Origin of the sequence: Teredinibacter waterburyi (assembly GCF_001922985.1) — a bacterium.
GTDB lineage: Bacteria > Pseudomonadota > Gammaproteobacteria > Pseudomonadales > Cellvibrionaceae > Teredinibacter > Teredinibacter waterburyi.
Window position 1 is genome coordinate 1 of record NZ_MRUH01000124.1, and the last position, 115,343, is coordinate 115,343.

Consider the following 115,343-nt stretch of genomic DNA (forward strand, 5'->3'; position numbering starts at 1 on the left):
CGAGGTCGTCACTGTTTTCCATAATCTCGCGAAGCTCGTCTTTTTCTTCGGTTTTCTGCTCTAAAACCTCTTTTACAAACTTCATGTAAACCGTATAGATCTGGGTTTCTTTGCCTTCTTCTTCGATTAGGAAAAACGGCGCACGGTTCACATCGTGCTGTTGGGCTAGCACCATGCCCTCGCTGCTGGGATCACGCTCATCGGCAATTACGATACGATCAATGGCGGACATTTGACCGCTACTTTCGAGCTTGGCAAGTACGTCACCGCACTTCTTACAGGGCGTGCCGTCCGCTAGAATTTTTTTTACAAGGGTGATTGTCATAATAAGGTTCCCATCTCGGTCATTGAGGTCGTCTTTTGCCGAGCGTTTATGTTCGGTTCAACAGCTAAACATTCAGTTCAACAATTTCCGCTATGATGGGGGCAAAACTGTGCTTTTACAATCTCCCAGAACTACTGCGCGTGTTGGACGCGTGCAGCCCGCATTCTTTCTTGGTGGCTTCTTCCCACCACCAGCGACCTTCGCGCTCGTGCTGACCTGGACCAACTGGTCGGGTACAAGGTTCGCAACCAATCGAGACAAAGCCACGATCGTGCAGCGGGTTGTACGGCACACCTTCAGCGCGGATGTAGTCCCAAACCTGCTGTGAGGTCCAATTTACCAGCGGGTTGAACTTGGTCAGGGTTTCGTTAGGGCGGGCGAACATCTTGTCATTTTGAATCACCGGTATATTCGTGCGCGTACCGGGGCTTTGATCCTTGCGTTGTCCAGTAACCCAAGCGTCCAGCGTCAATAAATGCTTGCGAAGGGGGCCAACTTTACGAATTCCGCAGCACTCTTTGTGGTTGTCTTCGTAAAAGCTAAATAAGCCTTTTTCAGAGACCAGCTTCTGCACCATGTCGGCGTCGGGCACGAGAATGTCGAGCTTAATGTCGTAGTGTTTCCGTACTCGCTCGATGAATTGGTAGGTTTCACTGTGCAAGCGGCCGGTATCTAGGCAGAATACTTGCACCCCCGGACGAATTCGACAGGCCATGTCTACGAGGACTGCATCTTCTGCACCACTAAAGGAAATTCCAATATTGTCGTGTTGCTCGAGTGCGTACTTCACGATGTCTTGCGGTGTTGCCAACTGAAGTTCGGCGTCGATATCCACGAGGTTTAGGGGGTTCGTCATGCTAGGGCTCGTATCTCTGGTGGTCTATTTAAGGGCTGCTCATAGCTGAAGTGCCAATAAACTGGGTTGAACTAGCCTAGTTTTTGAGCAATTGCTATAGGTGTCCGATTTTGGCGGCAAGAATACCAGAGCTGTCACCTCATGAGAAATAATGAACAGCGCTAGGCTTATAACTATTCTTTGTAAACTTCTCGGTTAGAGGTGTCTCTATTTACCGCGGAAGATTTGCCAAGTGCTGGCGAAAACTGTAGATTTGCCGCCTTATAGCCACTGATAATATTGCCTAAGGAGCAGAGTGTGGAAATTGCTTGTCTTGATCTTGAAGGTGTTTTGATTCCTGAAATATGGATCGCTTTTTCTGAAAAAACCGGTATCGAAGCGCTGCGAGCGACTACCCGCGATATCCCAGACTACGATGAATTGATGACCATGCGGTTGGCTGAGTTGGACAAGGCTGGTCTGGGTTTAACGGAAATCCAAGAGGTGATTAGCACCTTGAGCCCGCTTCCTGGTGCTGCAGAGTTTCTGGATTGGCTGCGCGAGCGTTTTCAGGTGGTCATTCTCTCCGATACCTTTTACGAGTTTGCCGGGCCATTGATGGCGCAGTTGGGCTATCCGACTCTGTTGTGTCACAAGCTAACCGTTGATGAGAGTGGTAAGGTAGTGGATTACAATCTGCGCCAAGCGAACCCAAAACGACAAGCGATTTGTGCCTTTAAAAGCCTTTATTATCGTACTATCGCAACCGGCGACTCCTATAACGATACCACTATGTTGACTGAGGCTGATGCGGGAATCTTATTCAGCGCGCCACAGAATGTGATTGAAGAGTTTCCTCAGTTCCCTGCGGTACATAGCTACGAAGATCTGAAAAAAGAATTTATTAAAGCAAGTAATCGCGACCTCAGTTTGTAATTGCGCCTGAAAGCCTATTTTGATGGTTGGGTTTTATCGCTGCGCTTTCGTTAAACCTTCGTCGATGCTTGTTTGATTTTGGTTTAACGGAAGCGATTTGAAAACCCGAGTGCTGGGATTGGTCGTTTTTTGGCTTGATTCGGTTGGGGTCGAGGTTGTCCTGTTGTGGGCAATTGATATTGCCGTTGGCCTCCAGGCAATGGGTGGAATTCCACGGATGGCAGTGTAATTGAGGTGGAATACTATGGTTTTTTTCCCTTTAGAAAAAATACATTTACTCTACGACGGCTATCAAAAAGCCTTTCAGGTGGGGCGATTAAATCTTTTGTTGATACAAAGTGATGGGACGCCTTACCTTATTGAAAACAGATGCCCGCATATGGATGTTGCGCTTACCACGGCAACGCAATTACCGGGCAACAAGTTACGCTGTCGTGCTCACGGCATTGAGTTCGAGTTAGAATCCGGTAGGCCGCAAGGGCCTCTAGCTAATACATTAGACTGTTTGAAAAAGTATCCCATTAGTTTTGATGGCAACGTGCTTGGTATCGAGTTGGACGCCAATTAAATAAATATCTGAGCTAAATTCGGGTCGCTAGCGCTGCCGTACTGCCAAAGTCTTTCAAACTCATCAAGTTGACGTCGAGATTCCGCAGCCGCGTTGTACTTGGCAAAGCCAACAAAGTTCGCTTCATCGTTAAGAAATACCAGTCGCTTTTGGTCGATTATTCCATAACTGATATTGGCGGTAGCCTCGTCTGTTGTCAGCACTCGAATTGCCATTCGGCTAGGTAGTCGCTGGCTGAGCTGCACTAGGGCATTTCGGTTGCCCTTTAGCGTTGAGCTATCTCGCAGCAGGATGCGTATCGACGAATTGCGGCTTAAGCGCGCCAGCGCCGATATTGCCGCGACTATTTGAGGTTTGTTCCAAATAGCTGGATGTAATTCACCGCAATATAAATCAAAGCTTCGACGCGCAATGTTAAGTTGTTGGCCAATGTGTTGGTTTAACATTGCCGCACTTTCAAGCCGAATCACCTCGTCACCATAAATAAATGTGTAGGTGTCTGCATTGCTGCGATCTAACTTCATATTGCGGTGGGGGATGCCGGCATCCATAAATACGTCGCCGGTTTCGATAAACCCGGCTTTGCGGTAGAAGCCAATGGCGTGAAGTTGTGCGTGTAAAAAGGGGGGATTGAGGTTGTCGCCAACATCGGCGAGCCGGCGCTGTAATAAACTACGCAGCATTATACGACCAATACCACAGCCTCTATGTTCTACGAGTACAGCCATGCGACCAATTTGACCACTTGAGAGCAGACGTGCGCAAGCGACAGGTTTGTGGTCTAGGTAGACGAGTAAGTGCTGAGTAGCGACCGCCCGATCAAAATCATCAACTTCTTCATCTATCGGTACATTCTGCTCAGTGACAAAAACCTGATGGCGTATAGCCGTAAGGGCGTCCGCATACTCGTTCCAGCTAACCATACGAAGGTCAAAATTATTGTTTACAGTCATCATAGTAAAATGGTCGTTGGTTGGTAATCTTGTTGCGGTCGTGTGCTGGATGTTAGGATTCAATCTAAGTCACCGCAAGAGTCACCGCAAGTTTTAATATTGTTACTTTTAAACCGTAGAGAATAATAAGAGTTTTAAACAAAAATCGATTAAAGCCAAGCCAAAAAATATAAGAAATATAGAAAAGAAAAGTACAAACAATGTCCGACCAAAAAGGCGCGCGCATGAAGTTTTGGATAAACCCGAACCTGAATAACGATAATGTCATAATACTCGCTAAAACAGCGGTCTTAATCGGCTCCTGCGAAAAGCTAAACTTGGCTCAGTTGGAGCAAAAGTTAAGGGATAATATCCATCCATTTAAAGCACTAGAGAAAAGTGCGTATAAAACGCTGATATTCGATAGGGTTACAACACTTAGCAGCCATCAAGATCGTAAAGCAATCAATAGTAAAGCCGCCAATAATCAGCGCGAGAAAAAATCCAACCGTATAGATGTAAGCGTTGCCAATGGTGACGCTGAAAAAATACATTCGATTGAGTTCGCTGACGCCGCCAGCAAAGCTGATTTTTTGCAGTGCATAGAGGGTTTGCTCCTTAAGCAATGGTTTAAGGCTCGCGTTGCACCATCAGCTCTGCAGACTTGGTTTGCCCCCGTAGCCGCTACTGTTATTGCCGTTGTGTTACTCGCCTCATTACTTTTCACGTTTAGTGGTTTGCTGTTGGTCTGTTCGGTGTTGTGGACTTTAGCTGCTACAGCACTGATTGTATACCGGCTTAAAACCACGGTGTCGATGGGCGTTTGGAGTCGGTCACCCATACCTCAACCGCAATTGTCGTGGCGGAATCTCGTTACCGAGGCTGCAGCGGTGTTCATGGCTGCAGCAATATCCGTAATTGGGATTGTTGTTGTTTCAACCCTCGAACGCAATAGTGCGCAACAACAGCAAATTGATTCAAAGCTTCTTTCGTTGGTGTCACAGGAGGTTGCGCTTTTGTTTCCCGCCGACGGCTCTTCAGCTTGGGCGAGTGATGGCTTAAAAGCCGACGCAAACTCAGAGTCTGGGAGTGCTGCCTACAGTTTGCCACCCGGTACGAGTTTGGCCACCTTTGCACCGTTGATCTTCGAGCGGGCTATCGGTGAGTACGAGTTTTTACGCAAGGCACTTAGCTACAGTCAGCGTTGTCACTCAGTGGGTTTTCAGCGCACGGAAGCGTTAAACCAATTTACCGCCGAGCGCATGAACGCCAGCGGGCGATTTTACGCCATAGCTGAGATTTTGATTGAAAAGAATATGGCGGTTACGCTAATGGGGAAGACTCAGGCCGCTGGTGATGTCAGTCGAGCGCTATTAAGGGACTTAGAAGGTATTGATCAGCGATTTCAGTCGCAAGACAATAATCCGAACCCGAGTTTAATCGCCGAGTGCGAGACCATGACGCAGCGCTTAGAGACAAGTTCGGAGTAGATTAAGGATTTAAAGAGCGTGGCCTAGCCGTTATGTTTCATCGGCGTCTACCAACCAGCCAAGCTGGGCAAGTTGGCGCAGCAGTTCACGTTCTTCAGCCGTTACGTCTTGGTATTGGATCGCTTGATAAGCGCTTAGTTTCTGCGCGAGTGCGCGTGAACATTCCCAGGCCTCACCATTGATAAACAACTGACATTGGTCAGTGGTTTGTTTGTTAGCGGCATCGTCAGTTGCTGTGCTAATCGGGTAAAAAGCGCAGCGAGCAAAGCGCGATAGCGCGATGGATTCAGCGTTGAGTTCATCTTCGCTAAGCGCATTTTCGTCGGCGAATTGGCCGCCGGGATTCGGGCGAGTCATATAGCTGCCAAACCAATTCGCCAGCTGTTGTTCGTCACCTAATTGGCTCGCAATAATCGCTTTTAATTGCTCAATACTGTTCGACGAGAGCTCTCCCGTATGCGCTTGCAGTGGCAGGTTTGGGTCGGTATAACGCTGGTCCGGATTGCAGTGAGAGGCGGCTTCTTCGGTTAAATCGAGCAGGATGTCACTGTAGCTGGGTGCGCGAAAGCCAATGCTGTAGGTAATGCAGTTTCCTTCCGCGGTTCCCCAATGTGCAACATTTGGCGGAATATACAGTAGATCCCCTGGTTCGACGATCCAGTCGTGCAGGGTGTCGAAATCCTTTAGCACTTTCATGTCTTGGTCTTCGAGCATTTCACTATGGCTATCGCAGGTTTGACCGATACGCCATCGGCGTCGACCTTCGCCTTGCAGTAAAAATACATCGTAGTAGTCAAAATGCGGGCCGACACCACCTTGGTCTGCTGCGTAGCTAATCATGATGTCGTCTAGCCGCCAGTTCGGAATAAAGCGAAACAAATCGAGCAGTGCGTTGACCTCTGGGTCCAGTAGATCGGCGTGCTGTATTAGTAGTGTCCAGTGGGAGCTGGGCAGGGTGGCAAAGGCGTCGTCAGCAAGCGGTCCGTGAGTAAGTGACCACTGGTTTTGTTCTGGCTTTTCTATCACTAAGCGCGAGACCACATCCTCTTCTAGTGCAAGGCCTGCAAGTTCGTCACCACACAGCGGCGATTCAAATTGCGGTATGGCCTGACGGATAAGCAGTGGCTTTTGTTGCCAATAGTCCCTTAAAAAGGTTTCGATCGGCATATCGCCAAGATGTGTTAAGCGCGCTTGAGTCATAGTTGTTGTGGATCTTAAGTCTTAGGTAGCCGTAGCCTATTTTAGGTAGTCTTTGATTGCATTTGCCTGAGCGACTGCGTTACCAATGTAGCTGCTCGGTGACATGGCCTTTAACTCGGCTTTGGCATCGGCGGGAATATCCAAGGTATCCAGGAATTCAGCCATAACTTGCTCGGTAATCGCTTGCCCACGGGTAAGTTCTTTCAATTTTTCGTAAGCGCCTTCAATGGCGTAGCGACGCATAACAGTTTGAATCGGCTCGGCCATCACTTCCCAAGCGTTGTTCAAGTCTTTGGCGAGGGCAACTTCGTTAATCTGTAGTTTGCTAATGCCTTTCATCGACGACGCGTAGGCAATCAGCGAGTAGCCGAAGCCGACACCCATGTTGCGCAATACCGTGGAGTCGGTGAGATCTCGCTGCCAGCGGGAAACCGGCAGTTTAGCCGCGAGATGATTAAATACCGCGTTGGCAATTCCCAAGTTACCTTCTGAGTTTTCGAAATCGATTGGGTTGACCTTGTGCGGCATGGTCGACGAACCAATTTCACCGGCGATCGTTTTTTGCTTGAAATAACCCAGCGAAATGTAGCCCCACACGTCGCGATTAAAATCTAACAAAATGGTATTGAAGCGACAGATGGCGTCGAATAGTTCGGCAATGTAGTCGTGCGGCTCAATTTGTGTGGTGTAGGCGTTCCAAGTTAATCCCAAGCTGCTAACAAATGTTTCTGCGTTGGCTTGCCAGTCGAGTTTTGGGTAGGCGGATAGATGGGCGTTATAGTTGCCGACGGCGCCGTTTATCTTACCCAGTAGTTGTACCGCAGATACTTGCTGCACTTGGCGTGCAAGTCGAGCTGCAACGTTGGCGAATTCTTTGCCGACAGTTGTTGGCGATGCCGTTTGGCCGTGGGTACGCGATAGCATTGGCACTTCGGCGTAGGCGATGGCCATATCGGCGATGGCGTTGGTGATGTCACGCATTTGTGGCAACAGCACTTGGTCACGACCATCTTTTAGCATTAGCGCATGGGACAGGTTGTTGATGTCTTCCGAGGTGCAGGCAAAGTGAACAAATTCGGAAATAGCTTCGAGCTCCGCGTTGCCTTTGAATTTGTTTTTAATAAAGTATTCCACGGCTTTAACATCGTGGTTGGTGGTGCGCTCGATGGTCTTAATGTCGTTGGCATCCGCTTCGCTAAAATCGCTTACGATACGGTTGAGAAGTGTTTGTGCAGACTCGCTAAAGGCCGGAACTTCTGGAACTTGGTTGTGCTCCGCCAAACGCTGCAGCCAGCGAACTTCAACCTCGACTCGGCAACGAATCAGGCCGAATTCACTAAAGATTGGACGTAGTTCGGCGGTTTTACTACCGTAGCGACCGTCGATAGGCGAAATTGCGGTGAGGGCTGATAATTCCATAGTGTTTACGATCTCAAGGCTGGGGCCAGAGGCTGAACTGACGCGATAATCGCAGCGATTCAACACGGTGTTTGGCGTTGTGGATATGGTGAGGGGAGGTCAAGCAAGCTTCTTCTCGAGACGGTACGTCTTTGGAGATCTGCAGCTGAAATTCCCCTAACGGAAAAGCCGCGCAGTTTACCCGATTCGCGGGGATATTTCAGCGGCTTTAACGCGGTGACAGTTTTTGTGGGACTATTTTGTAGGGCTGTTTTTGGAAGCGGTCTAATTTAGCGCTTTGCTTTCGCCGAGTAGGTCTGACACCGCCTGCTCGATACGGCTGCGGTAAAAGATTAAGTGCCAGCGAGAGCCGCCAGCTTGACGCCACAGGGTTGCTGCGCGAATACCGGCAAGTAGTAGGGAGCGAATTTGCGCGGCGACTCTAGCCTGCTGGAGGTAGTTGTACTCGCCGTTAACCTGAATGCGGTATTGAAATTTGCTAATAGTGTCTGTGTAAATATCCGCCACATTACTCACCACGTTGTCGTGGCTGAGGCCAAACATCTCCACCTGCTTTTCCACCTTTTCTAAGCGCGCGCCAATGATGTAGAGCACATCGCTGCGCCGCGCTAAACGTTTCTGGAGGTGCAGTATCCCTAAGATATAGCGCAGCAGGTCGGCGTTTTTGGGGTCGCGATGCTGCTTCAGCAGCAGCTCGAGTGTGTTCAGTCCGTCGCTTAGCGTCGAGACGCTGCCGAAGACCTGCTCGGCATCGGTCGCCGATTGGACAAGCAAGCTTTTCATTGCCGTCTCAAACTGTTCGCTTTTTAGGTAACCGGTTTTTGCTAGCTGTTCGACCAAACTGGCGGCTTGCGCCATACCTGCGAGACCAAGTGCAATATTGCGCCAAGACTTATCCAAGAGTGTTTCCTGTCGAATTATTGGGGGAAGTTGATGACCGCGCCACCAAGGCAGATGTCACCATCGTACAGTACTATCGACTGGCCTGGGGTAACCGCGCGCTGAGGTTCATCGAACACAACCGATATGGTGTCGCTATCAGAGGATTCCAAGGTGCACCACTGATCCGGCTGCCGATAGCGTGTTTTGGCTAGACAGCGATAACCGGCCGGCTTTGGCTCCCCGTTTATCCAGTGCACTTGGCTGGCACTAAGCGCTGGGGCAAATAAAAGCGGATGATTCTTACCTTGTACAACCACTAAATTGTTGTTTTCCAGATCTTTTTGCGCCACATACCAGGGTTCGTCCTTGGCGCCAGGCACACCGCCGATACCCAGCCCTTGGCGCTGGCCAATGGTGTGGTACATCAAGCCTTGATGCTCACCAATCACGGTTCCGTCGGGGCTAATAATCTTGCCTGGCTGCGCGGGTAGGTAGGTTTCGAGAAAATCCTTAAAGCGGCGCTCACCGATAAAGCAGATGCCGGTGGAATCTTTCTTGTCGTGGGTGACTAAATCGTGTTGCTCCGCCAACTGGCGAACTGCGGGCTTTTCCAGCTCGCCAACAGGGAAGAGGGTTTTGCTGAATTCGGCTTCACCAACGGCGTGGAGAAAGTAGCTTTGATCTTTGTTGCCATCGAGGCCTTTGCGCAAATAGGTTCGGCCGTTCTCGCGGTGACTGCGGGCATAGTGGCCGGTAGCGATAAATTCGGCGCCGAGCGCTTCGGCATGCTGCAGAAACACTTTAAATTTAATCTCGCGGTTGCAGAGAATGTCAGGGTTAGGCGTGCGCCCGGCTTTGTATTCGGCTAAAAAATGCTCGAATACATTGTCCCAGTAGTCCTGTGCGAAGTTTACCGTGTGCAGGTGAATGCCGAGCTTTTGGCACACCGCCGCGGCGTCCAGCAGGTCGGTCATGGCGGTACAGTATTCGGTGCCGTCGTCTTCGTTCCAGTTCTTCATGAACAGGCCTTCCACTTGGTAACCTTGCTGCAATAGCAGTAGGGCGGCAACGGAGGAGTCGACACCACCGGACATACCGACAATGACTTTTGGCTTGCTAGCCGAAGGTGTTGCTGAGCTGGAGTTTGTATTGGCTAAAGTGGACATGAATAACAGCTATTGGCGACTTAGATTTGACTGGGGAGCGAATTGTAAACTATTGCGGGTACGCGCGGCGAGAATCCCTCGTTGAACATGCCGCTACAAAAAGCGTTTGTTTGCAACCCGTCAAGCCCATCTGGCGCAATGCCGACGGGGCTTAACGAGCGGACTGAGGAAACGGGGGCTTGGTGATTACTTTTGTAACTGACTTTTGTGTTTATTCACAGCGTGAATAACATAGTTAGATTCGAAATAAACGGTAAAGTCGGTGTATTCCCAATAGAAAATGGGTGGTTCACCGGTTGGCCCTTCTTTAGTTTGTGGGGCGCCAAAGCGTTGTTCGACTTGCGCTTTGGTCATGCCACGGTTGGGTAGCGTTGCACTCGAAGCGACTCGCGCTGCGGTTTCGGGGCGAGGCATTTGAACGGTTTCGGCACTAACCGATATTGCTGCCAGACTTAAGCCGGAGGCCATAGCGACAACAAGCGCGCATCGACGAGTTTTTCCTTTAGTAACCCGTGCAGAGATTCCTGCCGTGGTTGTTGATGCGTGTGCGGGTAGCATAGTTGTCATCCTGTTCTGTCCTCTAGAGTCTTAAATAACGTAAATAAATAATTCTGCGCTAGGGTGTTTGTGCCAAGGGCTTTGTATTTGTGAGGCTGCTTACTTAGTCTTTTGTACGCCTTTTTGAGCGACTTGCGCTCTTATAATTTGCCGCGATAGTTCTTGCCGATCGCGATCACTCAAGCGGTGGAAGCGCACAGCAATTTGATACTGTTTTTCTTTTGGCTCACAGCGAATCACCTTGGCGAAGGTCACAACTTGCGCATAACTGGGCAAGAAAACCATTCTAAGTGCTAAACATGCGCCTTTGTATAGGGTTCGGTCGGAAATAAAGGCTACGCCATCTTCACTAAGATTAATACGGGTTTTGGGCCTATTTTGTAGGCCCTCTTTGTCGTCGTTACTGCTTGTCTGGGCAAATAAGGTATGGCGTGCAATTAAGTCTATTTTGTTGCTTAAGCTTTGCAGATAGTCGCCTAACAGCCGGTTTTTTTCAGTGATAAGGCGCAAAGTCTGAATATTATCGCGGTCGAGAGTGCGCAATTCGTTCAGCATCGACATCGCCACAGAGTCTTCAAATTCGAGTTCTGGGCTGCTTTCTTCGGCGGTAAAGGCATCGACGATTTTAGAATCGAAGATAACATCGTGGCTTACGCGAAAAAAATCTCGGCGTTCACGTCCGCCTGCCGTTGTTTGGGAAGCCGTGGTTGGCTTTAAGGAATCAGTCATAGACGTTTGATTATCACCTGTTTGTAGTCGCTTTAATAATAGTTCATCCTGCTGCCGCTTGTCCCCGAGAAACTTCTCCTGTTTAATCACCGCCATGCAGCTAAATACCCCATTCTTTGTCCCCAACCTCATCGGCCTGCGCTACGCTAGCGCGGGTCGCCGCAACGGCTATATATCGTTTGTTAGCCTATTTGCCTTCGCCGGTATGGCGCTGGGTGTGTTCGCCCTGATCGTTGTCTTGTCGGTAATGAACGGTTTCGACAGAGAGTTGAAAGAGCGAATCTTGCGCGTTGTCGCACACGGTAGTATAGAAGATAGTCGCGGCCTTGAAGACTGGCGCGACTTGCAAAGCCGAATCGTATCGACGTCGGGGTTAGAAGGCTCTGCGCCCTTTGTGGATGGCAAGGCACTCATTCACTACGGCAAGAACGTAAAAGCGGTGGAAATCCAAGCGGTATTGCCGGAGCAGGAGCGACAGGTGTCGATTGTCGAGGAATACGTATTGCTGGGTAGCCTCGATGCGTTGCAACCCGGAGAGTACGGCATTGTTCTCGGTTCATTGGTGGCGCGGTCTTTGGGAATTGCCCTCGGCGACAAGATTACCGTTACCTTGCCGCAGGTGTCGGTAACGCCTGCGGGAATCTTTCCGCGAACCAAGCGCTTTACCGTGGTTGGTGTGTTTGAGGTGGGCGCGCAAGTTGATCAGTACCTCGGGCTTATTCACTTGGCGGACGGCCAAAAGTTGTTTCGTACCGGCGGTACGGTCGATGGTTTGAGATTAAAGTTTAACGATATCTATACCGCGCCTCAGCAGTTACAGGCGTTGGAACAGCAACTGGGTGAAGATTATAAAACCCGCGACTGGAGTGAAACCCAAGGCAGTTTGTTTCAGGCGGTAAAAATGGAAAAAACTGTCGTTGGCTTGATGTTAAGTATCGTTATCGCGGTGGCGGCTTTTAATATTGTCACTAGCTTGATCATGATGGTGGCAGAAAAGCGCAGCGATATTGCGGTGCTTCGAACTCTGGGGATGACCCGCGGCGACATCGTCCATATCTTTATTGTGCAGGGGCTGGTTATTGGTGTGTTAGGGGTATTAATTGGTGCTGCCTTGGGTGTTGTTACGGCGGTGTGGTTACCGGAAATTGTCGGTGGCCTAGAGCGCCTTAGCGGCGTACAAATATTCGACCCCGATATTTATTTTGTACCCTATCTGCCCTCGTTGTGGCGTTTAGATGACACCTTGGTGGTTACGCTTGGGGCTGTTGTGGTTGCCTTACTGGCAACCCTATACCCAGCGTATCGGGCCTCGACCATCGAGCCGGCCGAAGCCTTGCGTTACGACACTTAAGTTTGTGTAACGAACCTAGCCTGCGTAACGAACCTAGCCTGCGGAATGAATTTAGCTTGTTAACAATCTACGACATTGAAGAATGGAATTTACATGGTAAAACCCGTATTGGAATGTTTTGGGGTGGTAAAACATTACCGTCAAGGTCCTCAAACAATCGAAGTGCTAACTGGTGTAGACCTACAGCTGTTTGCCGGTGAACATATTGCTATTGTCGGTTCGTCGGGCAGTGGTAAAAGCACCTTGTTGAATGTGCTGGGTGGTTTAGATAAACCCGACAAGGGTCGAGTAGATTTACTTGCGCAGCCATTTTCTAGTTGTTCAGACAATCAGCGTGGTCGCATTCGCAATCAGTCGCTGGGTTTTGTCTACCAGTTTCATCACCTTCTGCCGGAATTTAGCGCGGTCGAAAACGTTGCCATGCCCTTGTTGATCGCTGGCGTTAAACGCTCGCAAGCTTTGTTAAGTGCAGAGCAGATGTTAACCAAGGTTGGTTTGCTGCAGCGTGTCAGTCACAAGCCGTCAGAATTGTCCGGCGGTGAGCGGCAGCGAGTTGCTATTGCCCGCGCAATCGTTAATCAGCCGGCGTGTGTGTTAATGGATGAGCCAACCGGTAACCTTGACGAGAAAAATGCCGAGTCTATTCAAGCGCTTATGAAATCCCTAAGCCGTGAAGTTTCAACCAGTTTTGTTGTGGTTACTCACGACAATAAGCTGGCCGCAACCATGGATAAAACCTACCATCTAAGCGAGGGTGGTTTGCATCTTAAGGGAGGCGAGCCGGATGGACTTTAGCGCTAAAGTATCGACTTCGCTGGCTGTCTTCGCTCGCATCCCCGTCTGGCTAACGCCTCGCGGCCGTGTGTCTTACCTATGAATCAGTCCCTCGCATTTTTTATTGGCCTGCGCTACACCAGTGCGCGGCGGCGCAGCCAGCTAGTTTCTTTTTTATCGGCAATATCCATTACTGGCTTGGCAGTTGGTGTGGCGCTATTGGTAGCGGTTTTATCGGTGATGAATGGCTTTGATCGTGAATTGCGTGAGCGAATATTGGGGCTAGTACCGCAAGCGGCTATTTATCAACGTGGCGGCGTAGAAGATTGGCCAGACCTGGTTGCGCGTATTAGCGAAGATCAACAAGTGCTGGGTGTGGCTCCGTTTGTCAATTTAGATGCACTTGCCAGTTTGGATAACATTACCGTTCCTGTCGCACTATACGGCGTCGATGTAGAGGCGGAACGTGCTGTGTCGCGCTTGTCTGAATATGTTTCTGCGGATGTTTATAACAGTCTCGCAAGCGATGCTGAAGCGCTGTTACTCGGCCGCGATATTGCGATACAGATGGCGGCAGAGGTGGGCGATAAAGTGATGTTGGTGGTGCCGGATTTTAGCCATCAACAGGCCGCCCCGAGAATTGCGTATTTTCGCTTAGCCGGCATAATTCATTCTGGTACCGAGCTGGACAACCTTCTCGCCGTTACCGGTTTGGTAGCAGCGGCCAATTTAACCGGGTCGCCTGATCGCGTTACAGGCGTTCGTTTAAAACTGGCGAACCTGTTTGATGCCCCGCGTGTGGTTTACGAAAACTTAGTCAAGTTGGGGGCGGGTTACTACGGTAATAATTGGACGCGTACCCACGGCAATCTTTACCACGCTATACATATGTCGAAGAGTCTGGTGGGGTTGTTGATGTCGCTAATTGTCGCGATTGCCGCTTTTAACGTGGTTTCAACCTTGGTAATGGTGGTGGTGGATAAGCAGGGCGATATTGCAATTTTACGCACGCTGGGTGCTTCTACTCGGTCGATTATGGCGATTTTTATGGTGCAGGGCACCTTTATCGGTTTGGTTGGAACGGCTATAGGCTTAGTCGCTGGGTGTATTCTGGCTACGGGTATTGCGGATGTTGTCGGCTGGCTAGAGCGGTTTTTAGGTGTGCAGTTTTTAAAATCTGATGTTTATCCGCTAACGTATCTACCGAGCGAGATTCAGTTGGGCGACATTCTGCAGGTGGGGCTAACAGCCCTCGGTCTAAGTTTTCTTGCGACCTTATATCCCGCGTGGCGAGCGAGCCGCGTACAGCCAGCTGAAGCCTTGCGCTATGAGTAATCTGTGAAGGGAATTTGTTGGTCGTTTATTTTTGTGTTCGGGCTTTATAGCGTTTGCTTCGTTGCTTCCATTTCTGTATGACATGCCAGCGCCAAGTCCACTGAATGGTGATAAAGCCTAAGCAGCCAAAAAATAACCCCGCCATAAAACAGCCAAGGACTAATGGCTCCCAAATCATTAGAAACTCAGTGGCAAACCAATCCCAAGACATTTGAAACTCAAATGGCCGCGGATGAATTTGCAGCAGTCGTGCGCCGAGTTTGTATGTGGCAAAAAAGATAAAGGGGAAGGTGAGGGGGTTGCTAACCCAAATTAGCCCAACAGTAATGGGAAGGTTGCAACGAAACAGTAATGCACCTAGCGCGGCTAAAGGAATTTGCCCAAGAACCGGCATAAAGGCGATAAACAACCCCACAAAAAATGCCACCGAAACGGAGTGACGGTTCATATGGAACAGATTCGGGTCGTGCATCATGGTGCCGAGTAGGCTCACGCCGGGTAAGCTACGTACCTTGCTGGGATCAGGCATCCAACGTTTAATAATGTTTCGAGGCATAGGTACTACAACTGCTCACAGAAATGGCTTACATGATCAGGCGTTAAACAGCAGGTATATCAACATACATGTCTGATATACGATAGCCGATCTGAAACGGTTCGGCTTCAATTCGCTAGCCCCGCCATTATCGGTCAACTCGGCAGGGGGCTGAGGGCGAGTATTATGCCTAGAGGCCTAGCACTTTGCTACCGCGATTGTGTGCTTAAACGGCTCGACAGAATAAAATAAAATTTCCAAGGATTGGAAGATGAATACCCCTATCTCGCCCATTCGGGCGCTAAGTTTGTTGCTCGCCGCCGCTCTGGGGGCTGGCTTGCCGGTGTTGTTGCCGCTTGCCGCGAGCGAGATCCCACCTTATATACCGCACATACTTATTATTGTGTCTGCCTGCTTAGGTTTTCTGCAGTGGCTTAGCTATCGCGGTGTTAGCTGTAATCGCGGGGCTGTTAATCATAGGGTTACTAACCGTGCCTTTGTTGATAACAAGAATGTGTCTGGTTGGTCTTGTGTTGCTGCGCCTGTCGCGCTGTTTCTACTCGCTTACGCTTGCAACCTCGCGAGGCTAGAGGCGTTGATTGAGAGTCAGCTACCGGAGGCGTGGCAGCAAAAAGATATAGAGCTGCAATTCCGTTTGGCGAGCCTGCCGGAATACCAAGAGGGTTTTAAAAAAGGCTCTGAAAAAGCCAGCTTTTACGCGAAAGTTATCGCTTTAGTGGCGGCGCCAGAAGGTGGCGATGCGGCGAACTATAGCGAGCAGCTCATTGGCAAGTTGATACGTTTAAGCTGGTACGACCTTCCGTCGGAGACGATGCTTGTTCCTGGCCAGCTCTGGCAGGCTAAGGTTCGTTTGCGGCGCCCGAGAGGAACCGTTAACCCCAACGGTTTTGATTATCAGGCCTGGTTGCTTACCCGCAAGGTGGTCGCTAGCGGTTATCTTAAAATGCGCGCGGAGGTATTGCTCGTTGATTCGCAGCCGCGATTATCGATAAACCTTGCGCGCTATCAGATCAAACAGCGTTTATTTGGCGGTTTGCCCTCCGGCGCCGATGGTGATGATGCTGAGGTGTCGCTTCAGAATCGCGGCCTTTTGCTGGCGCTGTTGCTCGGCGATAGGTCGGATATTTCGGCGGACAGTTGGCGGGGCTTGCAAAATACCGGCACGATTCATCTTATGGCCATTTCGGGTTTGCATATTGGCTTGGTCGCGGGGTTTTGCTTTGCGGTTTTTCATTGGTTGGCGCGATTGTTGGCGATCTGGCAACCGCTTGGGGTGCGTTGGTTAGCGCCCGCAATGTCGTCGCTTTTCGCACTTATCTATGCGCTCTTATCTGGTTTCGGTGTGCCGTCCCAGCGCGCTTTAATTTTAGTGGTTATGCTCAACCTTGGTTATTGGCTTGGGCGCAGGCTTAGTTATGCGCGCTGTCTTGTGATCGCGGTAATGGCGATTACATTGCTCGATCCCTTTGCGTTTATCCAGCCGGGTTTTTGGCTGAGCTTTTCCGCTGTTTCGGTTTTGATCTACAGCTTTTCGTGCCGTGTTATCGAGCCGGCTAAATGGCTTAGTCTATTGCGTGCGCAGTTGGTTTTATTTGTCGGAATGCTAGTGCCCTTAGCGCTGTTGGGTTTACCCGTTAGCCTTATCAGCCCTGTGGCAAACCTGATTTTCGTTCCGCTGGTGTCATTTGCGGTGATACCGCCGTTGCTGCTGGCTGGTATCACTGGATTGGTGAGTTTGCGCGTAGGCCATTTATTTTTGCAGCTGGCGGATTGGGTTTTAACTCTAGCGGTTCGCGGGTTAGAACTTATGAGTGATTACGCAATGGAAAACCCCTTGCTTTGGCATCCGACTATTTCGCCGCAGGGCGGCGTTTTGATGCTTGCGGGTTTACTGGGGGTGGTACTACTGTTGGCGCCAAAAGCTGTCGGTTATCGCGTGTTGGGTTTGTTGTTGCTTGTGGTGACCTTAATTCCAAAATCTACAGAGCAATCGGCACTTGGTATTACCATGTTAGATGTGGGGCAGGGGCTTTCGGTGGTAATCGCAACCCCAAAACACACCCTTGTTTACGATACCGGTGCCCGTTTTGGTGAAAGCTTTGATATTGGCAGCCGTGTTATTGCCCCCCACTTATACCAGCAGGGGCGAACCCATATTGACACGCTTGTGGTTAGCCATGGCGATAGCGATCATAACGGCGGAACCACCGGTCTGTTGTCGATGATAGCTAGTGAGCGGATTATTAGCGGAGAACCTAAGCGGGTAGAGCGTAGCTTGGCCGTGCCAGAATCATCTGCAGGTGGAATTAGGGCTGCACTGAATGCCCGTGCCGTTGAAGTCGAAGCGTGCGGTGATCAAACCGCGTGGCAGTGGGACGGTGTAACATTTGAAGTGCTCTGGCCAGAAGCCGGCACAATGGTCAATGCCGAAGCTGACGCCACGCTTAAATCCAACAATCGTTCCTGTGTGTTGTTAGTTAGTTTTGAAGGCAGGCGAATCTTAATTGCCGGCGATATCGAAGCCCCAGTCGAACGAATCTTGCTGCGCGATCCACGTTTGGCTGCCGGGGTAGACTTGTTGGTCGCGCCTCATCACGGCAGTAAAACCTCGTCCACCAACGCGTTTATTGCCGCGCTTCAACCGCAATACGTTTTGTTCAGCGTAGGTTATCAAAATCGTTACCATCATCCGCATCCCAGTATCGAGAAGCGCTATCAAGATTTAGGGAGCCATCTGTTGCGCACAGATTTAGACGGCGCTCTGGTGTTCAATTTTGACTTAAGCGGGGGTGTTAGCCTAAGTAGAGAGAGGCAGCAGCGGCGCCGCTTGTGGCTGGAGTGAGACTCAAATCCCGTTGCTGAAACAGGCGCGGCAAAACTGCCGACAATCGGGTATCATACCGCGCTGTATGGGTTCCTAGGCTTTAACTTGCCACGTTATGGGTAAAACCTGCGCAACAGACAATAACAATATTAATAAGAATTCCAACGACAGTAATATTAGGAGTGATGAGTGTTCGAAATAATCGCCTCCGGCGGATGGTTAATGCTGCCGATCATAATCTGTTCTATCGCCGTTATCGCGATTAGCGTAGAGCGTTACTGGTCGTTAAATCCCGCCAAAATCGCGCCAAAGCATCAGCTTGGTCAGGTTTGGAGTTGGATTCAGAAAAATCAGCTCGACAGTGAAAAACTAAAAGAGCTGCGCCGCTCGTCTCAGCTGGGCCGAATTCTTGCCGCTGGACTCAGCAATTCAAAACACGGCCGCGATGTAATGAAGGACAGTATTCAAGAAGCCGCCAGCCAAGTTGTTCACGATATGGAACGCTATCTTGGCGCGCTCGGAACAATCGCCGCAATTGCGCCACTGTTTGGCTTGCTGGGTACGGTTATCGGCATGATTAAAGTTTTTACCGCGCTAAACCTAGAGGGCGCCGGTAATGCTGGTGTTCTCGCCGGTGGTATTTCAGAAGCGCTAATCACCACGGCGGCGGGCTTGACCGTTGCGATTCCAGCCATGATGGCACATCGATTTTACGTGCGCCGGGTCGACACTTTAGTCGTAACCATGGAGCAAGAAGCGATCAAACTTGTAGACGCTTTGCACAGCGATCGTCGCGTCGATCTTAAAGTGGCCTAGGGCGTTAGCAATGCAGTTTAAACGACAAGTAAAAGCAGAAGAAAGCGTCAACCTAACGCCGTTAATCGACGTGGTGTTTCTTTTGCTCATCTTTTTTATGGTCTCTACGACCTTCACCAAAGAAACCCATTTAGAGCTCGATTTACCCGAGGCTAACGGTGAACTTCAGCCGACTGCGGCCGCGCAAATAGAAGTTTTGGTGTCTAGCCAGGGCGGTTACTCGGTAAATGGCAAGGCCTTGGTTAACAAGCAACTCGCCACCTTGCGTACCGCTATCGATGAGGTTGCCGGTGGCAATACAAAGCTGCCCTTTATCATTACCGGTGACGCTAACGCAGCCTATCAAGCGATTATCGCGGTTATGGATCTAGCCGGACAAATGGGGTACAGCAACCTCAGCCTTACCACCCAAGCGCCTGCAGAAGAGTCGGCAGCGAATAGCACGCGTTAGTGCTGGCAATACTCGCGCTGTTATCTTTTGTCGTTATCGACATTTATATAAATGCCTAACTCAGCCCGTCACACCTCAGCCTCCTTGGCAACGCGACTTGCAAGTTGGCTGAGCCAAGCCATTCAGCGTCGCTGGTATAGTCGACCGGGGTGGTTGTGGCTGTTGTTCCCCTTAGAACTTTTGTTTCGAGGCTTAAGTGATGCTCGGCGCAAGCGATTGCAGGCAGACGCGAAATACTTTCCGGTACCAATTGTTATTGTTGGCAATATTTCCGTTGGTGGCACAGGCAAAACGCCGTTATTGGTCGCGCTAGTAAAACGCTTGCAACAGCGCGGGTTCAATCCGGGAGTGGTGTCTCGTGGCTATGGACGAAAAAGTAGCCCTGGCAGCGCCGACGTAATTGTTTTAGATAAAGCGTCAACAGCGCATGCGGTGGGCGATGAGCCGCTCGAAATATTTACCCTAACCGGTGCGCCCGTCGTAGTGGCGGAAGATCGCGTTGCGGCCGTGGAATTACTGTTGAAGCAGTTCGACTGTGATCTGGTGTTAGCGGATGACGGTCTCCAGCATTATCGTTTGGGGCGAGAAATAGAAATTGCCGTAGTCGATGCGAAACAACTGCTGGGGAATGGCCACTGTTTACCTTTAGGGCCATTGCGAGAACCCCTGAATAGACTTACTCGTGTTGATCATATTTTATTGGCTGGCGCTGTTGATGCTGAATATACAATTCAACAAATGTTGGTTGAGCAGGGCTTGCCGTTACACCAATCGGTTTGCTGTTTCTCCCCGCGTTTATGCACCTTAGTGCACTTGCAAACCGCACAGGAATTTAGTTTAGAAAAATTAACGTCATTTGACCGCTTTGAAGCGATTGCGGCGATTGGCAACCCGCAGAAATATTTTAATGCCCTCGAAGAACTGTTGGGGGTGGATAATTTTAATCGTCATAGTTTCCCCGATCACTATGCTTTTTCTGCAAAAGACTTAACCGACTTCGCTGATAAACCGGTGGTTATGACGGCGAAAGATGCCATGAAGTGTAAAGCTTTTGCGCAACCCAATTGGTGGTACGTACGTTTAGATACGGATGTGCCAGACATTGTTGTCGATTCAATAGCGCTAGCGGTAGCAGCGAAATCGATCGAGAGACCCAACGTGGAAAGTTTGTAAAACCATGAAATATTCAGTCATTATTCCTGCGCGTTATGCTTCTACACGCCTACCGGCAAAGCCTTTAGCGATTATTGATGGCAAGTCAATGATCCAGCATGTTTATCAACGCGCACAGCAAAGCGGCGCCGAAAAAGTGATTGTAGCTACCGACGATCAACGTGTATTTGATGCCGTTACGGCGTTTTCGGGTGAAGTGTGTATGACGTCCGCAGATCACCAGTCTGGTACCGATCGACTACAAGAAGTGGTGAAACTGTATGGGTTCGCGGACGACGAAATTATTGTAAACGTACAGGGCGATGAGCCATTAATTCCTCCCTCTGTTATCCAGCAGGTAGCAAAAAACCTAGCGCAAAACAGCCGAGCAAGTGCTGCCACATTGGGAGAGCCCATTCACGACCTGGCAACGTTGTTTAATCCCAATGCCGTTAAGGTCGTTGCCGACAATATGGGGAGGGCGCTTTATTTTTCACGCGCGCCCATTCCTTGGCAGCGAGATGAATTTAGTCCCGCTCAGATACAAGAAATGTTTGACCGCGATTTTGATGAAACGAAGTCTGCGGTTGCGGGGGCGCCGGTCGAAATAAGTTCGCTCGCACGCCGTCATATCGGCATCTATGCTTACCGCGTTGCCGTGCTGCATGAATTTGTAACTTGGCCGCTGGCACCGTTGGAGTCAATAGAGAAGCTGGAACAATTGCGCCTGTTAGCTAACGGTCGAGAAATTCATATTGCCGACGCCTGTGAACACGTGCCGGGCGGAGTTGATACCGAAGCAGACCTTGAGCGGGTTAGGGCGATAATTGAGGGTACTAAGTGAAAAAGGTTGCAGTATTATTTGTTTGTCTTGGCAACATCTGTCGTTCGCCAACAGCCCATGGCTTGTTTCGTCAATTAGTTGCCGAGCACAACCTTAGCCACTGTATCGAGATAGAGTCAGCTGGGACGTCTGGCTGGCATATAGATGAACCGCCAGATCCGCGCAGTGTCAGCGCCGCGAAATCTCGCGGTTGCGATATTAGCGACTTACGTGGCCGCAAGTTTGAGGCAGTAGATTTTAACCACTACGACTATATTCTTGCGATGGACACGGCAAATCTAGATCATTTGATTGAGCTATGTCCCGCAGGCTATTCTGGAGAAGTGAAATTGTTTTTAGACTATTCCTCGCAAGCCAAGTATCGCGAAGTGCCCGACCCTTATCATGGCGGCACGAAAGGCTTTGAACTAGTGTTAGATTTAATTGAAGATGGTTGTAACGGCCTGTTAAATACGATTAAAAAAGAGAAGTAATGACGCCTCTAGTAAATGTAAACCTACAGCGTTTAAACACCTTAGCCGTACCTTCGGTGGCGGCTAACTTCGTTCGCGCTACATCCATTACGGATCTTCGTGACGCATTGGCCTGGGCACAGCAAAGGCAGATGTCTGTTCACCTTTTAGGTGGTGGCAGTAATGTATTACTACCAGAACGAATTGACGGTTTAGTATTACAGCCAGCGCTGCGCGGTGTGGAAGTGTTAGAAGAACAGGGTGACACATTATTAGTACGCTCTGCCGCAGGCGAAAATTGGCACAGATTCGTACAGTTTTGTACCGCTAAAAAATATTACGGGTTAGAAAATTTATCGTTAATTCCCGGTTTGGTTGGCGCCGCGCCAATTCAAAATATCGGCGCCTATGGTGTTGAATTGTGCGATGTGTTCGATCACTTGCAAGCGTTAAATCGCAGTACCGGCGAAGTGGAAGTGTTTGATAAAAACAAATGTGAGTTCGACTATCGAGAAAGCGTATTTAAACAGCGTTTACGCAATCAATATATCGTTGTCTCCGTTACGTTCCGCCTTTCGCGCACCCCGCAAATACACGACCATTATCCCGCGATTAAGCAAGAGCTTCTCGGGCTTAAGCGCAGTGCCATCACGCCAGAAGTTATAGCGCACACAGTGATGGAGCTGCGCCGCCGCAAATTGCCAAGCCCAGATCAAATTCCGAATGTAGGTAGTTTTTTTAAAAACCCGATAATTTCTGTCGAGTCATTCGAGAAGATTCGTGAAATGTATCCCGACGTCGCGGCCTATGATGTCGCGTCAAATCAGAAAAAAATTGCCGCTGGCTGGTTAATTGAAAAAGCAGGTTGGAAAGGGCGTACTGAATTTGGTGTTAAAGTTCACGAACAGCAGGCGCTGGTATTAACCAACCCTAATCGCGGCCCCGCAAAGCAGGTGCTAATGCTTGCCAAAGCGATCCAATCCAACATTAAAGCGCGCTTCGATATCGAGTTAGAACAAGAGCCGCAATTTATCGAATAGGTGATTCACGAGAGACTGTGATACCTGTCACCTAAGTCTTTGTTGAATAACCTTACAGTGTCGGGTCGATAAGAAGCCAGCCACAACTGCGGGGTTCTTTTTTATTGCCAGTGTAACCGATTACTTTTTGATGCTGACGCCCATTAGTCTAATTAAGACTAGGCACCAGAATAGCCAAAATGGTAAATTGCACCACCAATGTAGGTATACATCATTACAGCAGTAGCCGAAGGAGAGTGCGCTGACAGGTGATAGTTCACCCCCTGTAATGAGCGCCGCAAGATTTGGCCCAAAAAACAAAAATATGGAGTAGGTAGAGTGACAACAATTTTAGTAGCAGACGACCACGATCTAGTGCGAATGGGTCTGGTGCGAATGCTTCAGGACGTTACAGGGTTTGAAGTGGTAGGAGAGGCCAAGACAGGTGAACAGGCGGTACAGCTTTGTCGTGAATTAGGCCCGGACATTGTATTAATGGACGTTAAAATGCCAGGCATTGGTGGCTTGGAAGCAACTCGTAAAATCTTGCTGGCGTGTGGTGCCACTAAAATTATTGCGGTTACTGCTCTGGCGGACGATATGTTCCCTGAGCGATTAATGAAAGCGGGCGCCTCTGGTTATGTAACCAAGGGGGCGGGCTTTGACGAAATTATTAATGCTGTAAATACGGTTATGAAAGGTAATCTATTTATGAGCAGCAGTATTGCACAGCAATTAGCGCTGCGTAACTTTAATGGCGGCAAGGGCGATAGCTCTCCCTTTGAGCTGTTGTCTGAACGGGAGTTGCAAACGGCCATTATGATTGCAAACGGCTCGAAGGTTCAGGAGATCGCCGAAGCGTTTTGCGTAAGTCCCAAAACGGTAAACAGCTACCGCTATCGTATTTTCGATAAGCTCAATATCAACAGCGATGTTGAGCTAGCGTTGTTGGCGGTTAAACATAAAATGTTAGATGTAGATAGCTTGTCCTAGTATTTTAGGCATTCGATAGGCTGTTCCAGCATTCAACACTTAATTAGTAGCCGTCAATACCAGCAGCAAACAATACCAAGCAACTCACTTGCCGTGTAATTATAACGCGTAATCGTAACGTTAAATGGAGCCTTCAGCTTTGAAATCTAGCGATGTATCCGCTTCCGAAGCCGGCTCCGAGTTTGACCCTAAGCAGTTTATAAAAACCCTAACTTCCAAGCCGGGCGTTTACCAAATGTACGACGCCAAGGGTAAAATTCTTTACGTTGGCAAAGCCAAAAATCTAAAAAACCGTGTATCGAGCTATTTTCGCGCAGCCGGTCTCACCACCAAAACACTTGCCCTAGTAAGGCGTATTGCCGCAATTAACATTACCGTAGCGCCAAGCGAAGCAGAAGCGCTAGTGTTAGAGCACAACCTTATTAAGTCACAAAAGCCGCCGTTTAATATTTTATTGCGCGACGATAAATCCTTCCCCTATATATTTCTGTCCTCAGATGAGCGACACGTGCGTTTGTCGCTGCATCGCGGTGCAAAAAAGAAAAAAGGCCAGTATTTCGGCCCCTACCCAAATGTGGGTGCGGTGCGAGAAAGCCTGAATTTTTTACAAAAAACCTTCGGCGTGCGCCAATGTGAAGATAGCGTTTACCGCAACCGCACTCGGCCCTGTTTGCTCTATCAAATTGGCCGCTGTTCTGGGCCCTGTGTCGAGGCCATTTCTGAACAGGCCTATGCGCGTGATGTGGTACAAACGGCACAGTTTCTCGATGGTAAAAGTGATAGCCTGCTGCAGGAATTGGTGAAGTCGATGGAGACCGCCTCCAGCGAGCTGGATTTTGAACAAGCCGCCATATTTCGCGACCGTATCACCGCATTACGCCAGGTTCAGGCGCAGCAGGTGATGGAGTCTGGGTTCCAGAATATGGATGTTGTCGCCTGTGCGGTAGAGGCAGGTAAGGCCTGCATCCATATGCTTTATATCCGTCAGGGCAGTGTAATGGGCAGTAAAACGCACTACCCAAAAGATCGCCTAGATTCGACTACGGGCGATGTTCTTAACGCATTTCTCTGTCATTTGTACTTAGGGGGCGGCGATATGGATATTCCGCCAGTTGTGATCGTTAATCAGCCAAGCGCCGATCTCAAAGTGCTGCAAGACGCTGTAGCCTTAAAATCGGGTCGACAAGTTAAAATTACCGCCAACGTACGAACCTATCGTGCGAAATGGCTAGCGATGGCAGAGCAGGCGGCGCGGCTCAACTTACAATCCCTATTAAACAGTGCCCAAACCCAGCGCCAAAGACTAGAATCGCTACAAGATACCCTTGGCCTAGACGAACTGCCTAATCGCATCGAATGTTTCGATATAAGCCACAGTAGCGGTGAAAACACCGTTGCATCCTGTGTGGTATTTAATCAACAGGGCGCCGCTAAATCCGATTATCGACGTTTTAATATTAGTGACATAACCGCAGGGGATGATTACGCGGCTATGGGGCAAGCCTTAACTCGTCGTTATTCACGCTTGCAGAAAGAGGGCGTTAGTCTGCCAGACCTACTACTTATCGACGGTGGTAAAGGACAGATCAGCACCGCGCGAGCGGTGTTAGAGGAGTTGGGTATCTCCTACCTGAAGATTGTCGGCGTCGCCAAAGGCACGACTCGTAAAGCGGGATTTGAAACCCTAGTTCACCCCGATGGCCGTGAACAGGTGCTGGCCAGCGATCACCCAGCATTGCACCTTATACAGCAGATTCGCGACGAGGCCCACAGGTTTGCCATTACCGGCCACAAACAGCGCCGCGACAGCCAACGCAGAACCTCAACCCTAGAGGCTATTCCCGGTGTTGGCCCTAAACGACGCAAAGAATTGCTAAACCACTTTGGTGGTTTACAGGAAGTGATGCGTGCCAGCGTTGATGATCTGGCAAAAGTGCCATCAATCAGCAAAAAAATGGCAGAAGAGGTTTACAGCGCGTTGCACAGTGAGTAAGTTTGCCACCTCATTGAGCTAGGCGCCGTCTGCTCGGTTCAACTTAGACTCGCCAATGCCGTAATTACTTGGCTAACTGGAATATGCATGTTTAACATCGCCAATCAGCTCACCCTAATTCGTATAGCCTTTATCCCGCTATTAGTCGTCATTTACTACACGCCGTTCGAATGGCGCTTTTTGGTATCAGCGGCACTGTTTGGTTTGGCCGGTATTACCGATGCGCTAGATGGCTACATTGCCCGCAAGTACCATTTGGTTACCCCGTTTGGTGCATTCTTAGACCCGGTTGCCGACAAACTTATGGTTGCCGTGGCGCTAACGGTACTTATCGATAGCCATCACAACATTTGGTTTACCCTGCCAGCCACGGTCATCATTTGCCGCGAGATTGTGATTTCTGCATTGCGTGAATGGATGGCGGAACTAGGTAAGCGAGCCAATGTGGCGGTTTCTTCCATTGGCAAAATTAAAACCACCTTGCAGATCATTGCCATAGTGGTGCTGTTGTTAGTTGAGCCGTTTAAATACCGCTACATCGATATGATTGGTTACTTTACGCTCTACTCTGCTGCAATTTTAACCCTTTGGTCTATGTTCCTTTACCTGCGTGCCGCTTGGCCGAGCTTAAGTGGTAAAGAATAGCTACAAAGGGTTTGCATTCGTTTTGGAATCCATTACAATTCGCATCCCTTAAAGGCGCGGTGGCAGAGTGGTCATGCAGCGGACTGCAACTCCGTTAACGCCGGTTCGATTCCGACCCGCGCCTCCATTTTTTTGTTAGTAATGAACAGCATTCACGTTCTAGTGATCGTTCATTTAGTAGTACGCCCGGGTGGTGAAATTGGTAGACACAGGGGACTTAAAATCCCCCGACCTTAACAGTCGTGCCGGTTCAAGTCCGGCCCCGGGCACCACCTTCCATTTAACGTTACGAATCTTAGCTTCGCTCCTTAGCTCCCACGTCTTCGCCTCGAATCACAGCTCGTTTATTTCCCGTTGTTCTACTCACTAGTCTTGCGTTGCTATTTCTGTTTAAACTAATTTTATTTGCCTACCAACATAGGCTGTTTTTTGGCCGTTTTTACTGTGGTTGTTGTTAAGGCAAGCAAAAAGCGAGCGAGAAATAGCGGAAAGATAAATACAGCTAGGTATAGAGTCGCAAGTTAAAAATGGAAACGGAGCCAACATGGGAACTGACAACAAAAACACACTTGATATAACCCCAAGATTTAGAAGTCGAAAAGCCTACAGTAAATGGTGCTAGAAAAGCTTTATCGAAAACCTTGTTCGCATAAATGAAAATTATGCTCTGGGTGTAGAGCGCTTTAAACTCACAAAAGATTTTCATGGCTATATAAGCGTAATGTGCAATTTCGCTTTGCTTCCAAATCGATAGATATGCTTGGAACGCTGTTACTACTCCTGACGGCGCTGGGGAAATGTTGATGTAGAACGCCTATGTTGGCGACAGATCGTTCCTGCTAAATACGTTAAATTTTTGATTAGATTTATTCGACTTAAAGCTTGTTGGCGGCGGTGAAACGCCATTAACACAGCTTTTCTTATTACACCTCGCGAAAAGGTGTTTTTAGCGGCAAGCCGAGAAGCGTTTCCTGATTACGATGAGCTAATTGATAAGGAGAAAATACGTGACTGGCGTATGGTGGAGTGCGCTGTAGTTATAGAGCCGTGAGCAAAATGCGAAAGGAATCGCTAGCAGGAAGTGGTAAAGTTCCTACCCAAGCAAACTAAGACTTATTAGAGCAACGAGACATGTTAGGTCTGGGAGACAACCTAGATCGCTCAGATCAACTATGCAACTTGAATCTACGAAATAGCTTAGATTTACGAAATAACCTAGATTTACGAAACAACCTAGACTAACGAGATAACACCGTGATAAATGAAATTGCCGAGATTTTACACGAACGCGCAGAAAAGCCGTTAATAGAGCCAGATATGCCCACGCTAGACGATGTGGTGGAAGCCCAAGAAGCGATGCTTATCTCGGTGCCCGCAGAGCTGCGTGATTTTCTACTCAATTCCAGTTTTGAAATATATGGGCGCTTGGAGCCGGTTACCGTCGCAGACCGCAACTGCCATACCTACCTGCCCGAAGTCGCCGCCGAAGCCTGGGCTCGTGGCATGCCGCGCGAATACATTCCCCTTTGCCAAGATCGTTCCAATATTTATTGTGTTTCCGAAGAGGGAACCGTCTACGTTTGGAATGAATCGCTAGACGAACAACCAGAAGAAGTGGCCAGTAATGTTTGGGAGTGGGTAAGGGATGTTTGGCTGGAATCATAACTCAGAACAAGCAAAGCCCAACCATTGAAGTTTGTTGTCCCGGTGTTTTAGCTTTATTGCATTTAGACTCGTAGTGGGAGTTTCATCCAACAAGCTATATTCAAAAAACGTGTTCGGCGTAAAGGTGTATCTTGTAAGCGAAGCGTCAGGCCTGCAAATGTTGGCGCCAAAAGAATTGTTTTTGCGCTAGAAATTTTTAGCACGATAAAGTATCCTTCCAGTGTTAATTATTTTAAATTGGAATAGAAGTTGTACAAGGAAGTCCCTCAGGTGCCCGTTCAATTCTTGAGAAAGTGCGTTTTGCTAAACTTTGTCTTTGGCGCGATTTTTTTTGCGTTAAATTCATGGTCAATTACGTTTTCTGTAAGTGATGAAGATGCTTTTTCTGGTAAGCGAATCTCAAGTAATTCGTACAAAATACTGAATATCTATAGTACTTTTTACACCTTATCCAATAAAAAAATCGGTATTCACTCCTTGATCCGGCGTATAACGATAATGGTAATCAGGGTGTAGGTATTGGTACGGCCAAAAGTACACTTACCGCTTTAGGCGCGTCGTCCCCAGATTATCAAACCTTAACTTCCCCAAGCGTTCCAAGCTACGATTCTAATTTTAATTGACTACGGGATGACGACTCGACCAATCAATGTGCTGTTGTTGGGGCTTTTCACTTTCTTAATAAATTCTGTTCAATAAGTAAGTTCGCTATGAGTGCTAGCGTTGTTTTCATTGGTTGTCGCAGCGTTTATGGCTGGTAAGCCTGTTAAGCTCGCGTTTAGCTGTATATATAGGCGGCCACTAATTACGCATTTGAGGGTGATGTATCTCTGATTGGCTAGCTGAAGGTCTGAACTTTATATGATGCATGGTTAGCCTGCTCAAGTAACGTATGTTTAAAGTAAAGCGTATGAGATTTTCTCTTTTTGCTAGTGTGTACGAAGTTGGCAGTTTTATTAGGTTAAACGTGGCAATCTAAAATTATTTTTAGCTCTGTATTGTTATGAATAAATTACTTTAATTTTATCAGGTAAGACAGTTAGATAGGTGATACTACTGAGCGTAAGCTGGTTTATTTTGGTCATACTTATTACCTAGAAATAAACTTAATAAACGGTAGTAAATTCGTATATATAGCAGGGTGTTAAGGCGTGCATATTGGCCGTATTAATATGAAGCACCACATGGTGGTGGTTACTCATCACCGCATAGGCGCACACATCAATACAAAAAATGGCGCCTAATTCGAGAATGCGTTCTTCCACCCACTGTCGGCGGTGTTCGTAGTTATTGTCTTGCTCATCGATACCGCAGAGGAAGGCCTTGCGTACGCAGCGTGAGGTACAGTGATAGTAAGGTGTGGCTTCTAGAGATATTAGGTGCTTTCTGGCTTTGGGCATATCGGCATCCTTGCGTTATGTTGTACTGGGTAAATATACAGTTATTGAGGTTGCCGTGCAAGTGATGGGGTGGGTGTCTAGTTTTTATTGTTGTGACTGAGTTCGACCCCGCAAATAGGTAGAGAATATGTCTATTGAATTTGAATTTGAAGTGAATTGGGGGCGTAATTTTTCCTCCTCAATGATTTGGCAAAAAGTATGTCAGGTTTTAGATATCATAGGGCACGGATTTGTTGAAGAGTTCGAAGGGGTGAGGCGCAGCTATGATGAAATTTTCGAGCTGTTGGAAGCTCATGATGCGGATTTCTTTTATCGCACAGATGATTTGTCAATTTCCTTAATAAGTTTTTCAGATGAGAAAGTTGATAGATTACTAATAGCTCCCCCGCAGAAAAGTCGCGATACACTAATGGAGCAGTTTGCTTTGATAGGGAGTGGTGGTTTTTGCCGTTGGGGGAGGGTGTATGATAGTGAATACAACAAAATACAAAATAAAAAGGACTTGCGGGAGTTGCAAGTCCTAGGGGTAGACGTAACTTCTTGGGCGATAAAAAGCAATGGGTTGCCACCGCCATTACGTAAGGATGTAATTGATGTTGCAAGTAATCCTGGTAGGAATATTATCGTTAAGGGTGACATAGAGGCTGTTGGAAGTACCATGTGGTTGTCAAACGAGTGGTGTGCCGATCATGACGTGCTCCCTAACAATCTTAATTGCATTTCTTTGTCGGTTTTTGATGGAGGCATCTTGGTGACATTTTATGACAGTTGTTTCGATTCATGGACTGGTGATCAGAGATCGGTGCAAGAGCGTGTTTGGAAAGAGCTTTACGGTCAATAAATACAACGAATAATCGAGACACCCACATTAACGCACACTAACGAAAACGCCGGATAATTTTAATATTAGGGACTATGGCTGATAGATCTGGACTTAGTTCCTTGAAGTTTATTGATACAAATGAAAACCTTACATATTTCTGGACTCGGTCTCCAGATCCAAGTAAGCAACCTCATATTTTGCGAACGGTTAAGGGGGTCTCTAATCGATGATTAATAATGAGGGTAAATTAAAGCTTTCTCTCTTTGCCTCTCCTCTGCACAACGGTCGGGGGGCAGAATGGTTTTTTGAGTGGTCGGCGGTCGAGTCTGCATTAGAAGAAACTTTTTTATCGGGTGGTACGGTTTCGTTGCGTACGAATTATGAGTACTTCGAGCCCAGCTACTATTTTGTACAACGGGATAGTATTTCAATGATGGTTTTGCCGGGGCGTTTTCGCTTGGCAATATTTCCATTTGAATGCGCTGGAGAGAAATCAAAGGTTCGTGACTGGTGGCAGCCCGATAGCGTTGCATATGAGGGAACGGTGCGATTTGGAGAAGATGAGTGTGATAATAGGCTTATATGCGAAGATTTAGACGTGGCTAAGCGGCTCTTCAAAGAGTTTTTCACAGAGAAAGCAATAACAGATGTTTTAATTAACTCGACGCGTTCCGCGTGGAACCCAAAGCCTAAAAGTTAAAAGCAAAGATGGTCAGGCAGGAATAATTAAGACACCCATACTAACGAAAGCGCGGGATAGAATAAGCACACTAACGAAAACGCCGGATCATTTTAATATTGAGCTTGTTTGAAAGTTGTCTGTTTTTGATTGGCGCTGTAAAGCGCTGATAAAGCGTATTTTAACGTCAAAAAACCATTTCTAAGGCGAGCGAACATCCTCCAATGAGGAGTAATTTCTACGTAGGAGGGAATGTTAGAGTGATGGGGTGGGTGTCTAGTTTTTATTCACTGTTAATGCCTTCATCGAAAGCTGCTAAACCGGTTGTGAGTGCTCGGTCTGAACTTTGTATGCGGTCGCTGATAACATCGACAATTTCGCCAGATGACGTTAACGCGGTATTGTTGAGGTTAATAATATAGGCGGTATCACTAGTGAAAGTTAGGTGTATACCGGTATCAACATCGACGACGATGGGCTCGATACTGCCGCTGCCTATATTTGTCGAATTAATATTGAGCGTGTCGCTGTGAATATTGACTTGGTTTACGGCATCCACCAAATTAATTAATGGCGGGTAGCTGGATAAAACGGAGTTGCTGGCAACTAGGTTAATAGCTCCATCATCAACGGCGGTATCGGTAACCGTTGTCAATACTTCTCAATGCTTCGTGCAAGCGGCGCAATGGTGAGTTCTATGGTGTTGACCGGTATCACTAACACCTTTTCGAGGCAGGTACTGGTCCGGCGAGGTACTAAATTTTAGGCGTTCGTGCGAGTCGAATGTAGATGATCGCGCTGCTTGCGGTGGTCATTGGATTTTTGCTACGAATTATTGCTGATCTTCGCTGTTTTCGGTGTTTTAGCGCTCCATTCAGGAAACATTGACTACACTTACCTCATATTTAATGTATTAGTTAAATCGGTGTTGTTTTAGGCGTCATTTTTAGCGGGCTTAATGGGTGGCGGTTCGAGTTTCGCGTTAATTCGTAGTAGCGGTGTTGGTGCCTTGAGGTATTCTATGTCACGTGGGCCTATTCGGGAGCTGTCTTTAAAGCGCTTTTCGGCAATACTTGTCGGTATCGCGCTTATCTTGTGCATCGCATTTGTCGTAATATTCGAGAGCTTGGTGCGAAATAGTGTGGTTGAAAGCTATCGCGTGCGGGTCGAAGAGCAGTTGAGCATGCGCCAGGCGCAGCTTCAAGATGAGATTAATATTCTACGCAATAAACTGACCTTTATTGCCTCTACGCCACCGATTGCGGGCATTCTCCGTTCGAAACAGAGTGGTCGAGATCAGCAGGATGGTTCGTCCTACACCGAATGGACAAAGCGATTACAAACAATCTTTATTGCCTACCTAGAAAATAACCCCGAAATTCTTCAGATTCGCTACATCGGTGTCGCTGATGGAGGCCGTGAGTTGGTTCGTGTCGAGCGTAAAAAACTCAATATCTTAGTCGCCGCTGAAGATCAGCTCCAATCTAAGGCCGATTCCGAGTATTTCCGAGCGGCAATGAAGCTCGTTCCCGACGAAGTTTATTACTCCGATATAAACTTAAACCGAGAGTTTGGCAAGATAGAGTTTCCTTATCGCCCAACGTTTCGAATACTGATTAATGCGCTGGACGATAGCGGCAATATATTTGGGTTTGTGATACTGAATATCGATGCTCAGGTATTAATCAATAGTTTAACTGAAAAGGTTCCGCACAATCTGGCCCAATTTATTCTCAACTCGACCGGTGGGTTTATCTATAACCCACTAGATAATCGTAAAAACTTTAGTTTTGAATTCGATCCAAGTGCTGGATGGGGTAAGGAGTTTACGGTGTCTAACGAGATAGAGCAGGTGGGCGATTTTATTGAAGCCGTGGGTGACCGAAATTCGGATCGATACCTTTTTATGTCGGCAATAGTTCCGTTAGAGGCAGAGTTAGATCGTCGTAATATTTCTTTGGTCGTTGGCGTTCTGTCGTCGCAAATCGATAAGGAGGTAAGTGTTAGGGTTTTTGAAACAATGTTGTTGGTGACTCTGGTACTAGCCATTATGGTGTTAGGGTTTATTAGTTATCAAAGTAATATTCTCAAACGATTTAAATTATTGAAAGATCATGCCGAGTTTGAGGCGATTGTTAGTAGTTCTAGTGACGCCGTTATTGCGATGGATGAGCGGGGCGTGGTTCATAGCTGGAACCCTGCTGCCGAACAGATATTTGGATTTAGCGCACAAAGTGCGATGGGCAAGTCAATTTTTAACATGCTGTTTAAGGCGGGTGAAGCCTCGGCATTTACAACCGAGAAAATTAGTTATGTTTTCGCCGGTGAATATTTGGCGAATGTTGAAAGCGTCGCTACTACGCGTTACGGAAGTGATATTGATATATCTGCAAATTTATCCCCTATTATTCTTGCAGATGGTGAGGTTGTTGGAGTTGCCGCGATTATTCGTGATGTTAGCGAAAGCAAAGCTATTCAGGCAGAAATTTATAAGATGAATTTGGAGCTTGAGCGAAAAGTTGCAGAGCGAACCCGCGAACTTGAGACAGCGCGAAACGAAGCTATCGATGCTAGTGAGATGAAAAGTGGTTTTATTGCCAATGTTAGCCACGAAATACGTACACCAATGAACGGTGTTATCGGTATGTTGCATATGCTTGCGCGTGAGGGCTTAACGGAAAAACAGCACCGTTTGGTGCGCATGGCGGAAAGTTCAGCGCAAGCGCTCACCAGTTTGATAAATGATATTCTTGATATGTCGAAAATCGAAGCAGGTAAGCTCGATTTGGAGAACCGGGAATTTAGTTTAATTAATATAGTAAGTGATATTTCTACTTCGCTGGCGATAGGCGCGGCAGCGAAGGACCTGGAATTTGTGTTGTCGACAGTGGGGGTTAAACACGATCGAGTTGTGGGTGATGCCAATCGGTTGCGCCAGATTTTGACCAATCTTATTAGTAATGCGATTAAATTCACATCTGAAGGTGAAGTCTATCTTCATTGCGAAACTGAGTTGATCGATGATGAAATAGATTCGTCAGTTGTTGAAGTTACTACTCCGGCGAAACGTATTTTACTGCGTTGCTACGTACGTGATACCGGTGTGGGTATTGCGGAAGAAAATGTCGGCAAGTTATTCGATGCTTTTACCCAAGAGGATTCGGGTGTTACCCGTAAATTTGGTGGTACGGGTTTGGGGCTAACCATTTGTCGGCAGCTGTGTAAGTTAATGGGTGGAAATATCGGGGTTACAAGCCAAAAGGATAGAGGGAGTAAGTTCAGATTCGAAATTATTCTAGAGTGCGAAAGTGAGCAGCTTCCTTTTCATATTGTTCCAGAGGTACAGCAGTTGAGTGTTTTGGTTGTGAGCCCGAATACTTCTATTCGTCAAACACTCGAAGCTCAGTTGCATAGTTGGGGTGTAAGCGTTGTTGCAACCCTGTCTGAGCTGGATGAATTGGGTAGCGAGGCGTTGCGCAATTACAGTCGCATTTATCGTTTGGTCTTGGTTGACGAAGCGGCGTGCCCTCACGGCGAATGTCGCAGCGCAGAATTTAAACAGTACTTTGCGTCGGGCAATACGACCATGGTGCTACGGGCGAATACTTTCGAAGGTGTTTCCTCCGTCGGCTTGAAAGATTTGTTAAAGCCTGTAACACCGCACATGCTTTGGTTTACTGTTTTGGATGTTGCAGGTATTTCATCGGAAGAGGCGCGGCGAGAATACTTGCGTGGTAGCTCCTATCGGGGTCCTTCAGTAAACCGTATAGGACGCAGGAAGAGTGCTTTAGCTGAAAAGCTGAAAGGTAGCTGCGTTATGTTGGTTGACGATAATCTTATCAACCGAGAGGTGGGTAGTGGCCTTTTAGAAGACTTGGGTATAGACGTAGTTCTTGCATCTAGTGGACGTGAAGCGATTGAGTTACTGGCGAGTGGAAGTAGTAAAATTGATCTGGTGTTAATGGATTGCCAAATGCCAGATCTTGATGGCTATGCAACCACCAAAGAAATTCGTAAAGGTGGAGCTGGAGAAACAGCACAAAATATACCAATAGTCGCAATGACTGCAAATGCTATGTCTGGTGCCCGCGAACGCTGTTTACAGAGCGGTATGAATGATTACATGACAAAGCCAATCGACCCGGATGAGCTGGAGGTAAAGCTACAGCCCTGGTTGGCCTCTGGTCTAGCACACCTTAAAAAGCCTAATTATAGCTTAACAAATGATGATGGCTTGGCTGGTGATCACGTGATTGCTGAGCACTTAGAGCGTGATAAGGATGTTGAAGCCGTGCCAGCGCTTATTGATGCTGTAGAAGATGATTGCATAGCTGAAGATTCGTCCTCATCCATTTGGGATGAGAGCGCTGCTCTTACGCGCTTGCGTGGCAATCGTTCGCGGCTATTGAAATTAATAGCAATGTTTTTGCAGCGAATGCCTGAGCGTATGGAGGCACTTGAGCAGGCGCGTCAAGCCCGCGATAAAGCGGCACTACAAAAACTCGCCCATGAGATACGCGGTGTGGCTTCGAATATCGATGGAGTAAAATTAATAGCATCCTGTGAGCAGCTGGAATACACCGTTGAATCAGCGGACGATACGACTTTAGATTCTATGGTAGAAGCAGTAAACACTAGCTATATAGAATTCGAGCAGGTTCTGACTGCGGCTAGCACTTAATATTGATAGTGCTTAATATTGATAGTACTTAACATTGATAGTACCTGCATGGTACGTAATCAGGGTCGCTAGCAGGAGGCGCGGCACAAAATTCATAGTTTATTGTATATACGACTAATATTTTTTTCTTAATGCCCTTAAGATAGCCCGCATACAAACATAATAATAAGGGGCTCCAATGGAGAACTCGCGCAGCGATATCAGTTTTAACGGTGAAGTATTTAATGCAGAGCTTGATGAAATCAAACTACGCAGAAAGCAAGCCTTTCCTTTATTAGCTCCTAATTCAATCGATGCAAAAATAGAATCTGTGCCGACTATTCGCAACGAATTGGTTGGTTTAGCCTGTTCCGGCGGAGGTATTCGTTCGGCATCCTTTAGTCTCGGTATTATCCAGCACCTGATTCAGAAAAACCTGCTTGGCAAGGTCGATTATCTGTCTACGGTATCGGGTGGTGGTTATATTGGCTCTTGTTTAAGCGGTCTAGTAAAGGATTACGATTCTAACGCCAAGCTATTAGTAACGCGCGCCGATGACGCAGAACCTCAAGGTTTAAATCATATTCGGAACTACAGCGAATATCTCGGTTGTGGTGGCTTACTCAATTCCATGCGTATACCGGTACTTTTTTTGGAGGGTATATTGCGCAGTTTTTTTATGTTTTTACCCTTAATTATTCTTGCCGTGTTGGCGACAGAGGTTTTTTTTGAGGCTACGGGTAGGCTCAGCGATGTGTTTCAGCGTTGGATTCCGCTGTTAGGTTTATTACCGTTGGCGTTATCTCTCGCTGTACGGCCGATATTTAAACGTCATTTAAATTGGCGAGGGCGGGATGCCGCCGATACGCGGGTAATTCTATATACGGTGCTGGCGATTACCGCACTGGTTTCTATTCCGCTGTTCGAATTTTTGCGCAGTATTGTATCGCTTAGTGCCGTGGGGTTGATGCAAGAGGTTGCGGTATGGGCCGGTAAGCATATGCTGGCAATAACTACCGGCTTTATCGTTACTCTAATAACTTTGGGAGTGGGGCTGTTCAAAGCTAAAGATAAGGTGTTGGTTTTAATCTTGGGGGTTTCTGCCCCTGCGGTGCTCTTTATGTTTTATACGCTTTTGTGTGTGGAAGCAATAAATTCGCCGTTTAGTTTTCATACCGCTAGTCGCGGTGCAACCGTATCAACGCCGGTTAGCTATATTGTTGATACGATACTGGAAACAACAGCGCCGCGAGATCTAAATTTGGATTGCAGTGACGTAACGGCTATTGCCGGAGCCGAAATGGATGCATTTACGCCAAGCGAAAATTTCGAAAGTAATATTTGTAGCGCGCTTCGCATTTTTCTTATGCAGAAAAATATCGGCCTAGAGACTTATCGTATTGCCACGTTGGATAAATCTGGATTGGTGCTAACGCATAAACAACCTCAACCCAGCAGTATAGTTACTTGGTTAACCACCCAAGAGCGCAATCGCTATGATATTACTGTGGTTAGCGAGTTTGGTGGTGATAGCGCTTTGTTGCAAATTCGACAGTTAATGCTGAGCCACGGAAACGCCGAGTGGTGGCTGTATTTACTTGGTCTAGCCGTACTTATCTACAATTTTTTGTTTGTTAATATCAATCGATTTTCGTTGCATCCTTTTTATCGAGATAGATTGAGCCGTACTTTTTTATTCAAGCCTATGGCCGGCGATAAAACAGATGGAAATTGCGAGGGCGCGGTAGCCCCAGCCGACGAGATTAAGATGTCAGAGCTTAATCAAGCAACTAGTTCTGCGCCATACCATATTATTAATACTGCATTGAATCTACAGGGTAGTCACAACCCTCAGCTACGCTCGCGCAAAAGTGTGCCTTTTATTTTAGCCAAGCGTTATTGTGGCAGCGACTATACCGGCTATTGCGCAACGGCCGATATGGAAGCACAAGACCCGCATTTTAACTTAGGTACGGCCATGGCAATTTCAGCTGCGGCGGCGTCGCCCAATATGGGGGCGGTTACCGTTAAGCCCTTGTCATTCTTTCTTACCTTGATGAACATCCGTTTAAACTACTGGTTGCCACACCCGAAAATTGTCGCGCAGGGTAAAGCGCTAAGGGTTCGCTATAACAGCTTAGGCTTGCGCTATCTGTTGCGTGAAGCACTGGGTTTAGTGAGTGAGCGAACCGCCTTTGTCAATTGCTCAGACGGCGGCCATATCGAGAACCTCGGTGTTTACGAATTGCTCAAGCGCCAGTGCAAGACCATTGTTTGTATCGACGCGGAGGCTGACCCCAGCTTCACTTTTAACGGTTTAATAACCTTGCAGCGTTATGCCGAGATTGATTTAGGCGCGAAGATTGAAATTGATCTTAGTGAAATAAAGCCAGTAGAAGGGCTATCCAAAAGCCATTACAGTTTGGGCAGTATTCACTACAATAATGGCGAGACGGGGCGGCTTCTCTACTTGAAGCTTTCGGTTACCGGAACCGAGCCGGAGTACCTACATTATTATAGGGCCCAAAATCCAACCTTTCCCCACCAGAGCACAGCCGACCAATACTTTGATGAAACCCAGTTTGAGGTGTATCGCGCATTGGGCAGTCATGTGGCTGAGGCGGCAGCCGATGACATGCAGCATCTGCTGACAAGTTGACATTTATGGGAATATCACCCTAGCCCTACGCCTACCAATTTGGGTATGCTTGGGCTTGATGAAGTGTCGGTGTGGCAAACCAACACATCTGGCATTGCTTGTGCTTCATGACGACTAGTATTACTTCTATTTAGCTTACGCTGTAAAGAGCGCAATCGGGATTTTAAAGATATATGACCGCAACGATTAAGAAACTCATAGGCTGTGAAGAGTGGTGTTCGTTCCCCAGTTTGGGTATAGCGGCCATTAAGGCAAGGGTAGATTCGGGCGCAAAGACATCGTGTATTCACGCGATGAATATCCGTGTCGTAAAGCGCGAAGGCGTGCGCTGGGTAAAGTTTGATATTCACCCATTACAGAAGAATCGACGCACTCACCTTAGTTGCGAAGCGAAGTTGGTTGATCGTCGTGTGATTAAAAGTTCATCTGGTGATACCCAAAAAAGGGTTGTTATTGCCGTGCCCATGACACTCGGCGATGACACTTGGGAGGTTCAGCTAACTCTCACCAATCGCGATTCAATGGGCTATCGAATGCTGTTGGGGCGCGAGGCGATGGTAGGGCGTGTGATTATCGATCCAGAATTACAATTTTGTATGGGCAACCTGAGCGATTCAGAGGCCCTTAGTCAATATTAAGCGTGTCAATCTACGAGGTGTATTGTGAGACAACGGCGGAAAGTATTTCTATTTTTAATGTTTACCTGTTTATTAGTTGGCTGTGACAAAAAGGCCGAACAAGCTGACCTAAAGGCTACCGAGGCATCTACCGCTGTATACGATCAAGCGAGTGCCGATGCGTTTTTAGCTGAAGCGGAAGCGGATTTGGCGCAGCTGGGGCAGTTCTCGGCTCATGCGGCTTGGCTTGCAGCAACCTACATTAATATGGATAGCCAGTTTGTTGAGTCGCGAGCTAATAAAGAGTTTACCCTCAAGGCGGTGCAGTACGCCATGCAGGTTAAGAATTGGGATGGTGTTGAACTCTCTGAGGATGCGCGACGAAAAATGGATGCCTTGCGCGCAGGCATAACTTTTCCATCGCCAAATGATGAGGCACTTGCGGCGGAACTTTCCGATATCGGTTCAAAAATGCAGGCAATGTATGGCGAAGGTAAATACTGCCGCAACGATGACGAATGTTTTACCTTGATGGAAATGAGCGATACCTTGGCGACTAGCAGTGATCCCGAATTGATGAAAGAATTCTGGGAAGGGTGGCGAAAAATCTCGCCGCCTATGCGAGAACTTTATGAGCGACAAGCGGCCATTGCGAATGCCGGCGCGCAAGATTTGGGGTTTGAAAACCTCTCTGTAATGTGGCGCTCGAACTACGATATGTCGCCCGATGAATTTGTTGTCGATATGGAAAAACAGTGGCAAAAAATTAAGCCCTTGTATGAAGCTTTACACTGCCATGTTCGCGCTAAATTAAATGAAGTTTATGGTGATGAGGTAGTACCGCCTGCGGGCAAAATTCCCGCCCACCTGCTAGGCAATATGTGGGCACAAACATGGGAAAATATTTACCCCAAAGTTAAGCCCGATAACAGCGAAAAGAGCTACAACATTACCGATTTAATCGCACAAAAAGGGCTCACCGAAATGGATATGGTGCGCACCGGTGAGGCATTTTTCTCATCGCTCGGCTTTGACCCTCTGCCCGAAACCTTTTACGAGCGTTCGCAGTTTACAAAGCCGCGCGATCGCGAAGTCGTTTGCCATGCTAGCGCATGGGATTTGGATGATAAAGATGATCTGCGTATTAAAATGTGTATTCAGCGCAACGAAGAAGATTTTTACACCATTCATCACGAGTTAGGCCACAACTACTATCAGCGCGCCTATAAACATCAACCGATGTTATTTCGCGGCAGTGCCAATGATGGTTTTCACGAGGCTTCTGGCGATACCATTTCACTTTCAATTACGCCGCGTTATTTAAAAGAAATTGGTTTGCTTGAAGAAGAACCGCCCGCGAGTGAAGACTTAGGTTACTTGATGAAGCAGGCGTTAGAGAAAATCGCGTTTATTCCTTGGGGAATGTTAGTGGATAAGTGGCGCTGGCAGGTTTTTAACGGCGAAATAAAACCCGAAGATTACAACAAGGGCTGGTGGGCGTTACGCGAACAGTATCAAGGCGTTGCGGCCCCTGTGGCGCGTAGTGAGGATGATTTCGACCCAGGTGCCAAGTACCATATTCCCGGTAATACACCTTACGCACGCTATTTCTTAGCCTTTATTCAGCAGTTTCAGTTTCATCGTGCACTATGCGAAACCGTTGGTTTCGAAGGCCCACTACATCGCTGCACCATCTATGGCAACAAAGATGCTGGCGCTAAGTTAAAAGCGATGATGGAGATGGGCGCGAGTCGCCCGTGGCAAGAAGCGATGCAGGCGCTTACTGGTCAGCCAGATCTCGATGCCTCGGCTATGGTCGATTATTTTGCCCCCGTTAAAGAGTGGTTAGATGAGCAAAACGCAGAACGAAGTTGCGGCTGGTAATGCCGCAGTTTCTTGTTAGCCTATTGGTCTGGGGGAATAGACATGTTGCAGATCGAGCTTAGCAATTAAACGAACGAACAAAAAAACGAATGAACAAAAAAATAAGCCAAACTAAACTTGGTTGAAATAAAAAGGTTTACCCATACTGTTGGATAAACCTTTTTTGATTAGTGAATACCGCGCATACCGCGTTTTAATAGCGGTGATAGCGCTAACACAAATACGCCAACGCCGAGCCCCAGCCACATTAAAAATGTGTAAAGCTCGGTGTAGGTTGTTAGCATGGTAAGGGCATCGCTTGCGGCATGGCTGGTGTCGATGGAGGCGAGTTTGCCGATGCGTGTCGCCAAGGTTTCTGACAGCGCGGTAGCTAGAAACCAAGTGCCCATACTTACGCCAACCACATTACCGATCGAAAGTTTACTTACCGCCGACAAACCCACGGGGGAAATACAAATCTCCCCGGTGGTGTGCAGTAAATAGGCGAGCACTAACCAAATCATTGCCACCTTACCGGCGTCGTCTGCGAATTGCGCGCCCAATACCAAAGCGCCAAACCCCAAGCCTACTTGAATAATCGCCAGCCCAAACTTTACCGGTGTGGAAGGCTCCATATTTTTTCGGCCAAGCCACGTCCAGAGTATGGCGAAGGGAATAGCCAGCAGCATAATAAAGCCAGCGTTTAATGAGCCGAACATCGAAGCTTTAACGCTGGTGCCAGCTATGTCGCGGTCTAATACGCGGTCGGCGTAGAGCGTCATGCTGCCAGCCGATTGTTCGAACAAAGACCAGAATACAACGGTTGAAACAATAAGAAACATTAGCACCACGGTACGGCTGTATTCAGGTGATTTATTTATTTTGAAACCGTAGCCAATAAAGCACACTAATCCCAATAACATTAAGCCCAAGCCAAGATCATTGCCGGTAATCGCCCAAGCTAATCCACTAACAACAGCAAAGCCAGAAAAAATCCAAGCGAGAAGGTTAGGGCGCTGCTTAGTCGTACCCTGCGATAGCGCATATAGAATCAAGCCGACAATAGCGACAATTAACATACTGTTTTGGGCGATGTGTACCACCGGTTCGCGTTGTACAACCCACCACACCAGCGCGAGGCTGGCGAGCGTCGCGGCGTAAATAGTCCACTCTTGGTTGAGCGGGCCAAAGCCGCGGGTTTTCAGTTTTTCTGGCGCTGGCGGTTCGGCATGACCTTGTAAATATTTTTGACCGTACAGGAACGTAACTAGACCAAACGCCATGCCGATTCCGGCTGCGCCAAAGCCATAACTCCAACCGTAGGTTTCACCCAGCCAGCCACAGAGTAGGGTGGCGATAAAGGAGCCGATATTAATTCCCATATAAAAAATGGTGTAGCCGGAGTCTTGTCGTGGGTCGTCTTGTGGGTAAAGCCGACCAACAATTACGGAAATATTAGGCTTCAAAAAACCAACGCCGAGGGTAATTAAGGCCAAAGCAAAAAAGAAAACCTTTAATGCAATAACATCTTGCACGACTATGCGCTCAGTTAGCACTGTGCCAGCGGCAATTATACTGCCGTCGTTAAGGGTTATGGCTGTTTCTAAAACGCTCCCTGCGGCGTAGGAAACAGCAGCAGCGCCTTCGTAAGTCATAGTGGCGTGGCCAAGGGTTAAGAGTATGGCTCCAAACACCACGGCTTTACGCATGCCTAGGTAACGATCGGCAATTAAGCCACCGATCAGCGGCAGCGCATAAACTAAACCTGCGTAAGCACCAAGAATGTCATAGCCGGCATTGTCCGAAAATAAATGGTACTTGGTGACATAGAGCAGTAATAAATACTTCATGCCATAAAATGAGAAACGCTCCCACAACTCGGTGGTAAAGCAGACGTATAGCCCCTTGGGATGGCCTAAAAATTCGCCTGAGTTTGCAACAGATGTTGTCATGATTACTCCGCTGTAGATCGTTTATATCGTTGATGTTTAGTGAGCCTAGTTAATTGTATGTTCTGTAGATTAAAAGGCATGGAAATCGCTAAGCACTGACTTTTAGTGTTGGAATCGCACTTAGCAATTGCTGGGTATAACTGTTTTTTGGTGACGAGAATAGGGCTTCGGTTTCTCCCTGTTCAACTATTTGGCCCTTGTTCATCACCATAACGCGGTCGCATAAATAGCGCACTACCGAGAGGTCGTGGGAGATAAACAACATGGTTAGGCCGTGCTTTTGGGTAAGTTCTAATAGCAATTCTAATATCTGCGCTTGAATGGTTACATCTAGGGCTGATACGGGTTCGTCGGCAATAATAAGTTTTGGTTGTGGCGCCAGTGCGCGTGCTATGGCAATACGTTGACGCTGACCACCGGAAAATTCGTGTGGATATTTTCGAATGTGTTTGCGCTCAAGGCCAACGTCGTCGAGAAGCTCGTTAATTTTTTGCAGTAAGTTATTTTTATTGGCAATGCCGTGAACGAGCAGGGGTTCTGCGAGTGTATCAAAAACGGTAAAGCGCGGGTTTAAAGAGGCAAATGGGTCTTGGAAAATCATTTGTAGGTTTTTGCGAGCACGACGTAAGTCGTCAGCCCCCAAACTTTGTAAGTCGGTATTGTCGATCCGCAACACATTGGCATCAGCATCGAGCAATCGGATAACACTGCGCCCCAATGTAGATTTTCCCGAACCAGATTCACCTACCAAGCCGAGAATTTCACCTTTAAAAATGTCGAAGCTTACATTGTCTACCGCTTTAAACTCGCGTTTCTTCGAGAAGAACCAAGTGTTCTGGGTTAGCGAATAGCTTTTAGATAAACCTTTTACCTCGACCAGAGGCGTCGCTGCGGCGTTAGCCTTAATCTCATCGCCGGCGTTTACTTCGATAGCGTGGCGATTTTTGGGTTTTGCCGAGTCGGGTATTGCCGCGATAAGGCTTTGGGTGTAAGGATGTTGCGGCGATCTGAACAGAGCGTTGGCTGTAGCGGCTTCGACAACCTCACCGTTTTTCATTACCACTATGTCATCAGCTAGCTGCGAAATTACCGCAAGATCGTGAGTGATAAAAATCACCCCCAAGTTATGGCTAATCTGTAAGTTTTTTATAAGCTGCAGTATTTGCGCTTGTACGGTTACGTCTAAGGCGGTGGTGGGTTCGTCGGCAATTAATAATTTTGGTTCGGTAATCAGTGCCATTGCAATCATCACCCGTTGCCGCATTCCCCCCGAAAATTCGTGTGGGTAGGCATTCATGCGCTGTTCGATATTGGTAATACCCACTTCTTGCAGCACTTTTATTGCGCGAAGTTTGGCTTGCTGCGAGGTAGATTTATTGTGTACGCGATAGGCTTCGATTAGCTGTTCGCCTATAGTCATGTGCGGTGTTAGCGATGTCATCGGGTCTTGGAAAATCATCGCGACGCTATTGCCGCGTATCTTGCGTAGTTCGCGCTCCGAAAGCTTTAGCAGATCCTGCCCCTGAAATAGGGCGCTACCGGATTCTATTTTACCCGGCGGGCTGGGTATTAACCCCATAAGGCTGTAACAGCAAACGGATTTTCCGGAGCCCGACTCGCCGACAATGCCGAGTATTTCGCCTTGCTTAACTGTGAAGCTAACCTTATCTACGGCTGTAGTTATCCCTTCGCGGGTGTAAAAGCGGGTAGTTAAATTACTAACGGTAAGAAGCGACATAGGCTTTATTAATCCTTCGAAGAGCGTGGGTCGAAGGCATCGCGCAAGCCATCACCAAGAAAATTTAAAGCGAACAGTGTCACCGACAAAAATAAGCTCGGGAAAATTAGTAGCCAGGGGTATTCCTCAATCGTCTCAACACCGTAAGAAATCAACGAGCCCCAAGAGCTGGCGGGTGGCTGAATGCCTAGCCCTAGAAAGCTTAAAAACGATTCCAACAAAATCACGCTTGGGATGGTGAGTGTTGTGTAAACAATAATAGGGCCGAGAATATTAGGTATAAGGTGACGCGACATAATTTGCCAGCGGCTAAGCCCCATTGATACGGCGGCTTCAATAAATTCCTGCTGGCGCAAAGCCATAACTTGGCCGCGAACAATACGTGCCATGGTTAGCCATTCAACCGCGCCAATGGCTAAAAATAGTAGGAAAATACTGCGACCAAATACCACGGTTAATAAAATAATAAAAATGGTGAAGGGCAGTGCATAGAGCACATCGACTATACGCATCATTATCGCATCGGTTTTACCACCGCTATAGCCTGCAATTGTTCCCCAGAGTACACCGATAAGTAGCGCTACGGCGGTGGCGACAAAGCCAACCATTAGTGAAACGCGACTGCCATGCAAAATACGGGTTAACTGATCGCGGCCGAAGATGTCTGTTCCCATCCAATGTGCGAGCGATGGGGGCGTGGCGCCTAGGCTTAGGTCTTGTGCATCGTAGGCGTAGGGTGCCAGTAAGGGGGCAAAAACGGCGAGTACAATCATCACGCTCAGGTAGATGAGGCCGAACAATGCGAACTTGTTCTTTTTCAAACGATTAAATGCATCTTCCGATAGGGAGCGTCCCTGTTCGTATTGATTTAACTCTTGCAAACTAATGGCGGATTTAAAAAACATAGACAAGATCTACTTGCTTAAGGATTGACGAAGCTTGGGGTTTATCCAAGCTTGTATTACATCGGAAATAAAATTAAATAGGATAATGAGCGTGGCAAAGAAGATAGTTGTACCCAAAATCATGGTGTAGTCGCGGTTAAACGCGGCCTGTAAATAGAAGCGACCTAAACCCGGAATTTGGTAAATGGTTTCTACCACAAACGAACCGGACAGCAATCCAGCTGCAGCCGGCCCAGCAAAAGCGACCACCGGTGCCAGAGCGCCACGCAATGCGTGCAGGCCAACAATGCGAGCCGGACTTAAACCCTTGGCGCGAGCGGTACGAATATAATCTTGCGACATCACGTCTAACATACCGCCACGGGTAAGGCGGGCGATATAGGCGGCATAGGCTGCGCCGAGGGTAATTGCAGGCAGTACCTTGTCGCCAGGGGAGTCGCCCCACCCTGACACTGGAAACCATTCCAAACCAATTCCAAATCCTAAAATTAGCAGTGGCCCAAGTACAAACGAGGGTAGACAAATACCAATCATGGCGATGGTCATAGGAATATAATCTTGCGCGCTATTGGGTTTTAACCCCGCCATTACCCCAGTACTAATACCAACGAACATGGCAAACAGTAGCGCGTATAAACCCAGCTCTAAGGTTGGCGGTAAACCGGTCAGAATAATTTCGGTTACGGTACGGGTTGGGTATTTAAACGAGGGGCCAAAATCACCGCGCAAAAGATTGACGAGATAATCTTTAAACTGCACAACTACAGGGTCGTCGAGGTGATATTGTTTATTAAGATTGGCGAGCACAGCCGGAGGCGCGGCGCGCTCTTGGTCAAATGGCCCACCGGGGGCCAAGCGTACTAGAATAAAGGTGATCAATATAACCAGAAACAACACCGGTATGGCGCTGAGCAAGCGAATAAAAAAATACTTTAGCACTGCTTAGTTCGCCTCTGTTTCTAGATATACATCGTTAAAGTGATGGCGATGCATAACATTGTCGTACCAGTTTTTTACGTTACTACGTACAAGGTTCAGGTCAGTCATAAAGTAGATTGGGATAACCGGCATCTCGTCGGCGATAATTTTATTGGCCTGCTCAAATAATGCCATACGTTTTAGGTGATCACTTTCTAAGCGCGCATCTTCTACCACCTTGTCATAGGCTGTGTTGACCCAGCCGGTATTGCTGTTGCCGCCGTAAGAGAGCAGTAATTCGTAAAAGTTGCTGGGGTCAAGATAGTCGGCAACCCAGCCGCGGCGAGCCACGTCAAAGTTCAACGACGTTTGAGAGTCTAGGTAAACTTTCCATTCTTGATTTAGCAGGTTTGCTTCAATGCCGAGATTTTGTCTCCACATTTGTTGAATCGCCAAGGCGACTTTTCGGTGGTTGTCGTCGGTGTTGTAAAGGATTTCGAAGCTGGGGAAACCTTCGCCATTGGGGAAGCCTGCCTCAGCCAATAATTGTTTCGCCAGCGCAACATTTTCGCTGAAATGCGCTACAGGTTTGTGCCCTTGCTTATCGGCAGGTACAAAGGTGTAGGCGGGTACTTCGCCACCTTTAAGAATGTTTTCGACCAGCGATGTGCGGTCAATTGAATAGGCAAGCGCTTTGCGCACGCGAACATCATCAAAGGGTTTGCGGGTGTGGTTAATTAAATAATAGTAGTTTGAATAGGTCTGGGTGACGCGCAATAGTTCGGGCGCTTCTTTTTTGTAGGTCGCTATTTTTTCAATGGCCATTTGCGGCGAATAGGTCAGGTGTACTTGGCCGCTGCGAAAGGCACGCTCTTCGGCTTGTTTATCGTTAATGGGTAGAAAGCGAACACCCTCTAGTTTTATATGCTCGGCATTCCAGTAGTGAGGGTTTTTGTCGACGGCAATGAGTTTGTTTATTTCCCATGAGCTGAGCTTAAACGCGCCGTTGGATACGATATTTTCTGGTAGGGTCCAGCTGGAGACGCGACTGTCAAAATCACCATGCTTTTCGATGGTTGCGCGCGGCAGCGGGTAGTAAGAGTGGTGATCGAGTAGCTGCAGAAAAAATGGTGTGGGTGACGCGAGTGTGACTTCTAAGGTTTTCGCGTCTAGGGCGTGAATGCCGACGAGATCAAAGTCGGTAATCTCGCCGGTGTTGTAGGCTTCGGCATTTTTGACGTAATACATCATATAAGCGTAGAGGTTGCCGAGTGCGGGGGTTAGCGCGCGGCGCCATGACCAAACAAAATCTTCGGCGGTGACTGGCTCGCCATCAGACCAAGCGGCATTGTCGCGCAGGGTAAAGGTGTAGGTTAGCTTGTCGTCCGAAATTACCCAGCTCGCGGCGGTTGCGGGTTCTGGTGCAAGGGTTTCGCCATTGAGTCTGGTTAGCCCTTCAAATAGTGAGGATATGACATGAAAATCTGGCTCACCGGTGGTGATATGCGGGTCTAATGCTTGTGGCTCATCGGCGTTGGCGACAAACAGAATTTGGTTTTGGTTGCCGTATTCAACATTAGTCAGCTCATTTTTACTACAGCCAGAGATCAGTGTGCAGACAGCTGCGCAGGTAAACAGGAGTGTTAGGACTAATTTCGTTTTTTGCATGATCGACCTTTTTTGGTGCGTTGATAGCCTTTTTATAAGGCGTATTTACGGAGTGTTAAGGTACACCGATTTGTATGGGTGTCTATGTAATTTGTTGCCATACCAGTTGATAACTTCGGGCCTAACTAGATTGTTGTCTGCCGGGTAAAAAAGCGGAATAACCGGCATCTCAGTATCGAGAATTTGCTTTGCCGTTGCAAACAGCTGCTCGCGCTCGCGGCTATTGCTAGTCACTTGCGCCATTTTCACCGTGTTGTCGTAGTGCGTATTTGCCCAGCCGGTGTCGTTATTACCGCTGTCGCTTAGCAGGGTTTCATAAAAATTACCCGGATCCAAATAGTCGGCAATCCAACCGGCGCGGGAAATGTCGTAGTCCATGCTGTTTTGCGCGGCGCTGAATACCTTCCATTCTTGATGCGCTAAATTAACCTTAATGTTCAAGGTTTTGGCCCACATTTGTTGAATCGCGGTCGCAATTTTCCGGTGATTGTCTTGGCTGTTGAATAATAGTGTTTTAACCGGAAAGCCAACTCCGTTTGGGTAACCTGCTTCAGATAGCAGTTGTTGGGCCAACTCCGGTTGATAGAGCGGATCGGTATGAGTTTTTAGACTATCTGCGAATTCTTGATATTCCAGCGGCGGTACAAAATGTTTAGCGACCTGTTCACCGCCTTTGGTAATTTTGCTGACGAGTAATTGTCGGTCTATAGCAAAGGCGAGTGCCCGTCGTACCTTTACCTTGTTAAAAGGTTCTCGCTGGCTGTTGATAACGTAGTAATAGCTCGAATAGAGTGGCGAAGATTTAAGCAGGTGTGGATCGTTTTGACGGTAGGTTTCCATTTTTTCAATGGCCATGGTCGGGGTATTCGTCAGGTGTACTTGGCCGCTGCGAAACGCACGCTCTTCGGCTTGTTGGTCGCTGATAGGTAAAAATTGAATAGCGTTCAGTTTTACGTTTTCCACATCCCAGTAATACTTGTTTTTGACTACTTCAATTACGCGGTTTAGTTGCCATTCGCTCAGCGTAAATGGCCCGTTACTGACTAATTCGTCAGGGCGTGTCCAGTTATCAAGCGGGGTTGAGTTGATCGCCGAGCGGTGTAATGGGTAAAAATTATGGTAGTCGAGGGTTTCAAGAAAATACTCGCGCGGTGTTTCTAAGGTGACTTTTAAGGTGAGTGGGTCAATTGCTGTTACTCCTACCTCATCGAAATTAGTGATAGCCCCGGTGTAAAAGGCTTCCGCATTTTTCAGTGTGAATAATTGATACGCGTTGGCGTTTGCTGTTGTCGGGGTTAGCGCGCGATGCCAAGCGTTTACGAAGTCGGACGCAGTAACAGGGTCACCGTTCGACCAGCGTGCATTTTTGCGCAGACTAAAGGTGTAGGTTAATCGGTCGGTGGAGATCTGCCATTGCGATGCCGCTGCAGGGATTATCGACAATGTTTTCGGGTCGCGACTGGTTAGCCCCTCGAACAGTGCGCTCAAGATATTGTAATCGGGGCTGCCAACACTTTTGTGCGGATCTAAACTCTGCGGTTCGTCGCCATTGGCAATAAAGAGCACTTGGTTACGATTTCCGAATTCCACATTGGTCGGTGTTTGACGGCTACAGGCCAGCTGACTAATGCAGACTAAAATGATAAGTGCGAGCCAGAGCGTTGGTTTGTAAGGTGTTGTGGTAATGCGTGCTAAGCGGTTTTGAACGCGCTGCTGAACCATAATTACTCTAATCCGTTTCTCGTTGCCCCGTTAGTCGTAGTTGGGGAGCACCATATCTAGTGCGTTGCTATGTTGGTTGTTGGTGCAGGCTATATTGCCGAACTTGCGCTGTTTGCGAAAGGTTAATAGCGGAATTTTGTGAGCCCTAGCGGTGACACCACCGCAACGCCTAGAACCGATACCAGCGATCCATCTTGGCGAACAGTACTGACTTGGCTTAAAAAACTACAGATTTGTGTCACTAAGCTACACTGGAATACATAAAGACTATTCTTATAACTTTTTCTGAAACCCATTCTGAGCGCTTCGAATCAATGTCTACTAAAGGTTTATCGGCTTGGGCTACAAAACTACGCAGCCAAAATATGCCCGTACTCGGTGACGTCATCGCTGAGTTGAATAAAATTACGGGCAGCGACGATGCTGATGTTAATCAGCTCGCCGAAGTCATTTTACGCGATCCGCACCTGACCACCCATGTGCTTAGAATCGCTAACAGCGTTCAGTACAACTACTCTAAGGTTCTTATAAACACCGTAAGCCGAGCCATAGTGTTGATTGGTTTAAAAGGTGTGAGGGCGATGTGTATTTCACTGCTGGTAATGGATTCGCTTCTTACCGATCAGCCCAAGGAGCGGTTGTTGGCGCTGGTCGCCCAGGGCTTTCACGCCGCTACACAGGCGCGCAACCTCGCCCAACGGATAGATGACAAAGCGGGTGAAGAGGTGTTTGTGGCCGCATTGCTCTTTAATCTCGGAGAAATGGCATTTTGGGCGTCTGAGGATGTTGTTGCCGATAATGCCAATCTATTGAGTGATGACGCTAAGGTTCGCCGAAGTGCGATGGAAGAGGTACTTGGGACCTCGTTTAAGGCGATAACGCGAGAGCTGGCGAAGCATTGGAAGCTAGGTGACACCCTAGAGCAGGCACTTTATCCCACTCATCATTCGAGTTTGAAGGTGAAAGCTGTGGTTGCAGGTGAGCGCCTGAGCCGCGCTGCACTTTATGGCTGGGAAAGCCCACAGGTGCGCAAAGTGCTAAAAGAGGTTATTGAGTATACTGGTCAAGCCGAAGATGAAGCCCTAGAAATGGTTCGGCAGGGCGCCGACCAAGCGGCTCAGGTCGCGCTGAACTACGGCGTCGCTCAGGCTTGTCCACTAATCCCTAGCTCAACTCGTTTACATACAGAGCTGCCAAAAACTCCAGCGAGTCGAATCCTTAAGGGCGATCCGAAATTACAGCTAAGTATTCTGCGTGAGCTGGGGACGGCGACACAGGACCGGCTTGATGTGAATACTATCTTTCAAATGGTTTTGGAGGGCATGCACCGCGGTATAGGGTTGGAGCGCGTATGCCTTGCGTTTATTGACCGTCACAAGCTAAAAGCGAAGTATGCGCTGGGCGACAGTACGGAACACTGGCGTTCGAGATTTGTATTCGATATCGGCCCCTACAGCGAGAACCTGTTTACGAAGGCCATTCAAACAGGTGGAGCGCATTGGTTTAATAGCGAAGAGATAACCCGTGATAGCAGTTTATATTCTGCGGAGATCATTCCTATACTCGGCAGATTTCCTGCTTTTACCTCGGTTTTACAGTTAGATCAACGCAAAGTTGCGCTGTTCTATGCCGATCGATGGAGTTTTGGCGGCAAATTGGACGAGGATCAGTTTGAAAGCTTTAAACATTTCGCTAGCCAAGCGGAGTACAGTTTGAGGGTTCTCACAAAAAAGCCCTAAACCGACGCTCGCCAGCAGTTGCTAGCGAGCGCCGGTCACATTTACAAACAGTGTAAGTAGCTGCCCAGGTTGTAAATACTTGCTGGTACTGACGCTATTCCAGCTCAATATATCGGTTACTGACAATTGGAACTTGTCTGCAATGCGATGTAGCGAATCGCCATTGCGAACTTTATAGGTGACTTTGCGTACTTCGGTCTTTGTTGCCCCGGTGGTGGGTGCGGTGATGATTTTGGTCCAAATTGCCAAGCGTTGGCCCGGGAAAATAGGGTCGCTAGGCGCCATGTTATTCCAGCGCGCTATCTGGCCGGTACTCACTTTGTATTTTCGGCTAATCGTCCAAAAGCTCTCACCTGGTTGTACTTCGTGGTCAATTCTACTTTTATTTTTCGATGCGCCTTTCTCTTGCTTCGCGGCTAAGCGTTGCGTCTGGCTGTAGCGATAGTGTTCAGCGCCTGCCGACGCCACGGGTACCAACAAGGTTTTACCGGCGCGAATATTATTGCTCTTGAGATTGTTGATGCTTTTTAACGTTGGGGTATCCAGCTTGTACTTGGCGGCAATAGTCGACACGGTGTCGCCGTTCTTAATGGTGTAGCGCTCCCACGTAACGCGGCTGCTACTGGGAATGGCTGCAAGGTTGGTGATGAACTCCTGTTCATTTGCGAGTGGCACTAAGAGTCGATGTGGGCCGGCTGGGTCGGTGGCCCAGCGGTTGAAGCCTGGGTTGAGGTAGTAGAGCGTATCGATATCGATTCCGGCTAGATCGGCAGCTTGCGCTAGATCGATTTGGCTGGTGGTATCGACAACGGCAAAGTAGGGCTCATTGGCAATTTCTGGCAGCTTTATCCCGTAATCGTCGGGGTTTTGAAAGAGTATCGCCAGCGCGATGAGTTTCGGTACGTAGGCTTCGGTTTCGCGTGGTAAGTTTAGGTTCCAGAAGTCGGTAGGCTTACCCTTCTTTTTATTTTTTCGAATGGCTTTCGAAACGTTGCCAGCGCCACTGTTGTAAGACGCCAAGGCCTGTAGCCAGTCGCCATCGAAGCGATTGTTAAGGTGTTTGAGGTAGGCGACAGCTCCCTCTGTTGCGGCGATTACATCGCGGCGGCCGTCGTACCACCAGTTTTGCTTCTGGCCGTAAGCTTTACCTGTACCCGGTACAAATTGCCACATGCCAGATGCGCGGCCATGAGAGTAAGCAAAGGGGTCGAAGGCGCTCTCTACAATTGGTAGGTAGGCGAGTTCTAAGGGTAGGTTGTTCTTTTCAAGCTCTTCAACAATGTAATAGAGGTAGGGTTCGCCACGGCTCAATACGCGGCTGAGGTAGTTTGGGTGGCGTGCAAACCAATCGATTTGCTGCTGTACGCGTTTGTTGATGTCTAGCGGCAGGCCGTAGCCGGCGGTAATGCGATCGATAACGTTGGTGGGTGCCAGTGGTGTAATACTGTCTAGTTCTGCTTCGCTTAGCTCGTCGTCCGGTTCAGCGGTTAGACGATGCTCAGCAACAGGCGACTGTTCAGCCGTTAGCGGTTGCGAGATCAGTTGTGACAGCCCACAGCCGCTTAACAGCCAGCAACTCAGCAGCCCGATTAACGTTAGAGGTTTCCGTATTGTTAAGCGCTGTATAGGGCGGTGCGCGAACCAACAGCTAAGGCGGATTAAGCAACGGCGTGTCGGGCGGGGTGAGCGGTTATGAGTATTTTGGATTAACTGCATGTGGCTGTTGTTTACGCTTCGTCAAATTAAAATGTTCGCCCTGTGACCCGCAATAAATATTAGAGTTCAGCCAAGCAAACCGATGCGCCAAATGTTTTTTGGAAACTGTGGTCTAGGTACTCGGTTTTAGGCTTGATTCTTCCATTGGCGTAGAAGCTTGAACAGGGCGCTGCGGCCGGCATTATACACGCCAAAGTGGCGTTGTATTGATTCTTGAACCTCGAGTTCGTCACAGCGCAGGAAGGGGTTGATGGCCAGTTCCTGTGAGATTGTGGTTGGCAGGCTGGGTATGCTGTTCTGTCGCTTTAAGGAAATTTGCTGAATATAGTCCGCTAAGACGCTATTACCTTGCTCCACCTTAGCCGCGAAAGCGAGGTTGGATTGAGTATATTCATGGGTGCAATACACCTCAGTATTGGTTGGCAGTTGAGCGATACGATTGAGGCTAGTTTCTAACTGTTCAATCGTGCCGTTAAAAAGCCGCCCGCAGCCGCCCGAGAAAAGCGTATCACCACAAAACAGTAGACAGTGTGGTTGTTCGGGCGAGGGCGGGATTATATAGCTGACATGATCAGTCGTATGACCGGGTGTCTCCCACACCTCCAGAGGGTGAATCTGCCAAAGGGACAGAGCGTCGCCCTCGGATAATCGATGGGTTATCTGCGCTAAAGGTGATTTAGCGGGGCCGTACACTGGGCAGCCAAATTCCCGCACTAACAGCGGGATGCCGGTGACATGATCCCAGTGGCAGTGGGTGATGAGGATTCCGGCGAGACCGAGTCCGCGGCGATCTAGCGCAGCTTTAACAGCCACTGCGTCACCTGGGTCTACTACATAGGCGGATGACTCATTACTTTTGGTGATCATCCATACGTAGTTGTCTTGATAGATTGGTATAGGTTTAACTTCCAACATATTGAATATCTTGATTAAAGTTAACTTAGTTAATGTGCTTTAGAGGTTTTGCTGGCTGGTTTGCTCGGCTTCAAATTGGTACTATCCTTGGCAGTATAATTCTCAGGAATATCATCGTTGCCGCTCAGCTAAAGACAACAACCGCAATTGCGGGAGATTAGAAAAATGCAATCTTGGAAAAAGTTCTTTAAAGCTCGCAGTAGCGTACGCCCACTGCATGAAACTATCGCAGACCTTGCGCGTTGGTACGAGACGCCGTTGGGGCAGTCTATTCTTACTGAGCAGCGCGAAATTTTAAGCGACGAACTTAGCTGCCTGTTCGGCTACCACCTTATGCAACTTAGTGTTGTGCCCTACGAACGTTTGTTTGAGTCCAGCCGGATCAATCACTGTTTTTCAATGGCTCCGGCCATTGTGCCTTCCGAGCGGGTTAAAACCCAGCTTTGTGATTTACAGGCCTTGTCAGACTTGGACGCACTGCCACTTGCAGACGAGTCTATCGATGTGACCATTTTGCATCACGTCTTGGATTTTTCCGAGAATCCTCAGCAGGTGTTAAAAGAGGCCGCTCGGGTTACGGTGCCACGTGGTCATATTATTATTATCTGCTTCAACCCCTTTAGCATGATGGGTGCGTTGCAGCCTATTCTGCGGTTAACCAGTTCCAAACCGGTATGGCGGCGCAAGGCGCTGCGAGCGGGCCGTCTGAGAGATTGGTTGGAATTTCTAGATTTTTCTTGTGTTAACATGCGCCAGCTTTCCCACAACCTACCGATCAACCACTCTCGTTATTTGGCTCACAGTCGCTTCGTAAACAAAGTGTTCTCTGGCCGTTCGGTCCCTTTTGGTTCGACCTATTGTATTCTTGCTCGCAAGGACAAGGTTGGTCTAACGCCGTTAAAACCTGAGTGGGACAAAGCCAGCTTATTGCGTGGCTCGGCGGTGGCGAAGCAGTCTTTGTCTGCGCGAACAGAGCCGTCAGCGAGGATATTGCCGCTGCGGCGCAGGCCTCGTACAGGCTCTATGAATATCACCTAACAAAAGAGTTTTAGTGTTGAAAAAAGTCGAAATTTTTACTGATGGCGCCTGTCGTGGCAATCCCGGCCCCGGTGGTTGGGGAGCATTGTTGCGGCACGAAGGCAAAGAGAAAACCTTTTACGGTGGTGATAAGCACACCACAAATAACCGTATGGAGCTGGCGGCGGCTATCGAGGGCCTGAAGGCCTTGAGTCAGCCCTGTGATGTTACCCTCACCACGGATTCTCAATATGTACGCAAAGGCATTACCGAATGGATGGCGAACTGGAAGCGCAATGGCTGGAAAACAGCGGCAAAAAAACCGGTACAAAATGCCGAACTTTGGAAGCAACTAGATGAAGCGGCCGCCGTTCACACCGTTAAGTGGTGCTGGGTTAAAGGTCACAGTGGGCACCGTGAAAATGAAATTGCCGATCAGCTCGCCAATCGCGGCATAGATGAGTTGTAGTACAGGCGCTAACCTTGACGGCGAGCACGACGAAACGATCAACTCGACAAACATACTTTGCGATTCATTACATAGCGTTGGTAAAAATACGGCGTTAGGAGTGTAACCTTGAGACAAGTTGTACTGGATACTGAGACCACCGGCCTTGAGCCTCAGTTGGGCCATAAGATTATTGAAATCGGTTGTGTTGAGCTAGTCAATCGCCGTCTTACTGGGCGTCACTATCATCAATATATCAAGCCGGAGCGCGAGATCGACCAGGGCGCGATGGAAGTTCACGGCATCACCAACGAGTTTCTTGAAGACAAACCGGTGTTTTCTCAGATCGTCGCCGACTTCCTTGAATTTATCGGCGATGCCGAATTGGTTATCCACAATGCACCGTTTGACGTGGGCTTCCTGAACCACGAACTGTCGTCTCTAGATAAGGGTTTAGGGAAAATCGAAGACCGCTGTGCGGTGTTAGATACCTTGCTGTTAGCGCGCAAAAAACATCCAGGCCAAAAAAATAATCTGGATGCACTCTGTAAACGCTACATGGTGGATAACTCGCAGCGCGATCTGCACGGCGCTTTGCTTGATGCTGAGATTTTAGCGGACGTCTACCTCACCATGACCGGTGGGCAGACCTTCCTTGCCTTGGGTGGCAAGCAAGTTGGCGAGGGCGGTGGTGAAGATGGCGAAGAAACGATCGTACGGTTACCGGTATCGCGAACGCTTACCCCTGTTCTTCGTGCGAGCGACGATGAGTTGGTGCTGCATAGAGAAAAGCTGGAACTGCTTGATAAGGCTTCCGACGGAAATTGTATTTGGAAAAGTCTAGAGCAGCCTGAACTCTAACCTTTTTGTTAAAAACACATAGCTGCTCGTAAAAACCACTCTTCATAAAAAAGCCGCCAAACCTAGTAGGTTCGGCGGCTTTTTAGTAACGCAGGTACCAGTTTTAGCTGGACATTCGTATCACCATAACCAAACCGACAGCGCCCAGCACGAATGTGTAGGGCAGTGCCATTATCACCATGCGTCCATAAGACAAGCGAATTAATGGTGCTAGTGCGGAGGTTAATAGAAATAGGAAGGCGGCTTGGCCGTTTGGTGTTGCGACACTGGGTAAATTGGTGCCGGTATTGATGGCAACCGCAAGTAAGTCAAAGTGCTCGCGCGTAATATTGCCAGCATCAAGTGAGGCCTTCACTTCTGAGATATACACCGTCGCAACAAACACGTTGTCGCTAATCATCGATAAAAGCCCGTTGGCGACAAAAAACATTGGCGCTTGTAAGTTCTGATCCAAGTCCAGCAGTATCGCCGTAATCGGATGGAATAGGTGCTGGTCGTGAATAACCGCGACGATGGCGAAGAACACCACTAATAGTGAGGTAAACGGCAGCGCTTCTTCGAAGGCGTGGCCGATACGGTGCTCGTCGATAATACCGTTAAATGCGGTTAGCAGAACGATGATCATCAAGCCAATAAGGCCAACCTCAGCTAAGTGGAAGGCTAAGCCCAGCATTAAAATAACGGCAGCAATAGCTTGAATGCAAAGTGCTGCAACGTCTCGAGGGGTGCGCTTTGCCGATTCCTTTTGATCGAACTCCATTAGGATGGAGCGAACGGGATCGGGTAGCTGCGCGCCATAACCAAACCATTTTAACTTTTCCAACGCTAAGCAGGTGAGTAGGCCGGCGACTAAGGTTGGCATGGATACCGGTGCAACCTCTTTAAAGAAGGTAATAAAGTCCCAGCCCGCCTGCTCGGCGATAAGAAGGTTTTGCGGTTCACCGACCAGAGTACATACGCCGCCAAGTGCGGTGCCCACTGCGCCATGCATCGTTAAGCTGCGCAAAAAAGCGCGAAAGGTATCGAGATCTTCGCGATGATGGTCGTTTACACCTGCATCTTGTGAGTGGTCGTGATCCACATGGCCGCCGGAGGCAAACCTGTGATAGACCGAATAGAAGCCAACCGAAACACTAATTAACACGGCGGTTACGGTAAGTGCATCGAGGAATGCCGAAAGTACGGCGGCGACTAGGCTAAACAGCAGCGAGAGCAGCATTTTGGAGCGCACACCGAGAAGTATCTTGGTGAACACAAACAGCAGTAGGTCTTTCATGAAGTAGATACCCGCAACCATGAACATCAGTAGCATGATGACGGGGAAGTTAAGTTTCGCCTCTTGGTAAACCGTCTCGGGCGAGGTCATACCGAGGATAACGGCTTCGATGGCGAGCAGTCCGCCCGGCTGTAAGGGGTAACATTTCAATGCCATTGCAAGGGTGAAAATAAATTCTAGAATCAGCGCCCAGCCAGCAATAAACGGATCGAAGGCGAATAAAAAGGGGTTGATGACCAAAAAGGCGACAATGGTTTTCTTATACCAGCCGACAGATTGGCCGAGAAAGTTTTCCCCAAAGGCTGCAAATAGATTATTAAACATAAGGATTTCCGTTAAAAATCAGTGAATAAGCGCAACTTGTTAAACATCTATGATAGCGCAAATTTTCGGATGCCAGCGGGCCAAGTTGTATTTCTTTGCCAATTTGGCGCAATTAACTACGAAATTCTGTGCCATATCTTGGGCTCGACGCCTAAGTTGCTTAGAGCCGTGTTGCTGTGGTGTTTTGTGCTAGCGACTTCACTTGCAGGCTGCGGCCTTTGTAATGTGCTGTCTAAGTACTGAGGTGCCGCCGTGATGGCTGAATTACGCGTGCTCAAGGGCCTGTGACAAAATCGAGATTTTGAGTTAAGGTTGCTTGGTAACTACACGAATTGTAAAGATTTTTTAGCAAAGGGTATTATACTTACCTATATCTGCGGCTTTCAGACCGTTCAACCGATAACGCTTGGGTAACATTATTGTGAATTCGATGGATGCAGTTAATTTTCAATCACTCAATATGGTTCGCGACGAACTTGTCGCCACAATTGATGAGTCTGCGCGCAACCTAGAAGTGTTTGTCTCGGAGCAGGAGAACGCCGAAAGCCTGCAAACCTGTATAGACGGAATTCGCCAAATCGTTGGTATTCTGCGGCTTATTCAGTTTCGTGGCGCCGGTAATCTGGCAGAAGAATTGTTGACTGCCGCTATGGAAATATCGCCAGGCAATAGCGGGAAGAACTACGACAAGCGTTTAGAGGTTATTTCGAATACCTTTTTTGTGCTTACGCGCTACCTCGAATACGTGCAACAGGCTGAGCGTTTGGTGCCGGTATTGTTAATTCCACACATAAATAATCTACGGGCGCTGCGTTCAGAGCAGTTGCTACCCGAAAGCCATTTCTTTCAGCTCACCCTCGACAAGCGGCTTTCCCCACCCGAATTACCGGCGATCTCGCTCGGCAATGAAAGTGTGAAGCAGTATGTGCGACGCCTTCGACAAATGTATCAGGTCGGTTTGCTCGGTTTGATGCGAGAGCGTCAAATAAAAAACTCCTTTGCAATAATGCGTAGGGCGATTATTCGCCTGCAGAGATTGAGTGGTGCAAGCAAGCCTTTAACCGAGTTGTGGTGGTTGGCCAATTTGGTGTTGGATGCTATGTCGCAACAACAGATGACGATTGTGGCGAGTCGCAAACAGTTATTTGCACGTATAGATCGCGTTATTAAGCAAGTCGAAGGTAATGCCGAAGCCGCGTTTGAAGTGTCACCACCTCGTACATTGATGAAAGAATTGGTTTACCTCGCAGCCTTGTCTGGCTCGCAAAATCCTGAGATTCGAAAAATACTAGAGATGTTCGGGCTGCAAGATTACGCCTATACCGATCGCGAATTGGGACGTGATCGCGACGCGCTTAACGGCCCTAGTGCCCACACCGTAATGTCGCTCGCCAAGGTGTTGCAAGCCGAGTTGGCGAACACCAAAAAAGTGTTGGAAAATGCCGCCCAAAGCAGTAGCCAGAAAGTCGAAGAGCTCGATGAGTTTATCTCCAACCTTAGTAAGGTCGCGGAAATATTGTCGGTTGTCGGTCTTGTCTCCCCCAGTAATATTTTGAAAGAAGAAATTAAACGTATCCAGCTTTGGAAATTAGAAGACGACGGCCCAGATGTGGGTGAGTTATCAGAGGTAGCAAGTACCTTGTTGTATCTCGAAAGCGCCGTATCAACCCTCGAAAACGCTAAGCTCTCAGATGAGCGCTTAGAGCTGGCGAATAAAATCGCCCAGTCAGAAATTGTGGCCTCGGGCGAACTGGCCGAAGCTGGGCGTATCGTAATAGAAGAGTGCCAAGCGGGAATTGCCTTGACCAAACGCGCACTTACATCCTTTTCCGACTCTAACTTTGACTCTGGACATATCCGCAATATTGCCAAAACTCTGAACACCGTGCGCGGCGGTATGATTATGCTGAAACGAGAGCGCGCAGCTTTGGTTTTGGGGCGTTGTGTCGATTTTGTTGATCAAGTCTTAATGGATCAAGATCCGCCACCGGCATTAAAGGAGTTGCTGGAAACATTCGCCGATGCGGTTGTTTCTGTCGAGTACTATCTTGATTCGGCATCCGGTTCATCGTTAGCTATGGATGAAACCGTATTAAAAGTGGCGGAAGAGAGCCTCGAGGTACTCGGCCACGCGGTTTATGGTAGCGATTAGTGACTTCCACCTATGACGCTACCTCTTTGGCCGTGCAGCCAAATAGTCAGTATCTTATCGTGTGTGGCAGCTATTTTTGGCAGTCGCCAAAGTTAAAACGTGCAATTTCGGCTAGTGTGCTCGAAGGGAAAGACCTAGCGCTTTCAATAAACTGTTTGCCTTGGGTTGATGAGCGAGATCTTGCTCAAACACCTTATGCTGAATGTTCGCGATTGCACTTAGCCCATTTAAACGAGACGCCACTCGCGATTGCGCTAGTTGAAAATCTCGAAACAGATTTAAGTGTCGATGAAGATTGGATCCCGTTACGTTCGCTTTTAGGTTGTTTGGCAGAGCCTGAATTTCAGCTCTGTGGTCGCGCCGTTCAATTGCGTCGTTGGTATTTAGATCATCGATTTTGCGGTCGTTGTGGAGCGCAAACAGAGATTGACGAAATAGAGCGATGCAGAACCTGTCACCACTGTCGCTTACAAACGTACCCACGACTTTCACCCTGTGTCATAGGTCTTATTGTACGTGGCGAAGAGTGCCTACTTGCTCGGGGCGCTAAGCACCCCGACGGTATGTTCAGTACGCTCGCCGGTTTTATCGAGCCGGGCGAAACCGCAGAGCAGGCTTTTGTGCGAGAAACCATGGAAGAGGTCGGCATTGTAGTGAATAACCTACGCTACGTGGGTTCGCAGCCGTGGCCTTTTCCAAGTCAGCTAATGATCGGTTTTGTTGCAGATTATGTCTCTGGAGAGATTTGTGTAGATGACAATGAGATTATCGAAGCGGCTTGGTTTCGCTACGATCAGTTGCCTCGCATTCCTCCGCAGAGTACCATCGCTGGCGAAATCATCCGAAATTTTCAGCAGCAGATGGCAGAGCTTTAGTAGTAAACACTTTGAAGTTTTGGGCCTTCGATTAATCGCATTCGAACCGCTTAACTTACACGCGTAGTTTAAGATTTTAGGACCCGATATGTTATACACCGCCTTTGCAGGCATTACGATTATTTTTGCCTTAGTGGCTGTTGCGCTAGGTTTGCGGCTTGTTGCCCGTGCTGGGTGGTTTATGAGCTGGTTGCGGGGCACGATGGGGTTGCTGCTGATCACGCTTGCGGTACTTTTCGCACTTACCGCCATGGATATGTTTAGCTACCGTCAGTTAACTAAAAATAAAATTCTCGCAACCTTGAGTTTTAGTGAGGTAGAAAACCAACATTACTCGGCTACCTTGGTGTTGATCCGCGACGGCAGTGAGCAAACCTTTGATTTGCGCGGCGATCAATGGCAGATCGATGCGCGAATCATAAAGTGGTCGGGGTTGATCGAGCAGTTTGGTGCTAAACCGGGTTATCGTTTTGACCGCTTAAGTGGTCGTTATTATTCGCTCGAAGATGAATACCGCAAACCCAGAACGCTTCATCAGCTCAGTAGCAGTGAATACTGGGTAGATTTCTGGGCTTGGGCGAAAGCCTATGGTGACTATGTGCCTGGCGTTGAGGCGGCTTACGGCAACGCAACCTACCTGCCGATGGCAGATGGCGCGTTGTACGAAATCTCATTAAGCTCGACGGGCCTGCTTGCCAAGCCAATGAACGACGTTGCCGAAAAATCTGTGCGTCAATGGCAGTAGCACCCCATCCAATTTCTTTTTTCTTTATTTTTTTAATCGGTAAGTTTGGAGTACTCCCCCTTGGAATTTTTAAGTGAATACGGGCTGTTTTTGGCTAAAACAGTGACCTTTGTTATCGCCATTGCAGTCGTTGTCGCAATTGTTGTTGCTGCCGGAATGAAGAACCAGACACACGAAAAAGGACATCTCGAAGTCCGTAAATTAAATGAAAAGTACAAGCATATTCGAGAGGGGATTCAAGCCGTCGTTGTTGACGAGAAAACCCTAAAGGCCGAGCAGAAGCAGCAGAAAAAGGACGATAAACTAGCCGCAAAGCAGGCAAAAGTCGCTGCAAAAAAAGCCAAATCTAACGCTGATAAATCTGATGTTGACGTGCCGGGTGATAGCGACTCGTCCGATACGCGTTCGCGAATTTTTGTTATCGACTTCGATGGCGATATAAAAGCCTCTGCAACTGAAGGCTTACGCCAGGTTATTACCGGTATTCTTTCATTAGCTCAAAAAACGGATCGAGTCGTTGTACGCTTAGAAAGCCAAGGCGGCATGGTACATAGCTACGGTTTAGCGTCGAGCCAATTGGCCCGAATTACGGAGAAGGGCATCCCTTTAACCGTGTGTATCGACAAGGTCGCTGCAAGCGGTGGCTATATGATGGCCTGTGTCGCAAATCAGATTGTTGCCGCGCCGTTCGCGATTATTGGTTCGATCGGTGTGGTTGCGCAATTACCTAACTTCCACAAGTTATTGCAAAAGAATGATATCGACTACGAATTGCTTACCGCAGGTGAATATAAGCGCACCTTGACCATGTTTGGTGAAAATACTGAAAAGGGTCGCTCTAAGTTCGTCGAAGACCTAGAAGATACCCACGAGTTATTTAAGTCATTTATTACTGAGCACCGCGGACAGGTGGACATTGATGCGGTTGCCACGGGAGAAATCTGGTTTGGTAGTCGCGCCTTGGCACAGAAGCTTGTCGATGACATTCAAACATCGGATCAGTATCTACTAGATCGCTGTGAAGAGGCGGATGTATTTGAGGTTGAGTATGTGCAGAAAAAATCATTGCAAGAAAAGCTAGGTATTGGCGTAGAGCACGCCGCAGAAAATATTCTTACCAACCTTTTGCACAAGATGAATTTCCGCTTCTTTAGCTAGGTAATAATAGCGTGGTGTTTAGACGAGGCGAGGCAAGTGGTTTTGAGGCTAGTCTCGTCGTAACTTGTCGGAAACTGCAATAGGGTTCGGGAAGTTGAAAATAACGATGTAACTGGAAACGACAAAGCTCAATATAGCGGCGGTCTGGATTAATACCGACGCCGCCTCACCAATAATCCCCGAAGTTGTCGCTACAAAAACAATTAATAGTGAGAATTCACTAATCTGCCCCAGGCGAAAGCCGATATCCCACGCCAAAGCCGATTTTTCACTCTGTCTTTTTAGCAGCCCGAAAAACACTACCGGCTTAAGAATCAATAGTGCAGACGCCAAGAAAATTGCCGGCAATAACACTGATGGCAACAGATCAATATTGAGACGAGCCCCCAAGCAAAAGAAGAACAGGACAAGAAAAAAGTCGCGCAAAGGTTTAAGGTTTAAGGCGATGTACTGTGCAATAGGGCTTGTGGCAATAGAAATTCCCGCAATAAAAGCGCCAATTTCCACTGATAAATGAAATGCGTGAGCTAGTTGTGCCAAACCTAGGCACCAGCCAATGGCGACTAAAAAGATATATTCATGGAAACGGTCGAACTTAGCGATGAGTGGCGTAATTACCCATTTCACCATCAAGTAGGCGCACCCTGCTAGTAATGGCATTGCTAGCAGGGTAATACTAAGTTCAATCAGTTGTGAATCGCCTCGGCCGCCACTTAAAAGTACTAGCAAGCAAATGATTGCGAGAAAATCTTGGATTAGCAGCAAGCCGATCATTAGCTCGCCGGTATGCTTGTGATGAAGAACCGTAGTTGGTAGAAGTTTGATGCCGATAATGGTGCTGGAAAACATCGAGGCCATGGCGATCACGCCGGCTTCGGGATAACTGAAACCGAATAGTAGCCCCACGCAAAAGCCAATTGCGGCAAATGTTGCACTGCTCACTAATGCGATGCTGGTCGCGCTCTTGAGTACTGAGATTAGCGCTTTCGGTTGCATGTCTAAACCGAGCAAGAAAAGCAAAAATACAATTCCAATTTCAGAGAGGTCGGAAATCGCATTGATATCAGTAATGGCGGAAAACCCATGGGGGCCAAGTAAAACGCCGACAACAATATAGGCGACAAGCAACGGTTGGCGTGTGTAGAGCGCAATGGATGCGAGAATGGCTGCACCACAAAAGATGAGAAAAAATGCGTTAAATATAGAGCCGTCCATCACCGTGCCTATTGCTGATAAATGAGGGTAGAGCTAAAAACCCTGTTGTAAGTGTAATTCAAAAATGCGTGCGGCGGTGGTTCGGTGGTGAAGTGAAAGGTATACCGAGTCATACCAATCGCAAGCCGATAGGGATGGGTCAGTGTTTTTGTGTAGAAGAATTGAACAGCTCTTTTTATTAAATGCTCTGGGGTCGAGAGCTTAAGTGCTCGACCCCAGAGAAACACTGGCGCGGTTAGCGACGGCGATAGAGGGGTTGTGGTTCATCCGCTGCGGCTTGATAGCAGTCAGTAAAATCGTTCAAACTTTGAATAGCAGATTCCAGCTTAGTTTCGTCGGCTACAACGAAACTGCTGAATCCGCAACGTTTAAGAAAGAACAGTTGATCTTGAATAAATGCGCCAGTCGCACGCAATTCACCGGTGTAATCGAAGTGGTCACGAATCATCCGCGCTAGAGAAAAGCCTCTGCCGTCAGTAAATACGGGGAACTCGATACAGATAAGTGAAACCTGCTTAACCAGTTGTTTAACGCTGGCAGGATCTTGGTCACCATTCAGTAACAAGCCAGCTTTTGCCGCTTTCTCTGGGGCTTCGCTGAGAAGTTGATTGTATAAGTCTAAGCTCACTACAAAGTCCGCCGACTCGACTACAGCGTCTGTAAGCATTGATGCGTCGGTTACAACAACGGTTGTGTCATCACCTAACTGGCCGTTTTTAACTAGCTTTGGCATATACACGCTCCTTAAACGGTTCGATTCCTACTCGTAGGTAGGTTTCTGAAAAGGTTTCGCCATCAATACGGTTTGCGACAAATACGTCGATCACTTTGCGAACGACTGAGGGCATCTCATCGGCGCCGAATGATGGGCCGAGTACCTTACCTAGCGCCGCTTGTTTTCCAGCGTTGCCGCCAAGCTGTACTTGATAAAATTCCTCACCCTTCTTGTCGACCCCTAAAATACCAATATGCCCTATGTGGTGGTGGCCACAGGCGTTCATACAGCCGGAAATATTGAGATCTATATCACCGAGGTCGTAGAGGTAATCCAAGTCATCAAACTCACGTTGAATGGCTTCAGCGATCGGAATTGACTTAGCGTTAGCTAGGGAGCAGAAGTCGCCGCCGGGGCAGCAGATCATATCGTTTAGTGTACCGATATTGGCGGTTGCAAAACCCGCCGGACGGAGTTCCTGCCATAGGGCATAAAGCTGCGCTGCAGGGACATCTGCGAGGACGATATTTTGTTCGTGAGTCGCACGCACTTCGCCAAAGGAGTAGCGATCGGCAAAGTCAGCGATTTGTTCAAGTTGCTTGTCGGTAATATCGCCTGGTGCTACGCCGGTAGGCTTTAGGGACAGCGTCACGGCGCGGTAGCCGGAGATTTGATGCCCGCACACGTTGCGGCTTAGCCAGTTGCTAAACGCTTTCTCTGAAGCCGCTTGTTCGTTCAGTTGCTGTTGCGCTGATGCTTCATCCAGCGTTTGGTAGGGCGGCGCGGTAAAATAGCTCTTCGCTCGGTTGATTTCTTTCTCGGTTAGTAGTGTTGGCGTCTCGGAAATCTGCGCCCACTCTTTTTCGACGATTTCGGCGAAGGCCGCTGGGCCCATCGCTTTAACCAAGATCTTGATACGCGCTTTGTATTTGTTGTCGCGTCGACCCTGAAGGTTATAAATACGCAAAATAGCTTCGAGATAGGTGAGTAAATCCTGCTCAGGTAAGAATTCTCGAATTACGCTTCCAATCACCGGTGTACGGCCCAGACCGCCGCCAACAAGCACTTGAAAGCCGATCGCACCTTTGTCGTTACGAACCAGCTGTAAGCCGATATCGTGGAAGTGAATCGCTGCACGATCCTCTTCACTGCCACACACCGCAATCTTGAACTTACGAGGTAGAAATGCAAATTCTGGATGGAATGTGGACCACTGGCGAATAATTTCACAATAGGGGCGTGGGTCGATGGATTCATCGGGTGCAACGCCTGCAAATTGGTCTGTTGTGGTGTTGCGAATACAGTTGCCGCTGGTTTGTACCGCGTGCATTTCCACCTCAGCTAGCTCGGCAAGAATATCGGGTACTTCTTCTAGCTGAGGCCAGTTTAGCTGTATGTTTTGACGCGTGGTTACGTGGCAGTAGCCCTTATCGTAGTGGCGACAAATATGTGCGAGCTTGCGCAACTGCTTGGAGTTAAGCATCCCGTAGGGCACGGCAATGCGTAGCATGGGCGCGAGACGCTGAACATAGAGGCCATTTTGCAATCGCAAGGGAAGGAATTCTTCGTTTTTGAGTTCGCCGGCGAGGAATCGGTCGGTTTGTCGACGGAATTGTGCCACGCGCTCACGGATGATCTGATGATCATGTTCGTCGTAAACGTACATGTAAGTTTGATACCTGTAGGTTAGGGCCAAAAAACAAAATAAGCTTTATCGTAACGCCAGCCGCTGCTGGTTATTCGCCATTGAAGCCGACGACAAGTAAACCGATGAAAACCATGAATAGCTACACTCATGTTTGACGTTAGGTAAACCGTTGAAATAGAAGCTGTTCGCATTAAAAATAGTGGCGGGCAGGATACAGGAAAACCCCGTTTCCTGCGAGAGCGCTAGGACTAAACTCGCAGATAGGAATTGTATCTATCATGCATGTTGCTGGGTCAGCATAGGCCGGTGCCACGATTTGCCCTATTTTCGGTTGCTGGAGGTCGATATGCACCTGATATTTTCATTGCGTAGACTAATTTCTAGATTATTTTGAGAAGTATTTAGAATGAAATGGCATAAAGTGACGCAAGGGGTTGCCATGTGGCGTAATTTGAGGTTGAATTGCTCGCTATACCGAGCGGTGTACGCGGAGCACGGTGTGGAGATTGAAGCTAGTGTTGTTGAGGGTTTGATTCCTGAGTGCTCGCTGGATCGGAAAGACGGCTGTTAAGTGTCACGTAGCCGGTTAGGTCGTACCTAAAACTACAAACCAAAATAAAATAATTAGGAGGGGACGATGGAAGACGAAATTCAAATGATGGAACAAGGTGATAGCATTGCCGACGCAGTTGCTGCAGTAGCACTAATTCTGATATTCGTATCTACTTGTGTATTCTGGATTAGCGGTCAGTAGATTATTCAAGCCTGCAACAAAGTAACAAGCCTTTATAATCTAGGCTTGATTCAAGCGCAAAATAAGCGCTAGCAGCATAAAAAAACCCTCTAGCCAAAAGCTAGAGGGTTTTTTTATGGGCGTATTTTTAATCTTTCCCGCCCAGTATTCTAGACAACATACGAACTAACTGATTGCGTATTTTGCCACGCTTACCACGGTGATAACGAAAATCATTGTGAAAACAACGCCCATAATAATATAGGGAATCGGACTTTTCTGAGAAAAATCCTCTTCTAAGTTTTCCTGGTTTTGTACACCAAATGCAGCAGCGAACGTTGTTAAAACTAAACGTAATACGCTAGGGCGTTTTTTCTTGGGTTGAGGTTCAGGCATCTCACTCTGTGTATTTAGATTGTTGCTCATAGGGCTATCCGTCATAGTCGAGATTTGGTTGAAGCCAGCGTTCAACATCTTGCAGCGATTGTTGTTTACGCTCCGCAAAGGCTTCTACTTGGTCTTTACAGATATTGCCAACGCTAAAGTATTTTGCCTCTGGGTGGGCGAAGTACCAGCCGGATACGGCTGCTGTTGGGTACATAGCAAAGTGTTCGGTCAAGTTTAAACCTATTTCGTTTTCAGGTTGCAACAGTTTAAATAATGTGGCCTTTTCTGTGTGGTCTGGGCAGGCAGGATAGCCAGGAGCAGGGCGTATACCACGATATTTTTCTTTAATGAGCTCATCATTACTTAGGGTTTCGTCTTTAGCGTAGCCCCATTCGTTGTTTCGAACTAAGTGGTGTAGGTGTTCCGCAAAAGCTTCCGCTAGTCGATCGGCGAGTGCTTTCACCATAATGGAATTGTAATCGTCGCCGTTATCCTGATATTCCTTTGCCAGCTCTTCTGCACCAATACCTGCTGTTACCGCGAAACCACCAATGTAATCAGTTTTGCCGGTTTCTTTGGGGGCGACGAAGTCTGCAAGTGAGCGAAATTGCGAGCTATCACCGGATTTAGCGATTTGCTGGCGCAAGTGGTGGAGCATGACCGGTGCTGGCTTACCTTCTACGGTCAGCTCAATATCGTCGTGGTTGACGGTATTTGCTGGCCAAAAACCAAATACGGCATTGGCTTTTATTTGACGCTTGTCGATGAGCTGTTTCAGCATTTGTTGTGCATCTTTAAACAGCTGGGTCGCGGCTTCGCCGACAACTTCGTCATCAAAAATCTTTGGATACTTACCGACTAAATCCCAGCTGATAAAAAATGGTGTCCAGTCGATATAGGGCACAAGTGTTTCTAGTGGGTAGTCGAGCAATGTTTTAGTGCCGGTAAAAGTTGGCTTGTCCGCTTTGAAATTATCCCAATCGAGTGCGAGCTTGCGCTCGATGGCTTCTTTGTAGGTTACGACGGTTCGGTTAGTCGGTCTTGCGGCGCGACGCGCTCGAACAACGTCGTAATCGGCTTGGACGCCAGCAACAAAATCCGCTCTTAGGTCAACCGACATCAGCCGCGATGCAACGCCAACTGCACGTGAGGCATCGGCGACGTATACCACTTGATTTAAATTGTATTGCGGATCGATTTTAACGGCGGTGTGCGCTTTAGATGTGGTGGCTCCACCAATAAGCAGTGGCATATTAATATTTTGCCGCTGCATTTCTTTTGCGACCGTTACCATTTCGTCGAGCGATGGTGTGATAAGCCCAGACAAACCGATAATGTCACACTTTTCTTCTACTGCGACTTTTAGGATTTTATCGTAGGGCACCATTACGCCGAGGTCGATCACTTCAAAGTTGTTGCACTGCAGAACAACGCCAACAATATTCTTGCCGATATCATGGACATCACCTTTTACGGTAGCCATTAATATTTTGCCATTGGGTTCGCTTTTACCATCTTTTGCAGCCTCAATAAAAGGCTGTAGATGAGCGACGGCTTGCTTCATAACACGTGCTGACTTTACGACCTGAGGCAAAAACATTTTACCCGCACCGAATAGATCACCGACGACGTTCATACCGTCCATCAGCGGGCCTTCAATAACATCGAGAGGGCGGGCACTGTCTAGGCGCGCGGTTTCCGTATCTTCGATAATAAAGCTGGTAATACCTTTAACCAGTGCGTGCTCTAAACGCTTGTTGACCGGCCACTCGCGCCATTCAAGGTCTTGCTTGTTGTCTTGTTGTTTGCCGTCACCGCGAAACTGTTCGGCTATATTGAGCAGTTCTTCGGTTGCATCGTTACTCTTGTTAAAAATAACGTTGGAAACTTTTTCTCGCAGCTCGGTGGGTAAGTCATCGTAAATGGCGAGTTGCCCCGCATTTACGATGCCCATGTTCATACCGGCTTGAATTGCGTGGTATAGGAACACTGAATGTATCGCTTCCCTTACAGGGTTGTTGCCGCGAAACGAGAATGAGACATTGCTTACGCCGCCAGAAATACTGGCGTGAGGAAGGTTTTTGCGAATCCAACGCGAAGCTTCAATAAAGTCGACGGCGTAGTTGTTGTGTTCGTCGATACCGGTTGCGACCGCAAAAATATTTGGATCGAAAATAATATCTTCCGGTGGGAAATTAAGCTTGTCGACTAGAATTCTATAGGAGCGTTCACAGATTTCTGTCTTCCGTTTTATCGTGTCGGCTTGGCCATCTTCATCGAATGCCATTACCACTATAGCCGCGCCGTAAAGTTTACAGAGGCGTGCCTTGTGTACGAATTCCGCTTCACCTTCTTTTAAGCTAATAGAATTAACGACGGACTTGCCTTGAATACACTTAAGACCGGCTTCGATCACGTCCCATTTAGATGAGTCGACCATAATCGGGACGCGGGAAATGTCGGGTTCACTGGCGATCAGGTTGAGGAATTTGACGATAGCCGCTTCGGCATCGAGCATGCCTTCATCCATATTGATGTCGATTATCTGCGCGCCTTCTTCGACTTGCTGCAGTGCAACTTCCAGCGCAGTGGTGTAGTCGCCTTCAAGTACAAGCCGTTTGAAACGGGCGGAACCGGTAACGTTACAGCGTTCGCCGATATTCACAAACAGCGAGTCGGAAGTGATGTTAAAGGGCTCTAAACCGGAAAGACGACAGGCTGGGGCTATCTCTGGGATTGTGCGCGGCGCGATGGACGCAACCGTTTCTGCAACCGTTTTGATGTGTAGCGGGGTGGTGCCGCAGCAACCACCAAGAATGTTGATATAACCGCTTTCGGCAAAATCTTTAACAATAGCGGCCATTTCTGCCGCGCTTTGATCGTACTCGCCAAACTCGTTCGGTAGACCGGCATTTGGGTGAGCTGAGACGTAACAGTTCGCTATTCGCGAGAGTTCTTTTACGTAGGGCGCTAGCTCCTTCGCGCCCAATGCGCAGTTAAGGCCAATCGATATCGGGTTTGCGTGGGCTAGCGAGTTGTAAAAAGCTTCGGTGGTTTGGCCAGACAGTGTGCGGCCAGAGGCGTCGGTAATGGTACCGGAAATCATTATTGGCAATTCGTAGCCAATCTCATTGAACAACGAGCGCACGGCAAACACGGCGGCCTTGGCATTCAGTGTATCGAATATTGTTTCGATAAGAATGATGTCGGTGCCGCCGGCAATAAGACCTTTAGTTGCTTCTGTGTAGTGCTCGACCAGCATATCGAAGGTGACGTTGCGCGCGCTGGGGTCGTTAACGTCGGGCGACATACTCGCGGTGCGGTTACAGGGGCCAATAACACCGGCCACCCAGCGTGGTTTATCTGGGGTTGAGGCGGCATCGGCAGCCTCGCGAGCCAATTTTGCGGCGGTTTCGTTCAGCTCGAATACCAGCGGCTCGAGGTTGTAATCGGCTTGCGATAGACGGTTCGAGTTGAAAGTGTTGGTTTCAATAATATCGGCACCGGCATCCAAATATTCTTGGTGTATTGAGCGAATGATGTCCGGTTGGGTCAGGGTGAGTAGATCGTTGTTACCGATTAGATCTAGGTGATGGTCACTAAAGCGCTCGCCGCGATAATCAGCTTCCTTAAATTTGTAACGCTGAATCATTGTGCCCATAGCCCCATCCAGAATCAAAATACGTTTCTGAAGTGCTTCTTTAAAGGCTTCTTGGCGAGTTAAATCCAATGTCATTCTATATCTACCCGTGGTTAGGAGTCAGTTACCGGTGTTGTTAGTTCAATCGATGCCATAGCGTGGTGGCTTATGGGCTTTAGTAAAGCGACCTATATCAATAAGTTTTGATATAGGTCGCGCATGTTACCAAAATCGCGCAGTCAGCGCATCCTTTATGGGTTGTCGCACCCGAGCATTATCGTGGCGCGCAAAAACATCTATCTTGCTGCCACGCCTCTAAAATTGCTCTGCTACACTAAAACAAAGGATCAACACATTTTTACTTGTGCGCGTCCAAAATGCCTGTTTTTCGGGTTGTTAGAACCTTTGGCGGTTAAGACTCTTAGCTGTTAGGGGGAACTACACAAATATTTGGTGTGGTTAAACCGAGTGGCAGGCTAAATTTTACAAACGATTACATAAGCAGGGGTAAGCATAACCTTGGCTTTTGGAGATGCAAACGTGATTTATCGATTTCTGCTGTTGCTATTGATGTCGTTGCCGCTGCCAGCCGTTGCAGAGGTGAGTGGCTCTATATCAGTTTTTACCAATCGTGGAGACCTCGTTCGCAACGGCAATTTTGCGCGTTGGGCGAAAGAATTTCAGCAGCTTAACCCTAAAGCTAAGGTAAGCGTGGTACTGGTAGAGCGTTACGCCGAAGAAATGGCGGCACGTTTTGCAAGTCGAGATTACGGCGATGTGATCTTGGTGCCAACCGATATGCCAAAAGAGGCCTACTCTAAGTTCTTTTTGCCTTTAAATGATATGAAGTTGTCCGATAAGGTGTATTTCGCGGATAGCTGGAGCCACGACGGTAAAGAGTACGCCTACACCCAAGGTGTTAGCGCCGAGGGTCTAATCTATAACCGCAAACTTATGACCAGCGTAGGCGTTGCAAAACCTCCGGTAACCTTGACGGAGTTCTATGAGCTTTGCGAAAAATTAAAGGCGTCGGGTGTTACACCAATATACCTTAACGTTGGTGCTGGCTGGCCATTGCAGCAGTGGGATAAGGCGGTAATGGTGCTGGGTAATGATGGTAATTACTACGAAGGCATGATGAATGAGCGGGCTCCATTTAGTAAGGGCAAGCCTTACGCTCAGTCACTGCGAATCGCCAGTACAATTTTTCAAAATGGCTATAGCGAAGACGAGTTTATATTTGATGTTTGGCAAGACTCAAAAAAGATGTTTGCGCAGAACAAAGCCGGGCTATTTTTTCTCGGTAGCTGGGCCATACCGCAGTTAATCGAGGAGGGCGCCAAATCTCGCGATGTTGGTTTTATTCCTTTCCCCCTTGATAACAGTGCTGAAGCTAAAGGCATTCTGAATTTCGATTGGGGTGTGGCAGTGAGTCGCTATTCTAAAAACCCAGCTACGGCTAAGGCTTGGTTGAACTATCTGTTAACACGCTCGGATTTTGCCGACGTGTCTGGCTTTATACCTACAGTTAAGACCCGTAAATCTGGAATGCCGCAGCTTGCCGAGTATATGGACTCTAAGCCGCAAGTGATTCAAACGGCACCCTACAAAAATGATTTTTTGCGTTTAACTAACAAGGCTGGCATGGATTTTATGGGAGGAAATTATATTCGCAATATTTTGCTTAGCCCAGATTTCGATGGAAGTATGAGTTATTGGGATGCTCGCTGGAAGCAGGCACAAGCTAATTTTGAACAGTAATATACGTTTGTGTGTCGGGTGCGACGGTTTAAATATTAAGCGAATTAGAGCGTAATCAATGAATATGTCAATTGTATCGAAGGTGATTGTAGGTTTTGCTGTAGTGCTAGGCTTACAGTTTCTGGTGACCTCGTTTGGTCTGGTTAGCCAAGTTAAAGTATCTAAGCAGTTTTCCCTTTCTACGGATACTATTTTTCCTATGTTAGAGCGTAGTTCTCTCGCCACGCTCTATGCACAACAAGCCTCGCAAGCGGTTGGTATGCATGCGGCAGAATATGAGCTGTCGCGACTCTCACCGATTAAATCTCAGTATAAAACCGCAATCGATGCCTATCAGCGCGAGTCTGAAAAGCTCTTGGATTTATCGAAAAATCAAGCTGACTTTTTAAACGCTATCAAAGGCGCGCTGGGTTCAACACAGAGCGCGTTAAGTATCGGCGCCGAACATATTGCTAGTCACGAAAAGCTGGTGCGAACAATTGAGCTTGAATACGAGGCATTAAAAGCCTTTGAGGAAACCTGGCAGTATTTTGCGGCTGATCTAAAAGATACGCGCTTTATGCTGACGGATGCAGAGTTGGGTGCACGTTGGTTGTTGGACTCATTAGAACAAGATGCGAATGAAGCGGCCGCGATTATGCTGCGCGTTCCATCCTATAGAGCTAATACCGAGCTGGATAATGCGGCGCGACAATTAAAGTATTTTTGGCAGGGCATAAAAGTTAAGCACGACATTATGACCGAACGATTTCCAATTATGGCGCAGCGGTTAGAAAAATATACTCGGCTATTATACACCCATATCAGCCAAAGTGATGGTGTGCTCGAGCAGCAGCAACTAAGAATTGAGTTAACGAGTGAAAGTCGTGAATTATTGGTCAAACTCAGTCGAGAATTGGAAACGAGTGTACAGCGACTGAATAATCTCAATCAGGATTTAAGTAACCTAGCTGACCGGACTGGTGCTGAAACCACCAATATTTTAAATAAAAGCCGGATGGCAATTTTAGTTACTTTTGTGTTGGCGATTGTTGTAGGTGTAGTCGTTGCTGCGTTGGTTGTACGGGGGGTACGCGGCCCACTCAGACAACTTGTGCAGCGCCTTGACCGTTTGGCACGAAACGATTTAACCGACCCTGGTGATCATGTTACCAGTGGTGAGTTCAAGTTGATTTCTGAATCGCTGGATAAATTGGTAGACGGCCTAACCAGAATTATTAGGGAAATAAAGGTTCAAAGTGGCAACCTGTCTGAGGTTGCCACCACGGCCTCAACAATGAGTTCCGCGTCGCGCCAAGACATCGATGATCAGCGCGAACAAACGACCACCTTGGCCGCCGCGACCACAGAAATGGAATACACCGCCAAGGATGTTGCCGGTAACGCGCGCAGTACTAGCGACGTGGTTGGCGACCTCTATCAATCTGCGCAAGAAGGACAAGTGATTGTTTCGAAAAGCCGCAGCTTAATTACCTCCTTAGATGTTGAGCTTGATAAAGCCGCTAACGTTATTAAGGAGCTTCGCAATGAATCAGAAAACATTGATTCAATTGTGTCAGTGATTATGGGTATTGCAGAACAAACGAATTTGCTAGCACTAAATGCTGCAATCGAAGCTGCCCGCGCGGGTGAGCAGGGAAGAGGCTTCGCTGTGGTTGCTGACGAGGTTAGGGCGCTGGCCAATAAAACTCAGTCATCTACGAGTGAAATTACTCAGATGATTGAGAGTTTGCAGAATAAGTCTGCCTCAGCCAACGAGATTATGGAGCAGAACCGCCGCACCGCGAATGCCTGTGTAGAGCATTCTGATCTTACCGCTAAGTCGTTGGATGGGGTTATTGAAGGGCTGGATAAAATACGTTCGATGGTGGCGAGTATTGCGACCGCCGCCGAAGAGCAAAGCCGAGTGACAAGTGACCTCGCCCATACCGTAGTGATTATTTCCAATGTTGCAGAAGGTATCCAAACCCGTGCAGTCGCTATGGAGGACTCAAGTAAGAACTTGAATGGTATGGCCGGTTTACAGCACAGTCTGGCGGACAAATTTGTTTTGAAAAACTAGCGGTGAGTTTTAGGCGTTAATCGCTAGCGTTACCTACGCAGTGCTAGGGGCCTATATAAGGTTTGTGACAGTTCATATAACCGTTAAGCTTTTGTTCGTATAGTAAAATCAATTTCACATTGGTGGGCGAATCCGATACTATACCTGACTAAATTGATCAGGTATTAAATAGCGGTATTTTTCCCATTATGCTCAATGTAACTATTACGCCCTCTGCACAAACCTACCTCCGTGAACTGCTCGACAAGCAGAATTGCGAAGGTATTGGCATTCGTATGTTCGTTTCTAATCCCGGCACAGCTCAGGCTGAAACCTGTATAGCGTACTGTCGCCCAGGGGAAGAAAAAGAAGAAGATGAAACTCTGGAATTGGAAGGCTTTACGGCGCATTTTGATGGCGCCAGTATTGCCTATTTGGACGAGGCGAAGGTAGATTACGCCGCCGACAAAATGGGCGGTCAGTTAACTATTCGTGCACCTAATTCGAAAATGCCGAAAATTAACGACGATAGCTCCGTAACCGATAAGATTAACTATGTGCTGTACAACGAGGTTAACCCGGGTTTGGCATCGCACGGCGGGAACGTCAGCTTGCTCGAGATAACCGAAGACAACTTCGCTGTACTCAAGTTTGGTGGCGGTTGTCAGGGGTGTAGCGCAGTTGATTTAACCTTAAAGCAAGGCGTGGAAAAAACCCTGCTTGAGCGTGTTCCGGAATTGGCTGGCGTGCGCGATTTGACTGATCACACTGATAAGAGTCAAGCCTACTATTAAATATAGGCATCCTCGCTAACCAGTTTTCATCATCGATTGGCGAGTGTTTTAATAAATAGCTAAGTTTTCAAACAGCTAAAACGAAAAAGCCCGCTAACCCCTTATAAGTTCAACTATAAAAATAGTCGATCTTAAACAAGAGGTTAGCGGGCTTTTTTAATGTGCTTTATATCTGTTGCTTAACGGTTCGGCAGCACATTCCGCAGTTTGGCAGCAGCGCTGCGCAGCATAACTTCGGTTGTTTCCCAGTCGACGCAAGCGTCTGTTACCGACACACCGTATTCCAATTGACTTAAATCGGCAGGAATCTTTTGGTTGCCGGCACCAATGTTACTTTCAACCATAACGCCAATAATAGACTTGTTGCCTTCCAAGATTTGGTTGCTAACGTTATCCATTACCAAGGGCTGAAGCTCATGGCTCTTGTTGGAGTTGGCGTGACTACAGTCGATCATAATGTTGTTAGCGACCTTGCCTTCAACCAACTCTTTCTCACACATGGCAACACTGACGGAGTCATAGTTTGGCTTGCCGTTGCCGCCGCGCAATACTACGTGGCCATAGGCATTGCCTCGGGTTGTAACAACCGAGACAGAACCATTCTTATTGATACCCAAAAATCGGTGAGCACTAGAAACAGACTGCAATGCATTGATAGCTACGGTAAGGCTGCCGTCAGTGCCGTTTTTAAAGCCGACAGCTGAAGATAGGCCGCTGGCCATTTCGCGGTGTGTCTGGGACTCGGTAGTCCGGGCACCAATTGCCGACCAAGAAATAAGGTCTTGCAAATATTGTGGTGAAATAGGGTCCAGTGCTTCGGTAGCGGTTGGAAGCCCAAGCTCGGCGATATCAAGTAAGAGTCGACGCCCGACCTCCAGCCCTTCGGCAATTTTAAAGGAGTCGTTCATATAGGGGTCGTTGATCAAGCCTTTCCAGCCAGTTGTGGTGCGTGGCTTTTCAAAATAGACGCGCATCACAATGAACAGGGTGTCTTGCACTTCTTCGGCCAAAGCCTTCAAGCGGTGCGCATAATCCATAGCGGCTTTAGTGTCGTGAATGGAGCAGGGGCCCACTACAACAATAAGGCGTGGATCTTTACGGTCGAGAATATTGCGAACTGTTTCGCGCCCGATGTTTACGGATTGCGATGCCGCCTCGCCAATTGGAAGTTTCTCCTGTAGCTCTGCTGGAGTAATCAGAACCTCTTGGGAGACGACGTTTAAGTCTTCGAAATTGGACATAGTGTGATACCAGATCTCTCGTTAAATAACGTGGTTAAGGTCAAATTTGGTGGCCATTGTACTGGATAAACCTTATGAATTGTTGCAAAGCGCGCATAAATATTTGCTATTTGAACGATTCATATTCTGCCAAAACGTCTATACAGGGAAAGTAAAGAGCACAGGCAATCCGCGACCAGCGGCCTAGGGCTATGCTCGACGGTATTTCTGAATAGTTAAGTTTTTCGATTAACGACTTATAGCCGGCCATTTGTTGATGATATTTTGTACGTTCTATTTCGACAAAATCTTCGACCGCTTCTGCATCAATTGGGGCAGAGGATTTATAGTCAATGATCCAAAGGGTTTGTTGGTCGAGGAAAACCCGATCTATCACATAGTTGTTGATTGTTTTGTTGTTGGTATCGCTGCGAACACGCGTAACCGGAAATTCACAGAGGCTGAGTTCGTATTGGCTGCTTAACAACCAGCGTGCGGTAGAGCTGTTAATAAGCCGTTCAACTTGAGCACTTAGCCAGGGTAGTTCTGCAGAGGCTTGCGCTGGGTTTAACCCTAGACTCAGTAACTGTTGCAGCCAAAAGTTTTGCATTCGCTCGATGCGCGAGGTATCCCAACTGTTTGAACCTTGCTCAACCATGGTTTGCATAATCCGGTGCAGCAGTGTGCCACGTTGCCGCTGGGTAAAGCCTGCATGCTCTGCGCTCGCGTCGACGAAAATATTTAACTTGCTGTTATCAAAACTGGGCGGTGCGAAATCGGGATAAATCGGGTTGCCGAATTGTGCGAGTGGCCAGCTCGGTTTTAGACGAAGAATTTCCGAGTGGGGTAGTTGTTCACTGTTTAGAACTTCGTTGTCTGTATCGGCATTATTCACGATTGAAGACGCGCTTAAGGGCTGTTCGATGCGTTCAAATTGCCTTTCAGTTTGTGCCCATATTCGCGCCAGAAGGGATGCTGACGAGGGGGCTGCAATTTCCCCTTTTTGCGATGTTTTTAGTTGTGCGGATAGAAAAAGTCTTTTCTTCGCGCGCGTACAGGCGACGTAAAGTAATCGTGTTTGCTCAAACTCGGCGCGGCGTTTTCCCTCTTGTTGAATCAGCTTGGTAAGCGGGTCATCTGTTGGCGTTTGTTTCGCCGATATTGGACTGAGGATAAGGTGTGCGTCGGCTTGACTGTGGCGGCGTTCGGTCCAGTAGAGCAATCGCTGTCTATCACTGGCTCCGCCGCGATGTAGTGATGGCAAAAATACGGAATCGAACTCTAATCCCTTGGATTTATGCATGGTCAAAATTTGCACGGGGTTTGCGTGGGTCTCGCGTGGTTTTGCATACAGCTGCTGCAAGGCTTGATCGAAGGCTTGCATGTCGGTAAGTGCGCCGCGCTTCTGGAATTTTGCCACGAGTTTTAAAAAGGTTTGTTGGTCGTCTAACGCGCTTAAATCGTTTAAGGTCGCGGGACCGCCGAGGCTTAGCCAGCAGGCTTCAACCAAATCGACTAAGCTGCGACGCAGGCGGTTGGCAAGGGCGGAGCTAAGCACTTCAACCACGCGCTGGATTTCATGGCGCGCATTGCTAGCTTGGCTAAAACGTTGCAACTTATCCCACAGGCTCGGCTTATAGTTACGTTTGGTTTTTCGGCGTTTAAACGATTCGGCGTTGTCGCTATTAAGTGGTTGGCCGTCATTCGAAAGGTTATCTAGCTTGCGGTTGTGCTCGTCCAGTTGATCGCTGTGTATATCCAATAGGTCGTTTAGGGCCGCAAGCTCAAAATTGTCGACTGCACATATGGGGCTGCGCAACAACGTCAACAGCGCAAGTGAGTCGCTAGGGTCCTGTAAAAAGCGTGTAAGTGCATAAATATCCTGTACACCGCGACGCCCCGCTAAACGATCAATTTCTACTGCAGAATAGGGGATTTCTACTGCATTAAGGGATGGAATGATCGCGTCAAGATGGCTGCGTGAGCGCACCAGTATCGCAATTGACTCGTCCGGGTACTGCGCTCTAAGTTCGTTAACCTGTTCAGCAATGTGATTGGCTTCGAGGCTAGTGTCGACGGGGTCCACGAAAGCGGTCGCTTTTATATAGCTGTCTGGTTCTAGTTCTGGCTGTGGGCGCGCGTCTGTTTGATTGTTTTCCGCTTGCTGAATTGATTGTTCTGGCGGCAGTTTTTCAGACGGTTTAAACGCGTTGGAGCTGTTATAGCGAACCGCGCCGAGTTCGATATTGTCTCTGCGCGGGAAGCTTTGATCAAAAACGCCGTTAACCCAGTCGATAATTTTTGCGGTCGAACGAAAGTTGACGTTTAAATCTAGAGGTTGCAACACTTTACCGGCTAGGCCCTGGGCGCGAACGTCGAGAAAAATACCGACGTTGGCATTGCGAAAACTGTAGCAGGACTGCATGCCGTCACCCACCACAAACAAGGTTTTCTCTGGCGTCGTGTCCCATTCACGGGTGAGCAGGCGCAGTAGGTCAATTTGTGCGTAGGAGGTGTCTTGAAACTCGTCTACTAAAATGTGGTGCAATTGATAGTCGAGCTTTAATGCGAGCTCGGTGGGCCCGTCGTAAGCTTCCAGCGCTGTTTTTGCTTGTGCGGCTATCTCAATAAAGTCGGTAGATTTTTCCTGTTCAAAAATAAGTTTTAAATGCGCTACAAGCAGCGGCAAAATATCGGTTAGTGCCGCGAGCATTTTCCACTGCGCTTCAGGGTATTGTGGGGCGGGAAAATTCGTCAGCGTGACGAGTTGTATTTCGAGATCTTCGATGAGTCTCAGTTCGTCTAAAATTTCACTAAAGCGATCTTTTTGATCTTTGTAAAACGCGGTTTGCTGTTTGTCCGGTGCGGGTGGAAAACCGTGATTTTTGGTTAAGCGTTTTATAAAACTGCCGGTCTTGGTAAGAATAATCGCACCTACCGCTCGCCAAAATATCAGCGCGTTTGCATCGCTCGGTTTAGGGAACTGTAATATGTCGCCAAGTTCTAGCAGCGCCGCGCTGGGCAGATCGCGCGCTAAATTGGATTGCGCGAATCGCAGCAGTTCACAGATCTCACCTTCAAACACCTTAAGCTCACGGTTTACTATTGCCAGCGTATCTTCAGCCCATTGCTGCACGCCCTGTTCGAGCCGATACCGAATTGCGTTCGCGGTGTCTTCGGCCTCTAGCTCATGGTCGGTATCGAACTCGTGTTCTTGTTCCTGGTCTAGCTGGGTCGCACCATAGATAAGTGGCAGCCATTGATCGCGATTGCCAAGTAGTTCGATTAATAAAACACCGAGTCGGTCGAGATTGCCGTCGAGATGGTTCACGAGGGTGGTCAATGCTTCTGGCCAAGGTTTGTCGCGGTAATAGTCGAGCAGCGATTTAACGGCTAAGCGATACGCCGGTTCGGTTTGATCCAGTATGGTTGTGTCGGGGTCGGCGCGACTCGAGAGTGGCATTTGCTGGGTAAGCGAACGACAAAACCGGTCGATGGTTAAAATACGCAAGCGGTATGGGAGCTGTAATAAATTCCAATCGCGGGCTAAATTATTTTGCCAAGCCGCGTAGGCATAGCTCAATAGTTTTTGTTGGTGCGGATCTTCAATTTCTGCTATTTGAGTGGCGTCTAGTAGCGCCGCATCGGTAATCGCTCCGAGAATACGTTCACGCATTTCAAAGGCAGCTTTGCGGGTGAAGGTAATCGACAGTATTTCTTCTGGCTGCTTGGCTTGGGCTAAAAGTTTTAACACGCGCAAGGTGAGCAAACCTGTTTTACCCGACCCAGCGGGAGCCGAAACGGCGAAGGATTGTTGTGTGTCTAATGCCGCTTCGCGCGCGTCGATATCTAAGGGTTGAACTATTTTGATTTGGCTCGACGGGGTTTTCATTGTTGAGCCTCCGGTGTTTGTGCGTCTACGATGTCATCATCGGCGACGCATTGGGAGCGCTGCTCCTTAGCGTTGTTACGGCTTAGCGGCACTAGGTATTGATTGTATTTAATGTTATCTGGTGTGAACACAACATCAGCTACATAACCTTCTGTGAGCCGAGCAATACTCCAGCCGAGTGATTGATGCCACCATTTTAAGGCCTCACCCCAGCCGTCTGTGAAGGCCGGTGTCTTTGTGGCCGCTGGAGAAATAATACCTTTGAACGATTGTTGGATCTCACCAATCCCTTTTATTTCAGTTTTATCCGCCGATATTCGAAACCATGCAATTGCATTTACGCTAGCCGCAGAGGTGGTATCGATTTGTTTTGTTGGTGCCGACCTAAAGCCAGTGCTGAAATGATCTAGTGTCGATAAATCTAGCTGAGAATACAGTGGCAGTTGTGGGTCTGGCAGTGGATGCCGTTGTATATGTTGCAGATTAACGGCACCACTTTTGTAGTCGATTAAGATCAGCTCATCGTTGACGGTGCGATCTATTCGATCGATCCGCAGGTGTAGGTTGTAGCCATCTATATTCACGGTAGCGCGGGTTTCAATACCCACAACCGTAAAGGCGTCTCGGGTTAACTCCAAGGCTAGGGCTGAACCTAGTTTTTCTTCCATACGTTGCTGCTCTACTGTGAGGTAGTCGCGGTGAAATGTGTTTGATGAGCGTTGCAGGGTTGCTTCTAGTGCGCTGCTACAACAATCGTGTATGAGCGCGTTAAGATCGCTTGCCGATAATGATTGGAGTTGTGCTAAGGATTCTTGGCGGCGCCAAAATCTGGCAAGCGCGTCATGCATAAAGTTACCGCGCATCGCGGCATCAAATCCAAATTGCGGCTCTACCGGTTGGTCAATACCGAGACGGTAGGACACAAATGCATAAAATGGATTGCCGTTAAATAGCTTCAGGTGATAGGCGCCGTGAACAGCGTCGTTAGCTGTCGCGAGTGGCGGCGCCCAGGTGGTGTCGATTGTGTCGTAATCATTGTAATTTAGCTGTTGCTTGTAATAGCTGGTAAGTGCAGTTGGCGCAACGGCGTCGACACTCACACAATTGTTGCTGTTCATTTCTAGGTTCATGCCTAGGTCGAGTAGCAGTGGGCTGGGGTTACAATGTTCATCGTCATTTTGAGATGCAAAGGTTAATGTCAACGAGGGGTTATTTGAGCGGTACGACGCCAATAATTCTTTCGCGTATAGTAGTTCGCGCTCGGGCGTAGCTCTCGGTAGGCCGTGATGTTTTTGTAAACTGTAGGGAATCAAACTGTTTGGCTGGGGCTGTGCGGGTAGTGTGTCTGCATTTAATTGCACGATTCTACAATAATCAAAGCTAATGCCTGCGCCCTCCATCAATCCCAATATTTGTATGGGTTTAGGTGTTGTTTGCACATGGAATTGATGTGTTGAACAAAGCGTGTTTAAAAGTTCGCGGAGCTGTGAAAATGACTTTTTGGGCTTTTGCTTTTTATCGCCGCTTTCATCGCCATCGTTTAACAAGCTATCGAAGCGACCGAGGTTGTTAATCAGGTCGATAAAGCGTTGGGCAGCCTGAAACTCGCGGCTGTTAAGTTCGCGCGGTCCCGGCCAGCCAATTGCTTGCAGGGCTTTAATTAAGGTTGGCTGCCAAGCGGTATAGGTTTGCTCCACTGTAGTTAGGCGCAACAATGTTCGCAGTGAGAGCAGGTGGGCGGAACAGGTGGTTGGTGGTGCAAGTTTATCGCTTACCTCTAGGGTTGATGCGGTAGTGTTGGTAGAGGCGAATTCACTTTCGGTGCGAAGCAGCGTATCGATATAGTCTTGAATGGCGAGGTCATAGCTCGGGCTTTGTTTGCACCATTGCGCGCAGCTTAATCGTACGGGGTTGTTGTCGCTTCCCCAGAAGGGGTTGTTGTTTAAGGCAATTACCCGCTCCCGTGGCCAGTCGAACTGATTAAGATGAAGTACCTCCAGTGCCGCAGCGACTACGGGTTCCTCGGCAAGGCTTGATGCGGCGGATATATCGCAGGGGATACAAGCGGTGTCGGCATCCGGTGTACTGGTAAATTGAGGATCGAAAACTTCAATAAACGCGCGCTCTACAGTGGCAATATTCTTGTGTAGGTTGGGTACCACAATGGCAATGCTGGGGTTGCTATCGCCGTGATTGTCTAATAATTCTCGACACCAGTGTGCAGCGGCTAAAATTTCGTCTTCGATGGTGCTGAAACGCTCAAACTGAAGCTCCGCTGGGGTGCTTAATGCTTCGACCGCTAGGCTCGCACATTCCGCCACCACAATCTCGCTTTCCTGCCAAAAGGCTTGCCAGCGCGGCGTTTGTTCCGCAAAGCCATACAAGGCAACGCGATTTGGCTTGGCGATAGCCTTTTCACTAAAGGCCCGCTGAATAGCTTTGAGCGCATCAAATTCAGTCGCTAGCCGGTGGCTGTTCAGGTAGCTATCAAAGCAAAACAAGGCGGCGCGAAGTAGGGTTGTTTCTTCGTTGTCGAATGGTAACAACACTTCTGCATCCAGCTGCCAATTTTGGAGGGAATCGTGGGCTTCCTGAAGTGTTTTGGCGAGTGAGCCCGATGCGATAAGGGTGTCATTTAGTTCTAGCTCGCTGGCGTTGCCGAAGCGATTCGTCCTAATAGTGCGTTGGATTTGGCCGGAAGTGAGTAGGTGTTTCCAAATCAACTGCGATTCGGCACTAGTTAAAAGCTGTTTATCGGTGTCTAAAAAGGCCCGATTCTGAAGGTCGAGCCAAAGGTTTGATAGCCAGTTTGTTTGGGTATAAATAGAAGGTTGCTCACCAACGCTATTCTCTGCAGGTAAAGCCAGCGCACCTAAATAGCGCTGCTGGCGTTGATTGGCGGTGAGAATTAAATCGTTATCTAATAGCAAACTGTTCAGTTTTGGCCCGAGTGCTGCGGTATTTCGGTGCATTTTTACAACCTTCCGTTTACTTGATGATCGAAAATCGATTAACGCTTGAACTATTTCAATTCGATGACTACGTGGTTCCGGGGGTTAGCGCCGGCTAACCGTTTATGCACAATCATAGTTTTCACCTATAGCAAGCAGTTTTTTCACTCAAATAGTGATCAATGACAACAGTTAACTCTAAGATAATTACGTAAGCTATTGATATATAACGATAAATATTCATCGGTCAAAAAGTGTACAATCTGTAGGGGGGCGAGGGTTTCTAGGCCCTGGGACCGGTTCCACATAGAATATCCACGAAGTTATCCACAGGAAATGTGGAAAAAAATTGCTGTATATATTTTAATCACTGACAAAAAACTGTCACAAATAGGCATAACTTAGTTTGACTGATAGGTGAAATTCCGAGGCTAGCGGGAAGTTTCTATGTGCTATTGCGCCAATCTCAGAATTTCTTGCGCGCCATTGTAGCAGAGACGACATTCAGCAAGAGGAGCTCTAACGGAAATAGACCCGAGCTACGAATCGCTGATTATAAGCAAAGGCGATGGATGTTGGATTGCCGTCGTTGACTGCTTGGTGCTTGGCGTTGTGCAAAGCCTGTTTTTTACTCTGCTCTCTAAGTAGAATACCGCAGCTTCAAATGACTAATGGTTCCAAACGAATGACTCCAGAACGCTTTCAGCGCATTAATGATGTACTCAATAAGCGCCAACCGGACCTAACCGTAGTAACGGATGAGGTACACAAAGTACGTAATATCTCAGCAATCGTGCGCACTTGTGATGCTGTGGGTATTGATCAAATTCACTGTGTGACGCCTAAAGCGGGTTTTCAAACCTATAGTGGTACCTCGGCGAGCGCCGATAAATGGGTGGGGGTTAATGCCCATACGCGTGTTGCCGAGCCGTTGGCGCTGCTTAAGCAGCAGGGTTTTCAGGTTGTTGCCGCGCATTTGGATAGCAAGGCTGTCGACTATCGATTGCCCGACTATACCAAGCCGACAGCGTTGCTGCTTGGCGCAGAGATTGATGGGGTGAGCGAGATTGCACAGGGGTTTGTAGATCACACCGTGGTAGTGCCAATGATGGGGATGGTTGAATCTTTTAACGTATCGGTCGCCGGCGCAATTATTTTGATGGAAGCCCAGCGACAACGGCAAGCTGCGGGCCTTTACGATAACCGTCGAATTGATGATGAGACCTTTCGGTTGCGCTTCTTCCGTTGGGCCCACCCTGTGATTACACGTTTTTGCGATGATTTTGATTTCCCCTACCCAGCAGTTCGGGAGGATGGCGAAATTATTAATTTATCGGCGTGGTACGCGCAGGCACGCAAACAAGCGGCTGAAATAAAAATAGCGCGTAAAGCGCGTCGCCGAGAGATAGCTGATCGTGTTGCTAGCGAGGAAAGTTGAATTACAGGCAAAAAAAGCCCGACGTTTCTGGGGGGAGAGCGTCGGGCTAGGACCATTAGGAGTGAAACATTAAGGAGTTAATCCTTATCGAACCACTAAACTAGCAGTTCTAACCGACAGCGAATAATACTTGGGGGGGATGTTCGCTATCGGTAATGTAATTATTAATCAGATCTCAAACTTTTCCAGTATTGCGCGGCTAATTCTTAAACCAAAACTTAATGAGAACCCAGTATTTATAGTAACTTGCTATAACGCCGCTGTTTGGTGAATTTCTATAGTCTTTTCGATGCGTCAGCGGCTGTTGTTATCACCACGCTAGGGAGTTATAGGGCGAATCAATCCCTCTTGTGCGGTGGAGGCTATAAGCGTTCCCGCTTCGGTATAAATTGAACTGCGCGCAAATCCTCTTGCACCGCCGGCCCAAGGGCTATAGGCGTGAACTAATAACCATTCTTCTGTACTGAACTGATCGCTATGAAACCACATGGCGTGATCAATACTGGCTGCGAATATTTTTCCAGAAAATAATGAAATACCGTGGGGTAGTAGTGACGTTGCCAGTAACCCCATATCGGATGCGTAAGCGAGTGCGCAGTATTGAAGAATTTTATTTTTGGGTAGCGGTTCTACAGCACGAAACCAACAGAATGCCTCTGGCTCTCTAACTCGATTCGAAGTGAATAAATCGGCTTCTATTGGTAGCAGCTCAAAGGGCGAATGTTCAGTTAGGGGGAGTACGCGTCGCGGCTCTTTTGGTTTTTCACTGTTAGCTTCGCGGGCTCTCTTTAAAAGTGATTCTGGCGTGGGGATACCGGCAGGGAATGCACTTTGGTGATGGTATCCGTCTTCCAGTTTATGAAAGCTCGCCGACATATTAAAAATGGGGCGGCCATTCTGTCTTGCCACTGCGCGACGGCTGCTGATGCTTCTTCCGTCTCTTACCTTTTCAACGTCATAGATAACGGCGCTGTCGCTTTTTCCTGCGCGTAAAAAATAGGCGTGCAGGGAGTGGGGGAGGCACGCAGAATCCTGCGGGCCTTGGGTTAGGTAGCAGGCCATTAACGCTTGGCTTAACACTTGCCCGCCGAAGAGTGAGCCCAGAAAATTCTCGCGGTTGAACTGGCTGCGATATAAATTAGCGTCTAACTGTTCCAGCTCAAAAAGTTCGTACAGCGATGCTGTCATATGACCTGATTCCTAAATTAAGTTGGAGGCCGAGACTACAGATTCCCCCACAGTTGCCGACAAGTTAATAGTAGCAGTAACGCTTCTAAAGCGGGCGATCAACTGCGCTCAATCAGTTCTGCTAAATCAATGTGGCGATACGTATGTTTTTTCAAATTAAAAATATGGTTTCTGTAGTTGCTGTTGTGTTGTTACCGATTGGGCAGTTCTTATGTTGCTGTAAGCGGTTCGGTTCTACACGTTATGGTACGTCTTTGTGCGCGGATCATAGCGCTAAGATTCGCACCTTTACACTTGTGTTAGGCGTCGTCGTGCTACAAGGCTGCACTCCACAGTATGGGGCGTCAATTTGGCGACAAACCGGAGAGGCGCTTTCACTGAGTGACAGCCAGACCTTAAGTCGTCGGGTCGATTGGCGTCTTCACCCTGAAACCTCTGTGTATTTGGCTCGTCCCGAGTACCCATTAACGGCAATCTCCGGTAATAACACCTACCCACGTACCCGCTATGCATTGTTCCAATCTCTCGAGGGGGCATTCCGTGGCCATTTTCCAGCAACTCAAGTGGCACCAACAGATATGAGCCTGGCTGAGTCCCTAGTCGTGGCAGAGCGCGCTGGTGCGCGCATCCTTGCTTGGCCAAAGCTTATTGCCGTAGCGGGACCAGATCGTCAAGTTACTGTTCAAGGTGCCGGTGACCTAGCCGTGAGTAATGCCGATGCGAGTCATACGTACACGCTTGTGCAGATCGTTTTATTTGATGTGAGCGATGGCAAGCAGCTCGATATTGCCACCATAAAGGTCCAGGGCGGTGTGTTCGGGACGTCGAAGAAAAGTCCTGCTCAGGCATTTGATGCGGCGGCTTCGGTATATGTGAAAACACTCAGCGCGGTGCTGTAGTATTTCTGACGTATAAAACAAAGGGCGGAAAACTTCGCCCTTTGTTTTATTGTGTTGAGGCGACTTACTATTGGTACTGCTTACATATTGGGGTAGTTTGGGCCGCCGCCACCTTCCGGTGTAACCCAGGTAATGTTTTGCGCAGGGTCTTTAATATCGCAGGTTTTACAGTGCACACAGTTTTGCGCATTGATCTGAAATTCGCGTTCACCGCCACCTTTCTCTATCACCTCGTAAACCCCTGCAGGGCAATATCGCTGTGCGGGTTCTAGGTACTGCTGCCAGTTTGTCGTAAGCGGCGTTGCAGCATCCTTCAACTGCAGATGGCAGGGCTGGTCTTCTTCGTGATTGGTGTTGGATAGATAAACGGACGACAACTTATCAAAACTAATTACACCATCTGGCTTGGGGTATTGGGGAGCCTTACTCTCACTGGCGAGCTTCAAGGTCGCATGATCGGGAGTAGGGTCGCTCAAGGTCCAGGGTAGTGTGCCGCGAAAGATATTGAGATCTACAAAGCTATAGGCAGAGCCAAGTAAGTTCCCCCACTTATGTTGAGCTGGCCCAAAGTTACGTTGCTGATGCAGTTCACGATACGCCCAAGAATCTTTAAATGCCTGCTCTATCGCGTTACCAAGATCGAGCGGGACAGCGTTTGTATCGGCCCCTGAAGCGTCAGTTGGGCTAGCGCTAAGGGCGGCAGCGACGACCTCTGCGACAATCATGCCCGACTTCATGGCGGTGTGCGTGCCTTTAATTTTTGCAAAGTTCAGGGTGCCAGCGTTATCACCAATAAGTGCGCCGCCGGCAAAGCCCATGCGCGGCATAGATTGAACGCCACCTTTCACTAGCGCGCGGGCGCCATAGGCGAGGCGTTCGCCTCCTTGCAGACGCTCTTTAATCACGGGCAGATGCTTGTAGCGTTGAAACTCGTCGAAGGGGCTTAGGTGTGGGTTGCTGTAGGACAGGTCAGTAATCAGACCAACAGCGACCTGATTGTCCTCAAGGTGATACATAAAACCGCCGCCCGTACTGTCCGTTTCCGAGAGCGGCCAGCCTGCACTGTGCACCACTAAACCCGGCTGGTGCTGCTCATTTGGCACCTTCCAAAGCTCTTTGATGCCGATCCCGTAGTGTTGAGTATCTTTGCCCTCAGCAAGACCAAATTTAGCGATTAACTGTTTGCCGAGATGACCGCGGCAACCTTCCGCAAACAGGGTGAAACGGCCGTGAAGTTCCATGCCTTGGGTGTAGCTGTCTTTTTGTTCTCCGCTAGCATTTACGCCCATATCGCCGGTCGCAATGCCTTTAACTGCGTCGGAATCGTCAAAAAGCACTTCTGCGGCGGTGAAACCTGGGAAAATGTCGACGCCCAAGGCTTCGGCCTGCTCGCCTAGCCAGCGACAAAGATTGCCGAGGCTGACAATATAATTACCGCTATTTTTCATGGTAAAGGGCGCGAATAGGTGCGGGATCTCTGTGCTGCTAGTCTCGCTGTGACACAGCAGAATCTTATCTTCGCTGACGGCCGTGTGCAGTGGTGCGCCACGTTCCTGCCAGTCGGGGAACAGTTCATTTAGCGCGCGAGGTTCTAATATGGCGCCGGAAATAATATGCGCGCCAACTTCAGAGCCTTTTTCGACTACGCATACACTCAGTGAGTCGTTAAGCTGCTTCAGCTTGCAGGCAGCGGCTAGCCCAGACGGCCCTGCGCCGACTACCACAACGTCGTATTCCATTGATTCTCGTTCCACTCTCCGCCTCGTCAGTTTGAATTAGATTAATTTCGTCTACCCTAGCATATATTCTAGCTGTGGAATTCATTTTAGGGACAGAAAAGTGTGGCGTTCGACTGAACCAATTGGGCGCTAGAACGTCGATCATTATTCAAGATAAATGCCACGTATTGATATACACTTTACACACTGTGAACGGCTGGAATCAGCAAGGAGTTTGTTACTAAATGAAAATACTCGTGCCAATTAAACGCGTTGTGGATTACAACGTAAAAGTAAGAGCAAATGCCGACGGCAGCGACGTGGATTTAGCCAATGTCAAAATGTCGGTAAATCCTTTTTGTGAAATTGCTGTAGAAGAGGCGATTAGATTAAAAGAGGCCGGAACCGCCAGCGAAGTCGTTGTTGTTAGTATCGGCATCGCCAAGGCGCAAGAGCAGCTGAGAGCGGCGCTCGCATTAGGTGCAGATAGGGCCATTCTGATAACCACAGAGACTGAGCTCGAGCCTTTAGCCGTAGCTAAATGTTTGCAAGCTTTAGTCGAGAAAGAATCTCCAGAGTTGATTTTACTTGGCAAGCAATCGATCGATGGCGACAACAATCAAACTGGTCAAATGTTGGCCGCATTGTGTGGCATGCCGCAGGGCACGTTCGCATCAAAAGTTGAGGTGACTGACGGCTATGTTGCTGTTACGCGAGAAATTGACGGAGGCTCACAAACCCTAAAGCTAAAACTACCCGCAATTGTGACCACAGATTTACGCCTCAACGAGCCGCGCTACGCGTCTTTACCGAATATTATGAAAGCGAAGAAAAAGCCGCTGGAAACCCTAGCCGTTGAAGACTTGGGTGTAAACATAGCTGCGCGAACACAGTTGCTAAGTGTTGCCCCGCCGCCCGAACGAAAGGGCGGAATAAAAGTGGCGAACGTTGATGAGCTTTTAGATAAACTAAAGAATGAAGCGAAGGTGATAGCATGAGTGTACTTGTCATTGCTGAACATGATAACAGTAGTTTAAAGCCCGCTACCCTTAACTCTGTAGCCGCAGCTAGCGCGTTAAATACAGATATTCATATTCTTGTCGCGGGGCATAACTGTAGTGCCGTTGCCGAGGCGGCGTGTGCTGTTGCTGGTGTTGCCTCCGTATTGGTGGCAGACCAACCATGCTACGGGCATCAGTTAGCAGAAAATCTTGCTCCCTTAGTCGCAGAGCTTGCAGCAAATTATTCCCATGTTCTGGCGCCGTCAACAACCACGGGAAAGAATTTAATTCCGCGCGCGGCCGCTCTGGCAGATTCGCAACCTATCAGTGATATTTTAAGCGTTGTGGACGGCGATACATTTACTCGACCTATTTATGCTGGCAATGTAATTGCCACTGTAAAAAGTAACGATGCCATTAAGTTTTTAACTGTTCGTTCCACGGCGTTTGACGCGGTTGCATCTGTGGGTGGTAGCGCGGCGGTTGTCACGCTTAGTCAAGCTCACGACCTCGCTTTATCGAGCTTTGTCGGCGAGGAATTGGCTGAGTCTGATCGCCCCGAATTGACCGCTGCTAGCGTGGTCGTATCCGGTGGGCGCGGTATGCAAAATGGTGAAAACTTTGAGCTGCTTTATACCTTGGCTGATAAGTTGGGCGCCGCCGTCGGTGCTTCGCGCGCAGCTGTCGATGCAGGGTTTGTTGCAAACGATATGCAGGTTGGTCAAACCGGTAAAATCGTAGCACCAGATTTGTATATCGCCGTGGGTATTTCGGGTGCGATCCAGCACCTAGCCGGCATGAAGGGGTCAAAAGTGATTGTCGCTATTAACAAGGACGAAGATGCCCCTATTTTTCAAGTGGCCGATTATGGCCTGGTTGCAGATTTATTCGATGTGTTACCAGAGCTTAATGAGAAACTAGGTTAGGGAGTAACCTTGGCTGGTTATGGGGTTGTCAGTATATTCTCAGCGGGGCTCCCCGTTTGCTGATAACGACTTTGCCGGTGCTCAGTATTATCTGAGCCTAGATTTAGCTTGGTCGACGGCTAAACTCTCGGGCAGTTAAATCTCCGGCTAGTTTGTGACTTGCACAACCAGCCGGAGTACAATGGCGCCAAATCTGGGCGCAACTCTTCTCGCTCAAAAAGTGATCAGGTCGACGCCGCTCAGTTCGTCTAACATGCTTAGTGTGTGGCCAAAGTAGTGGATATTGGTCTCTTTATATCGAGTATTTAACTTCGAACACTTTAGTATCACGCATCTATTATCGGCTGCCGGATAACCGAACCACAGGACCACGCCAGTATGTTCAGTTTTTTTATCCCCACCAGTAAAGTTCAAAAAGACCGACGCATCATGCGCGAAACGGATGCACGCATGGCGAAGTACAGCCGGCGTGGCTTATTCTTCAATTTTATTGCCTACCTTATTTGTTTGATCGGTGGTCGATTTATCGATGAAAATCGCGACCTCACTATTGTGCTAACAATTGGCTTACTGCTGATTACCTTCCTTCGTGGATTTTTCCTGTTTCGCTTTGACCAGCTTTATCCTCGTGCGCCACAGCGCTGGCGCAATGGCTATTTCGTTGCCACGCTATTGGGTTCTATTTGGTGGGCGGTAATTTTAGTCAGCGTTACCTTAAAACTCGAGATGCAGGATGAAGCGCCACTGCTGTGGTTGTATACCGTGGTGTTCTTTTCAACTACGGCGCACGCATTTGCGCCTTATCAGCGCTTCCTCTCGTATTATCAGTTCTTCGGTCTCATTCCCGCGGCCGGTGCCGCGTTTGCCCTAGGCGACGTTACCGTATCGTTATATGGGCTGCTGACACTGGTGTTCTATTTGGTGTTAAGTCACCAGTGCCGTTTGATTTCGGAAAATTACTGGGAACGGCTTGAAGCAATCTACGCGCTTGCTCGAAAGGCGCAGTCGATTGAAGAAGAAAAGCGTGATACCCGTGCAAGCGCACAGTTAAACCAGGAGTTTCTCGGTTGTTTACGGAATGACTTGGAGAATATTTCTAATATTTCAAAAACCGCCTTTGCCGATTTAAGTGATGGCAAGGTGGATGTTCGTTCGGTGAGAGCCTGTGAACGTTCGTTCAACAAGGTTTATTCCAATGTCTCGGACTTCAATAGCATCCTAGGTAAAGAGTTGGTGTTAGAAAACCGGATCTTTAATATCCGTCACGAGTTACAGCAAATAGTTGCTGAGTATACCGATGAGTCTGAAAGTCAGGGCGTGGTTATCGAAACATCTCTGTCGCCGACTTTACCCATGCGCCTTAAGGGTGACGCGGCTCGGTTTGCGAAAATTATACGCACATTACTAGGGCAGGGCTTGCGTAATATCGACACCGGTTTGTTGTTGCTTGACGTCGAATTTTTGCGAGAGTTTGAAACATCTGGTGAACTTTATATTAATGTGTCTTCGCACAGTAACGTAAAGGCTAAAGGTTTTTTTGGCAGCACTAAAAATCCAATAGCGAATATTAACCTTTCATTTTCAGTTGCCAAGGGTCTGGCTGAATTTATGGGTGGTGGTATTGAAATTCAGGCAGTTCCCAACGAGGGCCCGCAATACCGTTTTAATGCTAAATTTGAAATTGCAGAGCATGCCGGCCATTTAGATTTTCATCAAAATTCGTTTGCTGGCCATCAAATTATGATGGTGCACAGTAATACTCGGCTTACGGATGCGAAGCAGCGTGAGTTAGAAGCCTTGGGCCTAGAGGTGCATGTTGAGCATCAGTTTAAGCGTGCACAACAACAACTGATTAATAGCTATAAAGATGGCCGGCCCATAAAAATGGTTTTTTATTACCTCGAAAACGATAACCAAGAGTTGGTCGAATTTAACAACTTTTTATGTGAGCACCCAGAGCTTCGTTACACGCATCAGTTGGTCGCGAGCAGTAATCGTCAGCAGCGTTTATTCGAACGTGTTGGCTTTATGGATAATGATACAATTCATTTTGTACACAAACCGGCTGGGCTGTTTGAGCTTGAAGCCGCTTGTAATGAAGTGTTTAGGTCGGCTGATATTGTTGACGAAGGTTTAATTGAAAGCGCTCTGGTTGATGGGGAGTTACCCGAGAGTGAATCGATCAACGCCGAACATTCAATTCTAATCGTTGTCCGCGATACGCAAGCCGAGGCGGAGTATCGCAAGCAGTTAGAGTCACCGCGCTGGCAAGTCGTTGCTGAATCAGATCTGAAAAAGGTGAAGTCACTTTTAGCGAAAGAAATGCCGAGCTTGGTGCTGATCGATACGGACGATGAAATCGATGTGCTAAGCCACGTAAATTGTGTGCGTGAAGCCGAAGACCAGCTAGAAAAAGATTTTTACCTTCCAATCCTCGGTGTTAGCTTAGAATTACTGCAGGTCGATTCTTCGGTATATGAGTTAGGCGTAGACGACTATATTGATTTAAGTGCGCCTAAGGTGAAACTTAAGGGTATCGTCGAATGCTGGATTAATTTAATGTCTGACGACAGCAACAATTAAGGGTTAGTTGTTACTGTCGTTTTACGTTATATGGGGAATTTCAAGCTAGGTTAAGCGTAAATTTGTAATGCCTAAATGCTGAATTCAGAATAGATAGGGCAGTGGTCGGAGGGTTTTTCCATGCCACGAATATCTAGATCAATGCCAGCGGCAAGGCACTTTTCTGCGAGCGCTGGGGTTGCAAGAATTACATCAATCCGAAGGCCGCGTCGCGGCTCTGCTTCAAAACCACGGCTGCGATAATCAAACCAGCTGTAGTGATCAGTTGCCTCAGGGTATAGCTTTCGAAAGGTATCTACTAGGCCCCAATTGAGCAGTCGTGCTAGCCATTCGCGCTCTTCAGGCAAAAAACTACACTTTCCTGTTTTTAGCCAGCGTTTCCGGTTAGCCTCGCCAATGCCAATATCGATATCCTCGGGTGAAATGTTGATGTCGCCCATGACAATAAGATTGTCAGCTGGCGTAAAGCTAGTTTCTAAGTGACTTTGTAAGTCGTTATAGAATTTACGTTTGTTTGGGAATTTGGTTGGGTGTTGGTCGCTTTCTCCTTGCGGGAAATAACCGTTCATAACCGTTACTAAGCCAAGGCCGGGGACATCGAACTGGCCTTGTATAAAGCGCTTTTGCGTTTCTTCATCGTCGTCTTTAAAACCCTTTTGTACATTGATAAACGGGTGCTTAGACATTAAGGCAACGCCGTAGTGGGTTTTCTGGCCGAAGAATTCCACGTGGTAGCCGAGGGCTTGAATCGCTTCGAGCGGGAAGTCTACGTCGGTAACTTTTGTTTCTTGTAAGCCAATAAAGTCTGGCTGGTAGCTTTCAATTAGTGCGCTAATTTGGTGTAGGCGCATGCGTAAGCTGTTCACATTAAAAGAGATACACTTCATCGATCTTTCCAATTAAAAATTTGCGGCGTGATGTTGTTTTTTCTCGGACATACGAATGAGGTCGACGAGAATGTTGCCGGTTTCTAGTAGAAGCGTATCGCCGTCTACATCTATTTTCGTGCTGTTGTCTGTAGCCGCAGCTTCTTCGTCTTCGTCTTTTGGCTCTTCTGACGCACGAAATTCCGCTAAGGTTTTATAAGGTTCTAGGCCTTTCGCGCTGCGACGCTTATTGTCGATAGCCATAGCGCGAAGTTCCAGAGTTTCTTTTTTCGCGATGCGTTCTTTCTCGTTGAGAGAGACTTCTTTTTGACCGCGATTTTCTTCCATAATAGCGATTTGATCGAGAATGAAATTGTAGTCTGGGTCCGTCTTAACACGTTCTTGGTGACTTTTAACAAGGCCTGGTAGCAACTGCTTAAAGTCGAAGTAGCTCGCATGAGGTACGGCGTGTATTTGATCCCAGGGAAGCGGGTTGTCGTAAGTGGATTCTCCAACTTCTTCTGTGTCGATCATTACCGGTAAATCAATATCAGGAAGTACGCCGCGGTGTTGTGTACTGTCACCGGATACCCGATAAAACTTAGATTCCGTTATTTTTAGTTTACCTTCGAGCAATGGTGTAACGGATTGGACTGTACCTTTGCCAAAAGACTGCGAGCCAACGATTAGGCCGCGGTTGTAGTCCTGAATAGCGCCGGCGAAAATTTCAGATGCAGATGCACTTAAGCGGTTAACCATAACAACTAGGGGGCCACGATAACTGGCTTTGGATACTGAACGGTTATGGCGATTTATACGGCCATCAGTGGAGCGAATTTGCACAACTGGGCCTTGATCAATAAACAGATCCGTTAACATGGTTGCTTCTTGCAAAGAACCGCCGCCGTTGTTGCGGAGGTCTATGATTACGCCGTCGACATTTTCGAGACGAAGCTCTTCCAATAATCGAGCAACGTCGCGCGTACTACTTTTAAAGTTTGGGTCGCGGTTGTTGTAGGCTTCGAAGTCAATATAGAAAGCGGGAAGATTTATAACGCCGAGTTTGTAAACGGTATCGCCATTTTTCAATTCGAGTACGGCTTTTTGCGCTGCCTGATCTTCCAGCAATACTTTGCCGCGATTAATGCGAATAACTTTGCTTTTTTCTTCGCCAGATTTACCCGACGCCAATACCTCAAGTCGTACTACCGTGTTTTTAGGGCCACGGATAAGGTTCACAACTTCTTCTAAACGCCAGCCGATCACATCGACTAATTCGCCTTCATCGCCTTGTCCAACCGAAACAATTTTGTCGGCTGCCTTCAGCTGGCCTTGCTTGGAAGCCGGGCCACCGGGAACTAAGCGAACAACTTTGGTAAATTCGTCTTCACTTTGTAGTACCGCGCCGATACCTTCAAGCGATAGGCGCATATTGATATCAAAGTTTTCTGAAGTGCGCTCGTTCCAGTAGTTTGTGTGCGGGTCATAAAGTACCGCCAGCGCATTTACCATGGTTTCAAATACATCGGTACTGTCTTGCTGCTGGATACGATTAAGTTGGTTTTTGTAACGTCGCGCTAATGTTTTACGCGCTTCTTCAACGGTTTTGTCAGCAAGCTTTAAATTTAAAATACTGAGCTTCAAACGCTTAAACCAAATATCGTCGGCGTCGGCACGAGTCGTTGGCCAAGGCATTTCTTTACGATCCAGGACAAAGCTATCTTGGGTTTCAAATGTAAATTTAACACTGCTGTCGTTTAGGATTTCGACTACGGTTTCAAGGCGAGATACCACGCGTTGGCGGTAGGTGTGGTAGATATCAAAGCCAGCGTCTAGGCTGCCTTTTTTAAAATAGTCGTCGAACTTGGTTTCGTTGCGTTGGAAGGCGTCGATATCTTTTTGATAAAAGAACATGCGGCCGGGGTCGAGAGTTTGTAAATATTTATTTAGAAACTGGCGCGATAGGTTGTCATCGACTTCTTGATCGCGGTAGTGGCGCGATCGCAGTTTGTTCAACACTTCCTTGGCGGTCTCGGCTTGCTGGGGCGTGTAGCTGAGAGGCGCAACGATACTGGCGAGAGCTGTACTCGAAGTAAATGCTGCGACGCTGAGGGTACAAAACAGAAAAGTGGCAAGACGAAATTTAGAGATCCGATTCATTAATAGCTGAAACCTGATAATTAATACTGGAGATAACCCGTTAAGGCTATGATTTATAAGCAAAACGTTGGACAAACTATAGCATAGTTGGTTTCTTTCGAAGCGTGCCATGCCTCAAATTAAGTGGCGGTATGGCTGTTTTGAGGTTGTTTTGTGCGCGCGAATATCTAAACAAGCCATTTTGGCACCCTTATCTATGATGAATCTATCACTGCAATTCAACCTGTTTACCGTCTTAACGGAGTGAGGGCCGCTATCCCTAGCGACAGGCTAGATTAGCAATACCGGCTTGGGTTTGAGTGTGAACTTCGTCGTTTGTTCAGTTTTCCACTGCAAGTGCAATGTTGCAGGTACTACAAGATGACTCCCGACAGGTTCTATAAAGTTACAAAAGCTTAGGTAAAGTAAAGTGTTAGCGCGTTAGTAACCGAGTATAGCAGGCCCAGTTGGGCGGTTTGCGCGAGTAGCGGGTTAAGCTCACCAGCCTTTAAGGCAAGGATGCGGCGGCAAGCTAAGCCTGCTGATGGGGTAACAAGCGCCAAGGGCAGCAAGCTTAACAGCCAAAAAGAGGGCGTTGGGTGAGATCCGAGAGTTGCAGTGGTTAGTAGGTAGCTTCCTGCTATATGGCACAAGGCCGCCGCAAGTAAAATAAGGATATACAGGTAGCGACTGCGGCTGTCACCAAGACGCACTGCAATGGTGCGTTTTCCAGCTGGGCGGTCGGTTTCTATATCACGGATGTTATTCACCAGCATGATATTGGCCAAAATCAAACCCAGTGCATTTGCATAGGCAAACACCGTCCACGTTAGCTGGAGTGTTTGCACGTAATAACTTCCCATGACGGCCACCCAGCCAAAAAAAACCAATACCGCTATTTCACCCAAACCATGGGAGGCCAGCGGGAATGGCCCGCCGCTATAGGCCAATGTAGCGATCACACACGCCAACCCAGCCCACAGTAGGTAGTGATGGGTGATAGCGACGAGAATTAAGCCACACGCCATCCCCAAGCCAATAAACAAGGCAATCCCAGCGCGCATCATGCCAATCGAGACGAGCCCAGACTGAGTAACACGTTTGGGGCCTAGGCGCTTATCACTATCAATTCCAGCTTTTGCGTCGAAGTAGTCGTTTGCCAGGTTAACCGCGATCTGCAAAAACAGCGAGCAGCCTGCCGCGAGTAGAAAATTCCAAAGCGAGAAAATGGAGGAGGGCGCTAAACTCGACCCAAGTATTACTGGGCTTAACGACGCAGGAAGCGTTTTGGGGCGAATGGCCAATAAAAAAACCGAGAGTTTGGTCGTTGAGTCGTTGGCTGTAGTGTCGTTCATAGGATATTGGCTAGATTAACCTTGGTTGTTAATTGATCACTGTGGTGAGCGTGGCTTTTATCGATAGTTGCTTTTATCGATTAGTGCTTTCTATAGATAGTTGATTTGCATCGAAATTCGCTGAACAAACCCAGCAAGTCAATTTATAACGGTCAATTATCCCTGTAATAGCACGGTTCTGTAACCCCTCGCCGTTTAAGATTACGACGGTTTGCTTTTGTAGATGAACGGTTGTGCAATTCTTGACATTCAATCGCCTGCCGCCTAAAGTCGCGCCACGTTTCTGGTGCCGAGTTTTTAAGCCTTTAAGAAGAGCGCATAACACTCGGTTAAATGGGAAGTTTGGTGGAATACCAACGCTGCCCCCGCAACGGTAAGCAACGATATAGAGCCTTGAAGCTAAAGCTGTATAGTCCTGCGAGCCCGATACCAGCCCGAAACAGTTCGTTGATGGAGCGGAGGGCTACCATTCCGGAATGATGTTTATTAATCCTGCAATCAATATCATCCCCGCGATGCCTCCCTCATTTGCACACCGCTAATGAGGATTATTATGTACTACAAACTTATCTCCCCTTGGGTTGCCGTCTCTGCGGTAAGCCTGTTTATGTCCACTTGTGTAAACGCTGCCTCTGACGAATCAGCGGAAATTGCAGCAGACCCAACTCAAACCAGCCCCTTAGAAGAAATTATTGTTACAGCGTCTCGCGTTGCTACACCGATAAGGCAGGTCGGTACTGCCGTGACTATCGTTAATGACACGGAAATAGAATTGCGTGGTTACAACTCGCTTGCCGATGTTCTGCGAACCGAGGTTGGCGTTGGTGTTTCTAATAACGGCGGCGCAGGTAAGGTTACAACCTTGCGGATACGCGGCGAAGAAGGTTATCGCACGCTAGTGATAATTGATGGCATGGAGGTTTCTGACGCGTCGGGTACTCAGGTTGGACCGCATATGGGCTATGCTAGCTCGACGGCAGACATTGAGCGTGTCGAAATATTACATGGTCCTCAGGGCTTTGCTTACGGCGCCGATGCCGGTGGCGTGGTGAATATTTTTACCCGCAAGCCGGCGCAGGGTGTGGCCGCAGAAGTAGGCTTGGAAGGTGGTCAATTTAATACGCTGAATACTCATGGTTTTATTGCCGCCGCAAATTCTACGGTGGATGGCTTTTTATCCCTATCAAATCAACGTACATCTGGCTTTAATGCGGCGAAAAGCGATCCTAATGAAGATGATGATGGTAACCGCAATACCACTGTACATGCTCGCGCGGGCTTTAATGTGAATGACCGGTTGCGTTTGGAGCAGGTTGTCCGCAGTGTTGACGCTGATACAGAGTACGATAATTGTTTCAATATTGACCACGACTGCGCTACCGAATTTTCTCAAGTCTCAGGCCGCTTCAGCGTCAAATATGATGGTGATCGGCTAGATCATAGTGCAGGGTTTTCATTAACCGAGGTGGAGCGAGAATATTATAGCTCAGGGGAGTCCACCTACGAGGTTGAGGGTAGTATTGAAAAATTTGACTATGTTGGGAGTGCCATGCTGAACGACCAAATACAGCTGGTAGTTGGCAGTGACTATAAAATTGAAAGTACTGTTAGCAATAATGAAGAAACGGAACGATCACAGTTGGGTATTTTTTCTGAGCTTCAGGCTAACTGGAACGATAACGTTTATTTAGCTGCAGGTACTCGCTTTGATGACAATGAGGATTTCGGTCAGCACACGAGCATAAGGATTTCTGGTGCGATCGTGCAGGAATTCGATACTAGTAGCCTTAAGTACCGGAGCAGTGCAGGTACTGGTTTTCGTGCGCCGAGTATAGGTGAGGTTGGCCTCAATCGTTCACGTGATGAGAGGATTGGTGTCCAGTCAACGGCACTGCATGAAGAGCGCAGTGAGGGGTGGGATTTTGGTGTTGACCTTTATACTGATGGTGGCAACGGTATTCAGGCAACGCTGTTCTATCAAGTTGTTAGCGACCAGCTTTATTTTTATTATGACCCCGATACTGGTGGCCACTACCGACAAGACAGTGGTGATAGTAAGTCCAAGGGGCTAGAACTTACTGGTGATTATCATATTTACCCGTGGCTGAACCTCCGCTCTAACTATACTTACAACATTGCTCGTGACACCGATGATAAGCCGCGTCTGCGACGCCCCAAGCATATGGCAAATATGGGCTTAGAATTTAGCCTTCTTGACTCAAAACTTACCCTGTTAAGCAATCTGCGTTTGGTACAGAGCACTAAAGATGTCGGCGATGTTGATCTCGATAACTATGGTGTTGTTGACTTGAGTGGTACCTATAAAACTGAGCGACTTACTTATTTCGCACGTATCGAAAATGTTTTAGATCGTGATTATGTCGAGGTGAGCGACTATAACGTTTCGGGTCGTGCAGCTTATGCCGGCGTTAAGTATCGGTTCTAAGTCGTTAAGTTACGGTTAGGTGGTTCTAGGTTAGTTAACCTGTGTTTGCATGTTAACTAACCTTTCAGAATGAAAATTAAAAATAGGAGTTTCCGTGTCCACAGATGCAAATGATACCCGTAAAGACGGCAAACATAAGCGGGCGATGGAAAAGCAAAAAACCAAAGTCGATGCGAATATCGAAGCCGCTAATATCGAACGCGGTGTTTCCGTTTTGTTGACCGGTAATGGTAAAGGAAAGTCCAGCTCTGCATTTGGCATGGTGATGCGTGCCTTGGGATACGGTCAGCGCGTGGGTGTTGTGCAATTTATTAAAGGTGTACAGCTTTCGGGCGAGGAAATTTATTTGCGCGACCGCTGTCCCGACGTGTATTTCTATCAGATGGGTACAGGCTTTACCTGGAACACCCAAGATCGCAGCGGCGATATTGCTGCTGCCAAGACGACTTGGCAACATGCATTAACCTTGCTGTCTGATCCAAGCTACGACCTTGTGGTTCTCGATGAACTCACCTACATGTTAGCGTATGACTACCTCGACAAAGAGGCGGTAATTGAGGCCATTAATAATCGTCCGGTTGAGCAGAGTTTAGTGGTAACAGGCCGAGGTGGTGGCAGCGAGCTGCGCGATGCGGTCGATACCGTTTCGGAAGTGAAAGATATTAAACACGGCTTTACCGCGGGTTTAAAAGCGCGCAAAGGCGTCGATTTTTAACGGATACGATTTTTATGCAGCCTTTTTCGCTAATGGTACAGGGCACTACATCCGACGCGGGTAAAAGCACCTTAGTCGCAGCGTTGTGCCGGCTGCTGGCGAGGAGGCAGGTAAAAGTCGCGCCCTTTAAGCCGCAAAATATGGCACTAAACAGTGCCGTTACCGAAGCCGGTGGAGAAATAGGCCGAGCCCAAGCCGTTCAGGCGCAAGCGGCAGGCGTAGTCCCGCACACCGATATGAACCCTGTATTAATTAAACCCAGTAGCGATACCGGTGCACAAATTATTATTCAGGGGAAAGCAAAACTGAATATGAGCGCGGCGGATTTTCACCAGTTTAAGCCGCAAGCCATGCAAGCGGTAAAAGAATCTTTTAGCCGATTAACCAATGGTTATACCGCCGTCATTATTGAGGGGGCCGGTAGCCCTGCCGAAATCAATTTACGTGAGGGTGATATCGCCAATATGGGCTTTGCCGAAGCGGTCGATTGCCCGGTAATTTTAATTGCTGATATTGATAAGGGAGGCGTATTTGCGCATATTATCGGTACTCTCGAACTGCTGTCCGCATCTGAACAGAACCGTATTATTGGTTTTGTCATAAATCGCTTTCGCGGTGATATTCGCTTGCTGCAGTCGGGGCTCGATTGGCTCGAAGCGCGTACTGGCAAACCGGTACTCGCGGTTGTTCCATACCTGCATAATTTTTATTTAGAAGCGGAAGATGCTATCGATGCGCGTCAACCCGATAAAGCTTCGAGCAAACTTAATATTCTCGTGCCGGTATTGCCACACACCTCGAATCACACCGATTTCGACGCGCTGCGTTTTCATCCATCGGTAAACCTGCAGTTTATTCCTGCGGATCAAACGCCACCGGCTTGCGACTGTATTATTCTGCCGGGCAGCAAAAGTGTTGTCAGCGACCTCAATTATTTAAAGCAGCATGGCTGGCAGCATCACCTAAACAAACATTTGCGCTACGGCGGTAAGGTAATGGGGGTTTGCGGCGGCTATCAAATGCTGGGGGAATCGATTTCTGATCCGTTGAATATCGAAAGCGAATCTTTTTCCGGTCAAGACAATACCGAGCTTACCTACGGCTTTAAATTACTGCCAGTACACACACAGTTCTATGCGGAAAAATCCCTACGGCGCGTTACGGGCATATTGCGATTACCGGTCCCGCCGCTATCTTTGAATACAGAATTAAGAGAAGGCTTCAACCTTAAGCCAGCAATAGAGCAAAGCCTCAGTGTTGCAGTCGAAAAAACAGCCGAAATTGGCGGTTATGAAATTCACAACGGTATTACCCAGCCTATAAATTCTACAAATCCAGCTTTACCGTCAGAGGTTAATGTCAGTCGTTCGCCAATTGAATTACATGGCCCGCTACCAAGTTCGACCAGCTCCCAAGACGGTTACCTCAATAGCGATAACAATGTGTTGGGCACCTATCTACACGGTTGCTTCGATTCCCCTGAGGCTTTGAATTTATTGCTCGCTTGGATGGGGTTAGACAATATCGATATTCCACTGCTGGATATTACCGCGCTTCGCGAACAAGAAATCGATCGCTTAGCGGATACGCTGGAAGGTGATTCCGGTTTTAAAGTAGATGAGCTTGTCGAAAGTTGTATTGCCTTTTATCAATCTCGTTCATCGATGGTAGAAGTGCAATGATGGTTTCGGCAGAATCTCTACCACGCCTTTGGCCGTTGATTTTTTTGGGTAGTATTGTGCTGCTGATGATATCGATCGTTACAGGCCTGATGTTTGGTGCAGTGCCGATATCTCTCGAGCAGATTGTTAGCTGGTTAACTTTTACAGATGTCGATAACGGTGATTTCAGTCATGTAATTCTCGAACAACTACGCTTGCCGCGTACTTTGTTGGCAGTCGTTGTAGGTGCCGTTCTCGCCAGCAGCGGCGCGGTCACACAAGGTTTGTTTCGCAACCCCTTGGCCGACCCGTCACTTATTGGTGTTAGTGCTGGCGCGTCTGCTGGTGCAAGTATTGCCATTGTACTCTTGCAGCCCAGTGGTGCTTCTTTAATGGGGTTATCAATTGTGTCGGTGGCAGCCTTTGCCGGTAGTTGTATTGTGGTGGTATTGGTTTATCGGTTGGCAACAAATACTCAGGGCACGAGTGTGGCAACCATGTTGCTCGCTGGTATTGCTTTAACTTTTTTGGCGGGAAGCTTAACTAGCCTATTGGAGTTTTTGGCGGACAACACTATGTTGCGCCGAATAAGTCTTTGGCGAATGGGCGGGTTAGATGCCGCTAATGGTTCGCGATTATTGCTGGTGACGGTTATTGGTTTCATTTCTATCGCTGTGTTCTATCGCTATCGCTACGCGCTTAACGCTTTACTATTGGGCGAGTCCGAGGCGCGACATCTAGGGATTAATGTTGATCGCGTTAAATTCCATATTATTTTATGTGTCGCTGCCGCGGTGGGCGTTTCCGTTGCTGTGGCGGGCACCATTGCCTTTATTGGTTTGGTGGTGCCGCATGTTATTCGTATTATTGTAGGCCCAAACCACCGTTACTTAATTCCGCTTAGTGCAACCTTGGGCGCGGCACTCCTAGTTAATGCGGATACCTTATCTCGCTTGGTCTTGGCGCCAACCGAACTGCCAGTGGGGTTGGTAACGGCGGCCATTGGAGCGCCGATGTTTATTTCGCTATTGCGTAGGCGTTCGGCATATGGAAGCTAGCGCTATGACGAATACTATTTTAGACGTGCGGGAACTTAGTGTAAGCATCGATCAGCGGCAATTGCTTATTGACGTAAGTTTTAGCCTAAAGGCCGGCGAAGTTACGGCGATTGTCGGTACTAACGGCGCGGGAAAATCGACTTTGTTAAGAGCTATTGCTGGCGATAAGCCATTCACACCTACTAAAATTGTTGACGAAAAATGTTTAAGCGGAATTTACTTTTGCGAAAAATCGATCAGCCGTTGGTCGCAGCAGGAACTAGCGAAACATATTGCCGTATTACCCCAAATCAGCCAGTTAAATTTCCCTTTTACCTTGGCGGATGTCGTCGGCTTAGGGCGAATTCCACATAGCACTGGCGCTCAACTCGATGGTGAGATTGTTGAAGCAGCCATGCAGGCCACCGATGTTGTGCATCTTAAAGATAGATTCTATACACAAGTTTCTGGTGGTGAACAGCAACGCTGTCAACTCGCTCGGGTTATGGCGCAAATATGGCGAAGTGAAGATGCTACCCCCAGATTATTACTGTTAGATGAGCCAACAGCCGCTTTAGATTTGTCTCATCAACAACAATTAATGTGCGCCGTTCAAAATTTTTCGAAACAGGGCGTTGCCGTGTTAATGGTTGTTCACGATATTAATTTGGCATCTACCTATGCGGACAATATTATTGCCTTACAGCAGGGCCGGATATTGTGTAATGGGCCGGTTGCAGAAGTGTTAAACCAGCCGTTACTTGATAATTTATTTGGCGGTGACGTCCATTTGTTTTTTCACCCGAAAACGGGTAAGCCTTTGGTTTTATCGTAAATTACTGGAGGTCAGTAAGAGATTATTATGCACGACAAATATAATGAAATTACCCATTTGCACCTTTTGCGTCATGGTGAATGTCAGGGTGGTGCAATTTTTCGCGGTAGCAGTAATGTGGAACTTTCCGCAAAAGGCTTCGCCCAAATGCAAGCATCCTGTGACTACGCAGCGCAAACGCTCAATCATCATTGGGATGTAATTATTAGTTCTCCATTAGCTCGCTGCCGATACTTTGCTGAACATTTTTCCAAGAACAATAATATTGAACTGGATATAGACGAGCGCATTCGGGAAATGTCGTTTGGCGATTGGGATGGAAAATTAGTCGAAACAGTTTGGCGGGATTACGAAGCCGTAATGACCCGATGGTCTGCCGACCCCGCCAGTATAACGCCACCTAATGGTGAGCCCATGAGCGATGTTGCACGTCGTTTGCTTGAGGCCTACCGCGATATAACCCAGCGTTATCGCGGTAAAAAAATATTATTGATTATGCATGGCGGTGTAATCCGAGTGTTGCTAACACAGCTGCTCAATATGCCATTAACGTTTGCCAATAGATTTGAAGTTCCCTACGCAAACTTAACCGCGTTAAATCTTTATCATGGGCACGCCGTTACAGAGCTAACACCTGACAGCGCGCGGTCAGAGGCAACAAATTCTATCAGCCCATCTATCGATAAATTAAAACTCGTTAGTCACAATATGGTGCCGCTATGATTCAATCAGAGCGTTTTTATTCTGCCATAAAATTTACGTGTGTGTTGCTATGTGTGGTTTTTACCATGCATGTACAAGCAAGCGGGATAGTGACGAAAGTGGGCAGAGTAAAAGTAGAAGGTAATACTGCCGCGATTAAGTCTGAAACTAGGGCAATAGAAGTTACTGACTATCTTGGTCGTAGCTTAAGTTTTAGTAAACCGATAGAGCGCGTTATTGCCTTGGCACCACATATTGTCGAAAACGTTTATTCCGCCGGAGCTGGCGAGACTTTAGTTGGTGCTGTCGATTACAGTGATTACCCTGCGAGTGCAAAAGATCTTGTCCGTGTTGGTGCGATTAGCAGCTTTAGTCTGGAAGCCATCGTTAGCTTGAAGCCCGATCTGGTTATTGTTTGGCATTCTGGGCGTGGTGCGAATGTTTTAGAGAAGCTCGAAAAAATTGGCATTCCCACCTATGCGAGCGATCCCCATTCATTGCTGGATGTGGCGCGTTCTATACGCGATTACGGAGCCTTAACGGGGAATGCTGATATTGCAGAGGCCTCGGCGAAAACCTTCGAGCTAAAATATCGCAGTCTCGCGGCGCTACATCAAGAGTCTGAAGCCGTGAGTGTGCTGTACGAGGTTTGGAATCAACCGCTGCAAACATTGAATAACAAGCATATTATTAGCGATGTCATTCGGCTTTGCGGAGGTGTGAATTTATTTGGTGATGAGCCCAGTTTAGCGCCGGTAATTAGTGTGGAAAGCGTTCTGCAACGTAATCCCGATGTTATTATCGCTAGTGGTATGGGTGAAGAACAGCCTGAATGGTTAAACGATTGGTACACATGGCCGCAACTAAAAGCGGTTAAAAATAAAAATTTGTATTTTATTTCGCCGGACTTATTACAACGGCATACCGCCCGTATTTTGGATGGCGCAGAGATAATGTGTTCGCAGCTTGATGCGGCACGGTTAAAGCTAGGCTTATAGTTCATGCCTCGGTACTTCGATCGTCTACCATCGCTAAGGTTTAGGGGCTTTTAAACGTTAGCGATGGTATAAGCTTCTCGCGACTAGTCCAGACGCGTATCGGGAATAAATTCGTGCACATCCCGAGTCGCCATCTCTTCATATACCGACCATTTTTGATTCACAACTTTCTGAGCCATCGCCATAAGTCGGTCTGCTTCGCTCGGATTTTTTACCCGCAGTACCTTGTAGCGATTTTCTCGGTCGGTGTAGTCAGTAAGCGGCCGGTCTGGTCGTAGCGAATCGAGAATAAAGGGATTACTACCGGCGCTGTGTAAGTCTGGGTTGTAGCGATAGAGCGGCCAGTAACCACATTTCACCGCAAGCTTTTGCTGCTGCATTCCCTCACTCATACTGATGCCGTGCTCAATACAATGGCTGTAGGCGATTATAAGAGAAGGGCCATCATAGGCTTCAGCTTCGCGCAGGGCTTGCAAGGTTTGCTGTGGGTTCGCTCCCAGCGCTATTCGTGCGACGTAAACATTGCCGTAGGCGATGGCTTGCAAACTTAAATCTTTTTGGGGAACAACTTTTCCTCCTGCGGCAAATTTTGCAACGGCGCCTATTGGGGTGGCCTTCGAAGCTTGTCCGCCGGTGTTGGAATAAACCTCCGTATCCATAACTAAAATATTAACGTTTCGGCCACTGGCCAGTACATGGTCAACACCGCCATAGCCAATGTCGTAGGCCCAGCCATCGCCACCAACAATCCACACACTGCGTCGAACCAAGTGGTCGATTACCGATAATAAATCCTCGGCGAGCGGGTCGTTCAGTTGTCGTAGAATCTTTGCAATTTCTACTACGCGATCACGTTGTTTACGAATATCACTTTCATGAATTTGTTGGGAGTTTAGGGTCTCATCTATCAGCTTTTCGTCGAGCATTGCAGACAACGGTTCGCGTAACTCTCTCAAACGCTGTTCGGCAAGCGCTAAATGCTGATCTGAGGTTAAGCGAAAGCCGAGGCCAAATTCAGCGTTATCTTCAAATAGAGAATTACACCAAGCAGGGCCTTTACCGTCCGCGTTTTTACTCCAAGGTGTCGTGGGTAAGTTTCCGCCGTAGATAGAAGAGCAACCAGTCGCGTTAGCGATAAGTGCGCGGTCACCGAATAGCTGACTAACTAATTTTAAGTAGGGTGTTTCGCCGCAGCCTGCGCAGGCGCCACTAAATTCAAATAATGGCTGTAAATACTGCACGCCGCGAATATTAGAAAAATCTACCGCCGATCTGTCGTTATAGGGCAAGCTTTCAAAAAATGTAAGGTTACGTTTCTCTTCGCTTAAGTGCGGCAGCTTTTCTTGCATATTTATCGCTTTGATATCGGCGGATTGCTCTGAACTTACTGGGCAGGCTTCAACGCAAAGTTTACACCCGGTGCAATCCTCTGGATAAATTTGTAGGGTATAACGCAATTCAGGAAAGCCGCGGGCACTAATATTTGCAGATTTAAAACCTTCAGGGGCGTCTTTAAGGAGTGAATCGCCATAGAACTTTGCTCTTATTGCAGCGTGCGGACACACCGCCGAACAGTTACCGCATTGTATGCAAAGATCAGATTCCCATATCGGAATATCGACGGCGATGTTGCGTTTCTCCCATTGAGTGGTTCCTGTAGGGTAGGTGCCATCGTCGGGCAATAGTGTAACGGGGATTAGGTCACCGTTACCTAAGATGAGTTCACTTGTAACGGATTTAACAAAGGCAGGCGCGTTTACAAATTTTTGCTTAGGATCGGGATCGTAAATACTTGTTACTTGTGCCGGGTAGCTCACTTGTTCTAAGTGTGCGAGTGCTTGATCAATTGCTGCAAAGTTTCTTTGCACAATTTCCATACCTTTGCGAGCGTAGGATTTTTCTGCAGCGGCTTTAATTTTTTTTATAGCCAATTCTTTTGGCATAACACCGCTTAACGCGAAGAAGCAGGTTTGCATCACCGTATTAATACGGCTCCCCATTCCGACAGAGCGGGCTACTTTAGCGCCGTCTATAACATAAAAATTAATGTTTTTATCAATGATTTGCTGCTGTACACGTTGCGGTAGTTTTGCCCAAATAACATCTTTGTTATGGGGGCTGTTTAATAGAAAGGTTGCGCCGTAACCGGCACGCGACAACATGTCAACCTGCTCGATAAAGGCATATTGATGGCACGCTACGAAGGAGGCCGAACTAATAAGGTAGGGGGCTTCGATATGGGTTGGGCCAAATCTAAGGTGAGAAACGGTAATACTCCCAGCCTTTTTAGAATCGTAAACAAAATAGCCCTGGGCATAAAATTGTGGTTCGGCCCCAATAATTTTAATACTGTTTTTATTTGCACCTACGGTTCCATCAGACCCTAAGCCAAAAAAAACCGCACGAACGGTTTCGTTGGGTTCTATATCTAAAGGAGGTATATTGTCTAGGCTGGTGAAGGTACGGTCATCACGAATGCCTATTGTAAAGCCATTTTTCGGTTTAACCGCGCGAAGTTCGCTATAGATTCTAGCTACCATTGCAGGCGTAAATTCTTTACTCGACAGTCCATAACGACCACCTATGATTCGAGGTAGGGCGGCCATTTCACCGCGAATAACGGTTTGTGCAAGTTCTGTAATAATATCTTTATAAAGTGGTTCGCCATCAGCGCCTGGTTCTTTTGTTCTATCGAGAACGGCGATACTGACAACCGTTTTCGGAAGTGCCCTCATAAGATGCAAGGCACTAAAAGGGCGGAAAACGCGTACTTTGAGTACACCAACCTTTTCGCCGCTGACGCGAAGATGGTCTACGGTTTGGCTCACTGTTTCAGCGCCTGAGCCCATGATTATAATGACTCTTTCCGCTTCCGGGTCACCATGATATTCAAATAATTGGTAGTGGCGGCCGGTTAGTTCAGCAAACTTTTTAAATTTATCTTCAAATATTTTTACTGCGTTTGTGTAGTAGGCATTTACGGATTCACGACCCTGGAAATAGGTGTCGGGATTTTGCGCCGTTCCACGCATAACCGGTGCATCTGGATTTAGCGCGCGTTGCCGATGGGCTTGTACGAGCTTATCGTCAATCATTGCGCGAATATGTGTGTCGCTGATTAAACTGATTTTGTTTATTTCATGGGAGGTTCTAAAGCCATCGAAGAAATGTAAAACAGGTACACGGCTTTCAAGGGTTACCGCCTGTGCGATTAAGGCCATGTCGTGGCATTCTTGCACGCTCGAAGAGGCGAGTTGTGCAAATCCGGTTTGACGCACAGCCATTACATCTTGATGGTCGCCAAATATAGACAAACCCTGTGCAGCAAGCGAGCGCGCCGCGACATGGAAAACCGTAGGGGTAAGTTCGCCAGCAATTTTGTACATATTTGGAATCATTAACATTAACCCTTGTGATGCGGTAAAGGTTGTTGTTAAAGCTCCGGTTTGTAACGCGCCATGTAATGCGCCTGCGGCACCACCTTCACTTTGCATTTCGATAACTAAAGGTGTTTGTCCCCAAATATTATTTATACCGGAACTGGACCACTGATCGGATAGTTCTGCCATTGGCGTAGAGGGAGTAATGGGGTAGATAGCGCAGACTTCGTTAGTACGGTAGGCAATATAGGCTGTCGCTTCTCCACCATCAAAGGTTACAAAGGTTTCATTTTGAGTTTGCATAGCGGCTACACCCTTAAACGGTATTGTTTGTCATGTGGATGGCTGCAGTGGGGCACTGCAAGGTGCAGGCGCTACATCCAGTACACTTGGAATAGTCAATTTGGTAGAACTTTCCCGTACCTAATTTAATAATGGCTTGCTCAGGGCAGGCACCAAAGCAACCATCGCATTCAAAACAATTACCACAGGAGTAGCAGCGACTGGCTTCGTAATGCGCTTGCTGTGTCGTTAGCGCGCCGAGCACTTCTTCAAAATTATTTTCGCGTGTTGCGAGAGGAGCGCTAGGCTGTTTTGATTGTTCGGCTTGGCTGTAAAACCAAATACGGAGATCCTCTAAGTGTGCAATTTCCTTCGATGCAGGCTTTGCTGAATTATTTTGTTGTGTTATACAGCCCCGAATAAATTGGTCGATATTATTTGCGGCCTTTTTTCCGTGTCCGGTTGCAACCGTAACGGTTCGTTCACTCGGTACCATGTCACCGCCAGCAAAAACACCTGGGCAGCCAGTCATCATGTTGTCAGCAACTTGTACCGTACCATCTTTATCGAATTTAATTCCCGGCAGGTTGGTTAATAATTGGGTGTCTGATTGTTGACCCAGCGCGAGTATTAACGCGTCTGCAGATAGTTGTTCGATTTCGCCGCTGGGCTGAGGGCGACCATTTTCGTCGAGTTCCATTTTTTCTACAGTAATCGTTTCTCCATCAATTGCGTTGATAGTACGCAGCCAATTAAATTTTACGCCTTCGTCCAATGCATCGGAGAGTTCTTCAGGGTGTGCCGGCATATTGTCTTGATCGCGCCGATAGATAATTAGCGCTTCTTCAGCGCCCAAACGCTTTGCTGTTCGGGCCGCATCCAGCGCCGTATTACCGCCACCGTAAATGGCTACGCGTCGTCCTATATTGGGTTGTTCGCCTAGGCTTACATTGCGCAAAAAACTTACCGCGTCGAGAATTTTTCCGGCTTCGCGTGCGGGGATATTAATTTTTTTAGAGAGGTGTGCACCTATTGCGACAAAAACCGCATCAAAATTACCGTCACGCCGTTCTAGTTCTAGGTCGATAACATTGTGATTTAGGGTGATTACCACACCCATCTTTTCGATTCGAGCTATCTCATCTCTAAGTACTTGGCGCGGCAAACGGTAAGCGGGAATACCAAAATGCAACATACCTCCGGCGACCGGCCCTGCATCTCGAATTTCCACTTCATGACCCAAGCGACGCAAATGGTACGCGGCACTTAGACCACTCGGTCCGGCGCCAACAATTAAAACCCGCTTGCCGCTCGGGGCTTTAATAATTCGGGGCGACCAATTTTCTTTAATTGCCATATCGCCAAGGAACCGTTCAACCTGGTGAACACTTACGGCTGCGTCGACTTGATCGCGATTACAGGATGTTTCACAAGGGTGGTAACAAACACGTCCGTGCACGCCGGGTAGGGGATTGTCGGCAAGAATTGTTTGCCATGCTTCCTCGTAACGCTTTTCGTGGACTAGCGACATCCAGGCTTGAATATTTTCACCGGCTGGACAGGCATGGTTACAGGGGGGCATTAAATTTTGATAAACGGGGCGTAACTTAGCGGTAGGGCCTGTGCCGGTGCTGTGGCGTAGATCCGGCTCCTCGGTCATATCGTGAGTGCGAGTTTTCATCGGGTGACCACCTAAAGCGCAAATGTCTAAAATTGCGCGGCCGCTCGCCTTCAGTACTCAAGCTGCGGACGGCGCCGCACTGTGTATGCTTGTAGAGTAAGTGATCCAATGGCTGGACAAATTGATTTGAGGCAAACTATGACGGTTTGCCTTGGCTTATTAGCGCGGATACTGGGATACAGATCTAGGCTTTGATAAAACCTAGGTCTGTGGAGTCGAAGTTGCTTAAATTGGGGAATATATCGGCAAAACTAGAACCGGGTACACCATACCATTTCGCCAGTGTCGCGCTGTATTGATCCATACTTGTGGTGGGAATAATACGGCCTTCGCCCATATCATCGTCACTGTTAAGGGTTAGATCTGGCATGGTGCCATAGATGTCGCCACCGGCGACGGCATCGCCCATTACGATTTGATGGCTGCCCCAGCCGTGATCTGTACCGTCACCGTTACTGGATAGCGTGCGACCAAAATCGGAAGCGGTAAAGGTGGTAACTTTATCGGCCACACCAAGCTCTACGGTGGCATCGTAAAAAGATTTTAACGCGTCGTTTAATTGCGACATTAAAATATCGTGGCGACGATTTTGATCGCCATGGGTATCGAAATCCCCAACGCCAATAAAAAAGGTTTGTCGCGATACGCTTAGCTCGTTGCGAGCGGCAATCATTTGCGCGGCCATTTTCAAGCTCGACGCCATGCGATTATCGGACGGGAAATTTGTCGATAAACTTGTGCTGGCGGTAAGTGCAGCCCCGACCTCGTCGGTTAGATCCCAAGCTTTGGTATAGGACTCGGCATAGGCGTTGGCAAAGGTGTGGTTGTGCCCTTGCTGTAAGATATTTTCGTAGGCCTGAATTCGAGCGAGCATTCGCTCATCGCTAGACGAGCGGTCGAGCTGTTCAAAGTTTTTTAAACCGGACGGGTCTATCGCGTAGGGAATCGTTGCGGCGCCGCTCTGCCAAAGATTACTGCCGCTAAGGGAGATGTTCATTGATAGACGTTGGTTGGTGTTCATATCGCTAAGAATATCCGCGGCGCGTCCGGCCCAACCGTTGCGACGTGTTGTACTCTGTAAACTTTGAATAAAATTTTGTTGATCGTTGTGAGAAAACAACTGCGGGGGCAAGGCGACGGTTTTCGCCTGATAAGCAATTTTACTTACCGGCTCGACTAGCGCCCCGACGTTACCGACAAATGAAAGTTTGTTGGCAAGATAGAGATCGTTTACATCTGTGAGTGCCGGATGTAAACCGTAGTCTGCGCCGCTTTGTCGGCTGGCCGAAATGGGAATTAAACTGCCGCTGGATTTGGCCAAGCCTTGTCGTGCATTTGCATAAGCCGTATAGGCGCTGGTGGAACGTGGAATAAGCATGTTAAATGCATCGTTACCACCAAATAGAAATATACACACCAGTGCTTTGTAGTCGTTCGCTGGCGCTGTTTGTGCGTGTGCTAACTGAATGCTACCGAGCGTGCCGAGCGCACAGCTACTACCGAGTGCTAGGGCTGAGCAATTGCGCAAAAAGTGACGGCGATTGAGCGTCTCGATGTAGTTGCTTTTTTTGAATTTTTTCATGGCTTTATCTCCAACCTGTCACTATTGCTGTACGGCGTAATCCGGTGAAATCGATACAAGAAATAAGGTATCGTAAATCATCGGTCGCCATAGCCAGCCTTCGACAGATTGGCTGTCCATGTAGGCTAGAATGTTGTTATACGTTACGGCGGACATCTGCCCACCGAGTAGCAGTAGATTGATGCGATCAAGTAATGCGGCTCGATCTCCAGCCAATGATTTTTCTTCGGCAAGATAGAGTTGGGAGGGGTAGCTATCCCAATCTTGTCCTACTTCTTCCGACTTGGGCCAATCTTCTTCGGTATCGCGCCAAAAGACATTATTAGACAGTCGGTTAGTAGAGGATACGATTTGGCTTTCGGTCATTATTTGAAATTCTGGTGAATATAAATCGGCATTTTTAATTTCGCCTGGCTGTTGGTAGTCGGGCCGATAGAAATTAAATACTGAGAAGCTGCCGAAAGGTCGTTGCCCCAATTCCCGGTCGGTCGCACGCATACGCAAGCGATTAATAATTAAACCGTTGTTATGCTTTACCGGTGCTCCTTGTGCTTTAAATGCACGCCAAACGCCAGCTACTTTCATTATGGGCTCACGTAACTTGCCAAATGTGGTGGGTTCGGATATGTGGCCATTTATCGCTTCATCATCCAATAGAATAGCTTTAACCACGGCGACCATATCGCCACGTACATCACTACCATTATTATTAAATGTACTTGCAACGCGTTCTACGTAGGCTGCAGACGGGTTGCTGGTTACTAGTCGTTGAATAAGTTGCTTACTAATAAATGGGCCAACATTTGGGTGGTTAAAGAGAATGTCCAGCGCAGCTTCTATATCTTCCTCTGCGGTTAAACCTGCGGGAATTGTTTGGTCGCCAAAAAGCGTTTTCGCGTCCATGTCGTGGTAGCGCCGAAACGCTTTCATCGGCAATGTTTCGCTAATACCGTCGTTCGCCCATTCATACCAGTTGTTGACAGTACCGTGATTCCAACCGGTAAACACTCGGGCCAATGCTTTGATATCGTCTTGCCCGTAGGTTGGAATTGGTTGGTCTGTTTCGCTTAATTTAGTCGAGCCATCGAGCTCTAGCTCAACTAAGCCAATGGTGAATAACTGCATTAACTCGCGCGCATAGTTTTCATCTGGGCGAATATTGCGTTCAGGGTCGGCTTTTTCATTGCGAATCATACTGAGGTATTCGCCCATTATTGGGCTGAGTGTTACCTCGGATAACAGCGTTCTAAAATTACCCAGCGCATGTCGAGCCAGCATGTCGTGATAGTTGGCGATACCGCGTGAATCGTTAAATAAAACGTCGGAGACATTGGAGACTACAAAAATTTGGCTAAGTGCGTAGGCGACTTTTTGGCGGAGTTGATCTTTGCCCCAAATTGCGGTTTCCCACCAAATATCACTGCGCTGTAAATCGCGCTGCCAAGCTTCGGTGTCTAACTCCTCGGTTCGTATTGGTTCCATACCTATCGCCGCTACGCGCGCATCTAATATAGGTAACTGCAGTGTTTGTGGCATCGTAATTTGAGTGTCGATCCATTCTTCACGACTAATGCTCATGGCGGTATTGATTGATTTTGCGGTAGCTCCAAAGGTCGCTTGGTTTAGAAACCGCGCGGCTGTAGCGGCCGCTTGATAATTATCGTCGCTTGGCATCGGCAACGCTGGGTCAGGGGTTTGATCAGCTTCTAATACAGTGGGGGTTGGCGTGGGGGCAGGCGGAGGTGTTGGTGTTGGTGTAACGGCGGGTGTTTGCGGCGTTATCACGATATTGTCGATTAAAATAGTGCCGCCGACGCTGGTTGGCTTTCCGCGCGACATAATTTCCACACCAATTTGCGCGACTTCGCTGATACGAAAGCCTTCTTCTATCCAACCTAGTGGATTGTTATTGTCTGGAATTGTGTCGATATTGGTGTAGCTAAATGTTGTCCAGCCGTCGCCGGTTTGATATTGGCTTTGTTCCCATTGAATCGTCGCGTAGTAGCTTTCGCTATCGCGTACGAAGGGTTGAAAAGCGAGTGTGCCGTCATCGACGTAGGCTTGAGGAATGTAGATGTCTAGCGAAATAGAGGCATTTTCAAGGTCAAATAGGCCCCCTAAGTTGGTAAAAATTACAAACTTATCGTCGTCGGCGTTGTTCCATTGCGGTGAAA

At 48.0% G+C, this 115,343-nt stretch carries 84 protein-coding genes, 2 tRNA genes, 1 pseudogene and 1 riboswitch (1 of these 88 running past the window's edge); of the genes and pseudogenes, 49 read left to right on the plus strand and 38 right to left on the minus strand.

The genetic code is table 11. The annotated features are described in order from the left end of the window. Positions 1 to 325, minus strand: a 325-nt coding sequence (locus IDZ20_RS09710) for a hypothetical protein (protein ID WP_188151241.1), incomplete at its 3' end; no start/stop codon positions are given. 115 nt (positions 326 to 440) lie between these two features. Next, the gene (locus tag IDZ20_RS09715) at positions 441 to 1,181 is read right to left on the minus strand and encodes a phosphoadenylyl-sulfate reductase (protein ID WP_188151242.1); all 741 of its coding nucleotides are present in this window, start codon (positions 1,179 to 1,181) and stop codon (positions 441 to 443) included. Between the two features lie 297 nt (positions 1,182 to 1,478). On the opposite strand from IDZ20_RS09715, the gene thrH reads away from it, so the two are divergent. Both thrH and IDZ20_RS09725 read left to right on the plus strand, forming a co-directional pair. Continuing rightward, on the plus strand, positions 1,479 to 2,096 hold the full coding sequence (gene thrH / locus IDZ20_RS09720; RefSeq protein WP_188151243.1) for a bifunctional phosphoserine phosphatase/homoserine phosphotransferase ThrH: 618 nt from the start codon (positions 1,479 to 1,481) through the stop codon (positions 2,094 to 2,096). Positions 2,097 to 2,340: 244 nt separating this feature from the next. Next, positions 2,341 to 2,664 (plus strand): Rieske (2Fe-2S) protein, encoded by a 324-nt coding sequence (locus IDZ20_RS09725; protein ID WP_188151244.1) that lies wholly within the window; start codon positions 2,341 to 2,343, stop codon positions 2,662 to 2,664. Here the strand turns inward: IDZ20_RS09725 and IDZ20_RS09730 are convergent. Further along, positions 2,661 to 3,620: a GNAT family N-acetyltransferase gene (locus tag IDZ20_RS09730; protein WP_223144940.1), complete on the minus strand. Its 960-nt coding sequence runs from the start codon at positions 3,618 to 3,620 to the stop codon at positions 2,661 to 2,663. The genes IDZ20_RS09725 and IDZ20_RS09730 overlap by 4 nt on opposite strands. Before the next feature lie 197 nt (positions 3,621 to 3,817). On the opposite strand from IDZ20_RS09730, the gene IDZ20_RS09735 reads away from it, so the two are divergent. Then, positions 3,818 to 5,086, plus strand: a complete 1,269-nt coding sequence (locus IDZ20_RS09735) for a hypothetical protein (RefSeq protein ID WP_188151245.1) — start codon at positions 3,818 to 3,820, stop codon at positions 5,084 to 5,086. Between the two features lie 30 nt (positions 5,087 to 5,116). On the opposite strand, the gene IDZ20_RS09740 is transcribed toward IDZ20_RS09735, so the two are convergent. The 6 genes from IDZ20_RS09740 to IDZ20_RS09765 form a co-directional block, all read right to left on the minus strand. Then, positions 5,117 to 6,286, minus strand: coding sequence for a cupin domain-containing protein (locus IDZ20_RS09740; protein WP_188151246.1), 1,170 nt, complete (start codon positions 6,284 to 6,286; stop codon positions 5,117 to 5,119). Between the two features lie 36 nt (positions 6,287 to 6,322). Next, the gene (purB, locus tag IDZ20_RS09745) at positions 6,323 to 7,705 is read right to left on the minus strand and encodes an adenylosuccinate lyase (protein ID WP_188151247.1); all 1,383 of its coding nucleotides are present in this window, start codon (positions 7,703 to 7,705) and stop codon (positions 6,323 to 6,325) included. A gap of 264 nt (positions 7,706 to 7,969) precedes the next feature. Further along, positions 7,970 to 8,605: a high frequency lysogenization protein HflD gene (gene hflD / locus IDZ20_RS09750; protein WP_188151248.1), complete on the minus strand. Its 636-nt coding sequence runs from the start codon at positions 8,603 to 8,605 to the stop codon at positions 7,970 to 7,972. A gap of 17 nt (positions 8,606 to 8,622) precedes the next feature. Next, entirely contained in the window at positions 8,623 to 9,753 is a 1,131-nt protein-coding gene (gene mnmA / locus IDZ20_RS09755) for a tRNA 2-thiouridine(34) synthase MnmA (protein WP_188151249.1), read from the minus strand. 186 nt (positions 9,754 to 9,939) lie between these two features. Then, entirely contained in the window at positions 9,940 to 10,320 is a 381-nt protein-coding gene (locus tag IDZ20_RS09760) for a hypothetical protein (protein ID WP_188151250.1), read from the minus strand. A gap of 90 nt (positions 10,321 to 10,410) precedes the next feature. Further along, positions 10,411 to 11,136, minus strand: a complete 726-nt coding sequence (locus IDZ20_RS09765) for a PilZ domain-containing protein (RefSeq protein ID WP_245792241.1) — start codon at positions 11,134 to 11,136, stop codon at positions 10,411 to 10,413. On the opposite strand from IDZ20_RS09765, the gene IDZ20_RS09770 reads away from it, so the two are divergent. From IDZ20_RS09770 to IDZ20_RS09780, 3 genes are all read left to right on the plus strand, one after another. Next, positions 11,135 to 12,391 (plus strand): lipoprotein-releasing ABC transporter permease subunit, encoded by a 1,257-nt coding sequence (locus IDZ20_RS09770; RefSeq protein WP_188151251.1) that lies wholly within the window; start codon positions 11,135 to 11,137, stop codon positions 12,389 to 12,391. The two genes, IDZ20_RS09765 and IDZ20_RS09770, sit on opposite strands and share 2 nt — an antisense overlap. 93 nt (positions 12,392 to 12,484) lie before the next feature. Then, the gene (locus IDZ20_RS09775; RefSeq protein WP_188151252.1) at positions 12,485 to 13,186 is read left to right on the plus strand and encodes an ABC transporter ATP-binding protein; all 702 of its coding nucleotides are present in this window, start codon (positions 12,485 to 12,487) and stop codon (positions 13,184 to 13,186) included. A gap of 78 nt (positions 13,187 to 13,264) precedes the next feature. Next, complete coding sequence (locus IDZ20_RS09780) at positions 13,265 to 14,500, plus strand: lipoprotein-releasing ABC transporter permease subunit (protein ID WP_188151253.1); 1,236 nt, start codon at positions 13,265 to 13,267, stop codon at positions 14,498 to 14,500. A gap of 25 nt (positions 14,501 to 14,525) precedes the next feature. Here the strand turns inward: IDZ20_RS09780 and IDZ20_RS09785 are convergent, their stop codons facing one another. Further along, positions 14,526 to 15,056 carry a DUF2062 domain-containing protein gene (locus IDZ20_RS09785; protein WP_188151254.1) on the minus strand — a complete coding sequence of 177 codons (531 nt, stop codon included), beginning with the start codon at positions 15,054 to 15,056 and terminating at the stop codon, positions 14,526 to 14,528. Between the two features lie 250 nt (positions 15,057 to 15,306). On the opposite strand from IDZ20_RS09785, the gene IDZ20_RS09790 reads away from it, so the two are divergent. The 13 genes from IDZ20_RS09790 to IDZ20_RS09850 all read left to right on the plus strand — a co-directional run bounded on the left by IDZ20_RS09790 (position 15,307) and on the right by IDZ20_RS09850 (position 27,910). Beyond that, complete coding sequence (locus tag IDZ20_RS09790; RefSeq protein WP_188151255.1) at positions 15,307 to 17,898, plus strand: DNA internalization-related competence protein ComEC/Rec2; 2,592 nt, start codon at positions 15,307 to 15,309, stop codon at positions 17,896 to 17,898. Between the two features lie 171 nt (positions 17,899 to 18,069). Then, complete coding sequence (locus IDZ20_RS09795) at positions 18,070 to 18,696, plus strand: MotA/TolQ/ExbB proton channel family protein (RefSeq protein ID WP_188151256.1); 627 nt, start codon at positions 18,070 to 18,072, stop codon at positions 18,694 to 18,696. A 10-nt stretch (positions 18,697 to 18,706) separates the two neighbouring features. Continuing rightward, a complete protein-coding gene (locus IDZ20_RS09800) occupies positions 18,707 to 19,147 on the plus strand; it encodes an ExbD/TolR family protein (protein ID WP_188151257.1) in 441 nt (146 codons plus the stop codon). 51 nt (positions 19,148 to 19,198) lie between these two features. Next, positions 19,199 to 20,320: a tetraacyldisaccharide 4'-kinase gene (gene lpxK / locus IDZ20_RS09805; protein WP_188151258.1), complete on the plus strand. Its 1,122-nt coding sequence runs from the start codon at positions 19,199 to 19,201 to the stop codon at positions 20,318 to 20,320. Positions 20,321 to 20,324: 4 nt separating this feature from the next. After that, entirely contained in the window at positions 20,325 to 21,143 is an 819-nt protein-coding gene (gene kdsB, locus IDZ20_RS09810; protein WP_188151259.1) for a 3-deoxy-manno-octulosonate cytidylyltransferase, read from the plus strand. Next, the gene (locus IDZ20_RS09815) at positions 21,140 to 21,616 is read left to right on the plus strand and encodes a low molecular weight protein-tyrosine-phosphatase (RefSeq protein WP_188151260.1); all 477 of its coding nucleotides are present in this window, start codon (positions 21,140 to 21,142) and stop codon (positions 21,614 to 21,616) included. The genes kdsB and IDZ20_RS09815 overlap by 4 nt, the downstream gene beginning before the upstream one ends. Next, positions 21,616 to 22,635 (plus strand): UDP-N-acetylmuramate dehydrogenase, encoded by a 1,020-nt coding sequence (murB, locus tag IDZ20_RS09820; protein ID WP_188151261.1) that lies wholly within the window; start codon positions 21,616 to 21,618, stop codon positions 22,633 to 22,635. The genes IDZ20_RS09815 and murB overlap by 1 nt, the downstream gene beginning before the upstream one ends. 318 nt (positions 22,636 to 22,953) lie before the next feature. Further along, positions 22,954 to 23,607, plus strand: a complete 654-nt coding sequence (gene uvrY, locus IDZ20_RS09825; RefSeq protein WP_188151262.1) for a UvrY/SirA/GacA family response regulator transcription factor — start codon at positions 22,954 to 22,956, stop codon at positions 23,605 to 23,607. A 124-nt stretch (positions 23,608 to 23,731) separates the two neighbouring features. Continuing rightward, positions 23,732 to 25,600 (plus strand): excinuclease ABC subunit UvrC, encoded by a 1,869-nt coding sequence (gene uvrC / locus IDZ20_RS09830; protein ID WP_188151263.1) that lies wholly within the window; start codon positions 23,732 to 23,734, stop codon positions 25,598 to 25,600. 87 nt (positions 25,601 to 25,687) lie between these two features. Continuing rightward, entirely contained in the window at positions 25,688 to 26,245 is a 558-nt protein-coding gene (gene pgsA, locus IDZ20_RS09835) for a CDP-diacylglycerol--glycerol-3-phosphate 3-phosphatidyltransferase (protein ID WP_188151264.1), read from the plus strand. Positions 26,246 to 26,298: 53 nt separating this feature from the next. Next, positions 26,299 to 26,372, plus strand: a tRNA-Cys gene (locus IDZ20_RS09840). Between the two features lie 57 nt (positions 26,373 to 26,429). Next, a tRNA-Leu gene (locus tag IDZ20_RS09845) sits at positions 26,430 to 26,517 on the plus strand. Between the two features lie 982 nt (positions 26,518 to 27,499). Next, complete coding sequence (locus tag IDZ20_RS09850) at positions 27,500 to 27,910, plus strand: SMI1/KNR4 family protein (protein WP_188151265.1); 411 nt, start codon at positions 27,500 to 27,502, stop codon at positions 27,908 to 27,910. Positions 27,911 to 29,052: 1,142 nt separating this feature from the next. On the opposite strand, the pseudogene IDZ20_RS09855 reads toward IDZ20_RS09850, so the two are convergent. After that, a pseudogene (locus IDZ20_RS09855) lies at positions 29,053 to 29,310 on the minus strand (hypothetical protein); the annotation flags it as partial. Between the two features lie 127 nt (positions 29,311 to 29,437). Here IDZ20_RS09855 and IDZ20_RS09860 point away from each other — a divergent pair. After that, entirely contained in the window at positions 29,438 to 30,151 is a 714-nt protein-coding gene (locus IDZ20_RS09860; RefSeq protein WP_188151266.1) for a hypothetical protein, read from the plus strand. A gap of 208 nt (positions 30,152 to 30,359) precedes the next feature. Further along, entirely contained in the window at positions 30,360 to 30,833 is a 474-nt protein-coding gene (locus IDZ20_RS09865; protein ID WP_188151267.1) for a hypothetical protein, read from the plus strand. Positions 30,834 to 31,095: 262 nt separating this feature from the next. Here IDZ20_RS09865 and IDZ20_RS09870 read toward each other — a convergent pair whose 3' ends face one another. Then, the gene (locus IDZ20_RS09870) at positions 31,096 to 31,467 is read right to left on the minus strand and encodes a hypothetical protein (protein ID WP_188151268.1); all 372 of its coding nucleotides are present in this window, start codon (positions 31,465 to 31,467) and stop codon (positions 31,096 to 31,098) included. A gap of 366 nt (positions 31,468 to 31,833) precedes the next feature. Between IDZ20_RS09870 and IDZ20_RS09875 the strand changes: the two genes are divergently transcribed. From IDZ20_RS09875 to IDZ20_RS09890, 4 genes are all read left to right on the plus strand, one after another. Next, positions 31,834 to 35,493, plus strand: coding sequence for a response regulator (locus IDZ20_RS09875; protein ID WP_188151269.1), 3,660 nt, complete (start codon positions 31,834 to 31,836; stop codon positions 35,491 to 35,493). A 178-nt stretch (positions 35,494 to 35,671) separates the two neighbouring features. Then, positions 35,672 to 38,131, plus strand: coding sequence for a patatin-like phospholipase domain-containing protein (locus IDZ20_RS09880; protein WP_188151270.1), 2,460 nt, complete (start codon positions 35,672 to 35,674; stop codon positions 38,129 to 38,131). A 173-nt stretch (positions 38,132 to 38,304) separates the two neighbouring features. Next, positions 38,305 to 38,769: an ATP-dependent zinc protease family protein gene (locus IDZ20_RS09885; RefSeq protein ID WP_188151271.1), complete on the plus strand. Its 465-nt coding sequence runs from the start codon at positions 38,305 to 38,307 to the stop codon at positions 38,767 to 38,769. A gap of 57 nt (positions 38,770 to 38,826) precedes the next feature. Continuing rightward, the gene (locus IDZ20_RS09890; protein ID WP_188151272.1) at positions 38,827 to 40,632 is read left to right on the plus strand and encodes a M2 family metallopeptidase; all 1,806 of its coding nucleotides are present in this window, start codon (positions 38,827 to 38,829) and stop codon (positions 40,630 to 40,632) included. A gap of 167 nt (positions 40,633 to 40,799) precedes the next feature. Here IDZ20_RS09890 and IDZ20_RS09895 read toward each other — a convergent pair whose 3' ends face one another. From IDZ20_RS09895 to IDZ20_RS09920, 6 genes are all read right to left on the minus strand, one after another. Beyond that, the gene (locus IDZ20_RS09895) at positions 40,800 to 42,563 is read right to left on the minus strand and encodes a peptide MFS transporter (RefSeq protein WP_188151273.1); all 1,764 of its coding nucleotides are present in this window, start codon (positions 42,561 to 42,563) and stop codon (positions 40,800 to 40,802) included. A gap of 88 nt (positions 42,564 to 42,651) precedes the next feature. Further along, positions 42,652 to 44,301, minus strand: coding sequence for an ABC transporter ATP-binding protein (locus IDZ20_RS09900; RefSeq protein WP_188151274.1), 1,650 nt, complete (start codon positions 44,299 to 44,301; stop codon positions 42,652 to 42,654). A gap of 8 nt (positions 44,302 to 44,309) precedes the next feature. Then, positions 44,310 to 45,206 carry an ABC transporter permease gene (locus tag IDZ20_RS09905; RefSeq protein ID WP_188151275.1) on the minus strand — a complete coding sequence of 299 codons (897 nt, stop codon included), beginning with the start codon at positions 45,204 to 45,206 and terminating at the stop codon, positions 44,310 to 44,312. Between the two features lie 9 nt (positions 45,207 to 45,215). Next, positions 45,216 to 46,145, minus strand: coding sequence for an ABC transporter permease (locus tag IDZ20_RS09910; RefSeq protein WP_188151276.1), 930 nt, complete (start codon positions 46,143 to 46,145; stop codon positions 45,216 to 45,218). Positions 46,146 to 46,148: 3 nt separating this feature from the next. Further along, positions 46,149 to 47,792: a peptide ABC transporter substrate-binding protein gene (locus tag IDZ20_RS09915; protein ID WP_188151277.1), complete on the minus strand. Its 1,644-nt coding sequence runs from the start codon at positions 47,790 to 47,792 to the stop codon at positions 46,149 to 46,151. Positions 47,793 to 47,837: 45 nt separating this feature from the next. Then, positions 47,838 to 49,514 (minus strand): peptide ABC transporter substrate-binding protein, encoded by a 1,677-nt coding sequence (locus IDZ20_RS09920; protein ID WP_188151278.1) that lies wholly within the window; start codon positions 49,512 to 49,514, stop codon positions 47,838 to 47,840. Positions 49,515 to 49,828: 314 nt separating this feature from the next. Between IDZ20_RS09920 and IDZ20_RS09925 the strand changes: the two genes are divergently transcribed. Next, positions 49,829 to 51,253, plus strand: a complete 1,425-nt coding sequence (locus IDZ20_RS09925; protein ID WP_245792242.1) for an HDOD domain-containing protein — start codon at positions 49,829 to 49,831, stop codon at positions 51,251 to 51,253. 21 nt (positions 51,254 to 51,274) lie between these two features. Here IDZ20_RS09925 and IDZ20_RS09930 read toward each other — a convergent pair whose 3' ends face one another. Beyond that, positions 51,275 to 52,969 (minus strand): lytic transglycosylase, encoded by a 1,695-nt coding sequence (locus IDZ20_RS09930; RefSeq protein ID WP_188151279.1) that lies wholly within the window; start codon positions 52,967 to 52,969, stop codon positions 51,275 to 51,277. A 126-nt stretch (positions 52,970 to 53,095) separates the two neighbouring features. Continuing rightward, on the minus strand, positions 53,096 to 53,884 hold the full coding sequence (gene gloB, locus IDZ20_RS09935) for a hydroxyacylglutathione hydrolase (protein WP_188151280.1): 789 nt from the start codon (positions 53,882 to 53,884) through the stop codon (positions 53,096 to 53,098). A gap of 165 nt (positions 53,885 to 54,049) precedes the next feature. On the opposite strand from gloB, the gene IDZ20_RS09940 reads away from it, so the two are divergent. The 3 genes from IDZ20_RS09940 to dnaQ all read left to right on the plus strand — a co-directional run bounded on the left by IDZ20_RS09940 (position 54,050) and on the right by dnaQ (position 56,210). Beyond that, a complete protein-coding gene (locus tag IDZ20_RS09940; RefSeq protein ID WP_188151281.1) occupies positions 54,050 to 54,922 on the plus strand; it encodes a class I SAM-dependent methyltransferase in 873 nt (290 codons plus the stop codon). Positions 54,923 to 54,938: 16 nt separating this feature from the next. Then, positions 54,939 to 55,370 carry a ribonuclease HI gene (gene rnhA / locus IDZ20_RS09945; protein WP_188151352.1) on the plus strand — a complete coding sequence of 144 codons (432 nt, stop codon included), beginning with the start codon at positions 54,939 to 54,941 and terminating at the stop codon, positions 55,368 to 55,370. A gap of 108 nt (positions 55,371 to 55,478) precedes the next feature. Continuing rightward, entirely contained in the window at positions 55,479 to 56,210 is a 732-nt protein-coding gene (gene dnaQ / locus IDZ20_RS09950) for a DNA polymerase III subunit epsilon (RefSeq protein ID WP_188151282.1), read from the plus strand. Positions 56,211 to 56,313: 103 nt separating this feature from the next. Here dnaQ and nhaB read toward each other — a convergent pair whose 3' ends face one another. Next, the gene (gene nhaB, locus IDZ20_RS09955; protein WP_188151283.1) at positions 56,314 to 57,810 is read right to left on the minus strand and encodes a sodium/proton antiporter NhaB; all 1,497 of its coding nucleotides are present in this window, start codon (positions 57,808 to 57,810) and stop codon (positions 56,314 to 56,316) included. 421 nt (positions 57,811 to 58,231) lie between these two features. Between nhaB and IDZ20_RS09960 the strand changes: the two genes are divergently transcribed. The 4 genes from IDZ20_RS09960 to sohB all read left to right on the plus strand — a co-directional run bounded on the left by IDZ20_RS09960 (position 58,232) and on the right by sohB (position 62,740). After that, a complete protein-coding gene (locus tag IDZ20_RS09960) occupies positions 58,232 to 59,962 on the plus strand; it encodes a FimL-related protein (RefSeq protein ID WP_188151284.1) in 1,731 nt (576 codons plus the stop codon). Next, positions 59,962 to 60,837: an NAD(+) diphosphatase gene (nudC, locus tag IDZ20_RS09965; RefSeq protein WP_245792244.1), complete on the plus strand. Its 876-nt coding sequence runs from the start codon at positions 59,962 to 59,964 to the stop codon at positions 60,835 to 60,837. The genes IDZ20_RS09960 and nudC overlap by 1 nt, the downstream gene beginning before the upstream one ends. Positions 60,838 to 60,925: 88 nt before the next feature. Beyond that, positions 60,926 to 61,582 carry a multidrug transporter gene (locus IDZ20_RS09970; RefSeq protein WP_188151285.1) on the plus strand — a complete coding sequence of 219 codons (657 nt, stop codon included), beginning with the start codon at positions 60,926 to 60,928 and terminating at the stop codon, positions 61,580 to 61,582. Positions 61,583 to 61,642: 60 nt separating this feature from the next. Next, positions 61,643 to 62,740 (plus strand): protease SohB, encoded by a 1,098-nt coding sequence (sohB, locus tag IDZ20_RS09975; RefSeq protein WP_188151286.1) that lies wholly within the window; start codon positions 61,643 to 61,645, stop codon positions 62,738 to 62,740. 48 nt (positions 62,741 to 62,788) lie between these two features. Here the strand turns inward: sohB and IDZ20_RS09980 are convergent, their stop codons facing one another. From IDZ20_RS09980 to IDZ20_RS09990, 3 genes are all read right to left on the minus strand, one after another. After that, on the minus strand, positions 62,789 to 63,955 hold the full coding sequence (locus IDZ20_RS09980; protein WP_188151287.1) for a cation:proton antiporter: 1,167 nt from the start codon (positions 63,953 to 63,955) through the stop codon (positions 62,789 to 62,791). 235 nt (positions 63,956 to 64,190) lie between these two features. Continuing rightward, complete coding sequence (locus IDZ20_RS09985) at positions 64,191 to 64,688, minus strand: DUF934 domain-containing protein (RefSeq protein WP_188151288.1); 498 nt, start codon at positions 64,686 to 64,688, stop codon at positions 64,191 to 64,193. Then, positions 64,672 to 66,336, minus strand: a complete 1,665-nt coding sequence (locus IDZ20_RS09990; RefSeq protein ID WP_188151289.1) for a nitrite/sulfite reductase — start codon at positions 66,334 to 66,336, stop codon at positions 64,672 to 64,674. The genes IDZ20_RS09985 and IDZ20_RS09990 overlap by 17 nt, the downstream gene beginning before the upstream one ends. A 388-nt stretch (positions 66,337 to 66,724) precedes the next feature. Here IDZ20_RS09990 and IDZ20_RS09995 point away from each other — a divergent pair, with 388 nt between their 5' ends. Next, on the plus strand, positions 66,725 to 66,889 hold the full coding sequence (locus IDZ20_RS09995; RefSeq protein ID WP_188151290.1) for a hypothetical protein: 165 nt from the start codon (positions 66,725 to 66,727) through the stop codon (positions 66,887 to 66,889). A gap of 348 nt (positions 66,890 to 67,237) precedes the next feature. Here the strand turns inward: IDZ20_RS09995 and IDZ20_RS10000 are convergent, their stop codons facing one another. Both IDZ20_RS10000 and metH read right to left on the minus strand, forming a co-directional pair. Continuing rightward, a complete protein-coding gene (locus IDZ20_RS10000; RefSeq protein ID WP_188151291.1) occupies positions 67,238 to 67,477 on the minus strand; it encodes a DUF2970 domain-containing protein in 240 nt (79 codons plus the stop codon). A gap of 4 nt (positions 67,478 to 67,481) precedes the next feature. After that, positions 67,482 to 71,174, minus strand: coding sequence for a methionine synthase (gene metH, locus IDZ20_RS10005; protein ID WP_188151292.1), 3,693 nt, complete (start codon positions 71,172 to 71,174; stop codon positions 67,482 to 67,484). A 444-nt stretch (positions 71,175 to 71,618) separates the two neighbouring features. Here metH and IDZ20_RS10010 point away from each other — a divergent pair, with 444 nt between their 5' ends. The 3 genes from IDZ20_RS10010 to nfuA all read left to right on the plus strand — a co-directional run bounded on the left by IDZ20_RS10010 (position 71,619) and on the right by nfuA (position 75,674). Continuing rightward, positions 71,619 to 72,839, plus strand: coding sequence for an ABC transporter substrate-binding protein (locus IDZ20_RS10010; protein WP_188151293.1), 1,221 nt, complete (start codon positions 71,619 to 71,621; stop codon positions 72,837 to 72,839). Positions 72,840 to 72,897: 58 nt separating this feature from the next. Beyond that, positions 72,898 to 74,901, plus strand: coding sequence for a methyl-accepting chemotaxis protein (locus tag IDZ20_RS10015; RefSeq protein ID WP_188151294.1), 2,004 nt, complete (start codon positions 72,898 to 72,900; stop codon positions 74,899 to 74,901). 188 nt (positions 74,902 to 75,089) lie between these two features. Next, positions 75,090 to 75,674, plus strand: coding sequence for a Fe-S biogenesis protein NfuA (nfuA, locus tag IDZ20_RS10020; protein ID WP_188151295.1), 585 nt, complete (start codon positions 75,090 to 75,092; stop codon positions 75,672 to 75,674). 179 nt (positions 75,675 to 75,853) lie between these two features. Here nfuA and IDZ20_RS10025 read toward each other — a convergent pair whose 3' ends face one another. The 3 genes from IDZ20_RS10025 to IDZ20_RS10035 all read right to left on the minus strand — a co-directional run bounded on the left by IDZ20_RS10025 (position 75,854) and on the right by IDZ20_RS10035 (position 83,758). Beyond that, positions 75,854 to 76,915, minus strand: a complete 1,062-nt coding sequence (locus tag IDZ20_RS10025) for a 3-deoxy-7-phosphoheptulonate synthase (RefSeq protein WP_188151296.1) — start codon at positions 76,913 to 76,915, stop codon at positions 75,854 to 75,856. A gap of 106 nt (positions 76,916 to 77,021) precedes the next feature. Then, positions 77,022 to 80,786, minus strand: coding sequence for a UvrD-helicase domain-containing protein (locus IDZ20_RS10030; RefSeq protein ID WP_188151297.1), 3,765 nt, complete (start codon positions 80,784 to 80,786; stop codon positions 77,022 to 77,024). Then, complete coding sequence (locus tag IDZ20_RS10035; RefSeq protein WP_188151298.1) at positions 80,783 to 83,758, minus strand: PD-(D/E)XK nuclease family protein; 2,976 nt, start codon at positions 83,756 to 83,758, stop codon at positions 80,783 to 80,785. Before IDZ20_RS10035 ends, IDZ20_RS10030 begins: the two co-directional genes overlap by 4 nt. A gap of 643 nt (positions 83,759 to 84,401) precedes the next feature. Here IDZ20_RS10035 and trmH point away from each other — a divergent pair. Then, complete coding sequence (gene trmH, locus IDZ20_RS10040; protein WP_245792245.1) at positions 84,402 to 85,175, plus strand: tRNA (guanosine(18)-2'-O)-methyltransferase TrmH; 774 nt, start codon at positions 84,402 to 84,404, stop codon at positions 85,173 to 85,175. Positions 85,176 to 85,493: 318 nt separating this feature from the next. Here trmH and IDZ20_RS10045 read toward each other — a convergent pair whose 3' ends face one another. Next, positions 85,494 to 86,363, minus strand: a complete 870-nt coding sequence (locus tag IDZ20_RS10045; RefSeq protein WP_188151299.1) for an acyl-CoA thioesterase — start codon at positions 86,361 to 86,363, stop codon at positions 85,494 to 85,496. Between the two features lie 143 nt (positions 86,364 to 86,506). Here IDZ20_RS10045 and IDZ20_RS10050 point away from each other — a divergent pair, with 143 nt between their 5' ends. Next, on the plus strand, positions 86,507 to 87,262 hold the full coding sequence (locus tag IDZ20_RS10050) for a DUF4823 domain-containing protein (protein ID WP_188151300.1): 756 nt from the start codon (positions 86,507 to 86,509) through the stop codon (positions 87,260 to 87,262). A gap of 80 nt (positions 87,263 to 87,342) precedes the next feature. On the opposite strand, the gene IDZ20_RS10055 is transcribed toward IDZ20_RS10050, so the two are convergent. After that, positions 87,343 to 89,001 (minus strand): electron transfer flavoprotein-ubiquinone oxidoreductase, encoded by a 1,659-nt coding sequence (locus IDZ20_RS10055; RefSeq protein ID WP_188151355.1) that lies wholly within the window; start codon positions 88,999 to 89,001, stop codon positions 87,343 to 87,345. A gap of 224 nt (positions 89,002 to 89,225) precedes the next feature. Between IDZ20_RS10055 and IDZ20_RS10060 the strand changes: the two genes are divergently transcribed. From IDZ20_RS10060 to IDZ20_RS10070, 3 genes are all read left to right on the plus strand, one after another. Next, on the plus strand, positions 89,226 to 89,978 hold the full coding sequence (locus tag IDZ20_RS10060; protein WP_188151301.1) for an electron transfer flavoprotein subunit beta/FixA family protein: 753 nt from the start codon (positions 89,226 to 89,228) through the stop codon (positions 89,976 to 89,978). Then, positions 89,975 to 90,907 carry an electron transfer flavoprotein subunit alpha/FixB family protein gene (locus tag IDZ20_RS10065; RefSeq protein ID WP_188151302.1) on the plus strand — a complete coding sequence of 311 codons (933 nt, stop codon included), beginning with the start codon at positions 89,975 to 89,977 and terminating at the stop codon, positions 90,905 to 90,907. Before IDZ20_RS10060 ends, IDZ20_RS10065 begins: the two co-directional genes overlap by 4 nt. A 378-nt stretch (positions 90,908 to 91,285) precedes the next feature. Then, entirely contained in the window at positions 91,286 to 93,490 is a 2,205-nt protein-coding gene (locus IDZ20_RS10070) for a sensor histidine kinase (RefSeq protein ID WP_188151303.1), read from the plus strand. A 71-nt stretch (positions 93,491 to 93,561) separates the two neighbouring features. Here IDZ20_RS10070 and xthA read toward each other — a convergent pair whose 3' ends face one another. From xthA to menA, 3 genes are all read right to left on the minus strand, one after another. Beyond that, entirely contained in the window at positions 93,562 to 94,377 is an 816-nt protein-coding gene (gene xthA, locus IDZ20_RS10075; RefSeq protein ID WP_188151304.1) for an exodeoxyribonuclease III, read from the minus strand. A gap of 12 nt (positions 94,378 to 94,389) precedes the next feature. Continuing rightward, positions 94,390 to 96,516, minus strand: a complete 2,127-nt coding sequence (locus IDZ20_RS10080) for a carboxy terminal-processing peptidase (RefSeq protein ID WP_188151305.1) — start codon at positions 96,514 to 96,516, stop codon at positions 94,390 to 94,392. Between the two features lie 395 nt (positions 96,517 to 96,911). Then, positions 96,912 to 97,850, minus strand: a complete 939-nt coding sequence (menA, locus tag IDZ20_RS10085) for a 1,4-dihydroxy-2-naphthoate octaprenyltransferase (protein WP_188151306.1) — start codon at positions 97,848 to 97,850, stop codon at positions 96,912 to 96,914. A gap of 267 nt (positions 97,851 to 98,117) precedes the next feature. After that, a riboswitch (cobalamin riboswitch) is annotated at positions 98,118 to 98,302 on the plus strand. 101 nt (positions 98,303 to 98,403) lie between these two features. Between menA and IDZ20_RS10090 the strand changes: the two genes are divergently transcribed. The 7 genes from IDZ20_RS10090 to IDZ20_RS10120 all read left to right on the plus strand — a co-directional run bounded on the left by IDZ20_RS10090 (position 98,404) and on the right by IDZ20_RS10120 (position 106,244). Next, the gene (locus IDZ20_RS10090; protein ID WP_188151307.1) at positions 98,404 to 100,296 is read left to right on the plus strand and encodes a TonB-dependent receptor plug domain-containing protein; all 1,893 of its coding nucleotides are present in this window, start codon (positions 98,404 to 98,406) and stop codon (positions 100,294 to 100,296) included. Between the two features lie 94 nt (positions 100,297 to 100,390). Next, positions 100,391 to 101,011, plus strand: coding sequence for a cob(I)yrinic acid a,c-diamide adenosyltransferase (cobO, locus tag IDZ20_RS10095; RefSeq protein ID WP_281250564.1), 621 nt, complete (start codon positions 100,391 to 100,393; stop codon positions 101,009 to 101,011). Positions 101,012 to 101,025: 14 nt separating this feature from the next. Beyond that, positions 101,026 to 102,693 (plus strand): cobyric acid synthase, encoded by a 1,668-nt coding sequence (locus tag IDZ20_RS10100; protein ID WP_188151308.1) that lies wholly within the window; start codon positions 101,026 to 101,028, stop codon positions 102,691 to 102,693. Then, positions 102,690 to 103,730: a FecCD family ABC transporter permease gene (locus tag IDZ20_RS10105; RefSeq protein ID WP_188151309.1), complete on the plus strand. Its 1,041-nt coding sequence runs from the start codon at positions 102,690 to 102,692 to the stop codon at positions 103,728 to 103,730. Before IDZ20_RS10100 ends, IDZ20_RS10105 begins: the two co-directional genes overlap by 4 nt. Positions 103,731 to 103,734: 4 nt before the next feature. Then, entirely contained in the window at positions 103,735 to 104,544 is an 810-nt protein-coding gene (locus IDZ20_RS10110; protein ID WP_188151310.1) for a heme ABC transporter ATP-binding protein, read from the plus strand. A gap of 27 nt (positions 104,545 to 104,571) precedes the next feature. Continuing rightward, the gene (locus IDZ20_RS10115) at positions 104,572 to 105,267 is read left to right on the plus strand and encodes a histidine phosphatase family protein (RefSeq protein WP_188151311.1); all 696 of its coding nucleotides are present in this window, start codon (positions 104,572 to 104,574) and stop codon (positions 105,265 to 105,267) included. 98 nt (positions 105,268 to 105,365) lie between these two features. Then, positions 105,366 to 106,244 carry a cobalamin-binding protein gene (locus IDZ20_RS10120; RefSeq protein WP_245792246.1) on the plus strand — a complete coding sequence of 293 codons (879 nt, stop codon included), beginning with the start codon at positions 105,366 to 105,368 and terminating at the stop codon, positions 106,242 to 106,244. 83 nt (positions 106,245 to 106,327) lie between these two features. On the opposite strand, the gene nifJ is transcribed toward IDZ20_RS10120, so the two are convergent. From nifJ to IDZ20_RS10140, 4 genes are all read right to left on the minus strand, one after another. Further along, a complete protein-coding gene (gene nifJ, locus IDZ20_RS10125; protein WP_188151313.1) occupies positions 106,328 to 109,927 on the minus strand; it encodes a pyruvate:ferredoxin (flavodoxin) oxidoreductase in 3,600 nt (1,199 codons plus the stop codon). Between the two features lie 13 nt (positions 109,928 to 109,940). Beyond that, entirely contained in the window at positions 109,941 to 111,587 is a 1,647-nt protein-coding gene (locus tag IDZ20_RS10130) for an NAD(P)-binding protein (protein ID WP_188151314.1), read from the minus strand. A 184-nt stretch (positions 111,588 to 111,771) separates the two neighbouring features. Further along, positions 111,772 to 113,169 carry a DUF1501 domain-containing protein gene (locus IDZ20_RS10135; protein WP_188151315.1) on the minus strand — a complete coding sequence of 466 codons (1,398 nt, stop codon included), beginning with the start codon at positions 113,167 to 113,169 and terminating at the stop codon, positions 111,772 to 111,774. A gap of 21 nt (positions 113,170 to 113,190) precedes the next feature. Continuing rightward, positions 113,191 to 115,343, minus strand: partial view of a DUF1800 domain-containing protein gene (locus IDZ20_RS10140; RefSeq protein ID WP_245792248.1) — the 3' portion only. The gene runs 289 nt beyond the window's last position; the window shows 2,153 of its 2,442 coding nt (coding positions 290-2,442); its start codon lies off the right edge, out of view — the gene reads right to left on this strand; it ends in the stop codon at positions 113,191 to 113,193.

Bases quoted from the DNA above. Each gene is read 5' to 3' on its own strand.
- IDZ20_RS10135 (WP_188151315.1), bottom strand. From the start codon at position 113,169: ATGAAAAAATTCAAAAAAAGCAACTACATCGAGACGCTCAATCGCCGT.
- IDZ20_RS09860 (WP_188151266.1), top strand. From the start codon at position 29,438: ATGTCTATTGAATTTGAATTTGAAGTGAATTGGGGGCGTAATTTTTCC.
- trmH (WP_245792245.1), top strand. From the start codon at position 84,402: ATGACTAATGGTTCCAAACGAATGACTCCAGAACGCTTTCAGCGCATT.
- IDZ20_RS10015 (WP_188151294.1), top strand. From the start codon at position 72,898: ATGAATATGTCAATTGTATCGAAGGTGATTGTAGGTTTTGCTGTAGTG.
- IDZ20_RS09780 (WP_188151253.1), top strand. From the start codon at position 13,265: ATGAATCAGTCCCTCGCATTTTTTATTGGCCTGCGCTACACCAGTGCG.
- IDZ20_RS10025 (WP_188151296.1), bottom strand. From the start codon at position 76,915: ATGTCCAATTTCGAAGACTTAAACGTCGTCTCCCAAGAGGTTCTGATT.
- nhaB (WP_188151283.1), bottom strand. From the start codon at position 57,810: ATGTTTAATAATCTATTTGCAGCCTTTGGGGAAAACTTTCTCGGCCAA.
- IDZ20_RS10110 (WP_188151310.1), top strand. From the start codon at position 103,735: ATGACGAATACTATTTTAGACGTGCGGGAACTTAGTGTAAGCATCGAT.
- IDZ20_RS09915 (WP_188151277.1), bottom strand. From the start codon at position 47,792: ATGCAAAAAACGAAATTAGTCCTAACACTCCTGTTTACCTGCGCAGCT.
- IDZ20_RS09885 (WP_188151271.1), top strand. From the start codon at position 38,305: ATGACCGCAACGATTAAGAAACTCATAGGCTGTGAAGAGTGGTGTTCG.
- IDZ20_RS09880 (WP_188151270.1), top strand. From the start codon at position 35,672: ATGGAGAACTCGCGCAGCGATATCAGTTTTAACGGTGAAGTATTTAAT.
- kdsB (WP_188151259.1), top strand. From the start codon at position 20,325: ATGAAATATTCAGTCATTATTCCTGCGCGTTATGCTTCTACACGCCTA.
- IDZ20_RS10045 (WP_188151299.1), bottom strand. From the start codon at position 86,363: ATGACAGCATCGCTGTACGAACTTTTTGAGCTGGAACAGTTAGACGCT.
- mnmA (WP_188151249.1), bottom strand. From the start codon at position 9,753: ATGTCCACTTTAGCCAATACAAACTCCAGCTCAGCAACACCTTCGGCT.
- IDZ20_RS10080 (WP_188151305.1), bottom strand. From the start codon at position 96,516: ATGAATCGGATCTCTAAATTTCGTCTTGCCACTTTTCTGTTTTGTACC.
- IDZ20_RS09900 (WP_188151274.1), bottom strand. From the start codon at position 44,301: ATGTCGCTTCTTACCGTTAGTAATTTAACTACCCGCTTTTACACCCGC.
- IDZ20_RS09890 (WP_188151272.1), top strand. From the start codon at position 38,827: ATGTTTACCTGTTTATTAGTTGGCTGTGACAAAAAGGCCGAACAAGCT.
- IDZ20_RS10070 (WP_188151303.1), top strand. From the start codon at position 91,286: ATGTTCAGTTTTTTTATCCCCACCAGTAAAGTTCAAAAAGACCGACGC.
- IDZ20_RS09725 (WP_188151244.1), top strand. From the start codon at position 2,341: ATGGTTTTTTTCCCTTTAGAAAAAATACATTTACTCTACGACGGCTAT.
- IDZ20_RS09770 (WP_188151251.1), top strand. From the start codon at position 11,135: ATGCAGCTAAATACCCCATTCTTTGTCCCCAACCTCATCGGCCTGCGC.
- gloB (WP_188151280.1), bottom strand. From the start codon at position 53,884: ATGTTGGAAGTTAAACCTATACCAATCTATCAAGACAACTACGTATGG.
- IDZ20_RS09765 (WP_245792241.1), bottom strand. From the start codon at position 11,136: ATGGCGGTGATTAAACAGGAGAAGTTTCTCGGGGACAAGCGGCAGCAG.
- xthA (WP_188151304.1), bottom strand. From the start codon at position 94,377: ATGAAGTGTATCTCTTTTAATGTGAACAGCTTACGCATGCGCCTACAC.
- IDZ20_RS09760 (WP_188151250.1), bottom strand. From the start codon at position 10,320: ATGACAACTATGCTACCCGCACACGCATCAACAACCACGGCAGGAATC.
- IDZ20_RS09990 (WP_188151289.1), bottom strand. From the start codon at position 66,336: ATGTACGTTTACGACGAACATGATCATCAGATCATCCGTGAGCGCGTG.
- IDZ20_RS10035 (WP_188151298.1), bottom strand. From the start codon at position 83,758: ATGCACCGAAATACCGCAGCACTCGGGCCAAAACTGAACAGTTTGCTA.
- IDZ20_RS09735 (WP_188151245.1), top strand. From the start codon at position 3,818: ATGTCCGACCAAAAAGGCGCGCGCATGAAGTTTTGGATAAACCCGAAC.
- IDZ20_RS10060 (WP_188151301.1), top strand. From the start codon at position 89,226: ATGAAAATACTCGTGCCAATTAAACGCGTTGTGGATTACAACGTAAAA.
- IDZ20_RS09775 (WP_188151252.1), top strand. From the start codon at position 12,485: ATGGTAAAACCCGTATTGGAATGTTTTGGGGTGGTAAAACATTACCGT.
- IDZ20_RS09995 (WP_188151290.1), top strand. From the start codon at position 66,725: ATGAAATGGCATAAAGTGACGCAAGGGGTTGCCATGTGGCGTAATTTG.
- IDZ20_RS10050 (WP_188151300.1), top strand. From the start codon at position 86,507: ATGTTTTTTCAAATTAAAAATATGGTTTCTGTAGTTGCTGTTGTGTTG.
- IDZ20_RS10030 (WP_188151297.1), bottom strand. From the start codon at position 80,786: ATGAAAACCCCGTCGAGCCAAATCAAAATAGTTCAACCCTTAGATATC.
- IDZ20_RS09740 (WP_188151246.1), bottom strand. From the start codon at position 6,286: ATGACTCAAGCGCGCTTAACACATCTTGGCGATATGCCGATCGAAACC.
- IDZ20_RS09930 (WP_188151279.1), bottom strand. From the start codon at position 52,969: ATGCAGTTAATCCAAAATACTCATAACCGCTCACCCCGCCCGACACGC.
- IDZ20_RS09895 (WP_188151273.1), bottom strand. From the start codon at position 42,563: ATGACAACATCTGTTGCAAACTCAGGCGAATTTTTAGGCCATCCCAAG.
- IDZ20_RS10130 (WP_188151314.1), bottom strand. From the start codon at position 111,587: ATGAAAACTCGCACTCACGATATGACCGAGGAGCCGGATCTACGCCAC.
- IDZ20_RS10090 (WP_188151307.1), top strand. From the start codon at position 98,404: ATGTACTACAAACTTATCTCCCCTTGGGTTGCCGTCTCTGCGGTAAGC.
- IDZ20_RS09865 (WP_188151267.1), top strand. From the start codon at position 30,360: ATGATTAATAATGAGGGTAAATTAAAGCTTTCTCTCTTTGCCTCTCCT.
- IDZ20_RS09785 (WP_188151254.1), bottom strand. From the start codon at position 15,056: ATGCCTCGAAACATTATTAAACGTTGGATGCCTGATCCCAGCAAGGTA.
- IDZ20_RS09905 (WP_188151275.1), bottom strand. From the start codon at position 45,206: ATGTTTTTTAAATCCGCCATTAGTTTGCAAGAGTTAAATCAATACGAA.
- IDZ20_RS09790 (WP_188151255.1), top strand. From the start codon at position 15,307: ATGAATACCCCTATCTCGCCCATTCGGGCGCTAAGTTTGTTGCTCGCC.
- pgsA (WP_188151264.1), top strand. From the start codon at position 25,688: ATGTTTAACATCGCCAATCAGCTCACCCTAATTCGTATAGCCTTTATC.
- metH (WP_188151292.1), bottom strand. From the start codon at position 71,174: ATGACATTGGATTTAACTCGCCAAGAAGCCTTTAAAGAAGCACTTCAG.
- IDZ20_RS09970 (WP_188151285.1), top strand. From the start codon at position 60,926: ATGTTATACACCGCCTTTGCAGGCATTACGATTATTTTTGCCTTAGTG.
- uvrC (WP_188151263.1), top strand. From the start codon at position 23,732: ATGGAGCCTTCAGCTTTGAAATCTAGCGATGTATCCGCTTCCGAAGCC.
- purB (WP_188151247.1), bottom strand. From the start codon at position 7,705: ATGGAATTATCAGCCCTCACCGCAATTTCGCCTATCGACGGTCGCTAC.
- IDZ20_RS10105 (WP_188151309.1), top strand. From the start codon at position 102,690: ATGATGGTTTCGGCAGAATCTCTACCACGCCTTTGGCCGTTGATTTTT.
- IDZ20_RS09800 (WP_188151257.1), top strand. From the start codon at position 18,707: ATGCAGTTTAAACGACAAGTAAAAGCAGAAGAAAGCGTCAACCTAACG.
- nifJ (WP_188151313.1), bottom strand. From the start codon at position 109,927: ATGCAAACTCAAAATGAAACCTTTGTAACCTTTGATGGTGGAGAAGCG.
- IDZ20_RS10000 (WP_188151291.1), bottom strand. From the start codon at position 67,477: ATGAGCAACAATCTAAATACACAGAGTGAGATGCCTGAACCTCAACCC.
- nfuA (WP_188151295.1), top strand. From the start codon at position 75,090: ATGCTCAATGTAACTATTACGCCCTCTGCACAAACCTACCTCCGTGAA.
- IDZ20_RS10100 (WP_188151308.1), top strand. From the start codon at position 101,026: ATGCAGCCTTTTTCGCTAATGGTACAGGGCACTACATCCGACGCGGGT.
- lpxK (WP_188151258.1), top strand. From the start codon at position 19,199: ATGCCTAACTCAGCCCGTCACACCTCAGCCTCCTTGGCAACGCGACTT.
- IDZ20_RS09715 (WP_188151242.1), bottom strand. From the start codon at position 1,181: ATGACGAACCCCCTAAACCTCGTGGATATCGACGCCGAACTTCAGTTG.
- IDZ20_RS09920 (WP_188151278.1), bottom strand. From the start codon at position 49,514: ATGGTTCAGCAGCGCGTTCAAAACCGCTTAGCACGCATTACCACAACA.
- IDZ20_RS09925 (WP_245792242.1), top strand. From the start codon at position 49,829: ATGTCTACTAAAGGTTTATCGGCTTGGGCTACAAAACTACGCAGCCAA.
- IDZ20_RS10065 (WP_188151302.1), top strand. From the start codon at position 89,975: ATGAGTGTACTTGTCATTGCTGAACATGATAACAGTAGTTTAAAGCCC.
- IDZ20_RS10115 (WP_188151311.1), top strand. From the start codon at position 104,572: ATGCACGACAAATATAATGAAATTACCCATTTGCACCTTTTGCGTCAT.
- IDZ20_RS09980 (WP_188151287.1), bottom strand. From the start codon at position 63,955: ATGGACGGCTCTATATTTAACGCATTTTTTCTCATCTTTTGTGGTGCA.
- IDZ20_RS09940 (WP_188151281.1), top strand. From the start codon at position 54,050: ATGCAATCTTGGAAAAAGTTCTTTAAAGCTCGCAGTAGCGTACGCCCA.
- murB (WP_188151261.1), top strand. From the start codon at position 21,616: ATGACGCCTCTAGTAAATGTAAACCTACAGCGTTTAAACACCTTAGCC.
- IDZ20_RS09875 (WP_188151269.1), top strand. From the start codon at position 31,834: ATGTCACGTGGGCCTATTCGGGAGCTGTCTTTAAAGCGCTTTTCGGCA.
- IDZ20_RS09730 (WP_223144940.1), bottom strand. From the start codon at position 3,620: ATGATGACTGTAAACAATAATTTTGACCTTCGTATGGTTAGCTGGAAC.
- IDZ20_RS09985 (WP_188151288.1), bottom strand. From the start codon at position 64,688: ATGCCAAAGCTAGTTAAAAACGGCCAGTTAGGTGATGACACAACCGTT.
- IDZ20_RS10055 (WP_188151355.1), bottom strand. From the start codon at position 89,001: ATGGAATACGACGTTGTGGTAGTCGGCGCAGGGCCGTCTGGGCTAGCC.
- menA (WP_188151306.1), bottom strand. From the start codon at position 97,850: ATGAACGACACTACAGCCAACGACTCAACGACCAAACTCTCGGTTTTT.